The sequence below is a fragment of the Natronospira elongata genome (assembly GCF_034931365.1).
GTDB lineage: Bacteria > Pseudomonadota > Gammaproteobacteria > Natronospirales > Natronospiraceae > Natronospira > Natronospira elongata.
In genome coordinates, this window is the sequence record NZ_JAYGII010000012.1 from 1 (window position 1) to 83452 (window position 83452).

The following is an 83452-nucleotide window of genomic DNA, read 5'->3' on the forward strand; positions in this document are numbered from 1 at the left end:
CCCATCCAGCCCACCAACTGCCAATACTTGCTGCCGGACTCCTCCTCCGAGAGCAGGCGCATGGTATTGATCGGGCTGCGACGACCACGCCGACCCAGCATGATTTCCGACATCATGATGGGCAGACCAATGGCAAGCACGCAGGCCAGGTAAACCAGTACGAAGGCGCCGCCACCGTTCTCGCCCACGATGTAGGGAAAACGCCAGATATTGCCCAGACCCACAGCGGAGCCTGCGGCGGCGAGGATGAAGGCCAGGCGCGTGGACCAGAGACCGTGGACCGAGGTGCGTTTGGCCATGACAGACTACTCCTGCAATCAGAATCTGGGGACCGGGAGAGGACACAACAGGCGCCAGACCGACCCTCCGGATCAGCCCCACTTCCCTTCCGGTGCGGACAAAAAGATGAATTCTGGTGGAAAACGCCTGCTTTCACAAGCGCACTGACGCAGGCGCCCCATGTCCGTATACTGTAACGGCAGGGCAGAGCCCGCCCGCCTGGGCGGCAACACGCCCGGCACCCGATCCTGATTTGAACCGCAAGAACCACCCTGAACCCGTTCGGAACCGGCATGGCAGCAAAAAAGAAAAACAAGGCAAGCGGCAACACCATCGCCCTCAATCGCAAGGCCCGTCATGAATTCAAGATCGAGGAAAACTACGAAGCCGGCATGGTTCTCGAAGGCTGGGAGGTCAAGAGCCTGCGGGCGGGCCGTGGCAGCCTGCAGGAAGCCTATTGCGTAATCCGCAATGGCGAGGCCTGGCTGCTGGGAGCCAACTTCACCCCGGCCCCGGGAACCTCCACCCACGTGGACCCGGACCCACGCCGAACCCGAAAACTTCTCCTCCACGACCACGAACTGCGCAAACTGGTCGGCCTGACCGAACAGAAGGGCTACACCCTCATCCCCCTGGCCATGTACTGGAAGCGTGGCCGCGCCAAGCTGGAAATCGGCCTGGCCAAGGGCAAGAAGAAACAGGACAAGCGCGCCGACGAGAAAAAGAAAGACTGGGAACGCCAGAAAGCGCGCATCATGAAGAATGGATAAGCTTCGAGCGGCGAGCTGGCCCTGCCTGCCGCAAGGCCTTCTGTTTTCTGCTCCCTAACAGCAATCTTCACGCGCAGAGAACCCCAACGCCCCCCCCCACGGGCACAGCAGCGCCGCTGGCACGACCAGCTCGCCGCTCGTAGCTCATCACCCTGAACTTTCCCCCTGGCCTCCTGTCTCAAAGCAGTGATAGGATAGCCATAACACTCAAGGGGGCGACCTGGATTCGACGCAGGTGGCAAAACCCGAGGTGCATGCCGAGGTTCAGTCCAACCTCGTAAAACAGACTGAACTAAAGATAGTTGCCAACGACGACAACTACGCTCTGGCGGCCTAAAACGCCTGCCAGCTCCTCGCCGGGACTCGCCCATGGGTCCCGGAAAAGCCTTCGGGCTTGAGGAGTCACCCTACATGGGCTCGCGGTGATGGGTGTTCGGCCCTGATCCGTTAAAAAACCTAACCGGACTAGTCGACAGTGTTCCCTGCCTGGCGGGAAGCTGCCGGCGAAACTCAAAGCCAGGCTAAGCATGTAGAGCCAAAGGCGGAGCGCTTGCGGACGGGGGTTCGATCCCCCCCGCCTCCACCATCTCCCCAATACAATCAGTCACTTACAGACTGATTGCAATGTGGGCCCACAACCGGGCCCACATTTTTTTTTTGCGATCGGAACCGGGGTGATCCGCCACCCGGGCAGCGCGCCGGCACTGGCCCGCGCAGACGCCCCAAGGCTGCCGTATCAGCGCTGTTCGCCTCCCACGACGTGGTCGCCCCAAGAACCACAGAATCGCCCGCTACACGGGCTCTACGGAGCTCTCCCGCGCCAATATTCTCCCGAGATCGCCCCGGCACGGCCCGTGAAGTGTCACCCCCCACGCTATACCCCCCGTGAGAACCAATGGAACCGCTCCCCTTTAACCGTTCCGGAAAACAAGGAGTATTCGCAATGAATCGGAACTATGTCATCAATGAGCGCGAACGGCGGGCGATCACGGGGATTTCCCGGTCAACCTGGCACCGGTGGGAAAAGGCAGGCCTGGTCCCGCGCCGGATCCAGCTCGGCCCCAGGCGGGTCGCGTGGTATCTGGCCGACATCAACGACTGGCTCGAAGAACGGGCCCGAGATACCGACCCCCTCACCACCTGAGTGCTCAACGCACCTACCGCTGCGCCTTCCCGGCCCCACGGCCGGGTTTTTGTGGCCGCCAGCGCCTCCCCTACCCGAGCTGGTTTGAATTTTATCCGAAAGTTGCTCCGAACAAGGGCGGCAACAGCACGGCACCTCAGTCCTGCATGCGAGGTGCCGCTAGCGATTACCAACGCCGCACACGCCGGTGCGAACCTGCGAGCACCCGGCGGCCATTCGCCGCGTCATGCTGCGCTTGGCTATGAGGCACTTCCTATTCTTCACGCTCCAGCCCCAGGACCTCAGGGCTGTGATCCAGGACGCTGTGATCATGGAGCCGGTAAAAAGAGGCAAAGGCCTCCTGATCGATGGTGATGGGCAAATCGTCGTGACGAAGCTCGTAATCCGTGAAGGACCCGTCCGCGTGATGAACCCGAAAAAAGAAGTCTCCTTCTATGTCTCTACACAGAACGCCTGATACGCCTGAGGCGGATTCTTCCTCGGCTCGACTGTTTGTGTACCTGTAGGTATCTCTCATCCTTTTAAACCTTTGTACTCATAACGCCAAGCGTGACCGGCCGGCGTGGGAACTACAGCATCCGATTGACCGCCTTTTTAGGCATGAATCTCCCATGCCACCTCACAAGCTAGGTAATCCGACACCATAATCCGGATGATGACCCCCAGAAGATCATCAATCGCAAGAAAGCTGTATCGACCCACCTGAACATCAATCCAGTCGTTGACCAAAACCCTTCGCTATTCTATAGAGCCAGACTCAGACCTCAGGGTTACTTCCATGGAAAACCCGTCCGGCGGAGGCCCGGCCAGGGCCGCAGCGGACTCGAGCGCCTTGTTGTGCGTTCCTGTCAGTCCCATGCTGGGCCCGGCCACGAGATACTCACAACCTTCCAATCCCCTTCAATAGCCTCTGCACGCTCGATACCCTCTGGACTTCTCTGGATTCCGCTTTCTGATTCGCTTTCAACCACTAGGTTATAGTAGATATTCCCATCGCCCATGTAGACATGAAAATGTCTTGGCCCGAACGCCAAACCATCGCCCCTTGCATCAATTATGTCGGAGACTCTGTCCCCGACTCTTATCTCATGCGAGTCTGCAATCTTTGGGCTTCTAACCTCAAGTAGGTGCAGAGGGACTTCGGCGTCGGGCTCTGGCTCAAGTGGACCATCCTCCCAATTTGAATAGGAGCGCACTGAGAACAGCACATCCCCCGAGACGGATTTGACCTCAAAATAGTGAAAATCTGGTGAGTCACCCTGGCCCACATCATAGATGATCGTATGATCGGGGAAATGCTCCTTCAGAATTTCCCTAGAAACCACTGGATCCTCCGAAAACTTCCATGGACCCAATGAATTCTCACCTAGCACATGCTTTGGCGAATCGGCTAAAGCTATGCTGCCACAAAGAGTCATTATTATCGTGAACAGAATTCTCATACCCCCTCCGCACAACGCCAGCCATCAGCCGCGCGAGGCACGAGCGTCGACTGCATGGATTGGTTAAACCGGATCATCGTCTGAGCAACCGATCCAATTCATTGGGGTCACTCAAGAAAACCTTTACAGCATCACCGGCTTGGAGGCCGATGTTACTATTCCCAAGGTCTTTCCTGATAGCGCGCAACATACCATCCATTGCTAGCAGAACATGCTCACCAGACACCGATGCCTTCCTGAACTTAAGCCATGCCTTTATCACTGGAGGCGATGCCCAGATTATGAGACCTTGGTTCAGAGCCCAGAACTGATCTCGAAGCTCATCCGGGAGAGGCTTCCCTTCAATCGCGGCAAGTGCGTCTGGATTTTTGAGAAACTTCTCCAAGATCGAAAAGAACGCATTGTAGACCTGAATTTTTTGTGGCCGGTGACTTTGCTCTATCTCCCTGGTCTTTGAGTGCCACTGACCGTACAGAAGCCCAACGAAACCGATAACCGCGGCAATCGTTGGACCCGCGTATGCCGGATCGAGCCCGCCAACCCACTGAGCAACCTTCAATACACCCCACGCCGCGCCCGCCAAAAATACGATCGCGATCAGGATCGACAGTGCTTCAATAATCTTTTTCATTGCGCATCTCGGTTTAACTCAGAGCGAAGCGGCGGCTGAAAGCCGTCCGCCTTGCGCGATTTGTTAAACGCGGTTCGATTCCCGCACTAAGTGGCGAACCTGGATTGGTGCATCTTCTTCCATCGGAGCGATTACGTGAATGAGCACACGCGATTCAGCCAGCTCCACCAAATGCTCTGATAGCAAGGCCTCAATTCTTTCCAAATATTCAGGCACTTTTTTATGGAAGGCCAATGAACTCCTCCCTTTAGAAAACGGATTCTGAGAATGAAGCATAGCTCCGCATTTATCGTATAACCGTTCAAACTGTTTTCTCGTCAGATACCCACCTTGCACTCTATGCCAGCGTTTCCTATCGAAGCCGTTTATCGGCACTGGGTAGAACTCAGGGTTGATGCTCTCAATCTTGCGCAAGATCCTGGCGGCGTGCCAATCTTTCGCAATATCGTTTCTCACTGAACGGTAGGCCTCTTGGTATGACACCAGCGAGGAGAACGCGATCAACTCAAGCAATTTCCGCAACTGAAGGGCTTCTGCCTCGATCGTAGTCTGGAGATAAGTGCAGTGAGTTTTTTCGGATGTGAAATCACGCAGTGTTTCTACCCGATAGCGGCACTCCCACATCATTGAAGCGTATTTTCTACGAGCTCTGCTTTCCATGCTTTACCGTTTAACGCCGCAGACAGCGCGGAGCGAAGCGACGTCCGGGCGCGTAGGGCCGAGCTGCTTTGCCTTGTTAGCGGGGTATCGGCCAACCATCGTCATTATCGAAACCAGCATAAGATTGTAGGTCCGTGATAAGAGCTTCGACAAGTTTAATGTCCGTCGGTGGGCGCAGGTACAAGTTGCCCGAAGCCTTTTTCTGTTCAGATTTTCGAAGCGGAACTTGATATTTAGAAGCCCACTGAACAAATATACTTAAACGCTCGAGGAGCGGCCTATACTCGTCAGAAATCGGGAACTTCATCCTCTGTGCAATTGCTACTAGGTCATGCTGCCGGCCGTTACCCTGAAAGTGTGAACTTCTCAAGCGCCCTCCTGAGGTATCAGGAGGAAATTTATAAACCAGCGCCCCTTTAAGAGCATTCTCGACCGCGAGGCCCAATAGCAACATAATTCCCTTCATCGAGCCTACTTCCCTGTATGTCTCTGCTTCAGTCTTTGGCAAGCGCATACCATCCATGCTCTGATAGAGAGCTTTGGCTGCCTCGAGCAGCTGCCAAGCTTGCCGGAGCCAATTCTCGGGTGTTGAGACTGCTTCTTCGAACTCAATCAATAGTCGCCTCCAGAGCGCTAACGCCCGTCTCACGCGGCGGCTTGTAGCCGCGAATCGGCGGAAAATCGATCGCCGTGCAGCTGATTGTTAGCGTAGCCCACCGAACTGAACGATACCTGAAAGCCCCATGGAGATTCTTGACTCCAAAATCCTTGCAGCACTTCGAAATCGCTCATCAATCATCGCCTTTTCCCTTTGGACTTCATCTAGGCTAGATACTTCGTGAAGGTAAAACCGGGAAAGTTGGCTATTAAGGCCAGTCATAATGGTCGCAGCGTTCCGGAGCTCTTTAAGAAGCTCGCCGTGCTTCTCTTCAAAGGCTTTTGTTAGCTTTATTCCCCAGAATCCCATCTCTCGATTGGCAACATTTAAGTCATGCATCGCTTCTGAACGGCCTTCCTGCAATCGGTACGACTTTTGGATTAACTCTTTAACGATAGCCTCGTTTTCAATAGGGACCGATCCTGGCTCAGGCACGAGCTGCCTGTAGTTTAACTCGATTGCCCTCTTTACATCTTCCGCAGAAGCGATAGCGCGCAGGTATTTCCGTATGGCTTCAAAAGTATCCTCACGAATTTTGTCCCTGTGCCAGAGAAAATAGGCGACGACAGCGAAAAGCAGACCAAAAACAGCTGCAAGCGTCGAAACCACATCTGTAATAGAGGCCTGCATTGCTACGCCACTAATCGTGACGTGCATAAGAACCAAAACCACGAAGCAGAGCGGAACGGCAAGGGCAATCACTCTCAGGATATAAAAAAGCATAGAAAATACTTCCTTGGTGCTCTCTCTCGCTAACGTATAGCTAAGGTGCTGGGTGGAGCGAAGCGGAACCCAGTCGCCTTGAGCGCCGTGTTATACATTGTCAGTCATTGTATGGATCTCACTTGCCAATTGCTCGAACACTTCCCTAAACTTGTCGCGACTTTCCTTCATGTTCGCCTCAATAACTCCTGCTTGCTCCAACTGCTCATCAGTGAGCGCAAAAACCGGTACGTTGAACTTCTGTGACTGAGCAATCAATGAATTAAAATCCGCCACATTGGCGAGATTATAGGGCTCATGAGTCTTTGAATATTTAGCAAACGAATCCTGACTAATAGCCATCCCAATTGGCTCTAGCGCCGGGATAAGCTTTAATGAAACCGTCTCTTTTATGACGTCGATCCATCGCTGGAATGACTTGGCAGGAGCACCGCTTCTTGGGCGGTATCTCTGGGAAATGAATCCAATAAACTTGGGCGGATCTTGTGGGAGTTGATAATCGACATCAGGATCCCTAAACGGCGCCACCTCAGAATTCCATTTGGGAACAACACTTGAAAGCGAGCGAATTGCTTGCGCACAGAAGAAATCAGGTGCGGTGGGCACTATGAAGTAGTCGCTTGCCATGAGTAGGCACTCATTAAGAGCGCCCACACTGGGACTCATGTCAACGATAATGTACTCGAATCCATGCTCCTGACCAGTTATGCGAAGTAATTCACCGATGCTTCCGGGCAGATTTTTAATAGCCGGGATTGCGGTACTTGTAGTGAGAGCTACGCTTACCTGAGTTTCGATCTCCGAAAGGGCCAAGTTCCCGCAGTATAGAAACAGATTTTCATTAGAGGTGGGCGCCGGATTCCCAGCACTGAGACCAGTCAGTTTGCCCGCCATAACCGGTTCAAGACCAGCTGACAGATCGCAACCGGGATTGTCTGCATAAAAATCCTCGACCTCTTCCACTGAATTGTAATCGAGTACCAAAGCAGTCAAGTTGCATTGTGGGTCTGCATCAACGATAAGGGTCTTATGCCCCTGTTCAGCGAGCACCCATCCGAGATTGAATGCGGTTGTGGTTTTACTTACTCCACCCTTGTGATTGAAAAGAGAGATCAACTTCATGGTACTTCTCCATTTGTATAACAGCTAAATGGACCGCTGGCGGTGTTATTGCAATATCGCGACTTCCGCATAACTCCGCGCCTTCCGCAATTCGGGATTCCAAAATTCTCCTTTCATCAACACCCTAGCGGTTTTTGCCGGGGATTTCCCTGTATTCGTTTGACTTCCGCATTTTGTGAAACCAATGATACTGTATGTATGCACAGCGCCTATCGACACCGTTTGCCGCACCCGGTTGGCGACCGACACCCAACTTGCCACGAGGCATCTCTGTGAGGTCGTCACTCGTGACGGATACGGTGCCTTGATGCGGTTTGGCGGGGGTTGCGGTAGAAGGGCTTGCGGGGGCCGACAGGCCGGCAGGTCGCCTGCCGTTGGCTTGCGGTCGGGTCTGGGGCTGTTTGGGGTCGGTCTAGGCATTCAGGCTCGCCTGTCCGTGGCTTTCAGACAAGCATAGCGGATTTGGATGGATTTCCACGTGGCGACCGGCGTATTCAGGTGGCCGGGCCCGTCTTCTCTGGAAGGTGGGCTTTTTTGTCCACACTGAGCAGGTGAGGTTCGTCTGCCTGTGGGTCTTTGTGCTGCGGCCTTGTATTAGGCGTGGCAATATGACCAAAATCTTGCAATAGCCGTCCATTCAGGGTCTTGGGGAGACGCATGGTCATTGACGATATTCTCGAAGAGCTGCGGAACGAGGAGATTGCTCTCGGCCCCGCAGTGGAAGAGATTAGAAAGCGTGTGGGGGAAATAGAGTCCGATTCGGAACTGCAGGGCCTTTACGACCGGGTGGACCTGTCCCAGCAGAAGGGGCTGCCCTCCTCCCAGGCCCGGACAATTCGCGAGTGTCTCGACCAGCTCCACAGCGCCGGGCCGGGCCTGGCCGAGCTGCAGACGCCGAGCGACAGTAATGGTGCGGGTGACAACAAGCAGGGTGATGACGACTTGCTGGAACTGAGCCTGGAACCGGCCGAAGAGCCGGCCAAGCCCCGCGGTGGCGTGGAGCTTGTCGATGATGATTCCGCGTCAGAGGAGGACGGGGCTGCCGATGAAGGCCCCCAGGAAGACAAGCCGCCCGCTGGTGCCACCGGGGCCATGGATCAGATCACCGGCCGATCCGAGGATAAAGGCGGACTGCCCCCCATTCAGCCCGAGGAGTCTGGCGAAGAAGCCACGGCCTCTGCATCCGAAGACGATGGGCCGGCGGACACGGAGGACGCGGACGCTGATCCCGATCACCAGGTGGTGATGGAAACCCGCGGTTCGCTTCCCTCTAGCCATGAAAGCCGGCCGGATGAGGGCCCGACTGACGACGATGAACCCCGGGGTGTGGGCCGAACCACAACCATGGTGGGGGCGCTGCTGGGTGGGCGCTTCGAGCTGCTGTCCCGGGTCAGCCATGACCCCTATGGCGCGGTTTACCGGGCACGGGACCTGGAGAGCGAGAGCACCGACCCCAATGAACAGATGTGCGGCATCCGTATATTGCCGTCCGCCCTGGCAGGCCGAGAGGACGTGCTGCGCCGCACCGAGGCAATCATCAAGCGCATGCGTCGGCTGCAGCATCAGAGATTGCTCAACCCCAGTGCCTTGCACCGGGATGAGGGCCAAGCCTGGATCGTGACGGAATTGCCCGCCGGCATGACGCTGGCCCGGTTCATCCGGCGTGAATGCGTCAAGGGCCTGCCCGTGGATCGGGCAATGAAAATCATCGGGCAGATCGCCGAAGCGCTGAAGGTGGCTCACCAAGCCGATGTCTGCCATGGCGATCTGAAACCCGCCAGCATACTGATCGACGAAGAAGACCGGATCAAGGTGGGTGACTTTGGCTTGCGGCTGGCATTGTTTGGCAAGGAGCCGCCAGGCTCGCAGGCCGGGTCCACGGAGATCGAACAGATGGACCCCATGGACGCCTACCTCACCCTTGAAGTCATGGAAGGCGCCCCGCCGACGCCGGCCGATGATATCTATGCCCTGGCCTGTATCACGGCAGGCCTGCTCAATGGTGGCCACCCGTTCAATGGTCAATCGGGTCTGCGGCGGCTGGAGAAGGATCTGCCCACCCCGCGAATCAAAGGCCTGACCCGGTATCAACGCAAGGTGCTGGCAAAAGGCTTTGCGGTCTACCGGAGCGACCGCCCGAACTCTGTCGATGAATTCATGCAAGACCTGGCCATCCGGCGGGGCCCGCTGCCCAAGGCGCCTCTGGCGGCGGCCGCAGGGGTGGTGGTGGCAGTGGCTGCTGCCTGGATACCGCTGCAGAACTGGCTGGAGAGCCGTCAGCATGAACAGCAGGCAGCGTCCATCGATCAGGAAGGATGGCCTGCCCTGCGCGGCAGCCTGAGAATGCTGGATGCGGATGAGCGGGAAGCCATTCTCCCCCGGGTGGAGGACTCGGCGGTCAGGCACTATGCCAATGCCGTGGAGCGCGCCATTGATGACAATGACCCCCTGGAAGCGGATCTGCTGTTGACCGAAGGCCTCCGTCACTTCCCGGAAGCCCAGGCATTACGCACCCTTCGCCCCGAGGTGGAAGCGGCGGAAACGGCGTTAGTGAACACGATCACGGCCCGACTGCAGGCGCTTGCCGACCAGGGCGCATTGGGTATCCGCGAGGAAGAGGACGATGTGCCCACTCTGCTGAACCAGTTGCAACGACTGCAGACGGATCACGAAATGGCCGACACGGAATACTGGCACGGTCATTATCGTGATGCCGCGGCAGAGGCCGTCGCCGAGGCCGACCCGGTCAGGGTACGTGAGCTTGTGGAAGCCGGCGAGCGGATATTCGACGATCAGGCGGTGATCTCCGAAGCCTTGCGAGAAGCACTGGTCCAGGCGGAAACCCGGGCAGCCGAGCAGGCCGCCGCGGACCTGCTGCCGGCGGTCGAGCGGGGCCTGCCGGTGACCAGTGTGGAGGAAGCCCTGGCGCTCAAGGACGACTGGCGCGCCCTGCTGGTCCATACGGGTAGCCATCCGCTGATCGTGGAACACAGCGGGATCATTGGCAGCTTGATGGCTCGGGAACTGGACCAATTGATAGAGGAAGAACGCTGGGCGGAAGCCAATGAGTTCATCCGGGACACAGCGGTCATGTGGCCTACCGACCAATTGGCCACCGCGCGCCGGGAACTGACCCGGGCGCAGTTGGCCGCTGATTATCGCCCTGCTTCCTTGAGAGCTGAACGTCAGGGACTGACAGAACGACGCGAGCAGGTCGAGGCCCTGGTGGAAGACCCCCGAATGACGCCGGTTTGGAGCGGCGAGCTACTGCTGGCCTGGCGCGAGATGCTGACCTGGATGCGGCCCGGTCGTGGCTGGCATGAAGAGCTGGAAGAGCAGTTGGAAAGCCTCTATCTCTCCGCCATCGAGGAAGCCATTGCCGAAGGGGATCGGGAGCGGGCGAGAGACCTGGGCCGACGCGGCCATCTGCTGCTGCCCGATTCCCACATGCTGCGCCAGCACGCGGGCGCCTGAGGCCCCGGAGTGGGCGAGCGCCTAGCGCTCGGCCACCACGTAACAGATCCAGCCGGCATCGGCTTCGCCGTGGGCGGCCGGGGTGAATTCGCCATCCCCTTCCCCGGTCTCCTCGTCGGTGCCCTCCCAGTAAACCGTGACCCGGGGGAATCCCGCCTCGCGGAGAATCTCCTGAATCTCCGGCAGCGTCCACATGCGCCAGTGATAGGTGAAGGCCTTTTTCATTTCCGAGCCATCCGGAAAGGCAAAGTGGATATGACAGGTCATGTCCCCGGTGATGGGGTCATAGTGTGCCTGGTCCCAGATGTAATCGAAGCCGTCACATTCCCGTTCTTCTTCCAGTTCACGGAAGGCGTCATAGCCGCCGAAGGCGTCCAGGAACAGCACGCCGTCCTCAACCAGGTTTTCTCGGGCACGCTCGAAATACTTTCTGAGCTGGTCCCGGGATTTGAACAGGTAGTAGCTGAAGTTCATGGCCAGCAAGGCATCCACGGCTTCGGTTTCGGCGGTCAACACGTCCGCCTCGATCAGGCGAATTCGGCTGCGTGCCTCGGCCGGCAGGCGGGCAATGTGGTTGTCCCGGCCCCAGGCCAGCACCTCGGCGTCAATATCCACGCCCACGGCGGTATGTTCCGGGTTGCGCCGAACCCATTCCGCCGAGGAGAAACCGGTTCCGCAGAAATCCTCGCGTAAACTCTTCGCTTCCCGGCCACGGATTTCCTCGAAGGTGGCCTCAACGAAGTCCATTTCCGCCTCGGGCTCCTGTACGGAGGACTCGTAAAGGACATGGCGGTCGGCCTCATCGGCCATTCTGGGTTTGCCTCGACGCTTCTGCTTGCTGGCCATCATCTTCCCCGGTAGTGGCTATTCCTGTGATAATGTCGCCCTTTTGGGCGGGCCGCCGCATTGTACTTGGATTCCCCGGCCGCGTCCGCCCCTTGGCAAATCACCACTATCGGGATTGGAGTGTCTTTCATGTCCAGGCAGTTACTTTCGGCCCTGTTCACCGGCCTGCTGGCCCTCCCGCTGTCCGCCGTCGCATTGGCGGAAGCGGACATCAACGACCAGGCAGATGCCGAAAAAGAGATCGCCGAACTCCCGTCGAATCTGTTGGAGACCGCCCGCAGTCTCAAGCAGCAGGGCCTGGAAGACCAACTGGCCTGGGACCTGACCGAGGAGCTTCTCACCAAGGTGGGCCCGCGATTCGCCGGTACTGACGGCGACCGGGCAGCGGTCAGCTGGGCACTGACACAGTTCCGGGAACTGGGCTTTCAGAATATCCAGGCCGAGGAAGTGGAAGTGCCCCGCTGGGTGCGAGGCGAAATCTCGGCAGAGATCACCGCACCCTACCCGCAGGAGCTGGTGGCGGTTGCCCTGGGCGGCTCCATCGGCACACCCGAAGAAGGAATCGAGGCACCGGTACTGCAGGTCCATGATCTGGAGGAGCTGGAATCCCTCAGCCGTTCCCAGGTCGAGGGGCATATCGTTTTCTTCAGTCAGCGAATGGAACGCCGCCGGGACCCTTCCGGTTATTCGGAAGCGGTCGCCAATCGCTCGGCCGGGCCGGCCCTCGCTTCTGAGAAGGGTGCGGTGGCCACGGTGATTCGCTCCATTGGCAGCTCCGACCAGCGCGTCGCCCATACCGGCGGCACCCGATTCCCCGAGGACGTCAAACGCATCCCGGCGGCGGCCCTGTCCAACCCGGATGCGGACTTGCTGGAACGGCAGATTGAGACCGGGCGCCCGGTTACCCTTCGCTTGCGTCTGACATCACGCAATCTGGAGCCCACGACGTCCGCCAATGTGATTGGCGAGATTCCCGGCTCGGATCCCGATGCCGGGGTGGTGCTGTTGGGGGCTCACCTGGATTCCTGGGACATCACTCCCGGCGCTCATGATGCGGCGGCCTGTGTCGGCATTGTGACCACGGTGGCACACATGATTCGCCAGATGGATGAACAGCCGCGCCGGACCATTCGCGTGGTTTTGTTCGCCAATGAGGAATTCGGCCTGTCAGGCGCCCGCACCTATGCGGAGAACCGGCGCAACCGCATTGATGAACATTATGTGGGGATTGGGGCTGACCTGGGTGCGTTCGAAGTCTGGCGATTCGATACGGTCATCAATGAAGACGCCATGCCCGTGGCCCGCGCCCTGCATCAGTTGATTGAACCGCTGGGTGTGGAAATGGGTAGCAATGAAGGCTATGGCATTCCCGATTTCATTCCCCTGCGTGCCCTCGGCATGCCTGTCCTGGATCCGCTTCAGGATGCCGCACCCTATTTCGACATCCACCACACCATCAACGACACTCTGGACAAGGTGGACCCGGAACAACTTCGCCAGAACGTGGCGGTCTATGCGGCGCTGACCTGGATGGCAGCCAATATGGATGTCGAGCTTCGGCCAACCCCTGACGCTGATGACTGAGGCCTGGTAACTATCAGGCAGCGTCCGTTGCCGGTACCGCGTCCAAGGCACGATGGATGATGGCGTCCGGGGCAAGCTTGCCGCTCATGGATTCAGACAGGGTCCGGCGCCACTGACGGGCGCCGGGCACGCCCTGGAACAGGCCGTGGATATTTCGCAGCAGCATGCTGCGGGGAACACCGGCCTGGTGCATGTCGGCGCAGTAGTCGGCATAGGCCAGGGCCACTGCCGTCCGGCTTTCCGGTGCCGTGTTGCGCTTGAAGATTCGCCCATCGGCTTCCGCCAGCAGCCAGGGATTGCTGCAGGCGGCCCGGCCGATCATCACGCCATGGAATTGCTTCAAGAACGCTTCGGCCTGGTCCAGCCCGCCGATGCCGCCGTTGATGGCGATCTCCAGCCCGGGGAATTCCGCCGCCAGCCGCTCAACCCGCTCATAGTTCAAGGGCGGCTTCTCCCGGTTCTCCTTCGGACTCAGGCCCTTGAGCCAGGCCTTGCGGGCGTGAACGATGAAGTGGCGGCAGCCGGCGCGACTGACGGTATCAACGAAGGCGGCCAATGCCTGGTCGCTGTCCTGTTCATCCACCCCGATTCGGCATTTGATGGTGACCGGTATGTCCACACGGTCCTGCATGGCAGCGACGCAGGCGGCCACGGTGTCCGGTTCCCGCATCAGACAGGCGCCGAAACGCCCTGACTGGACCCGGTCACTGGGGCAGCCGACATTGAGATTGACCTCGTCATAGCCCCACTCTTGCGCGATGGCGGCGGCATCCGCCAGCACCGATGCCTCCGAGCCACCCAGTTGCAGAGCCAGGGGATGCTCGCAGCCGGAGAAACCCAGCAAGCGCTCCCGGTCTCCGTTGACCACCGCACGAGCGTGCACCATTTCCGTGTACAGCAGCGTCTGCCGACTGATCAGGCGCAGAAAGTATCGGAAATGCCGATCCGTCCATTCCATCATGGGTGCAACGGACAGACGCCGATCGAGGGGCTTGAAGTTGTCGGTTTCAGGCATATGCATATCGAAGTGCCCGCAGCCTTGATCAATACTGCCAGATAACCGTTTGTTTTCCAGGCTGCTCAGCTCGCCTCCCGGGCCGCCTTCTTGCGCTCGTGCTCCTTGAGCCAGCGCTTGCGAACCCGAAGGCTCTCCGGTGTCACTTCAATCAGCTCGTCATCGTTGATGAATTCCAGCGCCTGCTCAAGGGTCAGCTTGATGGGCGGGGTGAGCTGGATGGCATCGTCCTTGCCGGAGGCCCGCACATTGGTGAGCTGCTTGGCCTTCTGGGGGTTCACCGTCAGGTCATTGTCCCGGGTGTGAATGCCAATGACCTGCCCTTCATAGACCGGGTCGCCCGGTGACACGAAGAGCTTGCCGCGCTCCTGCAGGTTGAACAGGGCGAAACCCACGGCCTTGCCCTGGCCGTTGGAAATCAGGGCACCGTTACGACGGGCACCCAGATTGGCATTGCTCAGCGGGCCATAGCGATCAAACACATGGTGCATGATGCCGGTGCCGGAGGTCAGGGTGCGAAAATCGGTCTGAAAGCCGATCAGGCCCCGGGCCGGAATCCGGTAGTCCAGGCGCACACGGCCCTTGCCATCGGGGGCCATATTGTCCATCTGGCCGCCGCGCTCGCCGAGGGCTTCCATCACCGCACCCTGGGTGGTCTCATCCAGGTCCACGGTCAGCAGTTCCCAGGGCTCCTGCTTCACACCGTCAATCTCGCGCACGATCACTTCCGGGCGGGAGACGGCCAGCTCGTAGCCTTCACGGCGCATGTTTTCCAGCAGAATGGAGAGATGCAGCTCGCCCCGGCCGGAGACCTTGAAGCGCTCCGGATCGTCGGTGTCTTCCACCTTCAGCGCCACATTGTGGATGGTCTCGCGCATGAGACGATCCCGCACCTGGCGGCTGGTCACATACTTGCCTTCCTTGCCGGCAAAGGGCGAGGTATTGGTCTCGAAGGTCATGCTGATGGTGGGTTCATCCACGGTCAGCGGGGTCATGGCCTCGGGGTGCTCCGGGTCACAGACGGTGTCGGACACCCGGGGGAAATCGATGCCGCTGAAGGCCACAATATCGCCGGCGGAGGCCGATTCGGCCTCCACCCGGTCCAGGCCCAGGAAGCCGAAGACCTTGACCACCCGTTCCTTGCGTTGCTTGCCGTCGCGATCAATGACCACGACCTGGGAATTGGTCTTCAGGGTGCCCTGACGAATCCGGCCCACGGCTATGGCGCCGAGGTAGCTGGAGTAATCCAGGGACGTCACCTGCAACTGCAGGGGGGCGTCCGGGTCCACCTTGGGCGGGGGGACCTGCTCCACCAGGGTCTGGAACAGGGCTTCCATGTCGCCGCTTTCCTCGCCATCCATCGAGGCCCAACCGTTCAGGGCCGAGGCATAGACCACCGGGAAGTCGAGCTGGTCTTCATCAGCACCCAGGTGGTCCAGCAGATCGAAGGTCTGGTCCAGCACCCAGTCCGGGCGAGCGCCGGGGCGGTCGATCTTGTTGATGACCACGATGGGCTTCAAGCCATGCTCGAAGGCCTTCTGACAGACAAAACGGGTCTGGGGCATGGGCCCGTCCACCGCATCCACCAACAGCACAAAGGCATCCACCATGGACAGAACCCGCTCGACCTCGCCACCGAAGTCGGCGTGACCCGGGGTATCGACGATGTTGATGCGGTAGTCCTGCCATTCGATGGCGGTGTTCTTGGACAGAATGGTAATGCCGCGTTCGCGCTCCAGATCATTGGAGTCCATTGCGCGGTCCGGCAGTGTCTCTGCCCGATCGAGGGTTCCGGACTGCTGCAAAAGCCTGTCCACGAGCGTGGTCTTGCCATGGTCGACGTGCGCGACGATGGCTACGTTGCGAAGTCTTTCAATCACTGAGAATGCACCGAGGTGGGATAAAGAAGAAATGTTAGCCGGGCATTATAACATGTGATTCGGTAACAACCGAAACGTTTGCGTTACCATGGGCGGTCAAGCCGCCAAAAGACATCCGATGGGACATTTGCTGACACGCCATTTTCTCTGGGGATTACTGCCCGCCCTGCTCGCGCCCCTGCTGTTTCTGGCCTATCTGCCGGCGCTGGAGGCGACGGCCGCCGAGCTGTCTGTCTGGCGCTGGCCCCTGACCGCCCTGGGCCTGGCCGGCATGGCCCTGGCCGCCCTGTTCGGGCAGTGGCGGCATGTGCTGGCCCTGGCGGCAGTGATCGGCCTGCCAATGCTGGGCGACACCGACCTGCTCGCCCGATCGGCCGGCCACCAGGCACTCGCCGTGCTGATCACCGCCCTGGTGCTGGCTGGCGCCGCCGTGCTCCCGGAGCGCGGGCCGACCGGCCCCATACTGTGGCTGGCCGCTGGCCTGGCCGTGCTCATGCTGGGCCTGATGCTGCGCGATATTGCCCTGCCCATGCTGGTTGCCCGCCCCCTGGCCGAGTTCGAGCTGGCTGGCCGCAGCCTGGCCCTGACACGCTCGGCAGTCGCCGTGCTGCTGTGTGCGCTGGCCGTGACGGTACTGCAAGGCTGGCGACCGGATCCCCTGCGGGCTGGCCTGCTGGCTGCCTCGCTCTGCTTGTTGCCTCTGACGGGAGCGCTGGGGACGGAGCCGCCATTGCGACTGGCCATCGCCCCCATGCTGTTGCTGCTTTGGGCGGGCCTGTTGCTGCACGCCTGGCATCTTGCCTTTCGGGACGAGCTCACCGGGCTCCCCAACCGCCGCGCCCTGGAGCTTCGCTTGCGGGCCGGGCCACGGCCAGTGGGCATGGTCGACGTGGACCACTTCAAGCGATTCAACGACCGCCACGGCCATGATGCGGGGGACCAGGTCTTGCGCCGGGTCGCGGAAACCCTGGCGGGCACTCGCGGTGCCCGCGCCTATCGTTACGGTGGCGAGGAATTCACCCTGGTTTTCCGGCGCCGCCCCCTCGCTCGGCTGAAAGACTTTCTGGAGGAGCAGCGGCGGGCGCTTGCCGAGCGCCCCTTCCGGCTCCGGACCAGCCAGCGTCGTCGCAAGCAACGCGGCAAGGGGGGTGGCCGCGGCATCAAGATCACGGCAAGCTTTGGTCTGGCCATGCCCCGCCGAGGGGAGACGCCGGCGGCGGTCATCAAGCGGGCGGATCAGGCGCTCTACCGCGCCAAGGCCGCCGGCCGCAATCGTGTTGAGATTGACGAATAGGAAGCGGAAACGTGTTGCAACCCTCGCATATTATGGTGCTGGTGCTGTTTGGTGTGATCGCCTGGTTCTGGCGAGACAGTCTGGCGGCCCGGGAACTGGCCATTGAAGCGGCCCGCCGCACCTGCAAGTCCACCGGCGTTCAGTTTCTGGACCAGACCGTATCCATTGCCGCCTTCTGGCCGATGCTTGGCAACCGGGGGCTGCGCTTCAAGCGCCGCTACCGCTTCGAATTCAGTACCGATGGCACTGATCGACACCCCGGCCAGGCCGAGCTTTATGGCCGCCGCGTGGCCCGCGTCCATCTGGACTATCCCTCCGGTCTGGTGCTCAGCGACGAGGAGAAAAGGCCATGAGCAGCACCGAGCGCCCGGAAATCGTCAGCACCCGGGAAGGCCGGGGCCGCGCCGAACTGGTGCTGGAGATTGGCCGCGCCCTGCTGCGCCTGGGAGCACCGGCCTATCGCCTTGAGGACACCATGAAGGTGGTGGCCCAACGCCTGGGCTTGCAGGGCCAGTTCTACTGCACCCCGACGGCCTTCATTGCCGCCCTGGGCCGAGGCAGCCGACAGCGCAGTTTCATGGCCCGGGTGGACGAATCCGAGATCCATCTGGCCAAGCTCTCGCGGATTCATGACGTCATCGAGGCCCTGTCCCGGGGCATCATGAGTCCGGTTGCCGCCATCCGCGAGGTCCGCGAGATCATGGAGGCGCCGGCGGTCTATCCCCTGCTCATTCGCCTGTTGGCGCCGGCCCTGTTTTCAGCCTCTATCGCCATCCTCTTTGGCGGCGGCGTCATCGAGCTGGGCGTGGCTTTCCTGCTGGGCTTTTTCACCGGCGGCCTGGGGCTGCTGATGTCCGGCTCGGCCAATCTGGCCCGCCTCTATCCGGCACTGGCCGGCTTCCTGTCTGCCCTGATCTGCGGCTCGGCGGTCTTCATCTGGCCGGAGTTCTCGGTGTATCTGGCGCTGATTGCCGGGCTGATCGTGCTCATGCCCGGGTTGGGGCTGACCCTGGCAACCCGGGAGCTGGCCAGTGGCCATCTGGTCGCCGGCAGTTCGCGCATGGCCGGCGCCGTGGTGGCGCTGGTCATCGTCGGTTTCGGCGTGGCCCTGGGAAGCCAGCTGAGCCAGCTCATGACCGGCCCCTGGCCCCAGGAGATCAGTCTGGCCCTGCCGGCCTGGACCCACTGGCTGGCCATCCTTTCCGCCGCCATCGGCTTTACCGTTCTGTTCAATGCCGAGCCGGGGAAACTGGGCTGGATCATGCTGGCCGGCATCCTCGCCGTGGAGGTGGGTGGCCGGGTCTCCGACTGGCTCAATCCCGGCCTGGGGGCACTGGTGGGGGCGCTGCTGGTGGGCCTGCTGGGCAACCTCTACGCCCGCTACCGCAACCGACCGGCAGTGGTGATCCAGGTGCCGGGCATCATGCTGATGGTCCCCGGCAGTCTGAGTTTCCGCGGGCTCAGCTCCCTGATGGAGCAGGACGCCATGGGCGGTGTGCAGATCGGCTTTACCGTGGCCCTGGTGGCGGCCGGTCTCAGCACCGGCCTGATCCTGGCCAGCGCCCTGCTGCCACCCAGTCGCTCACTCTAGATATCAAGGAACGGCATGTCCGATCAGACACTGCAGGCCTATGCCGATCTCTCCCCCAGCGCGATCCTGGACGCATTGGAAGCGGCCGGATTCACGCCGGATGGACGGATCACCGCCCTCAACAGCTATGAGAACCGGGTTTATCAGCTTGGCCTGGAAGGCGGTGAGCTGATCGTGGCCAAGTTCTACCGCCCGGGCCGCTGGTCCGATGAGACCATCGCCGAAGAGCACGAATTTGCCCGCGAGCTGGCGGCAGCCGAGCTTCCGGTGGTGGCCCCACTGGAATTGGCCAACGGCCAGTCACTTATCCAGGTCGGCGGCCACCGCCTGGCGGTATTCCCCAGTATCGGCGGCCGCCCACCGGCCCTGGATGATGATGCCGCCCTCCGCCAGATGGGCCGCTTGATTGCCCGTCTGCACAATATCGGCGCCCTCAAGCCGTTTCGACATCGGCGGGAATTCGACCCCGGGCGAGTGGTCGAGCATGCCTTGGCCAGCGTGGAGCAGGTGGGCCTGATGCCGGATCATCTGATGGCTTCCTGGGCCGCCCTGAGCGGGCATATCAGCGATCGAATTCAATTGCGCTTCCAGGAGGCCGGTGAATTGCGATCCTTGCGGATTCATGGCGACTGCCATCCCGGCAATGTGCTGTGGCGTGATGACGGCCCCTGGTTGCTGGACCTGGACGATGCCTGCAATGGCCCGGCAATCCAGGACCTGTGGATGTACCTGTCGGGGGATCGTGACTACCAGGCCGCCCGCCTGGCCCAGTTGCTGGCCGGCTACACCGCCTTCCGGGAATTCGATCAGAGGGAGTTGAGCCTCATCGAGGCCTTGCGCACTCTTCGCCTCCTGCATTTTCTGGGCTGGATCGCGGAACGATGGGCCGATCCCGCTTTCCCCCGCGCCTTTCCCGACTTCGGCGAAACCGGGTTCTGGGAGCGCCAGGTACTGTCGCTCCAAGAACAACTGGGCAAGCTCGACGAACCGCCCCTGGAATGGCATCCCGCCTGGCCGTGACAGATGGACTTGAAAAGCACCCCGACCCCACCCAAGATTGAAACAGGGCAAAGGGGAAATGAACTGCCCAATGCTGAGTGAATACTCTGTCACTCCAATCCCAGGCGCCCCGCAACGGGGCCGAGAAACAAGGAGTCAGCGTGTATGAAGGTTGAAATGCCTCTCACCTGGGTCGTGGTCGCCGATGCGAGCCGCGGCAGAATTCTCCACTTCAAAGGCCATGTCAGCGGACTCGAGGAAATCCATGACCTGGTGAACCCCGAGGGCCGACTTCGAAGCCGGGACCTGGTCTCGGATAAACACGGCAACACCCATGATCGCAAAGGCGTTGGTTCACCGCAGATGGGTGAACATGCCGAAGCAGCGCATCAAGTGGAAAAGGCATTCGCCAACGAGCTTGGCAAGACACTGGGCAAACTGACCCGTGAAGCGGGGGTCGAAAAACTGATCCTCGCCGCCCCTCCACGGTTCCTGGGTGATCTGCGTCGCAGTCTGGACAAGCAGACGGCCTCGCTGGTAACTCAGGAGATCAACAAGGATATCTCCACTCTGAGCCTGGACCAAATCAAGACGCATCTGGATCGGGCCGCCTGATCTGGCTCCGGCTGCCGGCCGCTGCCTGGCGCAGGCAGTCGGCCAGCAGTCGGGCGGCCGGGCCGGGGCCGGTACTGCGGGCCTGAATCAGGTAGAGATGACTGCGTTTGCCGCCCCCGTCCTGCAAGTGCAGTGGCGCGAGTTCCCCCTTCTCCATGCCCTCGGCGGCCAGATGCTCGGGCAGCCAGGAAAAACCAATTCCCGCCGCAACCAGTTCGGCTGCCGCCCGCAGTGAGGTCACTGTCCAGCGGCGCGGTGCCCCCAGCCAGCCGGAATCCTGCCGCGATCGCCGGGCCGAATCACGGATCACCACCTGAATATCGCGCCGCAGATCATCACCGGTAAGCGACCGCTTGAGCCGGTGAAGGGCATGATCGGGATGAGCCACGGGGACAAAGGCCACATCCATGATGGGCTCGCCGAGATAGCCGGCCGGTGTGGACGGTGCTATCGCCAGATCCACCTGCCCCGCCTCCACCGCTTCCGTGGCGCCACCCAGGACTTCCTCGAAGACTTCCACCCGGGTGCCGGGCGCTTCGCGGGAAAATCGCCCCAGCGCACGATACAGCAACGGGGATGGAAAAATGCCATCGACTGCCAGATGCAGTTCCGCTTCCTGACCTTCGGCGAGAATCTCCGCCAGGGACTCCAGCTCCCCGGCATCGGCGAGCAGCTTTCGGGCCGAGCGCAACAGCATGGTGCCCGCCTCCGTCAATATGGCCCGCCGGCCGGCCTGGCGAAGCAGTTGCACCCCCAGGCTCTCCTCCAGACGGGCCACGGCATGGCTCACCGATGACTGGCTTCGATTGAGCTTTTCCGCCGCGCGCGCGAATCCCCCCTCGTCAACCACCGCCTGCAAGGCCCGCCATTGGGCTAGGTTACTTTTCATCTTGAGCGCCTTATCGAATTTTTCGATCTAATGCATCCATCTTTTACGCTTTTAAATCGAAAATCTCAATACATAATAAAGTCAGCCGTGAGCTACACGGACTGCACACGTTCAAGGAGGCAAATCATGAAAGACAATGCAATTGATCTCGTCGGCCGGATCCTGCTTGGCCTTATCTTCGTCATTGCCGGACTGGGCAAGATCGGTGACGGCTTCGGCCTGGGCTTCGGCTACGCCGCAACCCAGGGCTACATGGAATCCATGGGCGTGCCGGGCATTCTCCTGCTTCCCACCATCATTCTGGAGCTTGGCGGCGGGCTGGCCCTCATTCTCGGCCTCAAGGTACGCTGGGTAGCGGCGGCATTGGCAGCCTTTACGGTGATCGCCGGTTTCCTGTTCCACCTGGACCTGGGGGACGCCAACGAGACCAACCACCTACTCAAGAACCTGGCCATGACCGGCGGCCTGTTGCTCGTCGTCCTGCACGGTGCACACGACTGGAGCCTTGGTAAACGACTGGGGATCGACTGAATAGCCAGCATTGAATCGGCGCGACCGACAGGCGTTAGGCCTGCGGTCGCGCCAGCCCTGAAATCTCTGAATCGAAGGAAATGCACCATGGGACTGCTAGTTGAGGGCAAATGGGTTGATCAATGGTATGACACCGAAAAGCACGGTGGCCGCTTTGTGCGGGAATCGGCCCAGTTTCGCAACTGGATCACCGCAGATGGCAGCGCCGGCCCAAACGGTGAAGGCGGTTTCGAGGCGGAGCCCGGCCGTTACCACATCTATTTCTCCTATGCCTGCCCCTGGGCCCACCGGACCCTGATATTCCGCAAGCTCAAGCGGCTAGAAGAGGTGATCAGCGTATCGCCGGTGGATCCGGACATGCTGGAGAATGGCTGGGAATTCGGCGACCAGGCCGATGGCACGGCAGACCCGCTGTTCGGTTCGAACTTCCTCCACCAGGTCTACACCCGTGCCGATGCCCATTACACCGGCCGGGTCACCGTCCCCGTGATCTGGGACCGCAAGCGCGAAACCATCGTCAGCAACGAGTCAGCGGATATCATCCGCATGCTCAACAGCGAATTTCAGGCCTTCACCGACGTCGACACGGATTACTACCCGAAGGAACTGCGTGAAGACATCGATAGCATCAATGAAATGGTCTATCACCAGGTTAACAACGGGGTCTATCGCTGCGGCTTCGCCACCAGCCAGGCGGCCTATGAAGAGGCCTTCGAAGCGCTGTTTCAGGCCCTGGACGAGCTGGAGCAGCGGCTGTCCCGGCAACGCTATCTGGTGGGCGATACGCTCACCGAAGCCGACTGGCGGCTGTTTACCACCCTGTTGCGCTTCGACCCGGTCTATGTGGGCCATTTCAAGACCAATCTCCGCCGGATCGCGGATTATCCCAATCTGCTCAACTACACCCGTGAGCTCTACCAGGTCCCCGGGGTGGCGGAGACGGTCAACCTGCGCCACATCAAGCGCCACTACTACTACAGCCACGGCAACATCAACCCGACCCGGATTGTCCCGCGGGGCCCGGTACTCAATCTCGACGACCCTCACGACCGGGATCGCTTTTCCAACTGAGGGCGACGCTTGCGACCACGGGTTCCGATCGTCTAGGCTTGGGCTGAACTCGGCGCCGGGGCAGAAGCCCGGCGCCATCCACCCATTTGCCTTTTGAGGTCTAGCCCGGATGGATATTCCATCAATCAAGTCCGCCTACAGGCGCTATGCCCGCTACTATGACCGGGTTTTCGGGCCGGTTTTCGCCCCGGGCAGGGATATGGCCATCAAGCGCCTTGATCCCCAGAGCGGCAAGCGGATCCTTGAGGTTGGCGTGGGCACGGGCCTGTCCCTGCCCCACTACCAGCCGGATACCCGGGTGGTGGGTATCGATATCAGCACGGACATGCTGGACATTGCCCGCCGCCGCGTTGACGAGCAATCACTTGACCACGTGGAAGCGCTGCTGGAGATGGACGCGGAGCAGCTCAGCTTCGAAGACGACAGCTTTGATGCTGTCATTGCCATGTACGTGGCCTCGGTGGTACCCAATCCGGATCGCCTGATGTCAGAGATGGCGCGGGTCTGCAAGCCGGGCGGCGACCTGATGGTGATCAACCATTTCGCCTCCAGCAATCCTCTCCTGCGAGGCCTGGAATGGTGCCTGACGCCCCTGTCCCGGGTTCTCGGCTTCCGACCGAGCATGGACCTCTCGGAGCTGCCCCGGCCGGCGGGCTACGAAGAACTGGGCATCCATCGCGCCAATTTCCTTGGCTACTGGAAACTGGTTCACTACCGCAGCCAGGCGGAAAAGCCACGGCCCGAAGACGAATCTCCGATCACCGAAGGTGAGCGCCGGGAGAACAACACTTCCCTGGGCGACATTGCCTGAAAACAGGGCCGGCTCCGGGCGGAGCCGGCCGTTTTTCGGAATTGCAGGCGCAGACACTCAGCGCAGTTGCCCCTCCCCGCCTTCAACAAGTTCATCGGTCACAGGCGTGTCCCCACCCGAGGACTCCGGCAAGACAGAGACCGGGCGAGTCCTGACGGGACCGACAGACTCTCCCTGATGCCGGGGAGCCGCCTGCAGCCCAGCCGGCTCGGCAGCCACATCCTCCACGCGGTAGGCACCCAGCCCATTGTTGGTCGCAAGCACGAAGACATCGATACTGCCATTGCCGTTGCGCCGGATGCTGATATCACCGGTGGCATTGGGATTGTCATGGTGGGCCAGTGAGGGGCTGACCCCCAGGGTGCCGGCTGTCGACGGATCGGTCTGCGGAATCCGCACGATGCGGGCATTCTCGTTCGAGGTGCCAAACTGGTAGACCGCCGCCCAGAGGTCATTGCCATCCCGCCCCAGGACGCGAACGCCACTGGAGTCCCTGGCCACCACGGCGCCCGGCACCGTCCCCAGGAGACTGCCGTCACCTTCGTAGAGGCGCAGGTGCTCGCCCGCCGCGTTCCACAGGAAACGCCCATTGGCCAGCGGCGCAACGCCGGCAGCGGCACCGCTCGCCCCATCGGAGAGGTGAATGGCCTGGGGCCACTGATTGAAGCCATCGCCGTTCTGGTGCCAACGGTAGATCACCGGGGCGTTGCTGGCAGGGGCCCAGATCGTGGCCGTACCGGCGGCCATGGAGCCGGTGACCGTGATCCGGTCGCCGACGCGATGGGGCGCAGTGCCGGAGAAATTGACCACTGTCAGCGGAACCGCCGAATCATCCGGCCAGTAATAGACCCGAAAGGCATCGCCGCTCATATCCACCGTCAGGTTGGCCGCGAACAGCCCGCCATCATCGTCGGCATCAATGTCATTGAGTACCAGCGTGCCGCCGGCAATGCCATCGGTGAGCAGACTGGCGCCACCGCCATCCACGCCTGCGCCATCCGCGCTCTGATGGATCATGACATGGGGCCCCCAGGTCTCGGAGTGACGGCTGACCACATAGAGTCGGTCCCCTGCGACGGCGAGTCCCCGCTGGCGATTGTCGCCGAAATACCAGGGGTTGGCGTTCTTTGCGGCCGCCCGATGCCAGAGAACGTCGTAGTCCGGCTCCGGCTCGCCACTGTCGCCGTCCAGAATTTGCTGCACACGAGGTCGGAGGGTGTCGAACAGGCGGGCGTAGAGGCTATCCCCGGGGCAGGCCGTGGCGCCATAGTCTCGGTGCCCGCGAATCAGGGAAGTGCTGATCCCGTGCTGGGCGGCCTTCCAGGCAAGCAGCTGTGCCCCAGTCTCAACCGCCGCCGCACTAGGATTCACACTGGTATAGGTGCCGATATAGGCAAGGCCCATGGTGTAACTGTTGTGTCCGGCCACATGGGCGCCCACCACATCGGTATTGCCGTCAGGGCGGTGTGCCCGGCCCTGGAACAGGGTACCGTCGGGGGCGACCAGCCAGTTATAGCCAATGTCCGACCAGCCCAGGGAGTTGACGTGGTAATTGTAAAAACTGCGAACCACCGCGGCCCAGTCATTGGAGCTGTTGGCGGAGACCGTGTGATGCACCACAAGCTGGCTGACGTTGGCGAGCGGATGCCAGGCGGTATTGGATAGATTGCCCCAGCTACTACGCGGCACATAACCCGGCTGCGCGCTCTGGGGCAGCAAACGCCCCTCGTCAGCCAAGGGCTTGCTTGCCAGGGATTCGGTGGTCTCGCCCGGGCTGATGAAATGCAGGGAGAGACGCGCAAGCCGTGGCCGATTCCCCAGAAAATCAGCGGACAGGCTGACCCGGTACTGAAGGTAGCGAGTCTCGGGATCGAAGAAGGCCAGCTCACCGGGCATGACCTGGTCACCCAGGTCCACTTTCAGCCTCTGCGCCAGACCGGGCCCGGTGTCCGGGCCGTGACCGTGATCACTGGCTTCCTGCCACTCGCCCCAGCGTTCTCCATCCAAAGAGGCCCGCAGCTCGACGACGACCCCGGCATGGGCCGGACGATGGCCGTGGATGACCGGGGCAACGGCAATGAAGGGCCTTGGATCGGTCAGCGGGACGCTGATTGCTTCACTGAGCAGTACCGCGCTACCACTGTCCTTGCCGGGCCGGACACCGTCAACATCCATGTCGAGCTGCATCCAGCCACCATCCTCGGCGAGGCTGAAACCGCGATGACTGCGAAAATCCACTTCCTCAAGCGCTGTATCGGCGCCGGGAAAGCTACTGGAGGCAACACTCCCCTGGGCCCATACGAGACTGGAAGCGAGCGACAACAGGCTCGCGGCGACTAAAGAACTGGGCAACATTCTCGGCATGATTTCCCCCATGGCTGGCGTTCAGGAGATTCCACTGTGCCGAGTCTGTCGGGGTAGGTTCTGTGAACCGAGTCACATATTTGGGAAAAAAAGAAAACCCGGCCTGGGCCGGGTTTTCGTCAAGGCACTGAAATGTACCTTTCGGCTTACCAGTTTTCCGCGTCGGCGGTGCGTTGCTGGTTACCACTGTCCATGTCGCCAGCAGTCTGGTTGCCCTGGACATTGTGGTAAGCCCAGCGATAGTAACCACGGGCATTGGCGGAAACCGGCTCGTCCACCAGACGCAACTGGGGAATATGCTCCTTGAGGTATTTCTCCAGTACCTGGCCACCGCCACCGGTAAGCAGGACGTGGTCATAACCGGCCACCTGCCAGAGAGAGCGGATTTCCACCAGCAGCTTGGTGGCCACTTCACCAAACACCTGATCTCTCAGGCCGGTGATGTCCACTTCGCGACCGGACACATTGATACTGCCATTGATCACCGCCTCGTCCAGCGTGTGGGTTTCACACTCCAGGCCATACTGGGTCGCCAGGGCCGAGGAAATGCCATCGTAGCCCACGGAAATCCCGATGGGGACGGTGCGGGTGAAGGCCGGCGCATAATCGCCGTCGATAATGGTGGACAGGTCACTGGTACGGAAGCCGATATCGATGATACCCACACGGCCCTTCATCAGCGGGGAATCCGTCTGAATTCGAGCCTGCTCGTCCAGAACCTCGGACCAGAAGGTCCCCACCGGCTGCGGGACCACTTCGATGTTGTCCAGGCGGACATTGCAATCGAAGCGGTTGCCGCCAATCTCGCGCACGATTTGATGATCGCCCCGCATGAGGTTCACCAGTTCGTGCGCCATGTGCATCCGCCCTGGCGGCAGGCCGGTAACCACATAGAAAGTGTTCATGGGATCGGTGCAGTACAGGCTGAGGGCACCGAGGAAGAGGATCTTGATGTCATTGCCTTCGGTTCGCGTGGCGGACAGGCCACGGTGCGCAATCCGGGAATGACGGATGGCCAGATCGCCGAGGAAATAGGACTTCCCGCCGACGGTCACGCGCAGGTCTTCCGTCACCCGCGGCTTGCGAAAGCCGAGGGACATGGGCGTGCCGGAACCGCCCTCGCCCACCACGGACGGGAAGGAATGACTGTCACGGCCGTCAAAGACTTTGACGAAACCGTAACCAAGGTCGAGACCGATGCATCGTTCCACTGCGTAACCCCCTTGGCTCGCTAAGTTGGGTGACTGGTTGCCCCGGCTGGGGGCGTCAGAGTTCCTGAGTAGTTGTAGCAGGTAGGGGACCTGCGATCAATCCATTCCCGCCCAGACTTGCCGGAGAATCCCGAGGATTGAGCAAACACTGCCCACCCCTCTCGGAAAAGTGACCATAATCCAGAAAAAATCGGGGCCTGCCAGGAACCTGGCAGGCCCGAGAGGCTGTTTTCTAGATCAAGGACTCGGCCGCGGTGATGGAGCGCAGACGATCATCCCCGAATTCATGAGGGTCGACGGCATTCTGAATGCCCCAACTGACCCCGCCACGATCCTCTGCGGCCAGATTGACCAGGGGCCGGCGGCGATAAGGATTGCCACGCGGATCTTCCAGCATCATCAACACGGGCTTGAGCCGGTTGCTGCGGTTCTGGGTCACCACCATGCCCCTCGCACCGTTGCTCAGGCTGACCACCGTGCCGATGGGGTAGACGCCCATGCAACGAATGAAGCGCTCAATGCGCTCATTACCGAACTGCTCCGCGCACTCCTTGCGCAGTTTGGCCAATGCCTTGTGCGGCGACAGCGGCGGCGAATTCGGCCAGTCGCCGGTCATGGCGTCGTAGACGTCCACCAGCCCCACCATCAGGGCCAGCGGATCTATGCGCTCGCCCACCAGACGATCTGGATAGCCGCTGCCATCGAGACGCTCGTGGTGCTGGCGTACGATCCGCAATACGGCATCCGGCACCCCACCGGACTGCATCAGCAGGCGATACCCCTGCTCCGGATGGGCACGCATGATAGCCATCTCGTCGTCATCAAGCGGACCGTCCTTATGAATGATGCTGCGAGCGACACGGACCTTGCCGATATCATGCAGCAATCCACCCATGCCCACGGCCTCGATGTCATCGCGGCCCAGGCCTTCGTGGCGCGCGAAGATCATGCTGATGACAGCGGTATTGATGCTATGGAGCGCGGTGTGCTCATCCTTGTCCCGCAACTGGATCAGCCAGAGGGAGGCCGCCGGATTGCTGAGGATCGTATCCAGCAACTCGGTCACGACTGTTCTCACGCCCTGGATACTGACGTGCTTGCCCATGCGGGCATCATCCATGAGCACTTCCAGGTACTGACTGGTCTTCTGGCGAATATCCAGGGCCCGGGCCAATTCCCGCTTGATGGACTTGAAGCGGTGCTCGGCGGGCGCCTCTTCGCTGAGCACTGAGCCACCCCGGCCACGGTCGAGGACAGCGGCTCGCTGAATTTTCGACTGCAGGTCCGGCCGCGAACGCTCAATGTCCACATAGACGAACTGGCAGCTCTCGCGTAGCTGGGCGAGTTCACGCCGGGATTCCACGGTAAACCCCTGGAACAGGAAGGGAGATTCCAGCCAGGGTCGATCCAGCTCGGCTACGTACATGCCGGTGGAAACATCGGTAACTTTCAGTTTGCACTTCATTAATCCGGTCCTCCGGATGCGGCGAAGTACCGCTCAGGCGGCACCATCCAGGTCAATCGGGCCTGCCCATCCATCCCCTCACGATATGGATTTAGGCTTAGACCGGCCCGCAGTCCCCCCCCGGATGCGTCGCCCCGCCTGTTGCAGGCGTGGCAGGCAAGTCAGAGTATATCACCCGCCCAGGGCCTTAATGCCCTTGACAGGTCATGATCAAGGTATCGGCTGCATGACCGGTTAACTTGAGCTGACAAAAGGCACAAGGACACGCTCCTGGCGTTGTCCGAACAGGGCCTTGCAGCGGGCAACCCTCAAATTTTCGGGCTATTTTACCCAAACCCTGAAATGCAGCAACCGCAAATTGCCGACGCGCCCTGCTAGACTGAAGCGAGACGGGCCTTCGCCCACAGAACAAAACTGACAAATCGGGGAATAACATGTCACTGGATGATCGGTTCCCGGTCAGCGGCAACTTCTGGATTGACCTGCTCGTTCTCGTCGTTGCCGCCATCGGGCTGCTGTATCTGGCGCGCAGCACGGCGCATGAAATCCTGCTGGGGCTGACCCGGGCCCTGACCAGCACCTTGCGGGTCGCCCACCGAGCCATGGCGGTCTGGGGGACGCAGTTACGCCGGGGCGGTCAGAGTGCCCTGTATCAGTTGGTGGGTGAACACCAGCGCCGACTCACCAGCCGGGAGCTGGAGCATTTGCGAAACCATGTTCACGGCGCCCTGAAGGAAGCGCCGGCCCTCAAGGAGGCCATCGAAGGCAACATTGCTCAATTGGAGCGGGATTACGAGGCGGGCCCCGCCCTGCCGGAACCTCCCGCCGCCTGGGGAGAGCTGGTAGAAAAGATCACCGCGGTTCAGGACAAGGCCGACTCCAGCCTCCGGGATACGCTGGATGCCTTGCGAGTGAGCGTGGAGAAAAGTTGCCAGCAACTTACCGGCCAGCATGATCGGCATTCCCGTCAGGCCCAACACCACCTGGGCAGGCTCCAGCCGGTCTGGCAGCAGGCCCGAGACAGTCTGGAAGGCCTGGAGAAGCGCCTGGCCAATCTTGATGAACGACTGGTAGCCACAAACCGCCGCATCCGACGCTTCGAGACCCTCCAGGCTCAGCGAAACACCCAGACCAGTCGATTCAGGGCCTGGCTGGCACTGAACCTGGGCATCAGCGGTTTTCTGCTTCTGGTGGGCGCAATGATCACACTGGTCAACTATCACCTGCTGGCAACACCGCTACAGGAAGCGTTCGGGACACAGGCGAACATCGGCCCCTTCCAGGCGGCTCCTTTCACGGCCATTGCCGTAACCGCTGCCCAGATGGGTCTCGCCTTGCTGATCTCCGATACCGCGCGAATCACGCGCCTGCTGCTGCCGATCAGCCGCATGTCGGCCCTGTCCCGTCGCGTACTCCTGGGCATAGCAAGCGTTGCCCTGATCCTGCTGGCATTGACCGAAGCCGGGCTGGCTTTTACCCGCGACACTATTGCCCTGGAGTCCGAATGGCTACGCCGTGAACTGGAACAGGGGATCGCGACCGGCAGCCCGGACCTTCGCATTGTCCCGGCCATGGCTCAGATGGTGATGGGCTTCATCCTTCCCTTCGCCTTTATTGCCCTGGTCCCGGCCCTGGAGTCCTTCTTTCAGACCGCTCGGGTCGCCCTGCTGCTTTCCGCCGCCTTCCTGATTGGCACCCTGGCCACGCTGACAAGGCTACTGGCCCGGTTGATCTCCAGTGCCGGCCACCTGCTGGTTTATATCTACGATCTGATCATCGTCGTCCCGCTCAGCCTGGAGCGCCGCTTTCGCCGCCGGGAACCCGGCCTGGGGGGAGGCGAGGAGGTATGAAGACCCGCCTTTCATTGCTGCTACTGGCGGGGCTGGTCCTGTGCGCTTGCGCTCCGGCCAGTGAGGAGGAAGTAATAACCCGCGCGCTGGCCGTGGACCATGAGAGCCTGCCCAGCCATAGGCATGCCGACCGGCTCGACGCCCTCCAGCGTCGCTTCCTGCTGGACCAGAATCCCGGCGATCAGTTGCTGATTGCACCATGGGACACCGAGGAGTCTGACGTACCTTACCTGATCACGCGGCTATCCGACCGCCCTCTCACCGCGACACGGGAGCTGCGTCTCCTGCATGACAAAGTTAGGAGCGCTGACGCCCGCAGCAACTCGGAGCTGGGCTATCTGCTTTCCAGTCTGGCTGGGAAGCTGGCCCCGCCGACCGGGACACGTTGCCTGTATCTGGCCATGTCACCATCGAACGCCGGTCCACCACCAGCCATTGAGGATGAGCCGGGTCGGGGACGCCATGGCGCCGGCTGGCGTGCTCACCTGCTGATTCCAGACCCTGAATCGGACCCGCTTGAACAACGCAATCGCTGGATCCGCCACCTGCATGAGCTGGGGGCGAGTCGCATCCAGGTCCACACTCTGGACCACCCCCTGGAACAATTGCCGCCCTGCCGTTGAAGCAAAAAAAAGAGCACCGACACTGTCGGTGCTCTTTATAGTGGCGTCCCCACGGGGATTCGAACCCCGGTCGCCGCCGTGAAAGGGCGGTGTCCTAGGCCTCTAGACGATGGGGACGCAGAAACTTTTCAGATCTGCTGGCCTAGCTTGTTTGGTGGAGCCAGGCGGGATCGAACCGCCGACCTCCTGCATGCCATGCAGGCGCTCTCCCAGCTGAGCTATGGCCCCTTGTTTCTTGCTGGAGCGCCCCGCCGCGACGTGCGCTCAACCAACGAGGCGCGCATTTTGCAGGAGCGCCTCGCGCCTGTCAAGCACTCTCGGCAGATTCCTTTCTGCTCTGTATGTAAGCCAGTGCCCGATCAATGCGTTCCACTGTCTTTTCCCGACCGAGCAGCGCAAGCGTCTGGTCGATGGGGGGCGATACCGGCCCGCCAGAAACTGCGACTCGAATGGGTTGCGCCACCTTGCCAAGCTTGAGCTCCTGCTCCTCGGCCACGGCATTGACCACGGCATGGATCTTCTCCGCCTGCCAGTCCTCCAATGACGAAAGGGCCGCCTTTACAGCCTCAAGCGGCGCTTCGGCGACCGGACGCAGATTCTTCTTCGCTGCCTTTTCATCGAATTCATCAAAATCCCGGAAGAAAAACAGACTGTTGTCGGCCATTTCCACCAGGGTCTTGGCACGCTCCTGCTGCGAGACCACGATGGGTTCCAGGGATGGCCCCGCGGACAGATCACAGCCACGGGCCTCAAGCAGCGGCGCCAGGGCCTTGGCGACGTCTCCCGGCTCGCTTTCCTTGATGTAATGCTGGTTGAGCCAAAGCAGCTTTTCCGGGTTGAAGGTAGAGGCCGAGCGATTGACTTCATCGATATCGAACAGCTCGACCATCTCTTCCCGGCTGAAGACTTCCTGGTCTCCGTGAGACCAGCCCAGGCGGACCAGATAATTGATCAGGGCGTCGGGCAGATAGCCCTCCTCCCGGTACTGGAGCACGCTCACCGCCCCGTGGCGCTTGGACAGCCGGGCCCCATCGGAGCCGAGAATCATGGGCACATGGGCATAAACCGGTGGTTCGCCGCCCAGAGCCCGGATCATGTTGATCTGCCGCGGGGTGTTATTGAGATGGTCATCACCACGAATGACATGGGTAATCTGCATATCCATGTCGTCCACCACCACGGTGAAGTTGTAGGTCGGCGTGCCATCGGAGCGGGCAATGATCAGATCATCCAGCTCACTGTTGTTGAAGCTCACATGACCGCGAACCCGGTCATCGAAGACCACCGCCCCATCCTGGGGATTACGAAAACGGATCACCGGCTCCACCCCTTCACGGGCGTCACTCCGGTCACGGCAGCGGCCGTCGTAACGTGGCTTTTCCTTGCGCGCCCGCTGAGCCTCCCGCATCTCATCCAGTTCCTCACGGGTGCAATAGCAGCGGTAGGCCTTGCCCTCATCAAGCAGCTTCTGAATCAGCTCCCGATAACGATCAAAGCGTTGTGTCTGGTAGAAGGGGCCCTCATCGTAATCAAGCCCCATCCACTCTATGCCATCGAGAATGGCCTGCACGGACTCGGGTGTGGAACGCTCGCGATCCGTGTCCTCAATCCGGAGCACGAACTTGCCCTGATGCTTGCGGGCGTAGAGCCAGCAGAACAGCGCCGTGCGGGCGCCACCGATGTGCAGATAGCCGGTGGGGCTGGGCGCAAAGCGGGTCCGAATCGTCATGCCATTCCTCCAGCGGAAAAAGCGTCCATTTTAGCAGACCGGCGACCGGGAAAGGCAGCTTGAACTCGGCGGCCGTACCCCCCATTGTGTAGTGACGGGTGATCGAGTCGGCCTTGCCGCCACCGCCCGCCTACCCACAGTGAGAGAAGGAGGCTTCATGCAACTGCCCCTCGAGGTTCATTTCAACAATATGGACCATTCCGATGCCCTGGAGGAACGCACCAGGGAACTGGCGGAAAAACTGGAAGGTGTGTGCCCCCAATTGCAGTCCTGCCGCGTGTTCATTGAGGCCGCCCATTACACCAAGGGGGCCGGGAACCTCTATGAGGTGCGCATCGACATGCGCGTACCGGGCCAGGAGGTCGTGGTCCATCACACTCAGGATGAGGCCGACAAGAAGTCCGAGGATGCCCACCAGGCCCTGTCCCGGACCTTCAAGACGGCTGAAAAGCGGCTGCGCGCCGCCATCGACAAGCGCAAGGACCTGAAAAAGGGCCGTGGCGACAAGCCCGGCAAGGCCCAGGCGGATGAAGTCCACGACCAGGGCGGCCTCTGACCCGCCGCTGACTGATCCAACGGGCCATGCGGTGCCGGAACGACCGGGCACCGCATGGCCCACCACTCGTCCCCTTCCCCGCACCAGCCTCACCACCGGGGCCGCCCCGCAGTACCCCCCGGTCAGGCACCGCTGCTGACCAAGCGGAGTAACCGCCCTATTGCCTTTCGAATCCCTTGACCCAGGTCGATACCGGCTATATATTAGATTTAACTAATCTTTAATTCGGAGACGATCATGAAACCCGAAGTCACGAGCTTCTTCCACGAAGACACCAATACCTTTTCCTATGTTGTGCGGCCCCCGACAGGGTCAGGCGCCGTCATCATCGATCCGGTTCTGGATTTCGACTACAAGGCGGCCCGCACCTGGACCGAAACCGCCGACCGCATTCTCGATTTTGTTCGCGACAATCAGTTGTCGGTGGAATGGATCCTCGAGACCCACGCCCATGCCGACCACCTCTCTGCCGCCCCCTACCTGGCCAGGGAACTGGGCGCCAGGGTGGCCATCGGTGAAGGGATCCAGGCGGTCCAGGATCGTTTCTCCAAGGTGTTCAATCTGCCCAATGAATACCAGCCCCGCGGGGCAGAGTTTGATCACCTGCTCAAGGACGGTGAAGTGCTGGAAACAGGTGGCCTGAGCATAGAAGTCATGCATACGCCGGGGCATACCTCCGACAGCAACAGCTTCCTGATCGGGGATGCGGTCTTCGTGGGTGACACCCTGTTCATGCCGGACGCCGGCAGTGCCCGGGCGGATTTTCCCGGTGGTGATGCCGGGATGCTTTTTGACTCAATGCAGAAACTGCTCTCCCTGCCCCCCGAGACCCGCATGTTCATGTGCCACGACTACGGCCCTGGCGGTCGCGAGATCAAACATGAGACCACCGTGGCCGAGCAACGGGAGCGGAACATCCACGCCGGCCGGGGTGTGGCCCGCGAAGAGTACGTGAAGATGCGTCAGGAACGGGATGCCGGCCTGCCCATGCCACGCCTGATCATCCCCTCGGTGCAGGTCAACATGCGTGCCGGCAAGCTGCCGCCAGCGGAAGACAACGATGTCAGCTATCTCAAGGTCCCACTCAATCTGCTGGGCAAGGCGCCGGGCGGGAACAGCGGGCACGACTGACGGGCCGCGGCCAGCCAAGGCGCCTGCCGATGATTGTGGTCATCACCCGCCACGATCACTGGGCGGAGACTGAGACAGGGACTTCCCGCTGCCGGGCCCCGCCCCGGCAGCGCCAGGCCCAGCGCAGGGGGTGGATGTGGCCGCAGATTGCTTTGACCAGATAAGCCCCATGCCTTGACGGCAGCGTGAATTGACACTATATTTATTAGCATCTTCTAATTGAGCACATACTGGAGATACGAACATGGGACGCCTCATTGCTCGCTACAGCATGCAATACCGCTGGTGGGTCTTCGCCCTGACCGCGCTCATCGCCCTGGTCATGGGACTGATGATCCCGCGTATCACCATCGATACAGATCCGGAGAACATGCTGTCCGCCGAGCAGCCCGATCGGGTCGAGCACAACCGCATCAAGGAACTGTTCGATCTCTACGACATGATCGTGGTGGGCGTGGTGAATTCGGAGCACCCCGAGGGGGTGTTCAACCCGACATCTCTCTCTGCCCTCTTCCAGCTATCCGAGGGCATAGAAAATATTGACGGGGTAATCAGCCGCGACATGCTGTCCCTGGCCACCGTCGACAACGTGGAACAGGTAAGCCCCGGCACCATCAGTTTCGACTGGATGATGGACCGCCCGCCCGAAACCCAGGGCGAGGCCGACGCTATCCGCCAGGCAGTGGAACGCCTGCCGATGTTCTACGGCACGCTGGTCTCGGAGGACGGCAAGGCGGCGGGGATTTATGTCCCCATCGTGGACAAGAATGAAAGCCACCGCATCTCCACCGAGATTCAGGCCATCATTGACCGCCTGGACAGTGGTGATGAATTCCACATCACCGGCCAACCGGTGGCGCAGGATACCTTCGGCGTGGAGATGTTCCAGCAGATGGCCATTTCCGCGCCCCTGGCCGGGGTCCTGATCTTTCTGATCATGCTCTACTTCTTCCGCAGTGTGCCACTGGTGGTGGCGCCCATGCTGCTGGCCATGGCCACGGTGATCTCCATCATGGGGCTGCTGATCGGCATGGGTTACACCGTGCACATCATGAGCTCCATGATCCCCATCTTCCTCATGCCTATCGCAGTAGTGGCCTCCATCCATGTGCTGTCAGGCTTTACCGATCGCTGCCGCGCCGGTGATGACACCCGGGCGGTGATGGAAGAAGTCATCCAGAGCCTCTACAAGCCGGTGATCTTCACCGCCCTGACCACCACCGTGGGTTTCGCGTCCCTCACCCTGACACCGATCCCGCCGGTCCAGGTCTTCGGTGCCTTTGTCGCCGTGGGCGTGCTCTTCGCCATGGCCCTGACACTCACCTTCCTGCCGGCCTTCATCGCTGCCCTGCCCCAGTCCGCGGTGGACCGCATGGTGGCGCGGGTCAAGAAACATGAGAGCGAGGGCAAGGGCGCGGACTGCAAACTGTGTGAATTCATGTCCGCCACCGGCCGTTTCGCCACCCGCTACAGCAAGTCCCTGCTGGTGAGTTTCGTGACCTTGCTGGCGATCGCCGTGTTCGGCATTACCCAGATCCAGATCAACGACAACCCCACGCGCTGGTTCAAGCAGGACCATCGGATTCGCGTGGCGGATGCGGTCCTCAACGAGCATTTCGCCGGCACCTACGAGGCCTACATCGTGCTGGAACAGGGTGAAGCGGGTGACCTGGAGCGTTCCCTTCAGGATCGGGTTAACCCCCTCTTGACCGAGGCGCGCGAAGAAGGCTTTGAGCTCGATCAGCAGTGGCAGGACCTGTTGGAAGAGTCCGCCGCCGATGATCCGGGTGTGATGCTCGACAACCTCATGTTTGCCCTGGATGACCTGCTCTTCGAGGTATCCATGGAAGAAGCTGAATATTGGGAAGCCATTCTGGAGGCGGCCGAGGCCGTTCGCAGCGAAGCCCTCTATTTCCAGACCCCGGAGGCACTGCGCTACATGGCCGGCCTGCAGAGCTGGCTGGAGCAGGAAGGCCATGTGGGCAAATCCAATTCCCTCGCCGATCTGGTCAAGACCATCAACCGGGAGCTGGTCAGCGGTGAGCCCGAGGACTACCGCATCCCGGATTCACCGGCGGGCGTGGCCCAGTCGATCCTGAGTTTCCAGGGCTCCCATCGCCCCCATGATCTCTGGCACTTCGTCAGCCAGGACTACCGCTCGGCCAGTATCTGGCTGCAACTGCCCAGCGGGGACAATCAGGACATGCAGCGCGTGGTGGACGCCGTTGCGCACTACACCACCGACAACCCTCTCCCGGAGGGTGTGGACCTGAGCTGGGGCGGATCCACCTACGTCAATCTGGTCTGGCAGGGCGAGATGGTGGAGGGGATGCTGCTGGCCCTGCTCTCGGCCTTCGCCATCGTGCTGTTGATGATGATTGCCCTGTTCCGCTCCCTGCTGTTCGGCATCCTGGCCGTCTTGCCCCTCACCCTGACCATTGCGCTGATCTACGGGGTCATGGGCCTGATCGGCAAATCCTACGACATGCCGGTGGCGGTGCTGTCCTCGCTCAGTTTGGGCCTCTCCGTGGACTTTGCCATCCACTTCATTCAGCGCATGCGCGGCGCCTTCAATGAAACGGGAAGCTGGCAGCAGGCCATGGAGTATGTCTTCGGCGAACCCGCTCGAGCCATCACCCGCAATGCCGTGGTGATCTCCCTGGGCTTTCTGCCGCTGCTGACCGCCGCATTGGTCCCCTACATCACGGTGGGCATCTTCCTGGCCAGCATCATGGCGCTCTCCGCCATCGTCACCCTGTTGATGCTGCCCGCCATCCTGCGCACGGTGCCCGGTCTTTTCTTCGGACGCGACGCCGCGCAGGAAGTCAAGGCGACAAGCGAATGAATCACGCAATCGATACCTCAAGGAGGTACACAATGATGACAGTCAAACTCAACAAGCTGATGCTCTCCACGGCCGCCGGCCTGGGGCTGTTCATGACCAGCCTCGGCAACCCCTTGGCTGCCGACACCCCCACCGCCATGGAAATCGTGGAACGGGCCAACCAGGCCTCTTTCTACGCCGGCGACGACGGACGCGCCGAAGCGCGCATGCGCATTGTCGATAGCCGCGGGCGTGAGCAGGTCCGCCAGTTCACCATGCTGCGCAAGGATGGTGAAGACGGCAAACAGAGCTATCTGGTGGTATTCAGCCGACCCTCCGATGTCCGCGGCACGGTGTTTCTGGTGGAAAAGAATCCCGGCGCCGATGATGATCGCTGGCTTTATCTGCCCGGCCTGGACCTGGTTCGCCGCATTGCCCCCGGCGACAAGCGCACCAGCTTCGTCGGCTCCCATGTCTTCTACGAGGATGTCTCCGGTCGTCACCTGGAAGATGATGAACATGAGCTGATCGAAACCACAGACGACTACTACGTCATCCGAAGCACCCCCAGAGATCCAGGCACTGTCGAGTTTGCCCACTTCGACAACTGGATTGATCGCGAGACCTTCCTGCCCATGCGGGCCGAGTACGTGGACGACTCCGGCGAGACCTACCGACGCATGCAGATTGAGGAAGTGGAAGAGATCGACGGCTACCCCACGGGTACCCGCATGCGAATGGAAAACCTCAAGGACGATGAATACACCCTGGTGGAATTTCGCCACAGTGCCTATGACATCGGTATTCCTGATTCGGTCTTCACGGAACGGTCATTGAGGAATCCGCCCCGGCAGTGGCTGCAGCGTCAATGAACAAGGAGGACACGATGATTGTGCGGCCAAATACTCTGAAGGCAGGCTTGCTGGCCGGTATCGGGCTCATTGCCCTGCCGCCCCTGGCAACGGCCGATGACTGGGATAATGATCCATGGGGTGATGAAGAAGTGACCCCCCTGTCCTGGTACGGGTTCATTGAGGGTGCGGCGGGCTACCGTACTCGCAGCAATGACCTCATTGACGATGACATGCCGCTGGGTGAGGTTCGCTTCCAGCTGGAAGGGCAATACGCGGGTGATCGGATCGACGGGCGCTTCAAGCTGGACGGCCTGGCCGATAGCGTGGAAGACAAACTGACAGGTGATGTCCGCGAGGCGCGGCTCGGCTTTTCGGTAGGCGAACGCACCGATGTGCGGCTCGGTCGTCAGGTTCTTACCTGGGGGACGGGCGACCTGGTCTTTCTCAATGACTTGTTCCCCAAGGACTGGGTGTCCTTCCTGATCGGTCGAGATGACGAATACCTCAAGGGGACCAATGACGCCGTCCGTGTCAGCTGGTTCGGTGACCGGGCCAATATCGACGCGGTCTGGACACCGTTCTTCGAACCGGACAATTTCATTGAGGGCGTGCGCCTGTCGTATTTCGATCCCATGCAGGGTGAACTGACCGCCGCCCCGCCCCTGCCGCTGGTGGACCGCCCCGCCAGGACCTTTGATAACGGTGAACTGGCCACCCGCATCTACGGCATGGCCGGCTCACAGGAATGGGCTATCTATCTCTACCGCGGCTTCTTCGGCCAGCCGACGGCTTTCAACCCCGAAAGCGGCCATCTGGAATTTGCCCGACTCAACAGTCTCGGTGCCAGCCTGCGTGGCCCGCTGGGGACCGGTCTCTACAACCTGGAGTTCTCCTATTACGACTCGGCAGACAACCGCGATGGGGATGACCCCATGCTGCCCAACAGCGAGTTTCGATTCCTTGCTGGATACGAACAGGAAATCGCCAGAAACCTGACCCTGGGCACCCAGTACTACGTCGAATGGCTGCAGGACTTCGATGAGCTGGAGGCCAACTTCCAGGGGGATCCTGCCACCCTGCCCGAAGAATACCGCCAGCTCATTACCGTGCGCCTGACCCAAAGGTTGATGCGGGACAACCTCACCCTCGGGCTGATGAGCTTCTACTCTCCCGACTACGAGGACTGGTTCCTCCGGCCCACGGTTAACTATCGCTTAAGTGACGAGCTGTACATGACGGCAGGCGCCAATCTATTTGGCGGCGAGGATGATCACACTTTCTACGGCCAGTTCGAGAAAGACTCCAGTGTCTTTCTGCGACTGAAACGCACTTTCTGAGCAATCTTTTCATTGTCTCCATGACAGGAGGAAACACCATGACCGTAAACCAGGCACTTCGACTCATTGCGGGCAGCTTTGTATTGGCCAGCATTCTGCTCGCGCATTTCCACCACGAGTACTGGCTGTTCTTCACCGGTTTCGTGGCGCTTAATCTGATCCAGTCGGCCTTCACCTGCTGGTGCCCCATGATGACCATTCTAAGAAAGGCCGGACTTCGGGATGCCTAGGACGTGGCCTCGCGAAAGGCGCACTGAAGCCGATTTGTTCCCCGTAGTTGGCGCTGAGGGATCAAGCTCTCCCTTCGGGGAATTGCCAGCCATTGGAGGATAAGACCATGGCACACATTGTAATCATTGGCGCCGGCCTGGCCGGCATGCCCCTGGCCCTTGAGCTGCGAAAGACCCTCGGCCCGAAGCAAAAAATCACTGTGGTCAGCCCTGCCGACCACTTTCAATTCGTGCCGTCCAATCCCTGGATCGCGGTGGGCTGGCGAGAGCGTCCCAAGACCACGACGCCACTGGCACCTCCTCTCAGAAAGCGGAACGTCGATCTGGTGGTAGACAGCATGGTCGGCATCGACCCCGATGCGCAGCGCATTGAGCTCAAGGGTGGTGAAGGCCTGGACTACGACTACCTTGCCATTACCACCGGGCCCAAGCTGGCTTTTGATGAAATCCCGGGGCTGGGCCCCGACGGTTATAGCCAGTCCATCTGCACACTGGATCACTCCGAACACTGTCGTGGCGAATACGAACAGCTTCTGGCCTCACCCGGCCCGGTAGTGATCGGTGCGGCCCAGGGAGCCAGTTGCTTCGGCCCCGCCTACGAGTTCGCATTCATACTGGATCGTGACCTGCGCAAACGCGGCCTGAGAGACCAGGTACCAATCACATTTGTAAGCAGCGAGCCCTACATTGGCCACCTGGGCCTTGGTGGCGTGGGCGACTCCAAGGGCTTGCTGGAACATGAATTGCGGCAGCGTGATATTCGCTGGGTCTGTAATGCATCCACCGAGAAGCTGGAAGATGGCAAGGTCTTCGTCAAGGAACATGATGACCAGGGCGAAGTCCGCAGGGAACATCAGATCGATTCCGTCTTTTCCATGATACTGCCCGCATTCAAGGGTGTGGATCCGGTTGCCAGTGTAGAGGGCCTCTGCAATCCACGAGGCTTTGTGCAAATCGACGAATACCAGCGTAATCCCAAATGGCCAAATATCTATGCTTCCGGTGTCTGTGTGGCTATTCCGCCGGTGGAAAAAACGCCAGTGCCCACCGGAGCCCCCAAGACCGGATACATGATCGAGTCCATGAACACCGCCATTGCGGAGAACATCAAACTGGCCATTGCCGGCGAGCAGCCTGAGGCACGGGCCACCTGGAATGCGCTCTGTCTGGCTGACATGGGGAACACCGGTGCAGCCTTTCTGGCCATGCCCCAAATGCCGCCACGCAATGTGACCTGGACTCGAAAGGGGAAGTGGGTGCACTGGGCCAAATCGGCCTTCGAATGGTACTTCCTGAGAAAGATGCGCAAGGGCGTTGCTGAACCCGCTTACGAACGAGCCATGCTCCGGCTGCTGGGCATCCGCCGTCTGCGGGCACAACGACAGGCTGCTGCGAAAAGTCGATAAAGGCAACCATGACCACAAAAGACCAGGAAATGAGAAAACGCAAGGCCCTGTTGGCCGAGCTGGCGCCCGCACATGCCGAAAAAGCCGCTCACATGTTGCGGGCGCTGGCCAACTCTCATCGTCTGATGATTCTCTGCCAGCTTGTTCAAGGCGAAAAGACCGTTTCCGAACTCAGCTTGCAGATTCCCCTAAGCCAATCCGCGTTATCCCAGCACCTTGCCCGACTGCGCCAGGACCAGCTGGTCGCCACCCGCCGAGAATCACAGAATATCCACTACCGCATTGCCGACCCCGGTGTCATGGAGATCATCGGCCAACTGTATGAAATCTACTGCACACCCGGCACGGGGGAACCCAATCAGCACCTGAATCGGTCAGAATCGGTTGCCCCCCAGCCAACTGGAGACCAAGATGAAAAAAGCAGATAATAAGGCAGGTGTCGAAGCGGCCTAAACCCTTCTGGCCCAGGCAGGAAATCCGGATGGAGGTTGAGCGAGTCACCGACCCGCCCCTCCCTCGCTTTCCATTCATCGTGGGGAAATTCGCATGCCCAGATTCCGCCTGCGACTTTTTCTGACCCTGCTGCTATTGCTACCCCCCATCGCAGTGGCCGCGCCGATGAATGAATTGCACATGCTGGTGTTCCACAGTGATACCTGCCCCCACTGTGAAGCTCAGAAGCCCTTCATCAAAGCCCTTGACGAGTCGCACGAGGCACTATCGACCCATTTCTTCGAGGTGCGACAGAGCGATTACAATCGCAAGCTGTTTCGTGCGGTGGCCTCGGCCCATGGTACGGGGGCTGATTCGGTACCCGCTGTCTTCGTGGGAGGACGAGCCTGGCTGGGGGACAGTCGCCTGATTCGGCACCAAATAACCAGCCATGTAGAGCACTGTCTTGCGAGGGGTGACTGCCCCGACTCGCGTGACACCCGCCAGCGATTCGATCAGAAAGCGACAGCACAGGAAACGGCCCCGATCAGCCTACCCCTGGTCGGAACCATCGACCTGATGGTCCAACCACTCACCATATCGACAGCGCTGATCGCCTTCATCGACGGATTCAATCCCTGTTCACTCTGGGTTCTGACAATCCTGCTGGCGCTGGTGATTCATTCCGGCTCACGCAAGCGAATCCTCGCGGTAGGCCTGACCTTCCTGGCGGTGACTGCAGCCATTTACGGCCTATTCATTATCGGTGTTTTCGGTGCGCTAAGTCTGCTACTGACAAGCGACTGGGTCTACTGGGTGGTTGCAACCCTGGCGCTTGTCTTTGCCGGGGTCAATATCAAGGATTATTTCTGGTTCCAGCGAGGGATTTCTTTCACCATTGACGAGAAGCACAAGCCAGGCATCTACCGCCGCTTTCGCGGCCTGATCCGCGACGGCCGGTCGACACCGGCACTCATTGCCGCCACCGCCGTGATGGCAAGCGGTATCGCTTTCATCGAGCTACCCTGTACCGCCGGCTTCCCTGTCATCTGGGGCGGCATCGTTGCCACTCACGACATCGATTGGCTCTTCTTCTCCTTCCTGCTTGGGCTATACCTGCTGATCTACCTGCTCATTGAACTGGCGATCTTCGTAACTGCCCTGACGACACTTCGTGTCGACCGTTTCGAAGAACGGCACGGGCGTATCCTCAAGCTGGTCGGCGGCATCATCATGCTGGCCCTCTCCGGCGTACTAATACTGGCCCCTGATCTGATGCACGATGTCCGAGGTGCAATCGGTGTATTCCTGGGCGCTTTCGCTGCCGCAGCAGTCATGCTCTTCATGCACCGCTACCTTTTACCGAAACTGGGTGTGCACATCGGAGATGAATGGTAAATGCAACATACGCCGATGGGAATCGTCCGTATTGACCGCCGTCAACACCACCCCAGGGATTACTTGGCAAGACATCAAGACCGACCGGACACCAAGCACCACTTCGACTGCACACCTGTCGCAGCATCCGCAAGCAAAGCCCGGCGCGCCTCACGGAACCATAGATAGCCTGCCAATCCCATTCTCGTTCCATTTAGAGAACGAACTGTTGATAAACGCCCACCTAGCCGAATTATCGTTCTACATATAGCCTCAATAACAGGCTGAAGATCGCTACAGTCAAAACCAGGGAACAGCAAGGCGGAGCAAGATCACCGCTCCCATGGAGCGTCTGAGCGCCTCTCGGCCCAACCTCAGCAATCGCTGGAAGTCGCGCTACCCGATTTCAGCGAGAGCAGCATAAACAGCCCGGACCATCCGGGCGCCAATATCTGGAGAGGAACATGAAAAACTTTAATCGACTCGACAAGGATCAGGCAGCCGTGCTGCTGGTGGACCATCAAACCGGACTGCTGTCTCTGGTAAGGGACATTGAGCCGGACACCTTCAAGAACAACGTGCTGGCCCTGGCCGATCTGGCCAAGTACTTCGGGCTGCCCACCATCCTCACCACCAGCTTCGAGGACGGCCCCAATGGCCCGCTGGTGCCGGAACTCAAGGAGACCTTCCCGGAGGCCCCCTATATTGCCCGCCCGGGGCAGATCAACGCCTGGGACAATGAGGACTTCGTCAAGGCCGTGAAGGCCACCGGCAAGAAGCAGCTGATCATCGCCGGCGTGGTCACCGAAGTCTGCGTGGCCTTCCCCGTCCTCTCGGCCCTGGCCGAGGAGTTCGAGGTCTTCGTGGTCACCGACGCCTCGGGGACATTCAATCAAATTAGCCGTGACGCGGCCTGGGATCGCATGTCACAGGCCGGTGCCCAGCTCATGAGCTGGTTCGGCGTGGCCTGTGAGTTACATCGTGACTGGCGCAACGACGTCGAAGGTCTGGGTGCCTTGTTCTCCAATCACATTCCCGATTACCGAAATCTCATCAACAGCCACGCAAGCTTCACAGGCCAGTCGTAAACGGAAAGCGGCCCAGTCGGCTAGAGAAGCCGACTGGGTCGCTTGACATTGGTGTTGTAGTTATCTATAACGCTAATACCGCTTACTCGATCCGAGTCGCGGCCCGATTCACAAGGAGGATTGATCATGAGCAAGCAATTGACGATGAGCAGCCTGCTGCTGGCGGCAACCATGGCCCTGGGTAGCATGGCACAGGCGGCGCAATTCAATTCCGACTGCCGTGTCTCGCTGGCACCCAAGCTGGAGATTACCCAGTCCCATGTGGAGGTTGCCGATGAGCAGCGGACGGCACGCTTCTCCGGTGGCAGCCTGACCGTGGACGGGCAAACCATGCCCCTCTCGGCTGAAGGCAGCGCCCGTGCGGCGGCCTATGAACAGGAGGTCCGTGAGCTGGTGGAGGAATTCCGGGTTATTGCCGCGGAGGCGGTGGATATCGGAATTTACGCGGCCAGTACCGCCGTGACCACCGTATTCGGCGAGACTGCGACGCGGAACCTGAATGCTGACCTGGAAAGCCTCAGGGAAGAATTGTTGGAAGCCATCGCCACCACCACTGATTTCAACGCCGAGACCTTCGGCCAACAGATCGACCAAAGCGTGAAACAGGCAGTGGAGAATGCCAAGCCCGAACTCATCAAGGCCGGTATTGGCCTGGCCCTGACCGCCCTCTTACTGGGTGAAGAGCATATCGAAGAACGGGTTGCCGGCCTGGAAGAAACCATTGAGGCCGAAGTCGAAGCCCGCGCCGCCGAAATCGAGGCACACGCCGAGGCCCTGTGCCCCCGCCTGAAAGCCCTCGCCGCCAAGGAAGAAGCCCTGGTCGCCGAACTGGACGAAGCCCAGCAATTCCGCTTCATCCAGCCCGGTAAATGAGCCCTGCCCATTACCAGCGTCGCCATCGGCTTCAGGGATGAAGCCGCGGCGCTTGGCTCGGGAACAGCTGACTGGCATGATCAGCTGCATACATTCTTGCTGAAATTCCCCACGCGGAGCGAATGGATGGCTGACACTGGCAAGCCTCAAGCGGCCCTGGGTCAACGGGCCCTGCTTCCCGACCTTCAATTCCATGTCTATGCAAACCATGCCTCGATCTCACCGCTAAGCAAGCCTGTCTCAGCCGCGGTGGATGAGGTCATGGCAGCGCAGGCGCGGGAAGGCGTGGGCTTTTTTCCAATGGAGGTCGAGCGCCGGGAACGGCTCCGGGAGCAGCTGGGTACGCTGATCGGCGCCGACGGGCAAAGCGAAATCGGCCTGGTGGCCAATACCACCGCGGGAGTGGTGGCCATTGCCAATTCCCTGCCCTGGCGACCACGAGAGCGGGTATTGGTGCTGGCCGGGGAATTTCCCACCAATGTCACTCCCTGGCAGCAGGCGGCCAAGCGCCATGATCTGGAACTCGTGTGGATGTACGCGGAGGATTTTCGCCACGACCGAGCAACGGCCCTGGCGGAATTCGAACGCCATCTCGCCGACGGCATTCGAATGGTGGCGGTCAGTGCCGTCCAGTTCACCACCGGCCAGCTCATGCCGCTGGCGACCATGGGCGCGCTCTGCAAGCGCCACGGCAGCGAGTTTTTCGTGGACGCCATCCAGGCGGTGGGCGTGGTACCGATGGATGTGACAACCATGGGCATCGATTACCTGGCCTGCGGCAGTCACAAATGGCTGATGGCCCCGGAGGGGGTGGGTTTTGTCTATGTTTCAAGGGACAAGGCCGAACAACTGGAGCCCCATCTTGCCGGCTGGATCAGCCACGAGAACGCTTTCGAGTTTCTCACGGGCGGCCCCGAGACCCTGCGCTATGACCGTCCCTTTCAGCACGGCGCACGGATGCTGGAATCAGGGACCTTCAATTCCATCGGCTGCGCCGGGCTGTCGGCCAGTGTGACGCTGATTCAATCCATCGGCGTGGAGAACATTCATGCCCATGTGCAGGTCTGGCTGGATGCCCTGGAACCGGCACTGACCGAGCGCGGCTTTGAAAGCGCCCGCATGGCGGAGGCGGAGAACCGCTCCGGCATTCTAAGCGTGCGACCGCCCGACCACCGTCCCGCCGCCGACTGGGCCGCCGCCCTGGCCGACCAGGGAATTTCCGTCGCCAGCCCGGCCGGCTGGCTCCGCTTCGCCCCCCACTGGCCCAACGCACTCGATGAAGTCGAGAAGGTGAAGTCAGCAGTAGATGCCATCCTCAATTCGCGGCCATAGTCACCAGCACTTGCCGCCAGTCGGCGATACAGGGCGCCGAAGTGGCAGGTTGGATTCACCAGTTGTCGATGCCTGGCTCGGACTCGGGCCAGCTTGCCTTGTAGCCGAACGGCAACTCCAGAGTCTCACCGGCGCCCAGTTCCCGGTCCCAGGAAACTATCCCAGGCCGATCATCCACGTCTTGCCGATCGGGGCGCTCTGACTCGTCCAGCAAAGAGACTTCGATGCGTTCATCCCGGGCCACCGGCATGCGATCAAGCACGGTGATCGGAATTGCCCGGTCGTGGCCGCTGGTGATGGTGATGCGATGGAGGCGCTCGACCTCGTTGCGCCGGCGGAAGGTACCGCTGCTACCCCGGATATCCCGCACCAGCTTGTGCTCCACGGTAGTCCGCTGATCGACGCCAAAGCCCGCGCGGAACTCGTTGCCTGGCACCAGGGCGGAAAATTCGGTCTGGGCCACCATGACGCCATCACGATAGAGATGGGCATTGCCCATCGGCAGCGGTACCTCGCCCTCAAACTCGCCGGTGGCGAACAGCCATGCATGAGAGGCCCGGGAAGGCACGGTCCTCAAAGAAAGTGACACCGGCAGTTCGGCCCGACCCAAAGTGAAACGGTGGTGTTCTTCGTCCCCTGGCACGCTGACGCGTCCGGGCAGACGATACTCCGCCGAGAACTCACTCCCGACAAGATCCGCAGCAGTGACTCGCGAACCGGTGACGGGAACACGACGCAGGCTGTAATCCTGATGCACCTCGGCCGCCTGGGGTTGATGGAAGTCGATATACCAGGATGAAAGCTCGGGTATCTGGTCTCCCAGTGCCGGTTCGCTGGTTGAGACGAACAGTGTGACGTCTTCCCAGTCTTCCCCGCTGCTCTGATGAATCTGGGCACGATGAACAATTTCCACTTCTTCACTGCCGGTATCGAGATGAACCTCGTAATCCGCATGCCAGCCGGCTCGGTAAACCACATATTCCAGCTGCAGTTCGGCTCGCCCGGGCCCCTCGGCCTGCCAGCTCATCGTCAGGGAACGGGACTCGGTCTGTTCCCCGCCCAGGTCATCCAGACTGTCACGCAACACCTCGATTTCCTCATCCAGGCGCCGCGCTTCCCGGCGGGCAGTGAGACGTTCACCGATCACACTTTCGGCCGTCTCGCCCAAGGTCCCCGTGATTGACGCCAGTTGGTTCCAGTCGGTTGCTGACGCCCTGTCCTCTCCGGTCGCCTGCTCCAACAGACGCAATTGGAGCGCCAGCACATCCAGGCGTACCTCCACTTCTTCCCGCTCAGCCTCAAGCATCTCAATACGGGCGCGTAGCTCACGGATGGCTGCCCTTTCGCTTTCCGTACCACGCTGTCGCTGGGTGGATAGCTGACCAATGGCCAGTGATGCAGGCTTGATGGGCGTGATTCGCAAGGCGTTGACGTCCAGAGAGGCAGGCAGACCATCCAGCCGCAAGGTGCCACTCTCCCCGTCCACGTCAAATTCGACAATCCGGCTGACTTCCGCCTTCATGGGGTAGACGGTGACCGAATCAACCCGATGATTGACGGTATCGGCCAGACCCTCGCCTATCGGCGAGAAGAAGGTGGCCAGGCCAAGCAGTATGGCGAGCGCGACACGCTGGAACATGGGAACCCCCTTTGCTGAGCGCTACAGGAAGGATCAGTCTAATCAAAATCGGCGCAATTGGGCGAATACCGAGCCGTCACTCCCGAATCGACATGCTTGCACACTACAAGAGCAGGGAGGATATCCAATGACCATCATTGCTCCGGCAGTGACTGCCATGACGGAGAGGTTAATGGTTCATTCATCGCCATGGAGTAGCGATCCGCGAGCACCATGAGATGTGCCTGGCTCGCTCAGCTGCTTCTCCATGCGATAGTCGTCCATGACATAGCCCCCACCGATGTCGAACATAACCGGACCTGTATTGCGAAAGCCCATGCTTTCATACCAGCGGATGGAATCCAGATTATCGCGGTTGACGGTCAGCCAGAGCATGTCCAGATCACGCTCCCGGCAAACCTCTTCGGTGAATGCCAGTAAGCGCCGGCCCAGACCCTGGCCACGGTAGCGGCCGTCGACGTAGATCTTGCTGATCTTCAACCGTTGTTCGGCGGGCTCTGCAATCAGCGCCAGATAGCCGGCAGCCTGCCCGTCCCGGCGGAGCAGGTAATATTCCTGACCCTCATTCAATTGCCGGGCAATGGCGGCCTCACTTTGAAAGTTGGACAGCATGTAATCCACCTGAGCCCGACCAATGATGGGCGCGTAGTGATCCACCCAGATTTCCCGAGCCAGGCGGGCCACTGCAGCAATCTGGGTTTCAGTGCTGACTTTGACGATCTCGACCATCGACGATTCTCACATTGTCCCGAGGGATCGACTATCCTGCCACAGTTCCACAGATCCGGCAGTCAGTCTTCCTGCACACGGAAGATCAAGACCTGACCGTCGCTGGTGCTGATAATTAGCTCATCCCGATGCCAGGCCGGCGAAGACAGGAACCCTCCCAGATGCAGGATGTATTCCATGTAGCCGTAAAGCGCCTGGTGCAGCTCCCCGGAACCCAGGCGTTCGTTATCGAACTGCCCGCTGTCCGGGTCCAGCGTGCCAAAATGGTTTTCCCGGGCGGCATCGCTTTGATACCGCCAGCGTTGTTCACCTGTCGCGGCGTCCAGTACTAACAGATCACCGTTCATGACCGCCGTGACCAAATGGCGCCCGAGGACCAGGGGTGAACTGTAGCTCCAGGCACCGACCTCCCGACGCCAGACCTCGGTCCCATCCACCCGGTCCAGGGCGATCACAAAACCCGGCACCGAGCTACCCAGGTAGATACGTTCATCATCCACGGAAGGCGTGGCCACCACCCAGGAGCGTTGCATCATGGCGTAACGCCACAGCACCTCTCCGGTTGCCAAAGACAGGGCATACAGGTAGCCGTCACGGCTGCCCACGTAAACCCGGTCACCGTCCACCACTGGCGAGGACTGGACGCCCAGCCACTGCTGATGAACGCTATCCCGCTCGGTGGCGTAGGTCCAGCGAACCTCCCCGCTTTCCGCATCCAGGGCATGCACCATGCCGTACCAGTCGCCAATCACCAGGGTATGGCCATCCGGATGCTTGCGGCCAAGGGCCGGGGAGGAATGGACCATGCCAGCGGTCCGGTAGCGCCAGAGCAGCTCGCCGGTATCGGCATCCAGGGTGTACAGATGGCCGTCGCTGCTACCCACATGGACGCGGCCGTCGGCCACTAGGGGTGAGGACAGGTAGAAATCCCAGGGGTCGCGAATCGGGGCATCGCTGTGCCGAATTCCCATGTAGTGGATGGCGCTGAAGCGCTTCTCACCGCCGGTCCGAAAAGACCAGGCCTCAGTTCCGTCGACGCGATGGATGGCCTGGAACAAACCATCGAGATTAAGGATATAGACGAAGTCCCCGAAAACGGCCGGCGTGGCACTGATGGCTCCGCCCGAGGGGCGAATCCATTGCAATTGGCGATCCGCAAGCCCGAAGGCATAGAGGTTGCCGTTCTCACCAGCCACGAAGAGCTGATCCCCGACGGCCACCGGCGAACTGGCAATGGTGGTGGGCAGGCGGAATTGCCAGTCCAGCGCCAGGCTTGTGACAGCCACATCCTGGCGGACATGACCGCTGCGCTCGGGATCACCCTTGAACAATGGCCAGTCAGCGGCGTCGCCGGGCACGGTATGGAATAGAATCAAGAAAATCAGTGTCAGACGGACACTCGAAAATGACATGGTTCGGACTCCTGAGAATGAAGTCCGGCCAGTCTGCCGATCGCGTCCGGGCCCGTCCTGAAGCCGGCCCAAAGCTTCTTAAAGCCTAATTAATCCTATTACTTTCAATTGCTTGGCAACGTCAAACCAAGACTGGTCAGCACCGCCTGAAAGCGGGGCTCGGCATGCAGGGCGCGATAATGCGGATCCACGGCCAGCCAGAGCAGCGCTTCCTGGGAGTCCTCGCGCGCCGCCTCCAGATGATCCAGGGCCTGGCTATACTCCCCGGCCACCAGGGCATAGCGTGCCCAGGACAGGGGCGGTCGGTAATGACCCAGCTCCGCAGTTTCACGCTCATCCAGCAAGCGAGCATGGACCCCGGCCAGTCCGGCTTCGGCAAAGTCGGCCTCAAAGCGGGCCAGCCGTTCGTTCTCGATACCGGCCAGGGTCATCAGGGCCTTAAGGTGCTCCATGGCCACGAACTCGTCACCTCGCTGGAAGGCAATATGCTGGGCCGAGACATGATAGGCGGCCGAGCGGGGCTCGGTCAGGGTAATACGCTGGATTTCCTTCCAGGCCAGCTCGGTCTCGCCCTGCATGAGGTAGTTCCAGGCCACCATAGGCACCGCGTAAAACAAGGGCTGGTGGCGACGCAGGGTCGTGACCTCCGTCATCGCTTCCTCAAATCGACCGAAGGCCAACAAGTAGTTGGCGTAGGCTAATCGTCCCTCGGCATGATTGGGCTGGACGCTCAACAAGTCCAGAAAGGCCGCTTCCGCAGCCGTGTAATCCTGCCCATGCATGAACTGCAGATTGGCATAGAGTAACAAGGCTTGGTGATGGAAGGGTGCAATACTCAGGGCACGAGCCAACAAGGCTTCCAGTTCACTGTAATGGGGCGCCACGGGCAGATCCAAATACCGAAGCTGCCGCAGCTTGGCCTCGACCAAACCGAGGTAGGCGTCCACCTGATCCGGCTCGGCTTCGATCACGCGCCGGAACAGGCCGACCGCCCGGCGCCAGTCCTCCGGCTTCTCACTGGCGAGCAACTGCCGGGCCTCGGACCCGGGCCCGTTCTCTTCCGCCAGTGCAACCACTGGCTCCGACTTCCCGGTCAGCCACCAGAAAACCAGCGCGGTCGAGACCAGCAGCCCCGCCGTCATCACTGCCACCAGCCAGAGCCCACGATGTCGAGGTCCATCTTCCCGGGCCACCGTGGCGATCCACTGGTAACCGACGCCCGGCACGGTACGGATGAAGCGTGGATTGCGAGCCGTGTCATCCAGGGACCGCCGAAGCTGGCTGACCGCCACGGACAGGCTCTCTTCCCCGACGATGCGGGGCCCCCAGACAGCCTCGAGCAGTCTGTCTTTAGTCAGAACCGCAGACGCATGGTCGCAGAAATACTCGAGCAGGACCGAAAGACGATGCTCCAACTCCCGCCGTTCGCCCCTGCCCAACAGCAGATTGCGCTCCGGCAGGAACCGCCACTGCCCGATTCGAATGACCTTGCCCGCCTGCCCCATCCGGTGACTCGCTGCCGATGCTTACCCAGAAAATCAAACTCCGATTATCCCTCGCCGCGCCTGGAATGGCGAGTGAGCGGCAGAACCGGACTGAGAGCCCGCTGTCATCATGCCGGGTGTTGCCGGCATTGACTCAGGCCTTGTGCGGTGAATACGCAGTTACGACCTTCCGCCTTGGCGGCATACAGACATTTGTCGGCACGGGTCAGAAGGTGATCTTCGGCGGTATCTTCTTCATCCAAATCCGTCACTCCGATACTCACCGTGACAGCGAAGGGACCATCCGCGCCGGCAAACACCATCGCAGCCACGGAGATGCGAAGCCGCTCGGCCAGGCGGGTGGCGGCATGTAGATCGGTTTCCGGGAGCAGGATGGCGAACTCCTCACCGCCCATGCGGGCCAGGCAATCGCTGCTGCGAAGCGCCTGCGTGCAGACGTCCACGAAACGCTTGAGCACCTCGTCACCTGCCGCATGGCCGTGCCCGTCATTGATCTGCTTGAATCGGTCCAAGTCGAGCATGAGCATGCTCAGTGGATGGCGGTAGCGCCTGGCACGCTCATACTCTTCCCGCAATACGTCCATGAACACGCGCCGGTTGGCTGCCCCGGTAAGCGGATCGGTCTGAGAGAGGCGACGGAGCTCTTCAGTCATCCGCTCCCGATCGGTGACATCGCGATAGAACCAGATGCGCCCCCAATAGACACCGGCCGGTCCATGGAGCCCCCGGGAATAGCGCTCCAGGACGCGTCCATCCTTCATGTCGATTCGCATTCCCTGCTCTTCCTCTTCCAGGCTGGCGTACAAGGCCTTGACTCGCTCGATGAAGTCTTCGGGATCCACCAGCTGGTCTGTGACTGCCTTCAAGGCGGCCTCGCCATCGCGGGCCTCCATCACCGCTTCGGGAATGGACCAGAGCTCCAGGAAGCGGCGATTCCACGTTCTCATGGTATTGTCGGCATCCACCACCAGGATCCCGTCCGGCGATTCATCCAGGTAGGCACTCAACACGGTGGACTGATAACGGGTTTCCAGTTCCAGGTGGAGAGTGTCACTGATTTCGTGGGCCGTCCCCAACAGGCGGGTGATACGTCCGGTATCATCCATGAGCGGCACCAGCGCGGTGTGCCAGTAGGTCCGCCCGGCAGGGAGATCAAGCACTTCCCGGTAATCCGTGGCGGCCCGCCCCTCGACACACAGTCGATAATTGCCTTTCACATTCGCCGCCATTTCCGGTGACAGCAAATCATCCACACTACATCCCGCCACGTCATCGTGTTTCATGCCAGTGAGTTGCTCGTGGCGGGCATTGATGGCGGCCAGTCGGAACGCATCATGTGAATCCACATCGATCAGAAACGCCGCCACCCCAAGATAATCCAGCATCTTGCGGAGTTCGGCCGGGTCACGGTTGCTACTGATATCGTCCATCACATGGTACCGGGCATTCCTATCGATACTGACGCAGGTACTTCTTCTCGAACAGGGACTTGGACCAGTGCCACAGGCGGCTTCTGGGAAGCACCCAGTTGCGCTTTTCACTGCGGGCCACCAGCATGCCCTTGTCCATGCTGTCCACAATACACATCAATTCGGCCTTGAAGGTGGCCTCAGGTTCCCGTCCATTCAATTCCGCATGCATGTTCTTCGCTGCCGCCTCCGCCTGCAGGTCAGCCATGTGCGCCTGCTTGGGCATCCAGTCCGGGCCCGGGAAGGATCCGGCATCGCCGGCGACATAGACCCGCTCGGCCCCTTCCACCCGGCAGAAGGCATCCGCCTTGAGCAGGCCACCGTCGGAACGGCCCAGTTCGGTGTTGTCGAACCAGGGGTTGCCGGTCATGCCCGGCATGAAAAGGATGAGGTCGGCCGGAAACTCGCCCCCCTCGGTGGTGACCTTGTCCTCCGTGAACCCCTTGAGCTTGTGCCCCAGATGAGTGTGAATGTCGCGGCGTTCCATCTCCGCAAGCAGCTTGCCCACGGCCTTTGGGCCAAGACGCTTTCCCGGCTGCGGTGCCGGCGAGAAGAAGGTCAGTTCGAAACGGTCCCGCCGCCCCTGCTTTCGCAGCAGACTGTCGATACCGAAAAGAAACTCGAACATGGGCCCGCCGCGCATGGCCTGGCCTTCCCTGGGATTGCCGGAGAAACCAAAGGCGATATGCCCTCCGTCCATGTCCTCCACCGCCTGCTTGATGCGCATGGCGGACTCAACCCCCTCGCAGGGGGTGATGGCATGCTCGATACCTGGCAATTTCTTGAGAAAACGCCCGCCGCTGCCGATCAGTATGGCATCGTTTTGCACCTCGCCATTGTCGGTGAGTAGCAGGCGACCACTTGGGTCAAGGCCAGTGGCACTACCCTGGTGATAGTGAATACGGTGGCGCCGGAAAAACCCCTCCAGCGGCCGAATGATATCCTCGGGCTGCCGCTGACCCGTGGGCAGCCAGATCAGACTGGGCAGGAAGACAAACTCCGGTCGCGGCGCCACCAGGGTGATTTCCGCCTCTCGATCCAGCCTGCGCAGGTGGCGGGCCGTGGTGAGAGAGGCAAACCCGCTGCCTACTACCGTGATCTTGTGGCTCATTGTTTCGAATCCTTCAGGGGTATCTTGACGGTGAAAGCACCGCGCAGGTCTCCAACCTCGTAGCCCCATGCTGCATCATGAGGGTAGCGATCATCCAGCACGTCCCTGACCGGCTCGGGAATCTGTTCGTCCGTGCCATGGCAGAGTAGACAGTTGCCCTGGACACCGATTCCACGCATATAGCGAAAATAGCGCTGATCACCTTCGGAAACCACTTCCGAATGATTGAGCTCGGGCACTGCCTTGCCGTCGGCACGTTGCCGTTCAAATTCATCCAGCACCTCACGCTCCCAGGCATCAGGCGTGCCCAAAAGCGGGTTGCGGACGCGTGTTCCCACCCGGCTCACCTGCCAGCCCTTCTCCAGGGAAAGCCGGGTCTTGATCGCCGGCGCATCGTCACGGCAGACCGAAATGGCCGCCACCGGACCATCTTCCTGCATGGCCTCCTGCAGGCGCCCGGCAAGTGTCTCGAACAATTCCACCGTCACGGCATGGGCATCGGCTTCCAAGCGGACTCGATCTTCGTCCTCCAGCCCTGCCTGGGCTAGCTGGGTGACTGCCAGCAAGGACACTCCGGAAACAACAAGGCTGATCCAGCGCATGGTAGCTACTCCTCCCGCTTGCCTTGGCGAATAACCGGGCAAGACTCTTTCGTCAGTGGAAAACACTATTATTTTAGGTTATTCTAATATTTATTCCAGTCAGGTCAAGTAAACAGGTGTAATTTTGTTGCAGTCAGGGAAAAAGGGAATCTGGCCCTTCCCCGATGCCAATTCACTCGGGCAAGACGCCATTGCAGGCCTGGTCATCGCTGCCATGCTGATCCCCCAGGGCATGGCCTACGCCCTGCTGGCCGGATTGCCGGCCCAGGTTGGCCTATATGCCTCTTTGCTGCCGACTGCGGCCTATGCCCTGTTCGGCAGCAGCCGCTACCTTGCCGTTGGCCCGGTGGCCGTGGTCTCCCTGATGGTGGCCACGGCCACCGCCTTGCTCTCCCAGCGCCACGGCCTTGACCCCGTGCCGGTTGCCGCCAGCCTGGCCCTGGCCTCGGGCGCCATTCTCATGCTCATGGGCCTGCTGCGGCTGGGCTTTATCACCCATTTCCTGTCCCGACCCGTGCTGCTGGGCTTCATGGGGGGTGTCGCGGTTCTGATCGGTCTCAGCCAGCTGCCCCATGCGCTGGGTATCCCCGTCGAGGTCCGGGAGCCGTTTGCCCTTGTCGGCGAACTGGCGGGTAACTGGCAGTCATTCAGCCTTCCCACTTTGCTCCTGGCCATCGGCACAGTTCTTCTGATTCGCCTGTTTTCCGGCCCACTGGCCCGGCTGCTGCAGCCACGGCTGCCCACCGCCGGCCTGATCGTCTCCCGCCTGGGCGCGCTGGCTGCGGTCGTTCTCGGGATCACGCTGGCATTGCACACCGGGCTGGGGGAGAGGACGGCCCTGGTTGGGGAGATTCCCCGGGGCCTTCCGAGCTTCGCCCTGCCCCCCATCGAATTGGCGTGGCTGATGGAACTGCTGGGCATGGCCTTTCTTATCTCACTGATTGGGCTCATGGAGAGTGTTTCGGTGGGTCGGGCCTTGGCAGCCCGTGACGGAGAGGACATCCAGCCCAACAGGGAATTACTCGGGCTGGGTGCGTCCAATCTGGTGGCAGGCCTGAGTGCGGCCTACCCGGTGACCGGTGGGCTGGCACGCACTCTGGTCGCCAGAGATGCCGGCGCGAAAAGCCCGCTGGCCGGTGTATTCGCAGCCGGCGGTGTGCTGCTTGCCCTACTGTTCGCCACCCCGGTACTGGCGATGCTGCCGCGCGCCATCCTGGCAGGGATCATTCTGCTGGCAGTGCTGCCGCTGCTGGATTTTGCAAGCATTCGCGATACCTGGCGCCATAATCGGCCGGACGCCACCGTGGCGCTTATCAGTTTCGCCAGTGTGCTGATTCTGGGGGTCGAGCTGGGTCTGCTCACCGGCCTGGCGGTATCCCTCGCCTTGCTGCTCTGGCGCATCAGTCAGCCCCATGTAGCGGAAGTCGGCCGCGTCCCGGGCACTGAACATTTCCGGAACATCCGTCGACACCAGGTGGAAACCCGGCCGGGCCTGAGCATGATCCGCGTGGATGAAAGCCTGCAGTTTCCCAATAGCCGATTTCTGCGGGACACCCTGCTTGAGCATCTGGACACGCATCCGGAAACAAGAGATCTGGTACTGGTCTGTAGTGCCATCAACGAAATTGACAGCACCGCACTGGAGACATTGGAGGAACTGGTGAGAAGCCTTGCAGCCCGGGGAATCAGGCTGCATCTGTCTGAAGTCAAAGGCCCGGTACTGGACCGCTTGCGGCGAGCCGGCTTCCCGGCGTTGCTCGCACCGGGAAGAATATTCTTCACCAACCAGGCAGCCTTCGAGGAGATCGGCGCTGACAAGCCGCAGCAGGATCAGTCCGTGGCGCAGTAAAGCTCGTACAGTTTGCCCATCAGCTCCAGCACCTTGTCATCGGCAATCCGGTAATAAATGGTCTGGGATTCGCGCCGGGTCGCCACCAGGCCTTCACGCCGAAAGCGGGCCAGATGCTGGGACAGGGCCGACTGGCTGAGAGGTACCTTTTCATTGATCTCCCCCACCGACCGTTCACCCTCTACCAGGGCGCAGAGGACCATCAGTCGATTCGAATTGGCGAGCGCCTTGAGCACCCGGGCGGCCTCGTCGGAGTGCTCCTCCATGTCTTTCATGCTGGGTAGCTGGTGGGCCATCTGGGATCCTTGAGCGGGCATGGGCGTTCACCATTTTGAGCAGGCGAAATAGCTAAATTAGAAGAACAGGATAACCTAATTTCCCGCCCTCTCCCAGACCGCCATTGACCCGCCCAGGCCGCAGGGCTAAAATGGCGCGCTTTCGGGCGATTAGCTCAGTGGGAGAGCACTGCCTTCACACGGCAGGGGTCGCTGGTTCAAGTCCAGCATCGCCCACCATTACGCAAAAAGGCCGGATCCGTTAGGGTCCGGCCTTTTTGTTTGTCCGCCAAACGGCTATATGGGAAGCTCTGATTTCCGGAAGGCCCCGGAGGCGATGATGGCGGATCACATGCGGGCGATGGTCTTTCACGGCCCCGGCCAGGCTCTGGTCCCGGAACGGGTACCGATGCCCCTCAGGCAGGCGCCGGATCAGGTGCTGCTGAAGGTGGAGGCCTGCGGCATCTGCCGCACTGACCTGCATATCCTCGACGGAGAGCTGGACCAGCCCCGCCTGCCCCTCATTCCCGGGCATCAAATCGTGGGCACGGTGGTCGAGGCCGGTCCCGATTGCGGAACACTCAAGGTCGGCGACCGGGTGGGGGTGCCCTGGCTGGGCCGGACCGACGGCTGCTGCCGCCATTGCCAGAAAGGCAGGGAGAATTTGTGCGAGGCGGCCGAGTTTACCGGCTACACCCTGGACGGCGGCTTCGCCGAATATACCCTGGCCCATGCCCCCTTCTGCTTTCCCCTGCCCGCCGATGTCGAGCCCGCGGACATCGCCCCCCTGCTCTGCGCCGGTCTGATCGGCTTTCGCGCCTGGCGCCTGGCCGGCGGCCGCGACAATCAACGCCTGGGGATTTACGGCTTTGGCGCCGCCGCCCATATACTCACCCAGCTTGCGGTCTGGCACGGCCAATCGGTCTATGCCTTCACCCGGCCCGGCGACGAGACCGGCCAGGCCTTTGCCCGGCAATTGGGTGCAGTCTGGGCCGGCGGCAGCGATCAGAGTCCACCAGAGATTCTTGATGCCGCCCTCATCTTCGCGCCAGTGGGTGAACTGATGATAACGGCTCTGGATCAGGTGAACCGGGGTGGGACGGTGGTCAGCGGTGGTATTCACATGAGTGACATACCCGCCTTTCCCTACCACAAGCTGTGGCAGGAACGCAGCCTGAAGTCCGTGGCCAATCTCACCCGGGCAGACGGTCGTGATTTCCTCGCCCTGGCTCCAAGGATCCCCATCCGCACCGAGGTCACCACCTACCCCCTGGAACAGGCCAATCGCGCCCTGGACGATCTGCGTCACGGACGTTTCAGCGGCGCCGCCGTCGTGCTACCCGGCGCGGACACGGCGCCAGCGCCGTAAACTGAGCGACATCGGTCCGGCCGCTTGGCAGCTTCCTCCTTGACTGGTGTTATACCTGCGTATTACACTAAACCTCCATGCCGTCCACAAGCCCGCATCCGTGGACGATGCAACAAAGCAATGGAGCGATTTGCCATGACATGCAATCGGAGCCGTATCACACATCGAGTCCCTGTGCTCGCCATCGCCGGCCTGCTGGCCCTGCTTCCCTTCTCGCTCTCCGCTGAGACCGGGCGAGACATACAGAGCCATGAAGTACGCCTGTCCACGCCGGACCCAGAGGTCACCCTGGCAGGGACTCTGCGTCTGCCCGACAGTGCCCGAAACGGTATCGTGGTGCTGATGATCACCGGCAGCGGCGATCACAAGCGGGATGCCATCATCTCCGGCACCCCCCTGTTCCGACTCAAGGCCGAGGCCCTCGCTGCGGCCGGGATTGCCTCCCTGCGCTTGGATGATCGTGGCACGGGCGAATCCACCGGGCCCAGTACCCGGGCATCCACAACGGCCGATCGGGTAGTGGACATGCGTGCGGCACTGGACTGGTTGCGGGCCGGTGAGCTGGCCGAGTTCAGCCGCGTGGGCGTGATCGGACACAGCGAGGGTGCCGGCATCGGTGCTCGCCTGGCCGCTCAAACCAATCCCCCTGATTTTCTGATCCTGCTTGGCACGCCGGCTCTGCAAGGCAAGGAGGTTTGGGTGGATCAACAGGTGGCCGGCTTCCGGCAATCAGTGGGGATTGAGGCCCCGGAGATACTGGCCCAGGTGGAGGCACACATGCGTGAAGCCGCACGCCTTTCCATAGCCGGCGCTGCCCCGGAAGCCATGCAGGAAAATACCATTGCCCTTTTTGCACTGGGCGGCATTGATGTCAACGCCGAAGAGAACAACCACATGCTGGAAGGCTTCACCAGCCGGATGGCGGATCGCTGGATGCGTCATTTTCTCGCTGACAACCCGGCACAAGCCCTGGCCGCCACCCGGGTCCCGGTGCTGGCCATCTACGGCAGCCATGACCGCCTGACCTCGGCCGCTGCCAATGCAGGCCCACTGGTCGAGGCCTTGGTGACCGCCGGCAACCCGGATTTCACGGTGCAGATCATGCCGGACCAGGACCATTTCTTCCTGCGCGCACCCGGCAGGCCGGTCGGTGAACACGCCTTCGGTGAAATGGAATTGCCCACAGAAGTCATGAGCACCGTCATCGCCTGGCTTCGGCGTAATCCAGGCCCTTGAAAGCAGGAGGCAACACCACACTGTCTGAGGGACTCTCAATGCCGCATCCCGGACAGCCGAGGTCCGGCATGGGTCTAACAAGGAATTCAGATCCACCGATGACGGTGGTCAACACCTTCCTCACCTGAAACTCGCAAGCTGTCTTACGTCCTGGAGAAGGACTGATTCAGGCATACCGAGGAGGTACCGATATGAGAATGCTGACCACACCACGCCGCAGCTGGATTCCCAGTCTGGATGCGGATTTCGATCGTTTGTTTGACCGTTTCTCACCCATGACCAGCCGCACTGACGAAGCGCTGGGCATGGCGGAATGGAACCCTGCCGTGGATATTCGCGAGGAAGCGGACCGTTTCCTGGTACTCGTGGACATTCCCGGCGTGGCGCCCGAGGAAGTGGACATTACCCTGGAGGGCGGCCTGCTCACCATCAGCGGGGAGCGCAAGGAAGAAAAGTCCACCGGCGACGAGCACTATCGCCGCTCGGAGCGTTTCCACGGCAGTTTCTTCCGGCGTTTCAGCCTGCCGGATACCGCAGACGCCAGCCAGGTGAGCGCGCGCTCGGACAAGGGCGTGGTGGAGATCACCATCCCCAAGACGAAGAAGGCTCGCGCCAACCGGATTCCGATCAAGAGCTGAAAGCGATCAGTTGGGAGTCACAACAGCAGAGGGCCCCGGTTTACATGCCGGGGCCCTTTGCATGGGAATACCTGAAATCAGCAGTGCCCTACTTGAGAACAAAGGTCACACGCATATCCACGCGATAGCCGCTGATCTTGCCGTTCTCCACGGTGACCTTCTGCTCGGCCACCCAGGCCCCCTTGATGTTATCCACCGACTTCGATGCCTTGTCGATGCCCTGGCGGATGGCATCCTCAAAGCTGTCATTGGACGTGGCGCTGATCTCGATGATTTTTGCAACGCTCATGGCTGGACTCCTTCCAGATGCGGATCAGTTTGGAGTTCCAGTGTGCTGCGCGCGGCCCGGGCAGGTCTTGACCGCAGTCATCGGATCGGCGCATTGACGAGAACCGCCATGTTGATGACGGCCGTCAATGTCAGCCGACGACCGATTTTGCAGAATCGGTGCCCCACTCCCAGCCACGGACAGGATAGCCATGAACCGCAAACACAACCGGGGAAACTCCCACGCCGACGACAGCTTCGTGATGGCCTGTCCGGAGTGTGGACGGCCGCTGATGCTGTCCACCGGCGATCTCGAAGTCGGACATGAGATCGAATGCAGTCACTGCCATCACTCGCTTTACCTCGACACCGCCACCATGCCCGGCCGCGGCGGCCGCTACTGGACCCTGGTGAGTCAGGAGGACAACCGGCATGAGCGTTGATATCGACAAGGAGACGGAACAGGTCAGCCTGGACGTGAATCTCGACAATGTCTGTCGCCTGATTCAGCTCGCGCGGGTGTTCCATGCCCAGGAAGCCGTGGTCATCCCCGAAGAACCCGGCAGCCCCTCCGATGACTGGCCCACCCAGATCCTGGCCGCCCATACGGGTGACCAGAGCCTGAACGAGTTCCGCAGCATCATCGACGATCTGGACAGGAACCAGCAGGTGGAAGTAGTGGCCCTTTTGTGGATGGGCCGAGGTGACTACGAACCGGAAGACTGGTACAGCCTGCTGAGTGATGCCGACGCCGAGTGGACCGACTACACGGCCGACTACCTGATGGCCCATCCCATGCTACCGGATCACCTCACGGACGGCCTGGACATGCTCGGATACCACTGTGACTGAAGCAAGCAGGAACCGCCGTGGGCTACTGATTCCGGTTAACCATTTACGCCACCTGTTGACGGCAGTCATCACCTCAGGCAAAACCAGGCCCTAGTCTGCCCACATAACCTATCATCAGGGCAGCACCATGAAGTCATCACGCCATCAGACACTGAATATCACGGTGGGAGGCGTCACCCTGCCCGCCCTGCTGGAACGGCCCGACCCCGCGCTGGGCCTGGTGCTTTTCGTCCACGGCAGCGGCAGCAGCCGCTTCAGCCCCCGCAACCAGCAGGTGGCCCGGCAGCTCAATGAACAGGCCTTATCCACCCTGCTGTTCGACCTGCTGAGTGAAGCGGAACATGAACAGGACAAGCTGGATGGCCGATTCCGTTTTGATATCGATCTGCTCAGCGCCCGTCTGCTGGCGGTGCTGGACTGGTTGCGGCGGGAGCCGAAGCTGGCCGCGCTGCCGGTGGGACTATTCGGCGCCAGCACCGGCGCGGCCGCAGCCCTGATTGCGGCTGCGGAACGGCCACGACAGGTCCGGGCGGTGGTGTCCCGGGGTGGCCGGGTCGATCTGGCCGGCGACGCCCTGGGCCGGGTCCGGGCACCGGTACTGATAATCATCGGTACCCTCGATAGGGAGGTCTATCGACTCAGCCGCACAGCCTCGCGCCAGATCACCACAGACTACGAGCTGCGCCTGATTGCCGGCGCCGCTCACCTGTTTGAAGAACCGGGCAAGCTGGAGGAAGTGGCCCAGGCCGCCGCGGCATGGTTTCTACGTCACCTTCCCGAGCCCGAGGCCGAGGCACGGCCCCGCCCGGCAGTCACGGGCACTGGACCCAGGGACACGCCGCAATGATGACAAACAGTGTGGAAGCCTTTGAACAGGCATTCTATGCCATGCCAGACGCCCACTGCGGATACGAATTCCCCATTCGCGGCGTCGTCGCTTCCGATCCAGAACAGGGGGGTGGTATCCGCCGGACCATCAGCAGGTGCGGCGCAATACCGGTTTGACCAGAGCCACTCCGCCAGTTGCTGTTCGGCTTCAGCTGCCTTGTTCACCCTCAGACACCCCCGCCCGTCATCTCGGGAACCGCTCTTCACAAGCTTGCACCGCCTCGGGTGACGAACCATTGACCATGGTCACCACCCCCCTGCTCCGCCACTCCTAGCATGGAACTCTCCAGCAGTGGGAGCGGAAGCATGTTCGAACTATTCGAGAATCGAGAACAGGCCGGACGGGCCCTGGCCGCGGCCCTGGCGCATCATCGCAATGACCCGGATCTGCTGGTAATGGGGCTGGCCCGGGGGGGCATGCCGGTGGCTGCCCCCATTGCCCGTGAACTGGGGGCGGAACTGGATGTGCTTATCATCCGAAAGATCCGCGCACCGGGTCACCCGGAGCTGGCCATCGGTGCGGTGGGTCCCGACCGGGTGCGTGTACTCAACGACGACATCATCGCCCACCTGGGCATCTCGGCCACCGCCCTCGTTCACGCTACCCATAAGGCCCGCGAGGAACTTGCCGAACGGGAGCAACGCTATCGTCTTCACCGGCCCGCAAGTCCGGTAAAAGGCCGGACCGTACTTATCGTCGACGATGGCCTGGCCACCGGCGCCAGTCTGGAAGCGGCCATTGCCTGGGCCCGGGAAGCCAAGGCTGGAAAGGTGATTGCCGCAACCCCGGTGGCGGCGGCTGAAGCCCATCAACGTCTGGAAAAGAAAGTGGAGGAATTTGTCACGCTCAAGACCCCCTGGGATTTCCAGGCCGTGAGCCGCTGGTACCGGGTCTTCGATCAGACCAGCGACGACGAAGTTGCCGCCCTGCTTGAACAGCTCGGCCCCCTTGCGACTGACAAGCCGGGTAACGACGTCGGCCATCGCAATTGTCATTGAGAGGAGCCACCATGATGTTACAGAACGGTCCCCTATTGGATTATCCGCTTGCCATCACAAGCCATGGCACCCAATTGAATGCCAGTTTGTCACTTCCTTCGACATCGTCAGGACTCGTGATTTGCCTGCGTTCTGATCAGACCGGCAAGGCACGGGAACGCAGTCTGTGCGAGGGTCTCAATGCCCAGGGTCTCGCCACCCTGGCCCTGAATACCCTGACCGAAAATGAACAGGAACAAGCGCCGTCCCAGGCCTGGCATCGCTTCAATATCCCGCGTCTGGCACGGCGCATTACCGCCGCGCTGGACTGGCGCGGTGATGAGCCTCGTCTGTCGTCCTTGCCAACCTACCTGCTCGCTACCGGCAACAATGCCGCGGCCAGCCTGGTGGTAGCTGCCCGTCATCCCCATCGTATTCAGGCAGTGATCTGCCGTAGTGGACGACCGGACCTTGCAGGCAGCCATCTGGCCCGGGTTCATGCCCCCGTGCTATTTGCCGTCGGTGAGCGTGATTCGGCCGGACGTTCCGCCATGCAACGGGCGGTTTCACAAATGCGCTGCTCCTATCGTACGGCCCTGTTCGCGGAGGTGGGCGCACAGTTCCAGGAGTCCGATGCCTGGCCTACCTTCATCGAGCTTTCCAGCCAGTGGCTGCTGACCCAATCTCGGCTGCCGATGCCGGCCCAACCCTACGCCCGGCATTCACTGATATTCCTGAACCAGATGGAAGAAACGGAGGCTAGTCACTGATGAAAACCGGTCAAGCCTGTATTCGCAGCGTGGTCTGTATCGATCAGGAGGCTTCCATCCGCGAGGCGGCCCGACTGATGCGCGAGCATCATGTCGGCGACCTCGTCATCCTCGGCAGCGGCCGGGGTCGAAGCCCGGCGGCGGGCCTGACAGGACGGAAAGACACAGGTGAAGCATGCAGATGTTGATCGGTGATATCGGGGGCACCCGAGTGCGCCTGCGCCTGCTGGAATCGACGGCCGGGGGCTGGCAGATTCGGCATGAATCCATTCGTCGCAGCCAGGCCTTTGAGAGCCTGGAGCATGCCCTGCGCGGCTTTCTTGAGGAGTTGTCCCGGACTGAACGGGCCAATGTGCGCGAAGCCTGGCTGGCGGTGGCGGGGCCGGTTGCCAATGGTCGGGTGCGGTTTACCAACCTGCCCTGGGAGAGCGAGGCGCATTTGCTGGAAACCGCGCTCAAACTGCCCAGCGTTCACCTGGTCAATGACCTGGAGGCCCTGGCACACGCCCTGCCCCATATTCCCCAAAGGCAATTGATCCCCATTCAGAAAGGTCATGCGGACAGCGGGCCGCGCCTGCTGATCTCCGTCGGTACCGGGTTGGGTGTGGCGAGCTCGTTTACGGAAGCGGATGGGATCCGCGTGCTGCCATCCGAGGGAGGTCACAGTGACTTTGCCAGCCAGACAAGGGAGCAGCATGCCCTGTGGAAATCCCTGTCGGAACAATATGGTCATGTCAGTTACGAGCGGCTTCTGTCGGGTTCTGGGCTGGTAAAGATCTACAAATACCACTGCGACCGCTACGCTTGTCCGCCCTTTGATGGCCATGCCCTCACCGAAGACCCGGCACCACTGCTCTGTCAGCGGGCCGAGAACCGTGAAGACAAGGCCGCCACCGCAGCCATCGCTTGCTTCAGCGAGATTCTTGGCGCGTTCGCCGGCAATGCCGCCCTGTTCAGTCTGGCCACCGGCGGCGTCTACCTGGTGGGCGGCCTGCTTGCCCGCCTGCAGCCCTTCCTCTCCGACCATCGTTTCATTCAGGCCTTCCAGCGCAAAGGCCGCCTGCAGACCTTGATGCAGACCATCCCCATCCATGCCGTCACGACCGCTGAGCCGGGCCTGGAAGGTATCACGCAACTGGCGACAAGACAGAGCCTGGCAAGCACCAACCGGCACACGGGCGTGCAGGGATCACCCCGGGAATCCGAGGTACATGCCGGGGCCTATTATCGCCAACCTTGAGTATACCCGTCACTCACGGGCCTCGGTCGAGACCTTCCCCGCCTTGGCGGAGTCCGGCAGAGAAATCAGTGCACGATGGTGTTCGCTGAGATAGGAATCCAGGGTATTCAGGTAAAGCGATTCATAATCCTGTACCCGCTCACCCCACCCGAATGAGGAAGCCTGAGACATGGCATTGGCAATGATTCGCCCCCAGTCACGGGATGACTTCCAGCACACCAGGGCCCGGTCCACCGCATCCACCAGCTTCTCGCTGCTAACTGCCTCCATGTAAAAACCGGTCCCACGCTTGGGGTCCACGCCGGCATCAATCACGGTATCGAGCAAGCCGCCCACCGGACTGACCACGGGAATGCTGCCGTAACGCATGGCGCACAACTGGGCCAGGCCACAAGGTTCGAAACGGGAGGGCATGAGCAAGATATCCGAGGCGGCATACACCTGATGGGCCAGTGCTTCATCAAAGCCCTGCTTGAAAGCCAGTCGTCCCGGCCAGCGATGGGCTGCCGCCTTGAGAGCACGGCTGAAGGCAGCTTCACCATCCCCGAGCACCACAATATCGATATCCCTCTCCATCAATACCGGCAAGGCCGCCAGCAACAGGTCCATACCCTTCTGCTCGGCCAGCCGACCCACCCAGGCTAGCAGCGGCCGGCGTGGCTTGTCCTTGGTGCTCATACCCAGACGCGGCTTGAGGCGATCCCCTTCCGCCTGTTTAGCCTTGCGGGTCGTGGATATATCACTGCCATCGTAATGATGAGTCAACCAGGGATCCGTGTCCGGGTTCCAGCTGTCGAGATCAATACCATTGACGATTCCCGTCAGTTGTTCCGCACGGGCCCTTAACAGTCCGTCCAGTCCGGCACCAAACAGGGGCGTCTGGATCTCCCGGGCGTAACCCGGGCTGACGGTAGTGAGCCGGTCGGCGAAGACCAGTCCACCCTTGATAAAGGCCACATCACCGTAGCATTCCAGGGCCTCGGGATCGTACAGCGAATCGGGCAAACCCAGCCGGGCCAGTATGTCGGGAGGAAAACGGCCCTGATAGGCGAGGTTGTGGATGGTGAATACGGTGGGCAGATTGCACTCGTTCATCCGCATCCAGACCGGGACCAGCCCGGTGTGCCAGTCGTTGCAATGAACAATATCCGGCTCCCAGTCCAGACCCAGGTGCCCTCCGGCAATATCGGCGGCCATCCGGCTCAGGTGACTGAACTGCACGGGGTTGTCGGCCCAGGGCCTGCCGCTGCGGTTCAAATAGGGGCGCCCCTCCCGTCTCAGAAAGGCCGCCGTCTCCAGCAGCCAGACGGGAAAAGCAGCCTGACCATTCTCGTGCGCCAGCAGGCGTCCCCTGAATCCGTGCGCGCGCGCGATGGGTCTGGCCTGCTTGGCCAAGCGCGAGGAATAGGCCGGAATCAGCACGCGCACATCGTGACCGCGCTCGGCCAGGGCCCGGGGCAGGCTACCCATGACATCGCCCAGTCCACCCACCTTGACCAGGGGCGCCATTTCCGCCGCCACCATCAGAATCTTGAGTCGTTTCATGATCATCCTCCCCATTCCAGATAAAGGGCCCCCAGCGGCGGCAGGCGCAAGCTCAGGGACCAGGGGCGGCCCATCCAGGGTGATCTCGCCGCCAATACCTGTCCGAGGTTGCCCACACCACTGCCGCCGTAAACTTCGGCATCACTGTTGAATATTTCCCGCCACGTGCCACCCTCGGGCAAGCCGATGCGGTAGTCCTCGCGCACTACGGGCGTGAAGTTGCAAATAGCCAGAACATAACGGGCCTCGGCCCCGTCCCGGCCGGGCTCCCGTCGCAGGAAGCTGATCACCGACTGATCCGCATCATGGCAGTCGATCCATTCAAAGCCGGCGGCATCGAAGTCCCCCCGGTGCAGGGCCGGCCTGTCCCGGTAGAGATGGTTCAGATCCCGAACCAGCCGCTTTACACCGGCGTGTTCCGCCACTGCCCCGAGCGCCTCGGGCAGCTGCCCGTCATGAGACCACTCGCTGGTCTGGCCCAGCTCATTGCCCATGAACATCAGCTTCTTGCCCGGATAGGCATAGAGGTAGGCATACAGGAGGCGGAGGTTGGCAAAGCGTTGCCAGCGATCCCCCGGCATGCGATCCAGCAGGGATCCCTTGCCGTGCACCACCTCGTCATGGGAGAAGGGCAGAACGAAATTCTCGCTGAAAGCATAAAGCAGGCCGAAGGTGAGGCTGTCGTGATGGAAGCGTCGGTGTACCGGGTCATGACGGAAATAGGCCAGGGTGTCGTGCATCCAGCCCATGTTCCATTTCATGGAAAAGCCCAGGCCACCCAGATGCACCGGTCGGGTCACACCCGGCCAGGCGGTGGATTCCTCGGCAATGGTCATGCTGCCGGGGCATTCCCGGTGCGTCATGGTGTTCAGAGCCTGCAGGAAGGCCACAGCCTCCAGGTTTTCCCGCCCGCCATGGATATTGGGCAGCCACTCGCCCTCCTTGCGGCCATAGTCCAGATAGAGCATGGCCGCCACGGCATCGATACGCAGGCCATCGAGATGGAATTCCTCCAGCCAGTAGAGCGCACTTGAAAGCAGAAAGCTCATCACTTCCTTGCGGCCAAAGTTGAAGGCCAGGGTGTCCCATTCGGCCGTCTCGCCACGCCGGGGATCGGCGTGCTCGTAGAGTGCGCTGCCGTCAAAGCGGGCCAGGCCATGAGGATCGCGAGGGAAATGGGCCGGCACCCAATCCAGGATCACGCCGATACCGGCCTGGTGCAGGCGATCGACGAAGTAACGGAAATCATCGGGGTTGCCGAAACGGCTGGTGGGGGCGAAATAGCCGGTGGTCTGGTAGCCCCATGAGGCATCGAAGGGATGCTCGGTGATCGGCATCAGCTCCACATGGCTAAAGCCGCTGTCCTGCAAGGTCTCCACCAGGGCATCGGCCAACTGGCGATAGCCCAGGAAACTGCCGTCGGCATTACGGCGCCAGGAGCCCGCATGCAGCTCATAGATGCTGATGGGGGCATGGCGCCAATCCGGCCGCTCGCGCATCCAGGCCGCATCGCCCCATTCATGCCCGGGCTCGGTCGGGACCAGACAGCCGGTGCGGGGACGGACCTCCCAGTGCCGGGCATAGGGATCACCCTTGTCCGTCACCTCGCCGCTCTGGTTGTAAATCTCAAATTTGTACAGGGCACCGGCTGCCAGGCCCGGAATGAACAGTTCCCAAACCCCGCTTTCGCCGTGGACCGACATGGGATGGCTCAGGCCATTCCAGTTATTGAAATCACCCACCACACTGACCCGCTCGGCATTGGGCGCCCAGACACTGAAACGGGTGCCGGCGACGGCGTCCCTGTCCATGCAATGCGCACCCATGATCTGCCAGGCACGACAATGATGGCCCTCGCCAAAGGCCACAAGCGCCTTCCAATCCAGATCAGGGGCGAACTGGTAAGGGTCATGAAGCCGAGCGGTCTCTCCGCCCGAATACTCGCAGACCAGAATCCATGGCTCGGTCGCCGGCTTTTCGGGCAAAGGGCATTCAAACAGACCGGCGGGATGAACGACTTTCATGGGCACCCGCCCCGGCTCCAGCCAGACCGCCTTCGCGCCCGGCCGCCAGGCACGGTAGCGCCTGCCCTGGCAACCCAGAACGGCATGGGGCGCATGATGGCGGCCCTGCACAAGGCGCAGGACATCACTTTCCATCACGGATCGGGCGGGCATGGCTGGGCTCATCGTTTCCTACCGCAAGGCGACTGGAATGAACATGGTCGGCCGGACGAGGCGCGCAAGCGTTGACGGCAGTCAACACCGGCGCGAATGGGGGGTGCTCGAATGAAGACTCGGAAACGCGGCAGGAGCGCCGAGCATGATGGCCCAACCCAATCCCGTCAGTGAACGCTTCGTCAGTCTCATCACCCGCGACACTCTCGTCCTGGTGCTGGCTGGCGGCAAGGGGACTCGTCTGGGCTCCCTGACCTCGCACCGGGTCAAGCCGGCCGTACCCTTTGGCGGGCATTTCCGAATCATCGATTTCCCCCTGTCCAACTGCCTCAATTCCGGCATCCGGCGCATTGGCATACTCACTCAGTACAAGGCCCACTCCCTGATCCAGCACCTGCAACAGGGCTGGGGATTTCTGCGTTCGGAACTGGGGGAATTCATCGAACTGCTCCCCGCCCAGCAGCGCACCGGCGAAGGCTGGTACCGCGGCACGGCGGATGCGGTCTACCAGAACCTGGACATCATCCGTCTGCATAACCCCCGTTTTCTGATGATCCTGGGCGGTGATCACATCTACAAAATGGACTATGGCGCCATGCTGGGATTTCATGTCACTCACGATGCCGATGTCACGGTAGGCTGCATGCCCGTGCCGGTGTCGCAATCGAATCGTTTCGGCATCATGGATGTGGACGATAACCATCGGATCACCCGCTTCGTGGAAAAGCCCGACCACTGTGAGGGCTCACCGGGACAGGCGGACCAGGCCCTGGCTTCCATGGGCATCTATGTCTTCAATACGGAGTATCTCCTCTCCCGCCTGATGGTGGATGCCACCCGCGACGATTCCAGTCATGACTTCGGCAAGGACATCATCCCCGACGCCGTCACCGAAGCCCGCTGCTACGCCTACCCATACAGAAACATGCATGATGATGGCCCGGCCTATTGGCGGGATGTGGGCGACATCGACTCCTATTGGGAAAGCAACATGGAGCTGATCGGCCTGCGGCCGGAACTCAACATCTATGACCGGGACTGGCCCATCCTGACCTGGCAACGCCAGGCGCCCCCGGCCAAGTTCGTCCTGGACGAGGAAGGCCGGCGCGGCGAAGCCCGCAACTCCATGATGGCCGGTGGCTGCATTGTCTCCGGTGCCCAGGTGAACCAGTCCCTGCTGTCCTCCTTCGTCACCGTGGAGGAAGGCTCCGAAGTGAATCAATCCGTGATCCTGACCAATGTGCGTATTGGCCGCAATGTCAGGCTCCTGCGCACCATCATCGAGACCGGCTGCCAGATCCCGGATGACATGTGCATCGGCTATGACACGGAAGAAGATGGCCAGCGTTTCGAGCTCAGCGCCGGTGGCATCGTACTGGTGACCCCGGAAATGCTGGGTCAGGCGGTTCACCATGTCCGATGAGGCACTGCGGGTGGTGCTCTGCTGGCATATGCACCAGCCGGAATACCGCGATGCCTTCGGTGGCCAGTTCCTGGAATCCTGGACCTATCTCCATGCCATCAAGGATTACGCCGACATGGCCGCCCACCTGGAGCAGGTGCCCGATGCCTGCGCGGTGTTCGATTTCTCGCCCATCCTGCTGGATCAGCTGGAGGATTACAGCCGACGCCTCAAGCGCCACCAGGCGGATGGCACTCCCATCGGCGACCGCCTGCTGGATGCCCTTGCCCACCCAGTTCTGCCCCTCAATGTGGATGATCGCCGGGCCCTGGTACGCGCCTGCCTTCAGGCCAACCGAAAGCGATTGATCGAACGCTTTCCGCCCTATCGACGACTGGCCGACATGGCTGCCTCGGTGCTGGCCGAAGGCGACGGTCTGGCCTACCTGGAGGATCGCTTCATTCTCGACCTGCTGGTCTGGTTTCACCTGGCCTGGCTGGGCGAGACCCTGCGCCGTGATGATCGCCGTGTCGATCAGTTGCTCGGCCGGGCCGGCAGCTTCACTTACCCGGATCGCCAGCTGCTGTTAAGCCTGATCAGCGACACCCTGCAGGATCTCCTGCCCCGCTACCGGCGACTGCTGGAGAACGACCGTATCGAGCTGGCCAGCTGCCCCTGGGGGCATCCCATCCTGCCCCTGCTGCTGGATTTCCAGTCCGCCCGGGAAGCCCGACCCGAATCCAGCCTGCCGTTGGCTACCCGCTACCCCGGCGGTCGGGAACGAGTGCGATGGCATCTTGATACCGCCAATGACCATCACCGACGCTGCTTCGGCCGCCCCGCCCAGGGCTGCTGGCCGGCGGAAGGGGCAATCTGCCGCGAAACCGTCCGCCTGCTGGGCGAAGCGGGTTTTGCCTGGGCTGCCAGCGGTCAGGCGGTTCTCTGCAACAGCCTCGGCCGCCCTTATCCCGGTTCGGATCAGATCCATCGACCCTGGCAATTGATTGAAGACGGACCGGCCATTTTCTTCCGCGATGACGGTCTGTCCGATCTCATCGGCTTCACCTACAAGGACTGGCATGCCGACGATGCCGTGGCCAACTTCATTCATCACCTGGAGACCATTGCCATGGAGAAGGCCGAACCCGGGCGCGTGGTCTCGGTGATCCTGGATGGCGAGAACGCCTGGGAGCATTACCCGGACAATGGCTACCATTTCATTGGCAGCCTGTATCGAAAACTGCTGGCCCATCCGGACATTGAACTCACCACTTTTTCCCGCTGCCTGCGAGACCCTGCTGTACCGATCCGTCAGCTGAAGCGTCTGCGGGCAGGCAGCTGGGTGCATGGCAACCTGGATACCTGGATGGGAGATCAGGACAAGAACCGGGCTTGGGAAATGCTCGTGGCCGCCAAGCAGGAATGGGACAGGCTGCCCGATGACATTCGCCAGCGAAGCAGTCGGCAACTGGCCGTCTGCGAAGGCTCCGACTGGTTCTGGTGGCCCGGTGACTACAATCCCGAGCCCATCGTGGCCCGCTTCGAACGCCTGTATCGCCGGCATCTGGCCGATCTCTACCGCCACATGGACCGGCCACCGCCGGATCACCTGGAACAACCCTTCTCCCGGGGCGGCGGTGAACCGGAGGGCGGCGGGACCATGCGTCCCGCCCAGTAACCATGCGTCGCGACTTCGTATTTGGCCGCCGTCGAGCCGGGGTGTTGCTCCACCCCACTTCCCTGCCAGGACCCGGCCCCGTAGGCACCCTGGGCAAGGCGGCCATTGAGTTCATTGACTTTCTCAGCGAAGCCGGCGTGACAGTATGGCAGACCCTGCCCCTGCTGCCGGTCAATGAAAGCGCCTCGCCCTATCAGCCCCTTTCCCTGTTCGCCGGGAATACCGCCTTGATCGATGCCGAGCAGGTGGCCGAAGACTTCGAGCTGCCGAATCCAGCGCCGGGGACCGCCAGCCCTGCGCTTATTCATGCCGCCATGGGGCGAATCCGGAATGGCGGCAATCGGGCCATGTCCAATGCCTTTGAGGCCTTTCGCCACCACCACCGCAGCTGGCTTCGCCCCTGGTGCCAGTTCCATACCCTGCGGACGCAGTTCGACGGTGCGGCCTGGCCGTACTGGCCGGCCTGCTTTCGCTACTATGAACCAGACCCGGTGCTGCCACTGGACAAGTACATTGAGGCGGCCATGGACCGGGAGGCCTTGCGGCAGTTCCTCTTCCATCAGCAATGGCGGCAACTCAAGACCGCCGCCAACCGCCGTGGTATCGCCCTGTATGGGGATCTCCCCTTCTACCCCTCCGCCGACAGTGCGGACACCTGGCAATATCAGCACTACTTTAATCTGGATGCAGACGGCCATCCACGCCGTATTGCCGGAGTGCCCCCGGATGCCTTCAGCGAGGCCGGGCAAAGCTGGGGTACGCCCGTCTATGATTGGGCCCGCCTGCAGGAAGATGGATTCAAATGGTGGCTTGAACGCCTGATGAATCAACTGGAGCTGTTCGACATCCTGCGCCTGGACCATTTTCGGGGCCTTGAATCCTGCTGGTCGCATCCGATTGACAGTGACCCGGCCGACGGCGAGTGGACGCCAGTGCCGGGCGAAGCGCTCCTGCAGCAGGTTCACCGGGTTCTGGGCGATTTCCCGCTGGTGGCCGAGGATCTTGGCCATATCACGCCCGCAGTGGAACAGCTTCGCGATCAATTCGCCCTGCCGGGCATGCGCATCTGGCAGTTCGGCTTCGATGGCAAGGAGGGCAACCCCCATCATCCGGACAACCACGACAGTCATTGCGTGGTCTACACGGGAACCCACGACAACAACACACTCATGGGCTGGTGGTCCGGCCTTGAAGAGGAACAACGCGAAGGGGTATTAGCCGCCCTTTCTGAACAGGCCCTGGACACGGAACAGCCCATGCACTGGCGACTGGTGAATGGCTGTCTGGAATCCCTGGGCCAATTAAGCGTGATCCCGCTCCAGGATCTGCTTGGCCTCGGCAACGAAGCGCGCATGAATACGCCGGGGACCACGGCCGGAAACTGGTCCTGGCGCATGAGCGGAAAGGAATCGCTGCCGGCGCTGGCCGCCTGTCTTCGGAAGCGGGTTTCCGCCAGCGGCCGGGGCGGCCCGACTCTCAATCCTCAATTGTTTCCGTCTCGAATAACCACAGCATCTTCCCCATTTCGAAGGGATGGCTGAGCAACTCGTGCCAGGGGTAGAGTCGAACATGCAGCTGATAGATACCGTTGTCCGGTGACTCCAGCTCCAGTCGAAATACCTGTGCCTCCTCTTCCTCATCCTTGGTGGATAAAAAAGTATGCACCAGCGTCGATCTCTCATCGAGTAGCGCAGCAGGCGATTGGTGAGGAAGCGGAACCAGGCATTCGGACGCATCCCCCTCGCCGTCACAACCATTGAGCAGGCATTCCAACACGACATCTCCGGACTCCAGACCGTTGAGCCAGACCAGGACCTCCAATCTCAATCGCTCACCGGTCAGGATGGATGTCGGAGGTAGCCGCCGCCACTGAACTTCGACCCCTTCCCAGCACTGAGCAACCCTGGCCTTCCAGGCCGCAAGACGCTCCGCCTCAAGCGCACCATCCGCCGTCAGACGCTCACCGTGACGGGCTGCCGGCGCATAAAGACGCTGGGCATAATCACGCACCATGCCTTCGGCATTGAAGTGAGGCAGCACACTGATCATGGAACGCTTGGAGCGGGCTACCCAGTCCGGGGAATAGGCGCCAGGGCCAATTCGGTAATACTCGGGGATCACCTGCCCTTCGAGCAGATCCAGCAGATCCTCCGCTTCCACCCGATCCCGTTGCTCGGCCGACAACTCCCGGTCATGGGGCGCGATGGCCCAGCCATTGTCGCCGTCATAGCCTTCAGCCCACCAGCCATCCAGGACACTCAGATTGATGACACCGTTCATGGCCGCCTTCTGCCCGGAGGTGCCGCTGGCTTCCATGGGATACTCTGGCGTGTTGAGCCAGACATCCACCCCCGTAACCAGCTTGCGCGCCAGGGCGATGTCATAGCCCTCAATCAGAAAGACCCGGTTCAGGAACGGGGGCCGGGCGGCAAACTCGTGGATGCGCTTGATCAGCGATTGCCCGGGCACGTCCTGGGGATGTGCCTTGCCGGCAAACAGCATGATGACGGGTCTATCCGGGTCATTGAGCAAGCGTCCCAGTCGCTCGATATCCTGGAAGATCAACAGGGCGCGCTTGTAGGTGGCAAAGCGACCGGCAAAACCGATGATCAACGGCCGCGTGTTCTCCGGCGAAAAGACGGCCTCCATGCCCTCGATCCGCGAGCGGGGGTAATTGTTGCGGCAATACTGGCGGAACAGACAGCCATGCAGGGCGCCCAGCATGTCGCTCTTGAGCGACTGGGTGAGACTCCAGAAGCGGTGATCAGCGATGCTCCCCACCGCCTCCTCCCAGAAATCCACATCACCCAGATGCTGGCGCCAGTCCGGGTAGCGTCCGTCAAAGAGATTCACCCACTCCCGGGCCAGAAACGTGGGAACATGCACGCCATTGGAAACCCAGGCAATGGGGTTGTCCGCCGGATCCAGGTCCGGCCATACATGGGCCTCCATTCGCGCCGCCACATTGCGATGCACTGCACTGACGCCGTTGTGCCGGCGTGATCCACGCAAGGCCAGAGCGGTCATATTAAAGGCGTCTCCCCGCTGAGGTGATGCCCCAAGCGCCAGCAATCTCGACAGAGGTACGGAAAGGAATTCAGCAAGCGGCATGAGATAGCGCTCGGCCAGTTCACGAGCGAACAGGTCATGACCCGCCGGCACCGCGGTATGGGTAGTGAAGACCGTGGCGGCTGCCACCGCTTCCAGGGCGCCGGGAAAGGTCAGACCCTGGCTAACCCATTCCCGGCAGCGTTCGAGGATCTGAAAGGCCGGGTGTCCCTCGTTAATGTGCCAGACAGAAGGATGAAAACCCATGGCACGCAGGGCACGCACACCCCCCACCCCCAACACCATTTCCTGTTCAATGCGCATCACCCGATCACCGCCATAGAGCTGATAGGTAATACGCCGATCATCCGGTCGATTGTCCGGCACATCGGTATCCAGAAGCAGCAGTTGCAGCCGCCCCACCCGAATTTGCCAGACGCGCACGGCTACCGTGCGATCTGCCAACTCCACGGCGACCTGAATTTCCTGTCCATCCTCATCCGTCACCGGCATGACGGGCAAATCTTCCATACGGAAGGGGCGATAGATCATCTGCTGCACGCCATCACGATCCAGGCGCTGGGTGAAATAGCCCTGCCGATACATCAGGCCGACCGAGAGAAAAGGCAGATCCAGGTCACTGGCGGCCTTGCAATGATCGCCAGCGAGAATACCCAGCCCCCCTGAGTACAGTTGCAGACTCTCATAGAGGCCGTATTCCATGCAGAAATAGGCGACCAGATCTCGACCCGGCTCCAGGCCGCTGATGGCCTGCAGGGGACGATCGCGTTCGGCCGACAGGTAGCTGTCAAAGGCATCCAAAACGCTCTTGTACTGGAACAGAAAATCCGGACTCTTTGCCAACGCCTTCAGCCGCACCTGGGAAACCCGGCGCAGGAAGATCTTCGGATTATGCTCGCACCGATTCCAGAGATCCGGGTCGATACGATGAAACAGCCCGCGAACCCGACGCTCCCAGCTGTAGTAAAGATTGCCGCTCAGATCCTCCAGCCGGGCCAGGGCTTTCGGCAGTTTTGGCCTGACTTCCAGCAAGTGATCATGCCCTGCCATTGCGCTACTTCCTGCCGGTCCAACCGGCTCTGTGATCGTCATGCAGATAATGTATGTGTCACGAGAGGCGATGATGATGACCGCCGTCAATGCAGACACGAACCAGGGCCTTGATGATGAAGAAACGCTTTCAGCCAAGCCCCTTCGGGGAGGAGTAACACATGGAAATCACACTGAGCGTGCTCAAGGCCGATATCGGCTCCATCGGCGGCCATATTCAACCGTCCACAGCGCTGACGGAAAAAGTGCGGGAGATCATCCAGCATAAGGGGCGAAAGCAGCTGATCGACAGCCGGGTCAGCTGGACCGGCGACGACATTGCCATTCTGATGACCCACCAGCAGGGCGTGGGCGCCACCGCCATCCATGAAATGGCCTGGGAGGCCTTTCTCGCCGGTACCGAAGTGGCGCGTTCGGAAGGCCTTTACGGCGCCGGCCAGGATCTGCTCGCCGATGCCTTTTCCGGCAATGTGCGCGGCATGGGTCCAGGCGTGGCGGAAATGACCTTCCAGGAACGGGATGCCGAACCCTTTGTGCTGTTCGCGGCCGACAAGACCGACCCGGGGGCCTTCAACCTGCCCCTGTACCGGGCCTTCGCCGACCCCATGAACACTCCCGGCCTGTTGCTCTCACCGGCCCTCACCGAAGGCTTCCGCTTCGTGATCATGGATGTCGCCCATACCGGCAAGGACCGGGTGATTGAACTGGAGGCACCGGAAGATCTGTACCGCATCGCCGCCCTGCTGCGAGATCCGGAGCGCTATGTGGTGGAATCGATCTGGTCGCGTCACTCGGGCCAACAGGCGGTGGCGGCCTCCACCTCCCGCCTGCACAACATTGCCGGCAAATACACCGGAAAGGACGATCCGGTCATGCTGGTTCGGGTACAGAAAGACTTCCCGGCCACCGGGGAAATACTGGCGCCTTTCAGCACCGGCCACTTCGTCGCCGGCGGCATGCGCGGTTCCCACAATATGCCGCTAATGCCGGTGCCCTTGAATGCTGGGACCAGTTATTTTGACGGCCCGCCCATCGTCACCGGCGCCGCCTTCTGCGTCCACGAAGGCAAGCTCACCGACCCCGTCGATGTATTCGCTCATCCCTTCTGGGATCGGGTGCGCGACCAGGTTGCCGACAAGGCGATGGACATGCGCCGGCAGGGTTTCTTCGGCGCCGCCATGCTGCCCATGGATGAACTGGAATACACGGGCATCACCACCACCCTGGACGGACTGGATGAACGCTTCCGTATCCGACCCGATGGACCGGAACCGCTCCGTCAGGCCTTGTGAGCCGGCTCGGCCACTGATTGATCCACCGGCGTGGTAGTCGGTCGGGGCAACCCGCCCCGACTACCCTCATTTTATCAGATTTTACTGATATAGCCAGCATATTGGTCTACACTTCTGAGAGTGATCGCCTTCCCACGGATTTGGAGAAACGTCGATGGACCACGACGTCGTCCATGCTCAAGCCCCTTCGGCACAGCACCATGCCCGCCTGCTCGATGCGGTGCTAGCCCAGACCGGACAGCTGATTTTCGCCCTGGACCCGCAAGGTCAGGTTCTGCTGTTCAATGCCGCGTGTGAACGCCTGACCGGACATTTCGCCGAGGCACTCATCGGCCAGGCTCCCGACCCCGTTCTCATGGCATCTGAAGAGGCCCGACACCTCAGGAAAGCACTGCAATCCGCGTCCACTCCGGGCAGTTCGGCCACCATCCGCTGTCAATGGCGCATTCGCGCCGGGCCGAACCGAACGCTCCAGCTATCAGCCAGCCCGGTGATTGACGACCACGGACAACTGCTTTGCCATTTGCTCGCTGCCCCCCCGCCACCACGCCCTGACCCAAGGGTGATTGATGCCGAACAGAAGACGGGTGACAGGTCGACCGACCTGGAACAGTTGCTGAAGGCATTGCCGGGCCTGGTGGCTCACATCAGTCCCGATTTCGAAATTCTGTTCGCCAATCACGCTTACCGGGACTGGTTCGGCTTGGACCCGGAGGCCCAGCGGGGGAAGCATCTGAAGGATGTCATCGGACGCCAGGCCTTCCGGACCTTGAAAGGGCAATTCCGACAGGCCCTGGCCGGGCACCATGCTCGGTTCCTGGGCAAAGTACCCTATGCCCGCGGTGGGCCCCGTTTCATTCACGGCAATTACATTCCCAGCCACGACCCGGCCGGTGAAATCAACGGCTTTTATATCCTTGCGGTGGATCTCAGCCGTGAACAGTCATTGGAAAGCGAACTGGACCGCACCAGTCGTCGTGCCGGGGCCATCATCAAGACCGCCATTGACGGGATCATCACCATTGACGAGACCGGTACGGTGCACAGCTTTAATCCGGCCGCGGAACGCCTGTTCGGCTACCAAGCCGCCGAGGTGATCGGGCATAACCTAAATATGCTGATGCCAAAACCTGAACGCGACAAGCATGATCAATACATTGACAACTATCTTAGGACCGGAAAGGCACGGATCATCGGCATCGGCCGGGAAGTCACGGGCCGCCATCGCGACGGAAAACCCATTGACCTGCTGTTGTCGGTCGCGGAATTCGATGAATCGGGCCGGCGCATGTTCGTCGGCATCACCCATGATCTGACCCAGCGAAACCGGATCCGCAACGAAGCCCGGAAATACCTGGATCAACTGGCCCAGCTCAATCGCGTCGATGCCCTGGGGGAGATGACAGCTAACCTGGCGCACGAAATCCGTCAACCGTTGCTGGCCATACAGGCGTCGGCCTACGCGATGCGCCAGCAGAACGGAACAGCGGACCTGCAAACGCCTATAGAAGACAACCTGGATAGAATCGAGCGGCAAAGCAAGCGGGTCAATGACATTCTCAATCAGATAACATCTTTCCTCCGGAATGAGGACGATCCCCCTGACGAGGACCTGAACATTGATTCACTGGTTTGCGAGGTGCTTCGCCTCCTGGATCACGACGCTCGCCTAAGCAATATTCGTGTGGAGACGGATATGCCTAATAAACCCTGTCACATAAAATCCCACAGCGTGCAGATCCAGCAGGTGCTATTCAATCTTGTCTCCAATGCCATGGATGCCATGGATCACACCCCGGGACCACATGAAATCCGCATCGTGGCCCGGCACGACAAGCCGAAAAACCAGTGCTGGGTGGACATTATCGACACAGGCCCCGGTATCGCCGAGAAAGACATGGAAAAGCTGTTCACCCCCTTCTTCACCACCAAGACCCGCGGCATGGGACAGGGCCTGGCCATCAGCCGTTCCATCATCCGCCGTCATGGCGGAACGCTTGAAGTCAGTAACCACCCACAAGGCGGCGAATGCTTTCGCTTGACCCTGCCCCTGACGGGAGAGAAGCATGAGCCAGTCTGAGGGCACGGTCATCATCGTGGACGATGATGTGGATGTGCGCGAATCGCTGGCAGCAATCCTGTCCACCGCTGGGATTCGAACACGCTGCCATGCCTCGGGCGCGTCCCTACTCCATCACCCATTGCCCGAAGGCCCCACCTGCCTGCTACTGGACCTGTATTTGCGGGAAGAAAATGGCATCCAGATTCAGGAAGCACTTCAGACAAGCCCCCCCCCAGCTGCCCATCATTTTTCTCAGCGGACAGGCCGATGTCGCCTCCGCAGTCACCGCCCTCAAGCGCGGGGCTTTCGATTTCCTCGAGAAAGGCAGCTTCACCCCCCAGAAACTGCTTGCGCTCGTGGGTGATGCATTGAATCAGCACAGGCTGCGACTGGAAAAGCGGGAACACCAGGCGGCTCTGCGAAGCCGTCTGGCGCAGCTCACACCCAGGGAACGGCAGGTGGCCAGCCGGGTTGCCGACGGCAAGGCCAACAAGGTCGTCGCCTCCGAACTGGCCATTAGCGAACGCACGGTGGAGATCCATCGGCATAACCTCTTGAAAAAGCTGCAGCTGCGTTCAGCCGCCCAGCTCGCCAAATTGGCCCCGGAAATAAACCAACTCGACGCGCGTTAAGCTCGCTATCCACAGTAAAAAGACGGCGATGAGCAGCGCCAACCTCCCCGGATATCTTGGTTATGGAGAATCCATCGGTCCCCGAGAGGTGCACTTAGTGGAAACCCCTTATAGTCGGCAGTAATCGTTGAGCCTACAGTTGCTCCAATGGGATATGGAAATAGTCCAGCACCCTGGAGAACCGACATGCAGGCCACCATTGAAAACACCGGATTGTTCAGTTCCAGCTTGCCGACCGGTCTAACGGCCGTTGATCGTGAGGAGTTGGGCGAAACCGATTCGTTAAGCCGTCTTCGCATTCTGCAGCGGGGGCAGCATCTGTTCCGGACTGGAGACCGGGTCGATCGCGTGCATCGAGTGGTCGGCGGCATCCTCAAGAGTTACTTCATCCACGAGGATGGTGATGAGCAGGTGATCGGCTTTCATCTGCCCGGCGACCTGATCGGTTGCGACAGCCTGGCCGATAAACTCGCCGCTTTCTCGGTGGTGGCACTCGATACCTCCAGTATCCAGCGTTTTGCACACGACGACCAGCAGCAGCTAACGCTCAGCTGGATGCAGGAAGAAATCCTGCGCCTGGCGCGCCTGCTGCACATGGAACGGGGCGGCACCGACGCCCGCCTGGCCCGATTCGTGCTGGATTTCTCCGACGCCCAGCGCCACCGGGGTTACAGTGAGCGGGAATTTCACCTTCCCATGGGGCGCCGGGATCTGGCTCGCTACATCGGTCTGGCGCCGGAAACCGTCTCCCGCATTTTCAGTCGCCTGCGCGTGCGAGGCATCCTGGCTGTTGAGAACAACCATATCCAGATTCTCGACCACGACGCCCTTGAGCAGGTGGCCAACAATCAAGCTCAGCAAGCCGTCACGCACCTTGCCAACTGATCCCCCACGGGGCCAGTGGCATCCACACCGCAGCCAGCTCTTTCGCTCTTCAATTGACCGCAATCAAGCGCCCCACCTGCCACGTTGACTAAGCTTGGAGCCAGACCCGAGACACCAAGGAGGTGTCCCCATGTCCGGATCCACGGCGCAGGATAATCCCAACCAACCAAGCCGCACGCCATCCTTCTCCTGGGACAGGGCCCGTGCCCAACTGACTGATCTCGGCAAGGGCCGGATCAATCTCGCCTATGAAGCCCTGGACCGACACATGGATGGCCCGACCGCTGACCGGACCGCATTGCGCTTTCTGACACGGGACAGCCTCGTCGCCGAGGCCATCAGCTACCGTGCCCTCAACGATCGCGCCAACCGCTTTGCCAATGTACTCGCCACTCTTGGGGTTCGGCCCGGTGAGCGAGTATACGGCCTCTCGCAACGCATCCCCGACCTGTATGCCGCCTTCTTTGGCGCCATCAAGCACGGCTGCGTGTTCACCCCCCTGTTCCCAGCCTTTGGCCCGGAGCCCATCCGCCAACGGGTCGAGATCGGCGAGCCAGCCGTGCTGGTCACCACCGAACGTCTGTACCGGCGCAAGGTGGCGGACTGGGTGCAGGGAGTACCGTGCCTCAGAGAAGTGTTGCTGATTGGCGGCGTGGACGAAGCCCCGCCAGGCACGCGGGATGCCGGTACACTCATGGACGAGGTCTCCCCAGACTACGCCACCCGCCCCATGGACGCTGGCGCCCCGGTACTGCTGCATTTCACCTCGGGCACCACCGGCACCCCCAAGGGCGCCCTGCATGTTCACGAAGCAGTCATCACTCACCATGTCACCGGCCAGTACGCCCTCGATCTCAGGCCCGGCGATGTCTACTGGTGCACGGCCGACCCGGGCTGGGTGACGGGCACTTCCTACGGCATGATCGCGCCGCTCACCAATGGCACCACCCTGGTGGTGGACGAAGCCGAGTTCGATGCCGAACGCTGGTACCGCATCCTTCAGGACCAGGCGGTAAGCGTCTGGTACACCGCCCCGACCGCCATCCGCATGCTCATGCGACAGGGGCCGGAACTGGCCCGGGCCCATGACCTGTCCGCCCTGCGCTTTCTGGCCAGCGTGGGCGAGCCGCTCAATCCCGAGGCGGTGCACTGGGGCCGGGAAGTCATCGGCCTGCCCTTCCACGACAACTGGTGGCAGACCGAGACCGGCGGCATCATGATTGCCAATCGGCCGGATCTGGCCATCCGGCCCGGCTCCATGGGCCAACCCATTCCGGGCATCGAGGCCGCCGTCGCTCGGCAGGGCGAGGACGGCATCGAACTGATCGAAGAACCGGACCAGACCGGCGAGCTGGTCCTTAAAAAAGGCTGGCCATCCATGTTCCGCGGCTACCTGCACCAGGAGGAACGCTATCGAAAATGCTTCGATGACGACTGGTATCTGACCGGCGATCTGGCCCGGCGGGATGCCGACGGCTACTTCTGGTTCATCGGCCGCACGGATGACGTCATCAAATCCGCGGGCCATCTCATCGGCCCCTTCGAAGTGGAAAGCGCCCTGCTGGAGCACCCGGCCGTGGCCGAGGCGGGCGTCATCGGCGTGCCGGATGAAGTGGCCGGCGAAACGGTCAAAGCCTTCGTCACGCTCAAGCCTGGCCACACAGCGGACAAGGCCCTGCAAAAATCACTCCTGGGTCTGGCCCGCCAGCGCCTCGGACCCGCCGTGGCCCCACGACAGATCGAATTCCGCGATGAACTCCCCCGTACACGCAGCGGCAAGATCATGCGCCGCCTGCTGCGGGCCCGTGAACTGGGCCTGCCGGAAGGCGACCTCTCCACCCTGGAAGGGGGCAGCAATGAATGAGATCAGCCGGGCCCACAAGCCCAAGATGTCCCGCGAACATGCCTTCGCCCTGCTCCATCAGATGCTGCGGATTCGTCGATTCGAAGAACGCTGCGTGGAGCTGTACACCCAGGAAAAGATTCGCGGCTTCCTGCATGTCTGCATTGGCGAGGAAGCGGTGGGCACCGGGGTCATGCACAATCTGCGCGCGGACGAGGCGGTCATCTCCACCTATCGCGAACACGGCCACGCCCTGCTCAATCGCATTTCCATGGAA

The 83452-nt window shown here is 61.0% G+C and carries 72 protein-coding genes, 3 tRNA genes, 1 other RNA gene and 2 pseudogenes; 49 read left to right on the forward strand and 29 right to left on the reverse strand.

The genetic code is table 11. The annotated features are described in order from the left end of the window. Positions 1 to 299: pseudogene (locus tag VCB98_RS06985) on the reverse strand (sodium-dependent transporter); the annotation flags it as partial. Between the two features lie 273 nt (positions 300 to 572). Here VCB98_RS06985 and smpB point away from each other — a divergent pair. From smpB to VCB98_RS07000, 3 genes are all read left to right on the forward strand, one after another. Further along, positions 573 to 1049, forward strand: coding sequence for an SsrA-binding protein SmpB (smpB, locus tag VCB98_RS06990; protein WP_346051189.1), 477 nt, complete (start codon positions 573 to 575; stop codon positions 1047 to 1049). A gap of 211 nt (positions 1050 to 1260) precedes the next feature. Further along, positions 1261 to 1635, forward strand: a transfer-messenger RNA (tmRNA) gene (gene ssrA, locus VCB98_RS06995). A 357-nt stretch (positions 1636 to 1992) separates the two neighbouring features. Beyond that, positions 1993 to 2193, forward strand: a complete 201-nt coding sequence (locus VCB98_RS07000; protein WP_346051190.1) for a helix-turn-helix transcriptional regulator — start codon at positions 1993 to 1995, stop codon at positions 2191 to 2193. A gap of 848 nt (positions 2194 to 3041) precedes the next feature. On the opposite strand, the gene VCB98_RS07005 is transcribed toward VCB98_RS07000, so the two are convergent. The 6 genes from VCB98_RS07005 to VCB98_RS07030 form a co-directional block, all read right to left on the reverse strand. Next, positions 3042 to 3635 carry a hypothetical protein gene (locus VCB98_RS07005; RefSeq protein WP_346051191.1) on the reverse strand — a complete coding sequence of 198 codons (594 nt, stop codon included), beginning with the start codon at positions 3633 to 3635 and terminating at the stop codon, positions 3042 to 3044. Between the two features lie 73 nt (positions 3636 to 3708). Next, on the reverse strand, positions 3709 to 4266 hold the full coding sequence (locus tag VCB98_RS07010; protein WP_346051192.1) for a hypothetical protein: 558 nt from the start codon (positions 4264 to 4266) through the stop codon (positions 3709 to 3711). A 63-nt stretch (positions 4267 to 4329) separates the two neighbouring features. Beyond that, a complete protein-coding gene (locus VCB98_RS07015) occupies positions 4330 to 4926 on the reverse strand; it encodes a hypothetical protein (protein ID WP_346051193.1) in 597 nt (198 codons plus the stop codon). 76 nt (positions 4927 to 5002) lie between these two features. Then, positions 5003 to 5542 (reverse strand): hypothetical protein, encoded by a 540-nt coding sequence (locus VCB98_RS07020; RefSeq protein WP_346051194.1) that lies wholly within the window; start codon positions 5540 to 5542, stop codon positions 5003 to 5005. A gap of 87 nt (positions 5543 to 5629) precedes the next feature. After that, entirely contained in the window at positions 5630 to 6307 is a 678-nt protein-coding gene (locus tag VCB98_RS07025; RefSeq protein ID WP_346051195.1) for a hypothetical protein, read from the reverse strand. Positions 6308 to 6397: 90 nt separating this feature from the next. Then, positions 6398 to 7429: a ParA family protein gene (locus VCB98_RS07030; RefSeq protein WP_346051196.1), complete on the reverse strand. Its 1032-nt coding sequence runs from the start codon at positions 7427 to 7429 to the stop codon at positions 6398 to 6400. A 657-nt stretch (positions 7430 to 8086) separates the two neighbouring features. Between VCB98_RS07030 and VCB98_RS07035 the strand changes: the two genes are divergently transcribed. Next, the gene (locus tag VCB98_RS07035; RefSeq protein ID WP_346051197.1) at positions 8087 to 10903 is read left to right on the forward strand and encodes a protein kinase domain-containing protein; all 2817 of its coding nucleotides are present in this window, start codon (positions 8087 to 8089) and stop codon (positions 10901 to 10903) included. Between the two features lie 21 nt (positions 10904 to 10924). On the opposite strand, the gene VCB98_RS07040 is transcribed toward VCB98_RS07035, so the two are convergent. Next, on the reverse strand, positions 10925 to 11749 hold the full coding sequence (locus tag VCB98_RS07040; protein WP_346051198.1) for a class I SAM-dependent methyltransferase: 825 nt from the start codon (positions 11747 to 11749) through the stop codon (positions 10925 to 10927). Between the two features lie 129 nt (positions 11750 to 11878). Here VCB98_RS07040 and VCB98_RS07045 point away from each other — a divergent pair, with 129 nt between their 5' ends. Then, positions 11879 to 13333: a M28 family peptidase gene (locus VCB98_RS07045; protein WP_346051199.1), complete on the forward strand. Its 1455-nt coding sequence runs from the start codon at positions 11879 to 11881 to the stop codon at positions 13331 to 13333. A gap of 13 nt (positions 13334 to 13346) precedes the next feature. On the opposite strand, the gene dusA is transcribed toward VCB98_RS07045, so the two are convergent. Beyond that, the gene (gene dusA, locus VCB98_RS07050; RefSeq protein ID WP_346051200.1) at positions 13347 to 14354 is read right to left on the reverse strand and encodes a tRNA dihydrouridine(20/20a) synthase DusA; all 1008 of its coding nucleotides are present in this window, start codon (positions 14352 to 14354) and stop codon (positions 13347 to 13349) included. A gap of 59 nt (positions 14355 to 14413) precedes the next feature. After that, a complete protein-coding gene (gene typA / locus VCB98_RS07055) occupies positions 14414 to 16228 on the reverse strand; it encodes a translational GTPase TypA (RefSeq protein ID WP_346051201.1) in 1815 nt (604 codons plus the stop codon). A 118-nt stretch (positions 16229 to 16346) separates the two neighbouring features. Between typA and VCB98_RS07060 the strand changes: the two genes are divergently transcribed. The 5 genes from VCB98_RS07060 (at position 16347) to VCB98_RS07080 (ending at position 20727) form a co-directional block, all read left to right on the forward strand. Further along, complete coding sequence (locus VCB98_RS07060) at positions 16347 to 17522, forward strand: GGDEF domain-containing protein (RefSeq protein WP_346051202.1); 1176 nt, start codon at positions 16347 to 16349, stop codon at positions 17520 to 17522. An 11-nt stretch (positions 17523 to 17533) separates the two neighbouring features. Then, entirely contained in the window at positions 17534 to 17875 is a 342-nt protein-coding gene (locus VCB98_RS07065; RefSeq protein ID WP_346051203.1) for a DUF3301 domain-containing protein, read from the forward strand. Continuing rightward, a complete protein-coding gene (locus VCB98_RS07070) occupies positions 17872 to 19113 on the forward strand; it encodes a threonine/serine exporter family protein (protein WP_346051204.1) in 1242 nt (413 codons plus the stop codon). The genes VCB98_RS07065 and VCB98_RS07070 overlap by 4 nt, the downstream gene beginning before the upstream one ends. 15 nt (positions 19114 to 19128) lie before the next feature. After that, positions 19129 to 20133, forward strand: a complete 1005-nt coding sequence (locus VCB98_RS07075; protein ID WP_346051205.1) for a serine/threonine protein kinase — start codon at positions 19129 to 19131, stop codon at positions 20131 to 20133. A 144-nt stretch (positions 20134 to 20277) separates the two neighbouring features. After that, positions 20278 to 20727: a host attachment protein gene (locus VCB98_RS07080; protein WP_346051206.1), complete on the forward strand. Its 450-nt coding sequence runs from the start codon at positions 20278 to 20280 to the stop codon at positions 20725 to 20727. Here the strand turns inward: VCB98_RS07080 and VCB98_RS07085 are convergent. Next, positions 20699 to 21616, reverse strand: coding sequence for a LysR family transcriptional regulator (locus tag VCB98_RS07085; protein ID WP_346051207.1), 918 nt, complete (start codon positions 21614 to 21616; stop codon positions 20699 to 20701). The genes VCB98_RS07080 and VCB98_RS07085 overlap by 29 nt on opposite strands. A 126-nt stretch (positions 21617 to 21742) precedes the next feature. On the opposite strand from VCB98_RS07085, the gene VCB98_RS07090 reads away from it, so the two are divergent. From VCB98_RS07090 to VCB98_RS07100, 3 genes are all read left to right on the forward strand, one after another. Next, positions 21743 to 22147 (forward strand): DoxX family protein, encoded by a 405-nt coding sequence (locus tag VCB98_RS07090; protein ID WP_346051208.1) that lies wholly within the window; start codon positions 21743 to 21745, stop codon positions 22145 to 22147. Positions 22148 to 22234: 87 nt separating this feature from the next. Continuing rightward, on the forward strand, positions 22235 to 23218 hold the full coding sequence (locus tag VCB98_RS07095; protein WP_346051209.1) for a glutathione S-transferase family protein: 984 nt from the start codon (positions 22235 to 22237) through the stop codon (positions 23216 to 23218). Between the two features lie 109 nt (positions 23219 to 23327). After that, complete coding sequence (locus VCB98_RS07100) at positions 23328 to 24029, forward strand: class I SAM-dependent methyltransferase (protein ID WP_346051210.1); 702 nt, start codon at positions 23328 to 23330, stop codon at positions 24027 to 24029. 57 nt (positions 24030 to 24086) lie between these two features. Here VCB98_RS07100 and VCB98_RS07105 read toward each other — a convergent pair whose 3' ends face one another. The 3 genes from VCB98_RS07105 to VCB98_RS07115 all read right to left on the reverse strand — a co-directional run bounded on the left by VCB98_RS07105 (position 24087) and on the right by VCB98_RS07115 (position 29069). Beyond that, complete coding sequence (locus VCB98_RS07105; protein WP_346051211.1) at positions 24087 to 26393, reverse strand: N-acetylmuramoyl-L-alanine amidase; 2307 nt, start codon at positions 26391 to 26393, stop codon at positions 24087 to 24089. Between the two features lie 146 nt (positions 26394 to 26539). Beyond that, the gene (locus VCB98_RS07110) at positions 26540 to 27604 is read right to left on the reverse strand and encodes a ParM/StbA family protein (protein ID WP_346051212.1); all 1065 of its coding nucleotides are present in this window, start codon (positions 27602 to 27604) and stop codon (positions 26540 to 26542) included. A 232-nt stretch (positions 27605 to 27836) separates the two neighbouring features. Further along, on the reverse strand, positions 27837 to 29069 hold the full coding sequence (locus VCB98_RS07115) for an HD-GYP domain-containing protein (protein ID WP_346051213.1): 1233 nt from the start codon (positions 29067 to 29069) through the stop codon (positions 27837 to 27839). 434 nt (positions 29070 to 29503) lie between these two features. Here VCB98_RS07115 and VCB98_RS07120 point away from each other — a divergent pair, with 434 nt between their 5' ends. Together VCB98_RS07120 and VCB98_RS07125 are read left to right on the forward strand one after the other, a co-directional pair. Continuing rightward, a complete protein-coding gene (locus tag VCB98_RS07120; protein ID WP_346051214.1) occupies positions 29504 to 30919 on the forward strand; it encodes a hypothetical protein in 1416 nt (471 codons plus the stop codon). Beyond that, positions 30916 to 31542 (forward strand): hypothetical protein, encoded by a 627-nt coding sequence (locus VCB98_RS07125; protein ID WP_346051215.1) that lies wholly within the window; start codon positions 30916 to 30918, stop codon positions 31540 to 31542. The genes VCB98_RS07120 and VCB98_RS07125 overlap by 4 nt, the downstream gene beginning before the upstream one ends. A gap of 41 nt (positions 31543 to 31583) precedes the next feature. On the opposite strand, the gene VCB98_RS07130 is transcribed toward VCB98_RS07125, so the two are convergent. The 3 genes from VCB98_RS07130 to gltX all read right to left on the reverse strand — a co-directional run bounded on the left by VCB98_RS07130 (position 31584) and on the right by gltX (position 33271). Next, positions 31584 to 31659: transfer RNA gene (locus VCB98_RS07130), tRNA-Glu, on the reverse strand. A gap of 35 nt (positions 31660 to 31694) precedes the next feature. Beyond that, positions 31695 to 31770 (reverse strand) — tRNA-Ala (locus VCB98_RS07135). Positions 31771 to 31849: 79 nt separating this feature from the next. Then, the gene (gltX, locus tag VCB98_RS07140; protein WP_346051216.1) at positions 31850 to 33271 is read right to left on the reverse strand and encodes a glutamate--tRNA ligase; all 1422 of its coding nucleotides are present in this window, start codon (positions 33269 to 33271) and stop codon (positions 31850 to 31852) included. Positions 33272 to 33428: 157 nt separating this feature from the next. Here gltX and VCB98_RS07145 point away from each other — a divergent pair, with 157 nt between their 5' ends. The 12 genes from VCB98_RS07145 to VCB98_RS07200 all read left to right on the forward strand — a co-directional run bounded on the left by VCB98_RS07145 (position 33429) and on the right by VCB98_RS07200 (position 46711). Further along, positions 33429 to 33827, forward strand: coding sequence for an HPF/RaiA family ribosome-associated protein (locus tag VCB98_RS07145; protein WP_346051217.1), 399 nt, complete (start codon positions 33429 to 33431; stop codon positions 33825 to 33827). A 237-nt stretch (positions 33828 to 34064) separates the two neighbouring features. Further along, positions 34065 to 34958 carry an MBL fold metallo-hydrolase gene (locus VCB98_RS07150; RefSeq protein WP_346051218.1) on the forward strand — a complete coding sequence of 298 codons (894 nt, stop codon included), beginning with the start codon at positions 34065 to 34067 and terminating at the stop codon, positions 34956 to 34958. Between the two features lie 244 nt (positions 34959 to 35202). Next, positions 35203 to 37803 carry an efflux RND transporter permease subunit gene (locus VCB98_RS07155; RefSeq protein ID WP_346051219.1) on the forward strand — a complete coding sequence of 867 codons (2601 nt, stop codon included), beginning with the start codon at positions 35203 to 35205 and terminating at the stop codon, positions 37801 to 37803. Positions 37804 to 37835: 32 nt separating this feature from the next. Beyond that, entirely contained in the window at positions 37836 to 38654 is an 819-nt protein-coding gene (locus VCB98_RS07160; RefSeq protein ID WP_346051220.1) for an outer membrane lipoprotein-sorting protein, read from the forward strand. A 14-nt stretch (positions 38655 to 38668) separates the two neighbouring features. Continuing rightward, positions 38669 to 39973, forward strand: a complete 1305-nt coding sequence (locus tag VCB98_RS07165; RefSeq protein WP_346051221.1) for a hypothetical protein — start codon at positions 38669 to 38671, stop codon at positions 39971 to 39973. Between the two features lie 38 nt (positions 39974 to 40011). Beyond that, entirely contained in the window at positions 40012 to 40203 is a 192-nt protein-coding gene (locus tag VCB98_RS07170; RefSeq protein ID WP_346051222.1) for a YgaP family membrane protein, read from the forward strand. 107 nt (positions 40204 to 40310) lie between these two features. Next, positions 40311 to 41609 carry an NAD(P)/FAD-dependent oxidoreductase gene (locus VCB98_RS07175; protein ID WP_346051223.1) on the forward strand — a complete coding sequence of 433 codons (1299 nt, stop codon included), beginning with the start codon at positions 40311 to 40313 and terminating at the stop codon, positions 41607 to 41609. Positions 41610 to 41638: 29 nt separating this feature from the next. Beyond that, a complete protein-coding gene (locus VCB98_RS07180) occupies positions 41639 to 42037 on the forward strand; it encodes an ArsR/SmtB family transcription factor (protein ID WP_346051224.1) in 399 nt (132 codons plus the stop codon). 118 nt (positions 42038 to 42155) lie between these two features. Next, positions 42156 to 43439: a thioredoxin gene (locus VCB98_RS07185; protein ID WP_346051225.1), complete on the forward strand. Its 1284-nt coding sequence runs from the start codon at positions 42156 to 42158 to the stop codon at positions 43437 to 43439. 443 nt (positions 43440 to 43882) lie between these two features. Beyond that, positions 43883 to 44506: an isochorismate family cysteine hydrolase YcaC gene (ycaC, locus tag VCB98_RS07190; protein ID WP_346051226.1), complete on the forward strand. Its 624-nt coding sequence runs from the start codon at positions 43883 to 43885 to the stop codon at positions 44504 to 44506. Between the two features lie 126 nt (positions 44507 to 44632). Further along, the gene (locus tag VCB98_RS07195) at positions 44633 to 45379 is read left to right on the forward strand and encodes a DUF2884 family protein (RefSeq protein ID WP_346051227.1); all 747 of its coding nucleotides are present in this window, start codon (positions 44633 to 44635) and stop codon (positions 45377 to 45379) included. Positions 45380 to 45505: 126 nt separating this feature from the next. Next, positions 45506 to 46711, forward strand: a complete 1206-nt coding sequence (locus tag VCB98_RS07200) for an aminotransferase class V-fold PLP-dependent enzyme (RefSeq protein WP_346051228.1) — start codon at positions 45506 to 45508, stop codon at positions 46709 to 46711. Positions 46712 to 46766: 55 nt separating this feature from the next. On the opposite strand, the gene VCB98_RS07205 is transcribed toward VCB98_RS07200, so the two are convergent. From VCB98_RS07205 to VCB98_RS07235, 7 genes are all read right to left on the reverse strand, one after another. Further along, positions 46767 to 48350 (reverse strand): mucoidy inhibitor MuiA family protein, encoded by a 1584-nt coding sequence (locus VCB98_RS07205; RefSeq protein WP_346051229.1) that lies wholly within the window; start codon positions 48348 to 48350, stop codon positions 46767 to 46769. 177 nt (positions 48351 to 48527) lie between these two features. After that, positions 48528 to 49079 carry a GNAT family N-acetyltransferase gene (locus VCB98_RS07210; protein ID WP_346051230.1) on the reverse strand — a complete coding sequence of 184 codons (552 nt, stop codon included), beginning with the start codon at positions 49077 to 49079 and terminating at the stop codon, positions 48528 to 48530. Between the two features lie 62 nt (positions 49080 to 49141). Next, on the reverse strand, positions 49142 to 50491 hold the full coding sequence (locus VCB98_RS07215; RefSeq protein WP_346051231.1) for an outer membrane protein assembly factor BamB family protein: 1350 nt from the start codon (positions 50489 to 50491) through the stop codon (positions 49142 to 49144). Positions 50492 to 50595: 104 nt separating this feature from the next. Further along, on the reverse strand, positions 50596 to 51996 hold the full coding sequence (locus tag VCB98_RS07220) for a winged helix-turn-helix domain-containing protein (protein WP_346051232.1): 1401 nt from the start codon (positions 51994 to 51996) through the stop codon (positions 50596 to 50598). Between the two features lie 107 nt (positions 51997 to 52103). Continuing rightward, positions 52104 to 53426 carry a sensor domain-containing diguanylate cyclase gene (locus VCB98_RS07225; RefSeq protein ID WP_346051233.1) on the reverse strand — a complete coding sequence of 441 codons (1323 nt, stop codon included), beginning with the start codon at positions 53424 to 53426 and terminating at the stop codon, positions 52104 to 52106. 19 nt (positions 53427 to 53445) lie between these two features. After that, positions 53446 to 54576, reverse strand: coding sequence for an NAD(P)/FAD-dependent oxidoreductase (locus VCB98_RS07230; protein WP_346051234.1), 1131 nt, complete (start codon positions 54574 to 54576; stop codon positions 53446 to 53448). Beyond that, positions 54573 to 55178, reverse strand: a complete 606-nt coding sequence (locus VCB98_RS07235; RefSeq protein ID WP_346051235.1) for a Tll0287-like domain-containing protein — start codon at positions 55176 to 55178, stop codon at positions 54573 to 54575. The genes VCB98_RS07230 and VCB98_RS07235 overlap by 4 nt, the downstream gene beginning before the upstream one ends. Positions 55179 to 55305: 127 nt before the next feature. Between VCB98_RS07235 and VCB98_RS07240 the strand changes: the two genes are divergently transcribed. Beyond that, entirely contained in the window at positions 55306 to 57027 is a 1722-nt protein-coding gene (locus VCB98_RS07240; RefSeq protein ID WP_346051236.1) for a SulP family inorganic anion transporter, read from the forward strand. Here VCB98_RS07240 and VCB98_RS07245 read toward each other — a convergent pair. Continuing rightward, complete coding sequence (locus tag VCB98_RS07245; protein ID WP_346051237.1) at positions 57009 to 57344, reverse strand: ArsR/SmtB family transcription factor; 336 nt, start codon at positions 57342 to 57344, stop codon at positions 57009 to 57011. The genes VCB98_RS07240 and VCB98_RS07245 overlap by 19 nt on opposite strands. Positions 57345 to 57467: 123 nt before the next feature. Here VCB98_RS07245 and VCB98_RS07250 point away from each other — a divergent pair. From VCB98_RS07250 to VCB98_RS07265, 4 genes are all read left to right on the forward strand, one after another. Beyond that, a tRNA-Val gene (locus VCB98_RS07250) sits at positions 57468 to 57542 on the forward strand. A gap of 100 nt (positions 57543 to 57642) precedes the next feature. After that, positions 57643 to 58671, forward strand: coding sequence for a zinc-dependent alcohol dehydrogenase family protein (locus VCB98_RS07255; RefSeq protein WP_346051238.1), 1029 nt, complete (start codon positions 57643 to 57645; stop codon positions 58669 to 58671). A 135-nt stretch (positions 58672 to 58806) separates the two neighbouring features. Then, positions 58807 to 59907, forward strand: coding sequence for an alpha/beta hydrolase (locus tag VCB98_RS07260; RefSeq protein WP_346051239.1), 1101 nt, complete (start codon positions 58807 to 58809; stop codon positions 59905 to 59907). A gap of 191 nt (positions 59908 to 60098) precedes the next feature. Next, positions 60099 to 60545, forward strand: coding sequence for an Hsp20/alpha crystallin family protein (locus VCB98_RS07265; protein WP_346051240.1), 447 nt, complete (start codon positions 60099 to 60101; stop codon positions 60543 to 60545). Between the two features lie 88 nt (positions 60546 to 60633). Here VCB98_RS07265 and VCB98_RS07270 read toward each other — a convergent pair whose 3' ends face one another. Beyond that, the gene (locus VCB98_RS07270; protein ID WP_346051242.1) at positions 60634 to 60834 is read right to left on the reverse strand and encodes a dodecin family protein; all 201 of its coding nucleotides are present in this window, start codon (positions 60832 to 60834) and stop codon (positions 60634 to 60636) included. Positions 60835 to 61024: 190 nt separating this feature from the next. Here VCB98_RS07270 and VCB98_RS07275 point away from each other — a divergent pair, with 190 nt between their 5' ends. The 7 genes from VCB98_RS07275 (at position 61025) to glk (ending at position 65540) form a co-directional block, all read left to right on the forward strand. Then, positions 61025 to 61255, forward strand: coding sequence for a hypothetical protein (locus VCB98_RS07275; RefSeq protein WP_346051244.1), 231 nt, complete (start codon positions 61025 to 61027; stop codon positions 61253 to 61255). Next, positions 61245 to 61664 (forward strand): DUF3775 domain-containing protein, encoded by a 420-nt coding sequence (locus VCB98_RS07280; protein ID WP_346051246.1) that lies wholly within the window; start codon positions 61245 to 61247, stop codon positions 61662 to 61664. Before VCB98_RS07275 ends, VCB98_RS07280 begins: the two co-directional genes overlap by 11 nt. A gap of 127 nt (positions 61665 to 61791) precedes the next feature. Then, positions 61792 to 62511: a dienelactone hydrolase family protein gene (locus tag VCB98_RS07285; protein ID WP_346051248.1), complete on the forward strand. Its 720-nt coding sequence runs from the start codon at positions 61792 to 61794 to the stop codon at positions 62509 to 62511. A gap of 347 nt (positions 62512 to 62858) precedes the next feature. Continuing rightward, positions 62859 to 63551: a phosphoribosyltransferase gene (locus VCB98_RS07290; RefSeq protein ID WP_346051250.1), complete on the forward strand. Its 693-nt coding sequence runs from the start codon at positions 62859 to 62861 to the stop codon at positions 63549 to 63551. An 11-nt stretch (positions 63552 to 63562) separates the two neighbouring features. Further along, complete coding sequence (locus VCB98_RS07295) at positions 63563 to 64300, forward strand: dienelactone hydrolase family protein (RefSeq protein ID WP_346051252.1); 738 nt, start codon at positions 63563 to 63565, stop codon at positions 64298 to 64300. Next, complete coding sequence (locus VCB98_RS07300; RefSeq protein ID WP_346051254.1) at positions 64300 to 64488, forward strand: CBS domain-containing protein; 189 nt, start codon at positions 64300 to 64302, stop codon at positions 64486 to 64488. The genes VCB98_RS07295 and VCB98_RS07300 overlap by 1 nt, the downstream gene beginning before the upstream one ends. Continuing rightward, the gene (gene glk, locus VCB98_RS07305) at positions 64476 to 65540 is read left to right on the forward strand and encodes a glucokinase (protein ID WP_346051255.1); all 1065 of its coding nucleotides are present in this window, start codon (positions 64476 to 64478) and stop codon (positions 65538 to 65540) included. The genes VCB98_RS07300 and glk overlap by 13 nt, the downstream gene beginning before the upstream one ends. A gap of 9 nt (positions 65541 to 65549) precedes the next feature. On the opposite strand, the gene glgA is transcribed toward glk, so the two are convergent. Further along, positions 65550 to 67085: a glycogen synthase GlgA gene (gene glgA / locus VCB98_RS07310; protein WP_346051257.1), complete on the reverse strand. Its 1536-nt coding sequence runs from the start codon at positions 67083 to 67085 to the stop codon at positions 65550 to 65552. 2 nt (positions 67086 to 67087) lie between these two features. Continuing rightward, positions 67088 to 69262 carry a 1,4-alpha-glucan branching protein GlgB gene (gene glgB / locus VCB98_RS07315; protein WP_346051258.1) on the reverse strand — a complete coding sequence of 725 codons (2175 nt, stop codon included), beginning with the start codon at positions 69260 to 69262 and terminating at the stop codon, positions 67088 to 67090. A gap of 145 nt (positions 69263 to 69407) precedes the next feature. On the opposite strand from glgB, the gene glgC reads away from it, so the two are divergent. Genes glgC through malQ form a run of 3 tightly spaced genes read left to right on the forward strand, consistent with a single transcriptional unit; the run spans position 69408 to position 73883 of the window. Next, positions 69408 to 70685, forward strand: coding sequence for a glucose-1-phosphate adenylyltransferase (glgC, locus tag VCB98_RS07320; protein WP_346051259.1), 1278 nt, complete (start codon positions 69408 to 69410; stop codon positions 70683 to 70685). Continuing rightward, positions 70675 to 72342 (forward strand): glycoside hydrolase family 57 protein, encoded by a 1668-nt coding sequence (locus tag VCB98_RS07325; protein ID WP_346051260.1) that lies wholly within the window; start codon positions 70675 to 70677, stop codon positions 72340 to 72342. Before glgC ends, VCB98_RS07325 begins: the two co-directional genes overlap by 11 nt. 2 nt (positions 72343 to 72344) lie before the next feature. Beyond that, a complete protein-coding gene (gene malQ / locus VCB98_RS07330) occupies positions 72345 to 73883 on the forward strand; it encodes a 4-alpha-glucanotransferase (RefSeq protein WP_346051261.1) in 1539 nt (512 codons plus the stop codon). Here the strand turns inward: malQ and glgP are convergent. Then, positions 73819 to 76461: an alpha-glucan family phosphorylase gene (gene glgP, locus VCB98_RS07335; protein WP_346051262.1), complete on the reverse strand. Its 2643-nt coding sequence runs from the start codon at positions 76459 to 76461 to the stop codon at positions 73819 to 73821. The two genes, malQ and glgP, sit on opposite strands and share 65 nt — an antisense overlap. 161 nt (positions 76462 to 76622) lie before the next feature. On the opposite strand from glgP, the gene fbp reads away from it, so the two are divergent. From fbp to VCB98_RS07365, 7 genes and pseudogenes are all read left to right on the forward strand, one after another. After that, positions 76623 to 77753 carry a fructose-1,6-bisphosphate aldolase/phosphatase gene (fbp, locus tag VCB98_RS07340; RefSeq protein WP_346051264.1) on the forward strand — a complete coding sequence of 377 codons (1131 nt, stop codon included), beginning with the start codon at positions 76623 to 76625 and terminating at the stop codon, positions 77751 to 77753. Positions 77754 to 77907: 154 nt separating this feature from the next. Then, on the forward strand, positions 77908 to 79833 hold the full coding sequence (locus VCB98_RS07345) for a PAS domain-containing sensor histidine kinase (RefSeq protein WP_346051265.1): 1926 nt from the start codon (positions 77908 to 77910) through the stop codon (positions 79831 to 79833). Then, positions 79820 to 79987, forward strand: a pseudogene (locus tag VCB98_RS13945) (DNA-binding response regulator); the annotation flags it as partial. The gene VCB98_RS07345 and the pseudogene VCB98_RS13945, both read left to right, overlap by 14 nt. A 19-nt stretch (positions 79988 to 80006) precedes the next feature. Further along, the gene (locus VCB98_RS07350) at positions 80007 to 80447 is read left to right on the forward strand and encodes a response regulator transcription factor (RefSeq protein ID WP_346051266.1); all 441 of its coding nucleotides are present in this window, start codon (positions 80007 to 80009) and stop codon (positions 80445 to 80447) included. Positions 80448 to 80633: 186 nt separating this feature from the next. After that, positions 80634 to 81332: a helix-turn-helix domain-containing protein gene (locus tag VCB98_RS07355; protein ID WP_346051267.1), complete on the forward strand. Its 699-nt coding sequence runs from the start codon at positions 80634 to 80636 to the stop codon at positions 81330 to 81332. A gap of 130 nt (positions 81333 to 81462) precedes the next feature. Continuing rightward, positions 81463 to 83196, forward strand: a complete 1734-nt coding sequence (gene acsA, locus VCB98_RS07360) for an acetate--CoA ligase (protein WP_346051268.1) — start codon at positions 81463 to 81465, stop codon at positions 83194 to 83196. Next, on the forward strand, positions 83189 to 83452 hold a 264-nt coding region (locus tag VCB98_RS07365), incomplete at its 3' end, for a thiamine pyrophosphate-dependent enzyme (protein ID WP_346051270.1). The genes acsA and VCB98_RS07365, both read left to right, overlap by 8 nt.

Bases quoted from the DNA above. Each gene is read 5' to 3' on its own strand.
- malQ (WP_346051261.1), top strand. From the start codon at position 72,345: ATGCGTCGCGACTTCGTATTTGGCCGCCGTCGAGCCGGGGTGTTGCTC.
- VCB98_RS07010 (WP_346051192.1), bottom strand. From the start codon at position 4,266: ATGAAAAAGATTATTGAAGCACTGTCGATCCTGATCGCGATCGTATTT.
- VCB98_RS07185 (WP_346051225.1), top strand. From the start codon at position 42,156: ATGCCCAGATTCCGCCTGCGACTTTTTCTGACCCTGCTGCTATTGCTA.
- acsA (WP_346051268.1), top strand. From the start codon at position 81,463: ATGTCCGGATCCACGGCGCAGGATAATCCCAACCAACCAAGCCGCACG.
- dusA (WP_346051200.1), bottom strand. From the start codon at position 14,354: ATGCATATGCCTGAAACCGACAACTTCAAGCCCCTCGATCGGCGTCTG.
- VCB98_RS07160 (WP_346051220.1), top strand. From the start codon at position 37,836: ATGATGACAGTCAAACTCAACAAGCTGATGCTCTCCACGGCCGCCGGC.
- gltX (WP_346051216.1), bottom strand. From the start codon at position 33,271: ATGACGATTCGGACCCGCTTTGCGCCCAGCCCCACCGGCTATCTGCAC.
- VCB98_RS07175 (WP_346051223.1), top strand. From the start codon at position 40,311: ATGGCACACATTGTAATCATTGGCGCCGGCCTGGCCGGCATGCCCCTG.
- VCB98_RS07295 (WP_346051252.1), top strand. From the start codon at position 63,563: ATGATGTTACAGAACGGTCCCCTATTGGATTATCCGCTTGCCATCACA.
- VCB98_RS07040 (WP_346051198.1), bottom strand. From the start codon at position 11,749: ATGGCCAGCAAGCAGAAGCGTCGAGGCAAACCCAGAATGGCCGATGAG.
- VCB98_RS07245 (WP_346051237.1), bottom strand. From the start codon at position 57,344: ATGCCCGCTCAAGGATCCCAGATGGCCCACCAGCTACCCAGCATGAAA.
- VCB98_RS07165 (WP_346051221.1), top strand. From the start codon at position 38,669: ATGATTGTGCGGCCAAATACTCTGAAGGCAGGCTTGCTGGCCGGTATC.
- VCB98_RS07015 (WP_346051193.1), bottom strand. From the start codon at position 4,926: ATGGAAAGCAGAGCTCGTAGAAAATACGCTTCAATGATGTGGGAGTGC.
- VCB98_RS07095 (WP_346051209.1), top strand. From the start codon at position 22,235: ATGGGACTGCTAGTTGAGGGCAAATGGGTTGATCAATGGTATGACACC.
- VCB98_RS07090 (WP_346051208.1), top strand. From the start codon at position 21,743: ATGAAAGACAATGCAATTGATCTCGTCGGCCGGATCCTGCTTGGCCTT.
- VCB98_RS07215 (WP_346051231.1), bottom strand. From the start codon at position 50,491: ATGTCATTTTCGAGTGTCCGTCTGACACTGATTTTCTTGATTCTATTC.
- VCB98_RS07005 (WP_346051191.1), bottom strand. From the start codon at position 3,635: ATGAGAATTCTGTTCACGATAATAATGACTCTTTGTGGCAGCATAGCT.
- VCB98_RS07100 (WP_346051210.1), top strand. From the start codon at position 23,328: ATGGATATTCCATCAATCAAGTCCGCCTACAGGCGCTATGCCCGCTAC.
- smpB (WP_346051189.1), top strand. From the start codon at position 573: ATGGCAGCAAAAAAGAAAAACAAGGCAAGCGGCAACACCATCGCCCTC.
- VCB98_RS07195 (WP_346051227.1), top strand. From the start codon at position 44,633: ATGAGCAAGCAATTGACGATGAGCAGCCTGCTGCTGGCGGCAACCATG.
- VCB98_RS07170 (WP_346051222.1), top strand. From the start codon at position 40,012: ATGACCGTAAACCAGGCACTTCGACTCATTGCGGGCAGCTTTGTATTG.
- VCB98_RS07200 (WP_346051228.1), top strand. From the start codon at position 45,506: ATGGCTGACACTGGCAAGCCTCAAGCGGCCCTGGGTCAACGGGCCCTG.
- VCB98_RS07045 (WP_346051199.1), top strand. From the start codon at position 11,879: ATGTCCAGGCAGTTACTTTCGGCCCTGTTCACCGGCCTGCTGGCCCTC.
- VCB98_RS07075 (WP_346051205.1), top strand. From the start codon at position 19,129: ATGTCCGATCAGACACTGCAGGCCTATGCCGATCTCTCCCCCAGCGCG.
- VCB98_RS07145 (WP_346051217.1), top strand. From the start codon at position 33,429: ATGCAACTGCCCCTCGAGGTTCATTTCAACAATATGGACCATTCCGAT.
- VCB98_RS07280 (WP_346051246.1), top strand. From the start codon at position 61,245: ATGAGCGTTGATATCGACAAGGAGACGGAACAGGTCAGCCTGGACGTG.
- VCB98_RS07080 (WP_346051206.1), top strand. From the start codon at position 20,278: ATGAAGGTTGAAATGCCTCTCACCTGGGTCGTGGTCGCCGATGCGAGC.
- VCB98_RS07085 (WP_346051207.1), bottom strand. From the start codon at position 21,616: ATGAAAAGTAACCTAGCCCAATGGCGGGCCTTGCAGGCGGTGGTTGAC.
- VCB98_RS07285 (WP_346051248.1), top strand. From the start codon at position 61,792: ATGAAGTCATCACGCCATCAGACACTGAATATCACGGTGGGAGGCGTC.
- VCB98_RS07220 (WP_346051232.1), bottom strand. From the start codon at position 51,996: ATGGGGCAGGCGGGCAAGGTCATTCGAATCGGGCAGTGGCGGTTCCTG.
- VCB98_RS07290 (WP_346051250.1), top strand. From the start codon at position 62,859: ATGTTCGAACTATTCGAGAATCGAGAACAGGCCGGACGGGCCCTGGCC.
- VCB98_RS07255 (WP_346051238.1), top strand. From the start codon at position 57,643: ATGGCGGATCACATGCGGGCGATGGTCTTTCACGGCCCCGGCCAGGCT.
- VCB98_RS07265 (WP_346051240.1), top strand. From the start codon at position 60,099: ATGAGAATGCTGACCACACCACGCCGCAGCTGGATTCCCAGTCTGGAT.
- VCB98_RS07030 (WP_346051196.1), bottom strand. From the start codon at position 7,429: ATGAAGTTGATCTCTCTTTTCAATCACAAGGGTGGAGTAAGTAAAACC.
- VCB98_RS07035 (WP_346051197.1), top strand. From the start codon at position 8,087: ATGGTCATTGACGATATTCTCGAAGAGCTGCGGAACGAGGAGATTGCT.
- glk (WP_346051255.1), top strand. From the start codon at position 64,476: ATGCAGATGTTGATCGGTGATATCGGGGGCACCCGAGTGCGCCTGCGC.
- VCB98_RS07000 (WP_346051190.1), top strand. From the start codon at position 1,993: ATGAATCGGAACTATGTCATCAATGAGCGCGAACGGCGGGCGATCACG.
- ycaC (WP_346051226.1), top strand. From the start codon at position 43,883: ATGAAAAACTTTAATCGACTCGACAAGGATCAGGCAGCCGTGCTGCTG.
- VCB98_RS07205 (WP_346051229.1), bottom strand. From the start codon at position 48,350: ATGTTCCAGCGTGTCGCGCTCGCCATACTGCTTGGCCTGGCCACCTTC.
- VCB98_RS07105 (WP_346051211.1), bottom strand. From the start codon at position 26,393: ATGCCGAGAATGTTGCCCAGTTCTTTAGTCGCCGCGAGCCTGTTGTCG.
- glgA (WP_346051257.1), bottom strand. From the start codon at position 67,085: ATGAAACGACTCAAGATTCTGATGGTGGCGGCGGAAATGGCGCCCCTG.
- VCB98_RS07300 (WP_346051254.1), top strand. From the start codon at position 64,300: ATGAAAACCGGTCAAGCCTGTATTCGCAGCGTGGTCTGTATCGATCAG.
- VCB98_RS07070 (WP_346051204.1), top strand. From the start codon at position 17,872: ATGAGCAGCACCGAGCGCCCGGAAATCGTCAGCACCCGGGAAGGCCGG.
- VCB98_RS07275 (WP_346051244.1), top strand. From the start codon at position 61,025: ATGAACCGCAAACACAACCGGGGAAACTCCCACGCCGACGACAGCTTC.
- VCB98_RS07025 (WP_346051195.1), bottom strand. From the start codon at position 6,307: ATGCTTTTTTATATCCTGAGAGTGATTGCCCTTGCCGTTCCGCTCTGC.
- VCB98_RS07180 (WP_346051224.1), top strand. From the start codon at position 41,639: ATGAGAAAACGCAAGGCCCTGTTGGCCGAGCTGGCGCCCGCACATGCC.
- VCB98_RS07355 (WP_346051267.1), top strand. From the start codon at position 80,634: ATGCAGGCCACCATTGAAAACACCGGATTGTTCAGTTCCAGCTTGCCG.
- VCB98_RS07115 (WP_346051213.1), bottom strand. From the start codon at position 29,069: ATGAAGTGCAAACTGAAAGTTACCGATGTTTCCACCGGCATGTACGTA.
- VCB98_RS07350 (WP_346051266.1), top strand. From the start codon at position 80,007: ATGGCATCCAGATTCAGGAAGCACTTCAGACAAGCCCCCCCCCAGCTG.
- VCB98_RS07155 (WP_346051219.1), top strand. From the start codon at position 35,203: ATGGGACGCCTCATTGCTCGCTACAGCATGCAATACCGCTGGTGGGTC.
- VCB98_RS07060 (WP_346051202.1), top strand. From the start codon at position 16,347: ATGGGACATTTGCTGACACGCCATTTTCTCTGGGGATTACTGCCCGCC.
- fbp (WP_346051264.1), top strand. From the start codon at position 76,623: ATGGAAATCACACTGAGCGTGCTCAAGGCCGATATCGGCTCCATCGGC.
- VCB98_RS07125 (WP_346051215.1), top strand. From the start codon at position 30,916: ATGAAGACCCGCCTTTCATTGCTGCTACTGGCGGGGCTGGTCCTGTGC.
- VCB98_RS07210 (WP_346051230.1), bottom strand. From the start codon at position 49,079: ATGGTCGAGATCGTCAAAGTCAGCACTGAAACCCAGATTGCTGCAGTG.
- VCB98_RS07150 (WP_346051218.1), top strand. From the start codon at position 34,065: ATGAAACCCGAAGTCACGAGCTTCTTCCACGAAGACACCAATACCTTT.
- VCB98_RS07270 (WP_346051242.1), bottom strand. From the start codon at position 60,834: ATGAGCGTTGCAAAAATCATCGAGATCAGCGCCACGTCCAATGACAGC.
- VCB98_RS07120 (WP_346051214.1), top strand. From the start codon at position 29,504: ATGTCACTGGATGATCGGTTCCCGGTCAGCGGCAACTTCTGGATTGAC.
- VCB98_RS07230 (WP_346051234.1), bottom strand. From the start codon at position 54,576: ATGAGCCACAAGATCACGGTAGTAGGCAGCGGGTTTGCCTCTCTCACC.
- glgP (WP_346051262.1), bottom strand. From the start codon at position 76,461: ATGGCAGGGCATGATCACTTGCTGGAAGTCAGGCCAAAACTGCCGAAA.
- VCB98_RS07345 (WP_346051265.1), top strand. From the start codon at position 77,908: ATGGACCACGACGTCGTCCATGCTCAAGCCCCTTCGGCACAGCACCAT.
- glgC (WP_346051259.1), top strand. From the start codon at position 69,408: ATGATGGCCCAACCCAATCCCGTCAGTGAACGCTTCGTCAGTCTCATC.
- glgB (WP_346051258.1), bottom strand. From the start codon at position 69,262: ATGCCCGCCCGATCCGTGATGGAAAGTGATGTCCTGCGCCTTGTGCAG.
- VCB98_RS07260 (WP_346051239.1), top strand. From the start codon at position 58,807: ATGACATGCAATCGGAGCCGTATCACACATCGAGTCCCTGTGCTCGCC.
- VCB98_RS07225 (WP_346051233.1), bottom strand. From the start codon at position 53,426: ATGGACGATATCAGTAGCAACCGTGACCCGGCCGAACTCCGCAAGATG.
- VCB98_RS07325 (WP_346051260.1), top strand. From the start codon at position 70,675: ATGTCCGATGAGGCACTGCGGGTGGTGCTCTGCTGGCATATGCACCAG.
- VCB98_RS07235 (WP_346051235.1), bottom strand. From the start codon at position 55,178: ATGCGCTGGATCAGCCTTGTTGTTTCCGGAGTGTCCTTGCTGGCAGTC.